Origin of the sequence: Mucilaginibacter gossypiicola (assembly GCF_900110105.1) — a bacterium.
Taxonomy (GTDB): domain Bacteria; phylum Bacteroidota; class Bacteroidia; order Sphingobacteriales; family Sphingobacteriaceae; genus Mucilaginibacter; species Mucilaginibacter gossypiicola.
This window is the reverse complement of record NZ_FOCL01000004.1, coordinates 404,495-519,837: the sequence shown is the minus strand read 5'-3', so window position 1 is coordinate 519,837 and position 115,343 is coordinate 404,495. Positions and strand designations below refer to the sequence as shown.

At 42.8% G+C, this 115,343-nt stretch carries 87 protein-coding genes (1 of these 87 cut by a window edge); 24 read left to right on the top strand and 63 right to left on the bottom strand.

Translation table 11 applies throughout. The features are described 5' to 3' along the window. The 3 genes from glpK to BMX50_RS15855 form a co-directional block, all read left to right on the top strand. Positions 1–1,119, top strand: the 3' portion of a protein-coding gene (glpK, locus tag BMX50_RS15865; RefSeq protein WP_091211509.1) for a glycerol kinase GlpK. 396 nt of this gene lie to the left of the window's left edge; 1,119 of the gene's 1,515 nt are visible here — the last part of the coding sequence; its start codon lies beyond the left edge, outside the window; it ends in the stop codon at positions 1,117–1,119. A 25-nt stretch (positions 1,120–1,144) separates the two neighbouring features. Beyond that, positions 1,145–1,876: an MIP/aquaporin family protein gene (locus tag BMX50_RS15860; protein WP_091211508.1), complete on the top strand. Its 732-nt coding sequence runs from the start codon at positions 1,145–1,147 to the stop codon at positions 1,874–1,876. 640 nt (positions 1,877–2,516) lie between these two features. After that, complete coding sequence (locus BMX50_RS15855; protein ID WP_091211507.1) at positions 2,517–4,412, top strand: T9SS type B sorting domain-containing protein; 1,896 nt, start codon at positions 2,517–2,519, stop codon at positions 4,410–4,412. A gap of 143 nt (positions 4,413–4,555) precedes the next feature. Here the strand turns inward: BMX50_RS15855 and BMX50_RS15850 are convergent, their stop codons facing one another. From BMX50_RS15850 to BMX50_RS15830, 5 genes are all read right to left on the bottom strand, one after another. Beyond that, complete coding sequence (locus tag BMX50_RS15850) at positions 4,556–6,391, bottom strand: alkaline phosphatase (RefSeq protein ID WP_091211506.1); 1,836 nt, start codon at positions 6,389–6,391, stop codon at positions 4,556–4,558. Between the two features lie 58 nt (positions 6,392–6,449). After that, complete coding sequence (locus BMX50_RS15845) at positions 6,450–7,964, bottom strand: RagB/SusD family nutrient uptake outer membrane protein (protein ID WP_091211505.1); 1,515 nt, start codon at positions 7,962–7,964, stop codon at positions 6,450–6,452. A gap of 33 nt (positions 7,965–7,997) precedes the next feature. Beyond that, positions 7,998–11,351 carry a SusC/RagA family TonB-linked outer membrane protein gene (locus BMX50_RS15840; protein WP_091211504.1) on the bottom strand — a complete coding sequence of 1,118 codons (3,354 nt, stop codon included), beginning with the start codon at positions 11,349–11,351 and terminating at the stop codon, positions 7,998–8,000. 110 nt (positions 11,352–11,461) lie between these two features. Beyond that, positions 11,462–12,400, bottom strand: coding sequence for a FecR family protein (locus BMX50_RS15835; protein WP_091211503.1), 939 nt, complete (start codon positions 12,398–12,400; stop codon positions 11,462–11,464). 49 nt (positions 12,401–12,449) lie between these two features. Next, positions 12,450–13,058, bottom strand: coding sequence for an RNA polymerase sigma factor (locus BMX50_RS15830; protein WP_167667951.1), 609 nt, complete (start codon positions 13,056–13,058; stop codon positions 12,450–12,452). Positions 13,059–13,242: 184 nt separating this feature from the next. Here BMX50_RS15830 and BMX50_RS15825 point away from each other — a divergent pair, with 184 nt between their 5' ends. Both BMX50_RS15825 and BMX50_RS15820 read left to right on the top strand, forming a co-directional pair. After that, complete coding sequence (locus BMX50_RS15825; protein WP_091211501.1) at positions 13,243–13,896, top strand: FadR/GntR family transcriptional regulator; 654 nt, start codon at positions 13,243–13,245, stop codon at positions 13,894–13,896. Between the two features lie 57 nt (positions 13,897–13,953). Next, positions 13,954–15,186 (top strand): MFS transporter, encoded by a 1,233-nt coding sequence (locus BMX50_RS15820; protein WP_091211500.1) that lies wholly within the window; start codon positions 13,954–13,956, stop codon positions 15,184–15,186. A gap of 267 nt (positions 15,187–15,453) precedes the next feature. On the opposite strand, the gene BMX50_RS15815 is transcribed toward BMX50_RS15820, so the two are convergent. From BMX50_RS15815 to BMX50_RS15780, 7 genes are all read right to left on the bottom strand, one after another. Then, entirely contained in the window at positions 15,454–16,224 is a 771-nt protein-coding gene (locus BMX50_RS15815; RefSeq protein WP_091211499.1) for a 3-keto-disaccharide hydrolase, read from the bottom strand. 85 nt (positions 16,225–16,309) lie between these two features. Next, complete coding sequence (locus BMX50_RS15810) at positions 16,310–18,274, bottom strand: c-type cytochrome (protein WP_091211498.1); 1,965 nt, start codon at positions 18,272–18,274, stop codon at positions 16,310–16,312. A gap of 12 nt (positions 18,275–18,286) precedes the next feature. Then, positions 18,287–20,122, bottom strand: a complete 1,836-nt coding sequence (locus tag BMX50_RS15805; protein ID WP_091211497.1) for a 3-keto-alpha-glucoside-1,2-lyase-like domain-containing protein — start codon at positions 20,120–20,122, stop codon at positions 18,287–18,289. Positions 20,123–20,267: 145 nt separating this feature from the next. Beyond that, the gene (locus BMX50_RS15800) at positions 20,268–23,834 is read right to left on the bottom strand and encodes a VCBS repeat-containing protein (RefSeq protein ID WP_091211496.1); all 3,567 of its coding nucleotides are present in this window, start codon (positions 23,832–23,834) and stop codon (positions 20,268–20,270) included. A gap of 71 nt (positions 23,835–23,905) precedes the next feature. Continuing rightward, positions 23,906–25,525 (bottom strand): RagB/SusD family nutrient uptake outer membrane protein, encoded by a 1,620-nt coding sequence (locus BMX50_RS15795; RefSeq protein ID WP_091211495.1) that lies wholly within the window; start codon positions 25,523–25,525, stop codon positions 23,906–23,908. Positions 25,526–25,552: 27 nt separating this feature from the next. Continuing rightward, on the bottom strand, positions 25,553–28,741 hold the full coding sequence (locus tag BMX50_RS15790; protein WP_091211494.1) for a SusC/RagA family TonB-linked outer membrane protein: 3,189 nt from the start codon (positions 28,739–28,741) through the stop codon (positions 25,553–25,555). Between the two features lie 410 nt (positions 28,742–29,151). After that, positions 29,152–30,438: an esterase-like activity of phytase family protein gene (locus BMX50_RS15780; RefSeq protein WP_091211492.1), complete on the bottom strand. Its 1,287-nt coding sequence runs from the start codon at positions 30,436–30,438 to the stop codon at positions 29,152–29,154. 208 nt (positions 30,439–30,646) lie between these two features. Between BMX50_RS15780 and BMX50_RS15775 the strand changes: the two genes are divergently transcribed. Together BMX50_RS15775 and BMX50_RS15770 are read left to right on the top strand one after the other, a co-directional pair. Continuing rightward, a complete protein-coding gene (locus tag BMX50_RS15775) occupies positions 30,647–32,209 on the top strand; it encodes a M20/M25/M40 family metallo-hydrolase (RefSeq protein ID WP_244281008.1) in 1,563 nt (520 codons plus the stop codon). A gap of 7 nt (positions 32,210–32,216) precedes the next feature. Further along, positions 32,217–33,314, top strand: coding sequence for an alginate lyase family protein (locus BMX50_RS15770; RefSeq protein WP_091211491.1), 1,098 nt, complete (start codon positions 32,217–32,219; stop codon positions 33,312–33,314). Between the two features lie 46 nt (positions 33,315–33,360). Here BMX50_RS15770 and BMX50_RS15765 read toward each other — a convergent pair whose 3' ends face one another. The 3 genes from BMX50_RS15765 to msrA all read right to left on the bottom strand — a co-directional run bounded on the left by BMX50_RS15765 (position 33,361) and on the right by msrA (position 35,853). After that, on the bottom strand, positions 33,361–34,392 hold the full coding sequence (locus BMX50_RS15765; RefSeq protein ID WP_091211490.1) for a class I fructose-bisphosphate aldolase: 1,032 nt from the start codon (positions 34,390–34,392) through the stop codon (positions 33,361–33,363). Between the two features lie 334 nt (positions 34,393–34,726). Next, the gene (gene msrB / locus BMX50_RS15760) at positions 34,727–35,245 is read right to left on the bottom strand and encodes a peptide-methionine (R)-S-oxide reductase MsrB (RefSeq protein ID WP_091211489.1); all 519 of its coding nucleotides are present in this window, start codon (positions 35,243–35,245) and stop codon (positions 34,727–34,729) included. After that, complete coding sequence (msrA, locus tag BMX50_RS15755) at positions 35,245–35,853, bottom strand: peptide-methionine (S)-S-oxide reductase MsrA (RefSeq protein ID WP_091211848.1); 609 nt, start codon at positions 35,851–35,853, stop codon at positions 35,245–35,247. Before msrA ends, msrB begins: the two co-directional genes overlap by 1 nt. A 152-nt stretch (positions 35,854–36,005) precedes the next feature. Here msrA and BMX50_RS15750 point away from each other — a divergent pair, with 152 nt between their 5' ends. The 4 genes from BMX50_RS15750 to BMX50_RS15735 all read left to right on the top strand — a co-directional run bounded on the left by BMX50_RS15750 (position 36,006) and on the right by BMX50_RS15735 (position 38,732). After that, complete coding sequence (locus BMX50_RS15750) at positions 36,006–36,560, top strand: DUF1543 domain-containing protein (RefSeq protein ID WP_091211488.1); 555 nt, start codon at positions 36,006–36,008, stop codon at positions 36,558–36,560. A 10-nt stretch (positions 36,561–36,570) separates the two neighbouring features. Then, complete coding sequence (locus BMX50_RS15745; RefSeq protein ID WP_091211487.1) at positions 36,571–37,434, top strand: AraC family transcriptional regulator; 864 nt, start codon at positions 36,571–36,573, stop codon at positions 37,432–37,434. Positions 37,435–37,504: 70 nt separating this feature from the next. After that, positions 37,505–38,155, top strand: coding sequence for an HD domain-containing protein (locus BMX50_RS15740; RefSeq protein WP_091211486.1), 651 nt, complete (start codon positions 37,505–37,507; stop codon positions 38,153–38,155). A 70-nt stretch (positions 38,156–38,225) separates the two neighbouring features. Next, a complete protein-coding gene (locus BMX50_RS15735; protein WP_143065191.1) occupies positions 38,226–38,732 on the top strand; it encodes a hypothetical protein in 507 nt (168 codons plus the stop codon). A 150-nt stretch (positions 38,733–38,882) separates the two neighbouring features. On the opposite strand, the gene ligD is transcribed toward BMX50_RS15735, so the two are convergent. The 5 genes from ligD to BMX50_RS15710 form a co-directional block, all read right to left on the bottom strand. Further along, a complete protein-coding gene (gene ligD / locus BMX50_RS15730; protein WP_091211484.1) occupies positions 38,883–41,609 on the bottom strand; it encodes a DNA ligase D in 2,727 nt (908 codons plus the stop codon). A 12-nt stretch (positions 41,610–41,621) separates the two neighbouring features. Further along, entirely contained in the window at positions 41,622–41,798 is a 177-nt protein-coding gene (locus tag BMX50_RS15725) for a DUF3606 domain-containing protein (protein ID WP_208864722.1), read from the bottom strand. A 559-nt stretch (positions 41,799–42,357) separates the two neighbouring features. Continuing rightward, on the bottom strand, positions 42,358–42,648 hold the full coding sequence (locus BMX50_RS15720; protein WP_091211483.1) for a hypothetical protein: 291 nt from the start codon (positions 42,646–42,648) through the stop codon (positions 42,358–42,360). 328 nt (positions 42,649–42,976) lie between these two features. After that, positions 42,977–44,269: a sugar MFS transporter gene (locus BMX50_RS15715; RefSeq protein WP_091211482.1), complete on the bottom strand. Its 1,293-nt coding sequence runs from the start codon at positions 44,267–44,269 to the stop codon at positions 42,977–42,979. 31 nt (positions 44,270–44,300) lie between these two features. After that, positions 44,301–44,945, bottom strand: coding sequence for a carbohydrate-binding family 9-like protein (locus BMX50_RS15710; RefSeq protein ID WP_167667949.1), 645 nt, complete (start codon positions 44,943–44,945; stop codon positions 44,301–44,303). A gap of 252 nt (positions 44,946–45,197) precedes the next feature. On the opposite strand from BMX50_RS15710, the gene BMX50_RS15705 reads away from it, so the two are divergent. Continuing rightward, a complete protein-coding gene (locus tag BMX50_RS15705) occupies positions 45,198–46,541 on the top strand; it encodes an FAD-binding protein (RefSeq protein WP_091211480.1) in 1,344 nt (447 codons plus the stop codon). An 86-nt stretch (positions 46,542–46,627) separates the two neighbouring features. On the opposite strand, the gene BMX50_RS15700 is transcribed toward BMX50_RS15705, so the two are convergent. From BMX50_RS15700 to BMX50_RS15680, 5 genes are all read right to left on the bottom strand, one after another. Continuing rightward, positions 46,628–47,047: an RNA recognition motif domain-containing protein gene (locus BMX50_RS15700; protein WP_091211479.1), complete on the bottom strand. Its 420-nt coding sequence runs from the start codon at positions 47,045–47,047 to the stop codon at positions 46,628–46,630. A gap of 475 nt (positions 47,048–47,522) precedes the next feature. Next, on the bottom strand, positions 47,523–48,344 hold the full coding sequence (locus BMX50_RS15695) for a DUF4097 family beta strand repeat-containing protein (RefSeq protein WP_091211478.1): 822 nt from the start codon (positions 48,342–48,344) through the stop codon (positions 47,523–47,525). A gap of 11 nt (positions 48,345–48,355) precedes the next feature. Then, the gene (locus BMX50_RS15690) at positions 48,356–49,222 is read right to left on the bottom strand and encodes a DUF4097 family beta strand repeat-containing protein (protein ID WP_091211477.1); all 867 of its coding nucleotides are present in this window, start codon (positions 49,220–49,222) and stop codon (positions 48,356–48,358) included. 15 nt (positions 49,223–49,237) lie between these two features. Beyond that, positions 49,238–50,053 (bottom strand): zf-HC2 domain-containing protein, encoded by an 816-nt coding sequence (locus BMX50_RS15685; RefSeq protein ID WP_091211846.1) that lies wholly within the window; start codon positions 50,051–50,053, stop codon positions 49,238–49,240. A gap of 11 nt (positions 50,054–50,064) precedes the next feature. Then, positions 50,065–50,613: an RNA polymerase sigma factor gene (locus BMX50_RS15680; protein WP_208864721.1), complete on the bottom strand. Its 549-nt coding sequence runs from the start codon at positions 50,611–50,613 to the stop codon at positions 50,065–50,067. A gap of 182 nt (positions 50,614–50,795) precedes the next feature. On the opposite strand from BMX50_RS15680, the gene BMX50_RS15675 reads away from it, so the two are divergent. Continuing rightward, positions 50,796–51,158 (top strand): nuclear transport factor 2 family protein, encoded by a 363-nt coding sequence (locus BMX50_RS15675; RefSeq protein ID WP_091211476.1) that lies wholly within the window; start codon positions 50,796–50,798, stop codon positions 51,156–51,158. Positions 51,159–51,237: 79 nt separating this feature from the next. Here the strand turns inward: BMX50_RS15675 and BMX50_RS15670 are convergent, their stop codons facing one another. The 32 genes from BMX50_RS15670 to BMX50_RS15505 form a co-directional block, all read right to left on the bottom strand. Next, the gene (locus tag BMX50_RS15670; RefSeq protein WP_091211475.1) at positions 51,238–51,921 is read right to left on the bottom strand and encodes a hypothetical protein; all 684 of its coding nucleotides are present in this window, start codon (positions 51,919–51,921) and stop codon (positions 51,238–51,240) included. Positions 51,922–52,098: 177 nt separating this feature from the next. Then, positions 52,099–53,292: a mannonate dehydratase gene (gene uxuA, locus BMX50_RS15665; RefSeq protein WP_167667946.1), complete on the bottom strand. Its 1,194-nt coding sequence runs from the start codon at positions 53,290–53,292 to the stop codon at positions 52,099–52,101. Between the two features lie 727 nt (positions 53,293–54,019). Beyond that, positions 54,020–55,690 carry an alpha-amylase family protein gene (locus tag BMX50_RS15655; RefSeq protein ID WP_091211473.1) on the bottom strand — a complete coding sequence of 557 codons (1,671 nt, stop codon included), beginning with the start codon at positions 55,688–55,690 and terminating at the stop codon, positions 54,020–54,022. 411 nt (positions 55,691–56,101) lie between these two features. Beyond that, complete coding sequence (locus BMX50_RS15650; protein ID WP_091211472.1) at positions 56,102–57,403, bottom strand: sensor histidine kinase; 1,302 nt, start codon at positions 57,401–57,403, stop codon at positions 56,102–56,104. Beyond that, positions 57,387–58,760, bottom strand: a complete 1,374-nt coding sequence (locus BMX50_RS15645) for a sigma-54-dependent transcriptional regulator (protein WP_091211471.1) — start codon at positions 58,758–58,760, stop codon at positions 57,387–57,389. The genes BMX50_RS15650 and BMX50_RS15645 overlap by 17 nt, the downstream gene beginning before the upstream one ends. 21 nt (positions 58,761–58,781) lie before the next feature. Then, a complete protein-coding gene (locus BMX50_RS15640) occupies positions 58,782–59,966 on the bottom strand; it encodes an ABC transporter permease (protein ID WP_091211470.1) in 1,185 nt (394 codons plus the stop codon). Positions 59,967–59,995: 29 nt separating this feature from the next. Continuing rightward, positions 59,996–61,219 carry an ABC transporter permease gene (locus BMX50_RS15635; RefSeq protein WP_091211469.1) on the bottom strand — a complete coding sequence of 408 codons (1,224 nt, stop codon included), beginning with the start codon at positions 61,217–61,219 and terminating at the stop codon, positions 59,996–59,998. 24 nt (positions 61,220–61,243) lie between these two features. After that, positions 61,244–61,909: an ABC transporter ATP-binding protein gene (locus BMX50_RS15630; RefSeq protein WP_091211468.1), complete on the bottom strand. Its 666-nt coding sequence runs from the start codon at positions 61,907–61,909 to the stop codon at positions 61,244–61,246. A gap of 69 nt (positions 61,910–61,978) precedes the next feature. After that, entirely contained in the window at positions 61,979–63,436 is a 1,458-nt protein-coding gene (locus BMX50_RS15625) for a TolC family protein (RefSeq protein WP_091211467.1), read from the bottom strand. Between the two features lie 124 nt (positions 63,437–63,560). Further along, positions 63,561–64,808, bottom strand: a complete 1,248-nt coding sequence (locus BMX50_RS15620) for an efflux RND transporter periplasmic adaptor subunit (protein ID WP_091211466.1) — start codon at positions 64,806–64,808, stop codon at positions 63,561–63,563. A gap of 594 nt (positions 64,809–65,402) precedes the next feature. After that, positions 65,403–65,768, bottom strand: a complete 366-nt coding sequence (locus tag BMX50_RS15615) for a response regulator (protein ID WP_091211465.1) — start codon at positions 65,766–65,768, stop codon at positions 65,403–65,405. Positions 65,769–65,845: 77 nt separating this feature from the next. Further along, positions 65,846–68,893 (bottom strand): PAS domain S-box protein, encoded by a 3,048-nt coding sequence (locus BMX50_RS15610; protein WP_208864720.1) that lies wholly within the window; start codon positions 68,891–68,893, stop codon positions 65,846–65,848. A 114-nt stretch (positions 68,894–69,007) separates the two neighbouring features. Next, positions 69,008–69,790 (bottom strand): NIPSNAP family protein, encoded by a 783-nt coding sequence (locus BMX50_RS15605; RefSeq protein ID WP_091211463.1) that lies wholly within the window; start codon positions 69,788–69,790, stop codon positions 69,008–69,010. Between the two features lie 32 nt (positions 69,791–69,822). Next, the gene (locus BMX50_RS15600) at positions 69,823–74,013 is read right to left on the bottom strand and encodes a hybrid sensor histidine kinase/response regulator (protein WP_143065190.1); all 4,191 of its coding nucleotides are present in this window, start codon (positions 74,011–74,013) and stop codon (positions 69,823–69,825) included. A 239-nt stretch (positions 74,014–74,252) separates the two neighbouring features. After that, the gene (locus BMX50_RS15590; RefSeq protein ID WP_091211460.1) at positions 74,253–75,023 is read right to left on the bottom strand and encodes a 3-keto-disaccharide hydrolase; all 771 of its coding nucleotides are present in this window, start codon (positions 75,021–75,023) and stop codon (positions 74,253–74,255) included. Positions 75,024–75,041: 18 nt separating this feature from the next. After that, positions 75,042–75,917 (bottom strand): sugar phosphate isomerase/epimerase family protein, encoded by an 876-nt coding sequence (locus BMX50_RS15585; RefSeq protein ID WP_091211459.1) that lies wholly within the window; start codon positions 75,915–75,917, stop codon positions 75,042–75,044. Between the two features lie 51 nt (positions 75,918–75,968). Next, on the bottom strand, positions 75,969–76,862 hold the full coding sequence (locus tag BMX50_RS15580) for a hydroxypyruvate isomerase family protein (protein WP_091211458.1): 894 nt from the start codon (positions 76,860–76,862) through the stop codon (positions 75,969–75,971). Positions 76,863–76,889: 27 nt separating this feature from the next. After that, positions 76,890–78,113, bottom strand: a complete 1,224-nt coding sequence (locus BMX50_RS15575; RefSeq protein ID WP_091211457.1) for a nucleoside permease — start codon at positions 78,111–78,113, stop codon at positions 76,890–76,892. Positions 78,114–78,123: 10 nt separating this feature from the next. Beyond that, positions 78,124–78,567: a c-type cytochrome gene (locus BMX50_RS15570; RefSeq protein WP_091211456.1), complete on the bottom strand. Its 444-nt coding sequence runs from the start codon at positions 78,565–78,567 to the stop codon at positions 78,124–78,126. Positions 78,568–78,708: 141 nt separating this feature from the next. Continuing rightward, the gene (locus tag BMX50_RS15565) at positions 78,709–80,016 is read right to left on the bottom strand and encodes an MFS transporter (RefSeq protein WP_091211455.1); all 1,308 of its coding nucleotides are present in this window, start codon (positions 80,014–80,016) and stop codon (positions 78,709–78,711) included. Positions 80,017–80,436: 420 nt separating this feature from the next. Beyond that, on the bottom strand, positions 80,437–81,489 hold the full coding sequence (locus BMX50_RS15560; RefSeq protein WP_091211454.1) for a sugar phosphate isomerase/epimerase family protein: 1,053 nt from the start codon (positions 81,487–81,489) through the stop codon (positions 80,437–80,439). 26 nt (positions 81,490–81,515) lie between these two features. Next, the gene (locus tag BMX50_RS15555) at positions 81,516–82,667 is read right to left on the bottom strand and encodes a Gfo/Idh/MocA family protein (RefSeq protein WP_244281007.1); all 1,152 of its coding nucleotides are present in this window, start codon (positions 82,665–82,667) and stop codon (positions 81,516–81,518) included. Between the two features lie 146 nt (positions 82,668–82,813). After that, a complete protein-coding gene (locus BMX50_RS15550) occupies positions 82,814–83,380 on the bottom strand; it encodes a gluconate 2-dehydrogenase subunit 3 family protein (RefSeq protein ID WP_091211453.1) in 567 nt (188 codons plus the stop codon). Between the two features lie 119 nt (positions 83,381–83,499). Continuing rightward, complete coding sequence (locus BMX50_RS15545) at positions 83,500–84,927, bottom strand: Gfo/Idh/MocA family protein (protein WP_091211452.1); 1,428 nt, start codon at positions 84,925–84,927, stop codon at positions 83,500–83,502. Between the two features lie 38 nt (positions 84,928–84,965). Continuing rightward, positions 84,966–86,645, bottom strand: coding sequence for a GMC oxidoreductase (locus BMX50_RS15540; RefSeq protein WP_091211451.1), 1,680 nt, complete (start codon positions 86,643–86,645; stop codon positions 84,966–84,968). A gap of 237 nt (positions 86,646–86,882) precedes the next feature. Then, the gene (locus BMX50_RS15535; RefSeq protein WP_091211450.1) at positions 86,883–88,598 is read right to left on the bottom strand and encodes a GMC oxidoreductase; all 1,716 of its coding nucleotides are present in this window, start codon (positions 88,596–88,598) and stop codon (positions 86,883–86,885) included. A 3-nt stretch (positions 88,599–88,601) separates the two neighbouring features. Further along, positions 88,602–89,213 (bottom strand): gluconate 2-dehydrogenase subunit 3 family protein, encoded by a 612-nt coding sequence (locus BMX50_RS15530; RefSeq protein WP_091211449.1) that lies wholly within the window; start codon positions 89,211–89,213, stop codon positions 88,602–88,604. A gap of 183 nt (positions 89,214–89,396) precedes the next feature. After that, the gene (locus BMX50_RS15525; protein WP_091211448.1) at positions 89,397–90,311 is read right to left on the bottom strand and encodes a TIM barrel protein; all 915 of its coding nucleotides are present in this window, start codon (positions 90,309–90,311) and stop codon (positions 89,397–89,399) included. A gap of 16 nt (positions 90,312–90,327) precedes the next feature. Next, positions 90,328–91,857, bottom strand: a complete 1,530-nt coding sequence (locus tag BMX50_RS15520) for a TolB family protein (RefSeq protein WP_091211447.1) — start codon at positions 91,855–91,857, stop codon at positions 90,328–90,330. Positions 91,858–92,546: 689 nt separating this feature from the next. Further along, on the bottom strand, positions 92,547–93,617 hold the full coding sequence (locus BMX50_RS15515) for a fatty acid desaturase (protein ID WP_091211446.1): 1,071 nt from the start codon (positions 93,615–93,617) through the stop codon (positions 92,547–92,549). Between the two features lie 258 nt (positions 93,618–93,875). Beyond that, on the bottom strand, positions 93,876–95,780 hold the full coding sequence (locus tag BMX50_RS15510) for a tetratricopeptide repeat-containing sensor histidine kinase (RefSeq protein WP_091211445.1): 1,905 nt from the start codon (positions 95,778–95,780) through the stop codon (positions 93,876–93,878). Between the two features lie 52 nt (positions 95,781–95,832). Further along, positions 95,833–96,399, bottom strand: a complete 567-nt coding sequence (locus BMX50_RS15505) for an acyl-CoA thioesterase (RefSeq protein ID WP_091211444.1) — start codon at positions 96,397–96,399, stop codon at positions 95,833–95,835. Positions 96,400–96,526: 127 nt separating this feature from the next. Between BMX50_RS15505 and BMX50_RS15500 the strand changes: the two genes are divergently transcribed. Together BMX50_RS15500 and BMX50_RS15495 are read left to right on the top strand one after the other, a co-directional pair. Then, complete coding sequence (locus tag BMX50_RS15500; protein ID WP_091211443.1) at positions 96,527–99,325, top strand: TonB-dependent receptor; 2,799 nt, start codon at positions 96,527–96,529, stop codon at positions 99,323–99,325. Positions 99,326–99,393: 68 nt separating this feature from the next. Next, complete coding sequence (locus tag BMX50_RS15495) at positions 99,394–100,113, top strand: toxin-antitoxin system YwqK family antitoxin (RefSeq protein WP_091211442.1); 720 nt, start codon at positions 99,394–99,396, stop codon at positions 100,111–100,113. A 130-nt stretch (positions 100,114–100,243) separates the two neighbouring features. Here BMX50_RS15495 and BMX50_RS15490 read toward each other — a convergent pair whose 3' ends face one another. After that, positions 100,244–100,747, bottom strand: a complete 504-nt coding sequence (locus tag BMX50_RS15490) for an FKBP-type peptidyl-prolyl cis-trans isomerase (protein WP_091211441.1) — start codon at positions 100,745–100,747, stop codon at positions 100,244–100,246. Between the two features lie 12 nt (positions 100,748–100,759). Further along, positions 100,760–102,781, bottom strand: a complete 2,022-nt coding sequence (locus BMX50_RS15485) for a thioredoxin domain-containing protein (protein ID WP_091211440.1) — start codon at positions 102,779–102,781, stop codon at positions 100,760–100,762. 833 nt (positions 102,782–103,614) lie between these two features. Between BMX50_RS15485 and BMX50_RS15475 the strand changes: the two genes are divergently transcribed. Then, the gene (locus tag BMX50_RS15475) at positions 103,615–105,579 is read left to right on the top strand and encodes a M1 family metallopeptidase (RefSeq protein WP_091211438.1); all 1,965 of its coding nucleotides are present in this window, start codon (positions 103,615–103,617) and stop codon (positions 105,577–105,579) included. Positions 105,580–105,671: 92 nt separating this feature from the next. On the opposite strand, the gene BMX50_RS15470 is transcribed toward BMX50_RS15475, so the two are convergent. Further along, positions 105,672–106,829: a hypothetical protein gene (locus BMX50_RS15470; protein WP_091211437.1), complete on the bottom strand. Its 1,158-nt coding sequence runs from the start codon at positions 106,827–106,829 to the stop codon at positions 105,672–105,674. Between the two features lie 353 nt (positions 106,830–107,182). Here BMX50_RS15470 and BMX50_RS15465 point away from each other — a divergent pair, with 353 nt between their 5' ends. After that, on the top strand, positions 107,183–107,542 hold the full coding sequence (locus BMX50_RS15465) for a response regulator (RefSeq protein WP_091211436.1): 360 nt from the start codon (positions 107,183–107,185) through the stop codon (positions 107,540–107,542). 6 nt (positions 107,543–107,548) lie between these two features. Here the strand turns inward: BMX50_RS15465 and BMX50_RS15460 are convergent, their stop codons facing one another. Both BMX50_RS15460 and BMX50_RS15455 read right to left on the bottom strand, forming a co-directional pair. Beyond that, positions 107,549–108,235, bottom strand: a complete 687-nt coding sequence (locus tag BMX50_RS15460) for a hypothetical protein (protein ID WP_091211435.1) — start codon at positions 108,233–108,235, stop codon at positions 107,549–107,551. Beyond that, positions 108,222–108,791: a hypothetical protein gene (locus tag BMX50_RS15455; RefSeq protein ID WP_143065189.1), complete on the bottom strand. Its 570-nt coding sequence runs from the start codon at positions 108,789–108,791 to the stop codon at positions 108,222–108,224. The genes BMX50_RS15460 and BMX50_RS15455 overlap by 14 nt, the downstream gene beginning before the upstream one ends. Before the next feature lie 282 nt (positions 108,792–109,073). Between BMX50_RS15455 and BMX50_RS15450 the strand changes: the two genes are divergently transcribed. From BMX50_RS15450 to BMX50_RS15440, 3 genes are all read left to right on the top strand, one after another. After that, positions 109,074–111,359 (top strand): ATP-dependent helicase, encoded by a 2,286-nt coding sequence (locus tag BMX50_RS15450; protein WP_091211433.1) that lies wholly within the window; start codon positions 109,074–109,076, stop codon positions 111,357–111,359. Positions 111,360–111,525: 166 nt separating this feature from the next. Next, on the top strand, positions 111,526–111,894 hold the full coding sequence (locus BMX50_RS15445; protein WP_091211432.1) for a helix-turn-helix domain-containing protein: 369 nt from the start codon (positions 111,526–111,528) through the stop codon (positions 111,892–111,894). A gap of 219 nt (positions 111,895–112,113) precedes the next feature. Continuing rightward, complete coding sequence (locus BMX50_RS15440) at positions 112,114–112,410, top strand: hypothetical protein (RefSeq protein WP_091211431.1); 297 nt, start codon at positions 112,114–112,116, stop codon at positions 112,408–112,410. A 15-nt stretch (positions 112,411–112,425) separates the two neighbouring features. Here BMX50_RS15440 and BMX50_RS15435 read toward each other — a convergent pair whose 3' ends face one another. Further along, positions 112,426–113,856: a tetratricopeptide repeat protein gene (locus BMX50_RS15435; RefSeq protein ID WP_091211430.1), complete on the bottom strand. Its 1,431-nt coding sequence runs from the start codon at positions 113,854–113,856 to the stop codon at positions 112,426–112,428. 568 nt (positions 113,857–114,424) lie between these two features. Here BMX50_RS15435 and BMX50_RS34550 point away from each other — a divergent pair. The 4 genes from BMX50_RS34550 to BMX50_RS34535 form a co-directional block, all read left to right on the top strand. Continuing rightward, entirely contained in the window at positions 114,425–114,586 is a 162-nt protein-coding gene (locus tag BMX50_RS34550) for a hypothetical protein (RefSeq protein ID WP_158286821.1), read from the top strand. A gap of 52 nt (positions 114,587–114,638) precedes the next feature. Then, positions 114,639–114,782, top strand: a complete 144-nt coding sequence (locus BMX50_RS34545) for a hypothetical protein (RefSeq protein WP_158286820.1) — start codon at positions 114,639–114,641, stop codon at positions 114,780–114,782. Positions 114,783–114,818: 36 nt separating this feature from the next. Beyond that, positions 114,819–114,971, top strand: a complete 153-nt coding sequence (locus BMX50_RS34540; RefSeq protein ID WP_167667944.1) for a hypothetical protein — start codon at positions 114,819–114,821, stop codon at positions 114,969–114,971. A 79-nt stretch (positions 114,972–115,050) separates the two neighbouring features. Next, a partial coding sequence (locus tag BMX50_RS34535) for a hypothetical protein (protein WP_208864719.1) occupies positions 115,051–115,343 on the top strand: 293 nt, incomplete at its 3' end.

Genomic DNA, 115,343 nt, shown 5'->3' with positions numbered 1-115,343 from the left:
GCTTATTTTTCGGGTTCAAAAATCAAATGGATTTTAGATAACGTTGAAGGTGCAAGGGCGCAGGCGGAAGCCGGTGAACTGGCTTTTGGCACGGTTGACAGCTGGCTCATATGGCAGTTAACCCGCAGCGAAGTGCATGCTACCGATGTAACCAACGCAGGCAGAACCATGCTGTTCAACATCCGCACCCAGCAATGGGATGATGAACTGCTACAACTCTTCAATATCCCCAAAAGTATACTACCCGAAGTAAAACAATCAAGCGAATTATATGGCCATACCGCCAATAACATATTTGCGCAAAGGATTCCGATTGCGGGCATAGCCGGCGATCAGCACGCAGCCTTATTCGGGCAAATGTGCATTGATAAAGCCATGGTGAAAAACACTTATGGTACCGGCTGTTTTATGCTGATGAATATCGGGCACGAGTTTATCAAATCAAAAAACAACCTGCTTACTACCATTGCCTGGAAAATAAATGGCGAGATCACCTACGCCTTTGAGGGCAGTATTTTTATTGGCGGAGCGGTTGTTCAATGGCTGCGCGATGGTCTCGGCATTATCAAAACATCGGCGGATATTGAAAAACTGGCCACATCCGTAAAAGATACCGCCGGCGTTTACTTTGTACCTGCATTCGCTGGCCTTGGTGCCCCCTACTGGGACCCGGAAGTGCGTGGCGCTATAGTCGGGCTAACCCGCGGGGCTACAGCCGCCCACATTTCAAGAGCGGCACTGGCATCCATTGCCTATCAAACCATGGATGTACTTAAAGCAATGGAAGCCGATGCCGGTATGGAAATTAAAGAATTACGTGTAGATGGCGGCGCCACGGCCAATAACCTGCTGATGCAATTTCAATCGGACGTATTGAACTGTAAAGTGATCCGGCCGGAAGTTACCGAAACCACAGCGCTTGGCGTAGCCTATATGGCTGGGTTAGCCGTTGGTTACTGGAAGGATATAGCTGAAATTCAGCATCTATGGGCAGTTGAAGCCGAGTTCAATCCGGGTAATGATCTTGATGAAGTAAAAACCGGTATTGCGGGTTGGAAACGCGCTGTGAGCACTGCCCAATGTTGGTCTAATTCCGGTTATCCTGTATCTGCTATTTAATATCCACCATTAAAATACTTTAAACATGTCTCCATTTGTAGCCGAACTGATAGGCACCATGCTCATTATATTATTAGGCGATGGCGTAGTGGCCAACGTAGTTTTAAAAGATACCAAAGGAAATAACGGCGGGTGGATAGTGATCACCACGGCCTGGGGCCTGGCCGTTTTTGTTGGGGTAGTAGTTGCAGGCCCATATAGCGGCGCCCACCTTAACCCAGCCGTAACTTTGGCGCTTGCCATTGCGGGCAAGTTTGCCTGGGCAAATGTTATCCCCTACATCATTGCCCAATTTGCAGGTGCGTGTATAGGTGCTTTTTTAGTATGGATAATGTATTACGATCACTTCAAGCGCACTAACGACCCGGCTTCTATATTGGCTGTATTTTGCACTGGCCCCGCCGTACGTAATTATGTATCAAACATTGCCAGTGAAGTGATTGGCGCTTTTGTATTACTGTTTACCATTTTCTATATAGCAGGCGCGGAAATTACGCCGGCTAAAACACCTGTCGGCCTTGGTTCTATTGGAGCAATTCCGGTGGCATTTTTAGTTTGGGTAATAGGCCTGTCATTGGGTGGCACTACCGGCTACGCTATAAACCCTGCCCGCGACCTCGGCCCGCGTTTCATGCATATGCTGTTGCCGATAAAAGGCAAAGGTACCAGTGACTGGGCGTATGCCTGGATCCCCGTTATTGCTCCGTTGGTTGGCGCTTCCATTGCTGCGGTATTGTATCTTTCAATCAAACAATAATTCTCATTTGACACAGGCCCAGACTTACGAAGTTTTAAAAGCTTCGTAAGTCTTTAAACTCATTATTACGCCTCCCCGGCTCTTAAAAACCCTCCCCTGTTCATTCCGTTCCTTTTGTGCCTTTAATATACCGCTTGTTCAAGTTGTTCATTTAATTAAAACTTAAGCAAAGAGCTAACAGGAATAGCATTTGCATGGAATAAAAAGGCCAGACACCGTAGACTTATTTCCCCACAATGAGATCCATGGTAGAAAACAAGCTACAATACCATCAAAAATCAAATCCATCAGCCTTACAAAAATCGCGCCATTGAAATTCATTTTTCGTGAACAACATTTTACAACCTGTGCTATATATTTCAAAACAATAACTTTCAAAAAAAGTATAACACAGCTACTTAGTGTACTTTTTACAAATTTATTTTTCGCCAATCGCCAAATTTCATTTTCACACGCTGCACATATCTACTCTTCATTGTTTTAAGCCTCTGGCATGGCTTTCCTTTTGCAACCTACCCTTCAAAAAACACAACATTAACCCAGGTTTAATCAATACCGGCTGTCCCCCGGCCGCATTGATTAAACTTTTAAGCAAGACAAGCGAGCGCGTTGCAAGTCTGGCCGACATGCGTAAAAACACATGAAATTTATCACTTTATTGGCGATAGTATGCCTATCGCCACAGTTCGCCCTGCGCCTGAAAGCGCAGGAGGGGGAACCGGTATTAATTGAGGACTTTGGGGCCGGATCGGCTCAAATAGGCCCGAAAATTAATGACGGGAATTTTTCTACTACCTATAATTACATACCATCACAGCCGGGTGAAGGCAGCTATACTATTGCCAACTCCACTACCGGCATGTACCCCGAATCGTGGCTGCAAACAGGCAATCATACGCCGGGTCGGCCCAATGGCTACATGATGATTGTGGATGCTACCAATACTATTGACGAGTTTTATAAAAGAACTGTTAAAACTTTGTGCCCCGGTACAACTTACAGGTTCAGCGTTTATGTGCTTAACCTGATGAGACAAGGCGGCATCAAACCGGATATTACATTCTCCGTAACCACATCTCTCGAAACCAAAACAAATCATACCGGGCCAATTGATAATGGTTTAGGATGGCTGGAATACAACATTACTTTTAACACCCCATCAACCGGCGGCGATGTAACCATTAAAATGACCAATAACGCCAGCGGTGGTTACGGCAATGATGTAGCCCTTGACGATATATCACTACGCCCCTACGGCCCTGCACTTACTACCTATTTTGGAAACGACAAAACAGCCATAACAGCACAGGGATGCGCTGAAGCTGATAAGTTTTACACCTTGAATGTTAGCGCCGCATCCGATCTACCTTATGAAAATCCTGTTTATCAGTGGCAAATAAGTACACCAAACGGATGGATAAATATTCCCGGCGCTGTATCTGGCTCCTACCCGCTCCATCAACCTACCACCACCGGCAATTATCAATACAGGGTATTAGTTGCCCAGCAAGGTAATACAAACTCGGCGCAATGCAGGTTGATCTCATCGGCTGTAACGTTAAGCATCATTAACCCGGAACCGGTTACAGCCACTGCAAGTTCGCCGGTATGCCCCGGCGAAAATATTTATCTTACGGTATCCACGGGCGATAGTTATAGCTGGACGGGGCCGAACGGCTTTACGTCTGCACAACAAAATCCGGTGATTAACAGTGCAACGGTGGCCATGAGCGGGCAATATCATGTAACGGTATTTAAAAACGGATGCTCAAGTATTGCGCCTGCGGTTACAGTAAACGTAAACGCACCTGTAGTTGCCAATGCTGGCGATAACAAGGCGATTTGCAAAGGCGATAAAACCCAGCTCCACGCAGCGGGCGGAACATCCTATAAATGGTATCCCGCAACCGGCCTGTCAAACCCAAACATTGCCAACCCAATGGCATCCCCGGAAGAAACTACCACCTATACCGTTGAAGTGACCAATAACAGCTGCAAAGCCAAGAGCGCTGTAACCTTAACAGTAAACCAGGGCCCCGGAGCCTACGCCACCGCCACACGTGAAGTCATGAAAGGTGATAGGATTCAGCTTCATGCCCAGGTAAGTGGCGAAAATGTTTCTTATTACTGGACACCCAATGAAAACATCAGCAATACCACATCTTTAGAACCCTTTGTATTTCCAACCAGCAACATCACCTATATTTTGCATGTACTGCAACCCGGATCGTGCAACCTGGAATCTAAAGCTGCTGTTGAGGTAAAGGTTATTGATAAATTCACCATCCCCAACACGTTTACTCCTAATGGCGATGGTATAAACGACACCTGGCAAATAGATGCGCTGGGAGCCTACGACAATGCCATTACACAGGTTTTTAACCGATACGGAACAATAGTATATAGTACTAAAGGCTACACGAAGGCATGGGATGGAACCTACAACGGCAAAAGGCTGCCCCCGGGAACTTACTATTACAAGATCGACCTGAAGAATGGCACTGTTTACTCGGGATGGGTACAGATTATAGGTTGATCATTCCCTATCTGTTAAATCTAAAACATGTCATTGCGAGCGCAGCGTGGCAATCGCACGGAAGCCGATCCGCCCCTGTATAGCATGCGATTGCTTCGTTCCTCGCAATGACATGGGTTTATTATCGTTTCTGTTAATTGCAGCTATTGCAATAAAGCCTTAATCTTATTAAAGATCTCCGTATTACTATAAACTCCCCTGAAATCCAACGAATGCGGCCCGTAACTAAATACAGGAACCGGGGTACCTGTATGATCATTGGTACTAAAATCGCCCCATACGTAGCCGTTATTTATGCTGCCATCAAGCAGGGTTAAACCTCCGGTTTCATGATCGGCAGTTACAATTACCAGGGTTTCACCATCTTCATCGGCAAATTTCAAGGCGTCGCCAACTACCCGGTCAAAGTCGCCGTTTTCGGTGATTATTTGCTTGAGGTTATTGGCATGACCACCGTGATCAATCTGCGAACCCTCAATCATCATAAAAAAACCTTTTGGTGCATTCTTAAATGTTTGAGTTACTTTATTGAATGCCAGCGGCAGGTAGTTACCCCTACCCTCCATTTTAGGGCGGGTTACACTATCGTCCATCAGGGCCAGTATCTTTGGCGATGAACTATTTAAAAAGTCATCAAAGTTACGGATAACGGCATATCCTCTTTTTTTCATCTTATCAACGGTAGTTTCACCATTAGCAGGCTGCGTAAAATCTTTGTAAGCCGAACCCAAAAATATATCTACTGGCGAAGATGTGATCTGACTCGCAATAGCTACTGAATGACTCCGCTCCGAATCATGAGCGTAAAAAGCAGCCGGAGTGGCGTCTGTTAATTCGCAAACAGCAATATCGGCTACTTTTTTACCAGCATCAGCGCTATAATCAGCTAGAGATTTTAAAGGTTTGCCTGATGGGTCAACACCGATAGCCCTGTCATTTGTTTTCTGACCAGATGCAAAAGCAGTTGCTCCTGCCGCCGAATCAGTAATGTAAGCATCAGCTGAGTTGGTTACCGAAAAGCCGATATTCAGCATCTGAAAAATATTCAGCTGACCGCGATTAGCCGTATAGGTTGAGTAGATCTGCGATAAACCCATACCATCTCCAATACACAAAATGATGTTTTTAACTTTCTTAACCGCGCAGTCCGATTTATAAGTTGGCTTATAAATAGCATATGGCTGCGGCGCAGTGTATTCGCTTTTGGGTTTCTTATCCAGAAAATCGCCAAGCTCCTCTATTTTATCGGTGCCAATTACATCAACACCTAAACGGATAAGGGCCAGCCAGCTGCTTTTGGTATCGGGCGTTTCCCAAAAACGAACCTTTTTACCCGAGTTATGTACACTATCAATCCCCGCTTTTATCCTTGCAATTTCTTCGTTATTCAATACACCTTTACCGTTCCAGTGCATGTATTTGCCAAACGGAAAACTTACCAGGCCAATCTTTTTCCACTGCTCAGCCGTAAAACCGTTCATATGATCTACGTCAAACGAGATCCAGGCCGGATAGTTGGTCATCTCTGCCGGAGGTGGCACTGCCCCTGTCATAACTATCGATAACCTGCCCGGGTGGCCTTCATAATCAAAATACTGTTCAAGCGGTTTTAACTCTTTAATCACCAGCGGCAATACTGCCTTATGATCTTCCTTAATTTCGATAAGCAGCCTTAAATGACGTTGCGGGTCTCGTTTAAACTTTTCAATCAGCGGATCTATGTACAAGATCTTTAATGACCGTTTGGCGTCGATCTCCTTTTTATCGTGTGCCACCATCAGTTGCCCGTTAACGGCATAACAGTCGGCCTCGATAGAACCGAAACCTTTTTCATAGGCCCGGTAAAAAGGGATGTTGTTTTTGTAATCGTTGTGGGAATGTGCGTCGGCTACAGTGTAGTTTTTAACCTGCGCGTTGGCCGTCAGGCCGGCGTTTGCCAGCAGCGCTGCCAGCGTAATAAGGGTAGTACTTTTTTTCATTTGGTATAGATATAGCAAAACCGGGCTGTGCCCGGTTTTGTAAGTTTCAATATGTCAATTACCAGCCGGCATTCTGTTTCAGCTGGCCCTGGCTTATCTGGATATCCTTTGGCGGAATAGGCCAAACGTTATCCCTCGCCGGGTCAAAGTTACGTGCTTTCCACACAACTGAGCCATCCGAACCGTGTAACGGTTTTGCGTAAATTGCCTGTGCATCCCCCCAACGTACCAGGTCGAAGTTACGATCACTCCACTCGCCAGCTAATTCGACCCGACGCTCATGTTTCAAATTAACCATAGTAGCATTAGTGATTGGCTTTAAACCGGCACGTACACGTACCTGATTAAGCGCGGCGTCACCATTTTTTCCCTGCATAATCTGGGCTTCGGCTTTGATCAGCAAGATTTCGGCATAACGTAACAATGGCACGTTTAAATCTGTTGATGGTTCATCACCGTTAGGGCTTACGTGAATACCACCAGCATAGCTAAACGGCTCCATGTATTTGTTAAACTGGTAACCGGTTAAGCTATTGCTTTTACCGCCGATTGGGTAAGTATAAGTTTGACCGAAATACTGGAAGCTGTCACCTTTTTGAAGGATGGTAGCAGCAAGCCTTTTATCGCCGGTTTCAAATTCGTCGACAAGCTCTTTGGTAGGCTGATAGTAACCGAAACCATTATATAAGCCCCATCCCTTGTTCTCCAGCATAGCACCCGGTAAAATGCTTTGCCCGTTCAGGTTACTTGCTACCGACCAGATATACTCGGAGCTATAGTTATTAGCAATCTTAAATACATCGGCATAATTGCTTAACAACGCATGTTTACCGCTCAGAATAACCGAATCGGCATATTTTTCGGCATTGGCATAATCCTTAGCATGCAGGTAAGTTTTAGCCAGATATGCATAGGCAGCAGTTTTATGCGCGCGACCATAATCGGTAGCGGCCAGCTTATCAAAGTAAGGCAATAAAGAAGCTGCTTTTTTCAAATCAGCCTCAATGTAGGCATAGTTATCTTTAACTGAAGGCAATTGAGCCGGGAACGCCAACGGATTGGTACGGTTTTGTAAAGGAGCACCTTGTTTATCTGAACCGTACAAATCGGCTATCTCCAGGTGCATTACTGCATGGATAAAGTACGCCTGGCCCAAAATAAAGTTTTTGGTAGCCGCATCCATGTTAATGTTTGGCACATTGTTGATCACGTCATTAGCACGTTTCATCACCACAAAGTGCAATTGCCATGGCGCGTAAATACTACTCTCGTTACCAGTGCATATAAAGTTTTTGATATTTTCCCTGTCGGCAGATGTACGGCCTACAACCATATCATCACTGGCGTTAATGAACCAAAAGAAACCGCGACCGTAAAGATCTTCGCTGTTGCTTTGTTTTTCGTATAAACCGTTGGCAGCTGCCTGCGCATCGTCGGCTGTTTTCCAGAAGTTAGTACTGGTTGGAGTGCCGGTTGGTTTAATATTATCTAAAGTACCTTTTTTACAGCTTTGGGCCAGTGCAATAACCATTACACCCATTAAGCCTTTGCTAATTATATTTTTGAATTTCATCTCTGTATCTTCTTAATTATGGTTCCTGATTGATTATAAGCCTACGTTAACACCTATTAAAATAATCCTCGACTGTGGGTACAAACCTAAGTCAACACCGTTTTGGTTGATACCAACCTCCGGGTCAAGACCTGTGTATTTGGTAAATGTTGCCAGGTTTTGCGCGTTAGCAAAAATGCGGGCGCTGCGTACGCCAATTTTAGTCATCAGTGCTTTTGGCAGTGTATAACCAAGGGTTACGTTTTTTATGCGCATATATGAGCCATTCTCAACATAAAAGTCAGATACGTTGCCAAAGTTGCCGTTTGCATCACTTGCAGATAACCGCGGAATATTGGTATTAGTATGAGTTGGGGTCCATGCGTTTTTAGCATCGGCCAGCAGATTATAGTTTTGGATAGAGGCGTTTAAACCAGTGTATTTAACAGCATTGAAAAGTTTGTTTCCAGCAATACCCTGTAAAAACACACTCATATCAAACGGGCCGTAGCTGAAGTTTGCTGTAAAACCGTAGCTGAACTTAGGGAATGGTGTGCCCAGGTAAGTTTTATCAGCTTCGGTTATCTTACCATCATGGTTAAGGTCCTGGAATTTGATATCGCCTGCTTTAGCGTTTGGCTGGATCAGGTTTCCTGAAGCATCTTTATAATTGTTCACCTCATCCTGAGATTGGAACAAGCCAGCTGTTTTTAAACCAAAGAAAGAGTACAGTGAGTAACCTTGTTGCAACCAAACCGGCACCAGGTTATCCCTTACTGTTGGGTTTGAAAGGATGGTTTGCTGACCTGGAAGGATATTATCAATTTTGTTTTTGATGTATGATCCGTTAGCTGCTAAATTATAGCGGAATTCGCCAACAGCACCCTGGTATTTAACAGCTAATTCGATACCTCTGTTTGTGATCTGGCCGCCGTTAACAAACGGGGGATTTGACACACCATAAACCGCTGCAACGGGAGGCTGGAACAGGAAACGGGTATTTCTTTTTTGAAACACATCGGCAGTAACATTGATCTTGCCGTTCATCAAACCTAAATCAACACCGATATCGGTTTGCGTAGCTTTTTCCCATTTAAGGTCAAGGTTAGCTAAACCATCAACAGCCGAACCTGTGATGGCAGCGGCCGGGCTACCTAAATAACCGGCAGTTTTAGTTAACGAAACCGATGTTGGGAAGCTTGGCAAACCTGCAAGGTTACCTGACTGACCATAACTTGCCCTCAACTTAGCAAATGATACAAATGCGTCTGTAGGAAAAAATGATTCTTTGCTGATTAACCAACCTGCAGATACCCCCGGATAAACCTCAGTACGGTTTTTACTTGTTAATAATGAAGTAGCATCACGACGGATGATACCGTTGATGAAGTATTTACCAGCATAGTCATAACCAATCCTGCCCAGGTATGAGATCAAAGCAGATTCGTTTTTGTTACCCTGTAATGGTACGCCAGTTGGGTTAAGACTGCCATTGATAATGTAACGGTAAGCGGGATCTTCGCTCAGGTAGTTATCGGTATTAACACTAAAAAACTCCTGTGTATCATTCTGATAAGTGTAACCTGCTAAAGCGCTTACGTGGTGGTTACCAAAAGTCCTGTCGTAGTTTAAAGTTTGCTCGGCAAGGATAGTGCGGGCATTGTATTGCTCCTGGAACAGGAAGTTATCAAAAAACTTTTTACCTGGCTCTAAAACCCTTGTGCTGAAATTTTTGATGGTCTCCAGGTTTTTGGTTATGCCCAGGTTCGAACGAAATTTCAAACCTTTAATCAGGTTTATTTCAACATAAGGATTGATATTAAAGCTGTTTACAGCGTCGCTGTTATCCAAGCGTTTTAAATAGGCAACAGGGTTAATAACGTCACCATAAGAACCTGCGTATTGTGCAGGTACACCACCGAAGCTACCATCGGCGTTGTAAATCGACGCGTTAGGCGGATAAAATATAGCTGATAATATAGCACCTGTGTAAGCACTGGTAGTGTTGGCACCCTGTCCGTTGTTATAAGAGTATGACATGCTCTCGCCAATCTTTAACCAGTTATTGATCTGGTGATCGGAGTTTACACGAAAATTGTAGCGAATAGCATTGGTATTTAACAGGATAGCATCGTTTTTACGATAGCCGCCTGATACATAAAAGTTAGATTTTTCTGTACCGCCGCTGATGTTCATGTTATAATCCTGGATATAACCAGTTCTGAACAAAGCATCTGTCCAGTTGGTGCGTGTTACGCGTGAGTCAGGATTTATAGTAGCATCAAACGCTGGTAAACGGGTTTTGCCCGCGTTATCATAAGCAGTATTTATCGCATCTGCATAATCAGCAGCATTTAAAGCCTGTAATATTTTCAAGGCGTTTTGTACACCGCCTTTAGCAGTAATGTCAAGATTGGTTTTGCCTTGTTTACCACGTTTAGTAGTGATCAAAATTACACCACCGGCAGCTTTAGCACCGTAAATAGCAGCGTATGAATCTTTCAACACATCGATAGATTCTATATCCGAAGGATCGATAGGACCACCATTGTAAATAGTACCGTCAACAACCATCAGCGGGCCTTCGTTATTAAAAGAGCTTTGGCCACGTAACCTGATGCTCGGGCCCGAAGTTGGGTCGCCACCTTCGTTCAAAACCGTAACACCGGCTATCTGTCCCTGCAGCATTTCGGTAACCGAGCCTACAGAGCGATCTTTAACATTGGTTACTTTCAATGAACCTACAGAACCGGTTACGTCGGTATTTTTCTGTGTACCGTAACCTACCACTACAACCGCGTTAAGACCGGTAACATCGGCTTCCAGCGTAATGTTAAGCGGCGATTGACCGGCAGCAACTTCGCGGCTTTTGTAGCCGATAAAGCTGAATACCAACACTTCGCCCTTTTCAACGATAATTTTAAAATTACCGTTAACGTCGGTTGAGGTAGCGGCAGTTGAAGTTTTGCTGCGTACAGCTACACCGGCAAGCGGCCCATCCTTATCGGTCACACTGCCTGTAACGGTGATTTTTTCGGGTGCACGTACCATCTTCTTGTGTGAAATGATGATTGTGCCGTACTTTTCGCGGTACTCCAATTGCGTATTGGCGGTTAAAGCGTTAAGTACATCTTTTAATGGCTTGTTAACAAATGAATTTGCCTTTACTTTTACCGCGGCCACATCATCGATCTTGTAGTTAAATGCAACGGTATTGACCGCTTTTTTGAGTTTCTCGAGCGATGCATCCATGGTCTCGTCGGCAAACTTTACGGTTACCGGCTGATCCATCAGCGACACACTACGCTCGGCGAAGGCGCGTGAGGGCAATACTGCCGTCAGGGTTGTTACCAGCAACAAAATTGCTGAGATTAATCTTCTTGAAATCCGGGTTAAAGATTTTTCCATACATTTGTTTTTAAAGTGATTAGTAACTGCCTGTTGGCTTTTAGTTTTGGCAGCTACACTTAATTGAGCCAGTGCCTGTTGGAGCAGGCATTGGTTTTCCTTTTATATTGCTATTTAATATTTACTATATCTCCGTTTAACTTATACTTGTGGCCATCAATAAACTGAAGAATATCCAGCACCTGCCTGATATTCAACTTATTTGAAAACCTAACCGAGTAATGCTGCTGCGCCAGCCGTTTTTCATTGTATTTAAAATTCACGCTATAGCGATTTTGCAGGTAAACTGTAATCTCTTTAAATGATGCATTATCTAGTATCAGTTCGTCATGCATCCAGCTTAACGAATGATCGGCCGTTAGTTCCTGGCGTGTAAAGCTTTCATGTTGTTTGTTGTAGGTTAGCTGCTGCCTCGGGGTATAAAACCCCAAAGTATGACGCTGATCATGCACCTCTACCTTGCCGCTATTCACATAAACCTGCAGGTCGGGCAATTCATTGTAGAATTTGATATTAAACGATGTACCCAATACCTGCGTGGTAACCTTTGCCGTATGCACCATGAATGGCCGCTTCACATCATGCTTCACATCAAAAAACGCCTCGCCATTAATAAGCGTCACTTCTCTTTTTGAACCGCTGAAACTAACAGGGAATTTTATGGATGTGCCTGCATTTAACTGCACAGTTGTGCTATCGGGCAACATGATCTGCTTCATGCTGCCTTTGGGGGCGGTAATTACCTGGTAGGCAACCTGCTCATTTTTATGGGTAGCTATTTTTGAATAGAACAAACCAACGCACACAGCCACTAAAACCGCCGCTGCAACTTTTAACCAGGTAGTGTTTAACCTGCGGACCTTCCCTTTAGCTATAGTTTGTTTTTCTATACGTTCCCAAAGTGGTTGCTTAAGGGCTTTAATATTGTTATCGGTGTTGGTGTCCGTATCAAGTTCATGCATCATTTGTTGTAAAAGCTGCAATTCCTCGTCGGTGCACTTACCGGCGTTAAACTTATCGAGTAATCTTTTTATTTCTTTTTGATTCACCTAACAGGGGGCTTTATACCTGTTAAGTGACCGAACAAAGGAGAGTGTACTATAACTTTTTGAAAAAAATTATCAGCAGCAAAAATCTGCTGTAATTATCGAAGGGAATAACGTTATAATATTTCTGAACAGACTTTTTCAGCCGGCTTAAGGCATTGCTGATCTGGTTGCGCACGGTTTGGTGCGATAAGCCTAAAAACTCGGCAATTTGCGGCCCGGTCATATCCTGCTCACGGCTGCACAGGTAAACCTGGCGCATCTTTTCGGGCATATCCGCTACTTCCCTGTTTATTAACAGGTGTAATTCGGCAAGGGAAAGCTTTTGATCGGTGCTATGTTCGTAAGTTTCCTGCAATTCGGAAACATCGTCTAATGAGCGCGGCTTTGTGCTTTGCTTTTTGTACCACTTATAGCTCATGTAATTAACAGAAACCATAAGGTAAGCTTCAAGCGCACCATTTACCTGGATAGTAAGGCGGTTTTTCCATATGGAAAGGAACAGCTCCTGTACCATATCCATCGCTTCATCCTCGTTTTGTGTTTTCTTTAATGCGAAGGCAATTAATTTATCGGCATAGCGCTCATAAATTTCCCTGAATGCCCCATCATTACCGCCCTGCAGTTCAAGAAGAAGTTGTGCATCCGAATATTGTTTCACAAGGGGTATTTTTATGGCATCAAAGTAACGGCACGAATGTTAAGCTAAATTTAAATATATATTAATGCTTTAGAAAACACCGGCTAATAATTGGTACTATTTTTTAAAAATAGATTTTACGCCCAAAATAACTTTTATTTTTCAAACAAACTTATACCTTTGCAATTCATCTGATGATTTACAAATGAGAAAGATTATTAAAAAGTCGCTGGCTGAGGAGATTGCTGAAAAACTGAAGGAACAGATAGCCGATGGCCGGTATCAAATAAATGATAAACTACCTACCGAACCGGAGCTTATGGCCGAGTTTGGCGTTGGTCGTTCAAGCATTCGTGAGGCAACAAAAAGCCTGGTACAATCGGGCTTGCTCAGGATCCAGCAGGGTGCGGGAACTTTTGTAGAACGTACAACTGTTAACCCCGAACCAATGGAGGCCCGTATAAAGCGCGCCCGGTCACAGGACCTTGACGAGGTAAGGCAGCTTCTGGAGATGAAAATAGCTGAAAAAGCAGCTATAAACCGCTCACAAAAGGATATCTTCACCATGAAAAGCCATTTGGAAACGCGGAAAAGAACTGCCGACGCCGGGCTATTGGAAGAATGTATTGATGCCGATGTTAAATTTCACATTGCTATTGCCGAAGCGTCAAAAAATGAGATCCTGAGCGATTTATATAAAACAGCTGCCGTCCATTTAAAAAACTGGTTTACTGAAATCCACCCTGATACACGTATTTTTATCGACACACAGCACCTTCACGAAAAGCTTCTGAAAAACATCCTCGATTGCGATTCGAAACAGGCCTGGAATACAGTTCTCGAAATTCATCAACATTAAAAATTTTCAACAAATTCATCTGATGTTATAATGTTTTATAATTTAATCTGTCACTAAATGGAATCTACATCGCCAACAATTACTACCACCGAGCCTAAAAAATTGGTTCAGCAAACCGTGTATTCAATTTTGTTTACCATAAGTCTGGCCCATTTTATTAACGACATGCTGCAATCGGTTATACCATCCATATACCCGCTCATCAAGCAACGGTTCAGTCTGAATTTCACGCAAATAGGGCTAATAACCTTCACTTATCAAATTACAGCCTCTATTCTGCAGCCTTTTGTAGGGCTTTACACCGATAAAAGACCAAAACCGTATTCCCTCGCAATTGGCATGGGTTTTACCTTATCGGGACTGATGCTGGCCTCTTTTGCAAGCAACTTTTATATTGTGCTGATAGCCGTAAGCCTTATCGGGATAGGCTCATCTATATTTCACCCGGAATCATCGCGGGTTGCACATTTGGCATCCGGGGGTAAAAAGGGGTTGGCACAATCTATTTTCCAATTGGGCGGCAATGCTGGCAGCGCTGTCGGTCCGCTGCTGGCGGCCCTTATTGTAATCCCTTACGGGCAATCAAACGTGATCTGGTTTTGCCTCATAGCCCTTGCCGGCATATTGGTATTACTGCGCATAGCTAAATGGTATGCTGAACACTTAAGCCTTAAGGCAAAGAACAAGAGCGTTAACGAAGTCTCACATTTAAATTTATCAAAAAGGCGGGTGATATTTTCGTTAGGTATCTTATTGGTGCTTATCTTCTCCAAATATTTTTACCTGGCCAGTATCACCAGCTACTACACTTTCTTCCTGATCAATAAATTTCATTTAAGCATTCAGCAATCACAAATTTACCTGTTCATGTTTTTAGGATCAGTAGCGGCCGGTACACTTTTTGGCGGACCATTGGGTGATCGTTTCGGCCGTAAATACATCATCTGGATCTCGATATTGGGTGTAGCTCCATTTACCATGCTCCTGCCCTACGTATCCTTATTCTGGACAGGCGTTTTATCAGTATTTATCGGACTGATCCTTTCGTCGGCCTTTTCAGCGATTTTAGTTTACGCCACAGAACTGGTGCCAGGAAAAGTTGGATTGATAGCGGGTTTATTCTTCGGCCTGGCCTTTGGAATGGGCGGTTTAGGCTCGGCTGTGTTAGGAAAAGTAGCGGATATGACCAGCATCAATTATGTATTTAAGATCTGTGCCTATTTGCCGCTGATAGGTATTTTTACCGGCTTGCTGCCAAATATTGAAGGGAAGAAAGTGGCGAAAGGCTAAGGTTAAAAAGTCATGTCATTACGAGGAGGAACGACGAAGCAATCGCATACTATAGAGAATGGATATGCTTCCGTGCGATTGCCACGTTGCGCTTGCAATGACATTTTTTATTTTACTCGCGCTCGTTACAAACGAGCGCAAGAGGAAAATAGTCGCAATAATAACGCGTCATTGCGAGGTACGAAGCAATCCCCGATAAGCAAAGTAGCTATGCAAGTCTCTCTGTACAGTTTGGGATTGCTTCGTTCCTCTCAATGACGACTTTATTTATAGTTCCCTTACCCAAATATTCCGATAACTGATAGGCTCACTTTTATCACCATGGGCCTGTAACTTAATTGGCGAAGCGCCATGCTTACGATACTCTGGCTTACCGATATACGGAGTATCGCCTATTAATGAAGTATTGTTTTGCACCAATATTCCATTATGAAGCACCGTGGCGCGTGCTGCCGATTTCAACGAGCCATCCTCATTAAAACGCGGAGCTGTCCAAATCACATCATAAGTTTGCCACTCGCCGGGTTTACGGCAAGCATTAGCAAGCGGAATTGCCTGTTTGTACAAACTACCCACCTGCCCGTTAACGTAGGTTTTATTGTTATAATTGTCCAAGACCTGCAGTTCGTAACCACCGGCTCCCCATGGCAGGGCTGCCAGGAAAATACCGCTGTTGCCGCGTGCTTGTCCGCTGCCGGTTATGTTTGATGGGATCCGGTATTCAATGTGCAGCTGAAAATCCATAAATCTTCGTTTGGTTTGAATATCGCCCGCGCTTTTATCAACGGTAATTATTTTATCCGCCACATTCCATTTATGGTTTGATGTGGTATCGTTGGTGACTACCCATTCATCGAGATTTTTACCATCAAACAAAACAATAGCGTCGGACGGGGCATCTCCCAAAGTTTTACCGGGCGTAACCACGGCAGGTACCGGCGACCAGATCTCGGTATCTTCAGGCTTAGCATTTTGTTGAGCAAGCGCGGCTAATGAGCTACCTGCTAATAAAGCAGTCAAAATAATTTTGTGTTTCATTGAACTTTATATAAAAACATTAACATCCTAAACAGTAACTTATAAATAGCTTTTAGCTTTCTGCCTTCAGCTTTAAGCTTCCTTACTATTTAGCCAGCGATTTAATCCATAAAGCTATCTTACGGACTTCATCCTTAGGCACCTGTGGCATAGGTGGCATTGGTGTTGAATAATCAGGCCAATGTTCAGGTTTTGGGCTATGGATCAACTGGATCAGTTCGGCTACGCTGTATTTCCGTTTTGCAACATCAACATAAGCCGGTCCTACTTGCCTTTTTGTAGCATTATGGCATGACAGGCAGGTATTTTTCAACAAGATAGGTTGTATCTCAGCATATGTTGGGACTGCATTTACGGGCGCAGCAGGTTTTACTGCCGCTCCTTTCTTCCCAACAGTGCCCTTCTTTAAATCGGTTGAAGCTGTTGCTTGGGCCGAGTTCACTGTACTAACTTCTGTCATGGAAAGCTTTTGCCCCTCAGGGATGTTATTCAATGTATAATATGCCGTTGGATGGACGAGATTAAAATAATTTTCCTTATCACGAATAGCGGCAAGGGTAATAGTATGGATATAATACTTCCGCAGGTTATTTACAATAAGACGTGCTTTTAAACCATCAGCTGATACCTTAACACCCACTATAGGGCATTTTTCGGTATTTACCGGCGGACTACCATACACGCCATGATATTTATAAATGAAGCTTTCTACTGAATAAGATGCAATATCTTCAGCCACCTTTTTATCAACCGGCTTGGTAAACTCTATCTCAAAGCCGTCGGGCATGGCACGGATGGCGCGCATCTCGAACGGAACTTTATTATTCCATACCAAACGCTGCAAGCCCATGGTAGCCTCCCCTGCCGATCCCCAGCCACGGTTGGTTTCGCCGGCTGCTAATGAACCATCAGGTAACCAGGCCAACCTTACAATTCCCGACTGAAAACCGCTCCTGAAGGCCCAGGCAGCACCCTGGTATTCGCCGTTAACTTTCTCTAAAAAAATCCTGTCAACCATACTTTGCCCCTGGTCACAGATCAACAACTGACCGGCAAAAGGGCCGAACGCGCCTTCCGGAATTTTAACAATCTCGGAGTTCGAAATCCCCAGGATGCCGTGCGGCAACCAAACAGCTGGTAACTGCAGTTCAGGAATTTCTTTTTTGGCCTCAAATTCGGTCTTGAATTTCTCGTTAACCACATCCTGCGGTTTAACCGGTTGCCCATTTTTATCAAACTCTATCCGCGGGTTATTTTTAGCGAAGAATTGTTCGGACGTAAGTTTCAACGGCGAGTTAGGCAAACCAGTCCACACCAGGCTTGAAGGATGCCCCATGAATGCACCTTTTTTGATTGGCATGATACTACCTGAGCCTACCCAGTCGCCCTGGTTATCGGCATACCAAAGTTCACCATCAATCATACTGATCCCGCAAGGCGAGCGAAAACCGGCTGCCCATGGGGTAACTGTTCCATCTTCCTTGATGTTTAAAGCCCAACCCCGGTAAGGCACAAAGCTTTTAGGGTGCCACCAATCAGGAGGGAAGCCCAGGTTCAAGGTCACAAAGAAGGAGCCATCGGGAGCAATTTTAGGTCCGAAGCTGTATTCATGATAGTTGCCTGATAATGGCCAGGCATAGATAGTTTCAAAAACATCGGCCTTACCGTCCATATTGGTATCAACCAGCTTGGTCAATTCGCCGCGTTGAACAACGTATAAAGCGCCGTCTTTCCATGCCGCTCCCAAAACCTCATGCAAGCCTGAAGCAAACTTGCGGAAGAAAGGATGCTGCCCGGTTGGGTTTTCGACCATAAAAATATCACCGCGACGGGTGGTTACTGCCAAAGTACCATTGGGCAGCGTGCACAAACCGCCAACCTCCAGTATGGTACCTTCGGGTGCGGGCACTTTCATGATCTTGAAAAAATCGTCCTCCTTTGGCGATTCGGCCTGGGCAAAGGTATTTTTGATATCGCTTAACAGCGCTACAACTACAAGCGTAAATAAAAATGCGCCCTTGTTTATCATTTGTTTTAAAGTATTGTTCATGATCAAGGCGGCTTAAAAAATGATGGAATAGGTTAATTTCTTTTGGATAGGGATAATAAGCTCCTGCTTACCTCCGGCATCGCGAACAACGGCTTTAGCTCCCGCCGCATCATCAATACGGATATAGTACGATTTATCATCAATGGCGTACAATCCGTTGCCAAGCGCTTCGATGTTGCCTGACGCGAGGTGATAAAACAAACCATCAACAGCATTGGCGAGGGTTATTTCCCTGTGAATCCCCTGCCCTTTATCCATAACGCTGCTGGCATCAGTTACTGGCGATCCGTAAACGATGTATTTAAAAGCAGGAACGTCATCAGCATTTAAAACATAACCCTTAGGCCGGTATCCTGTACCGGCGGTATCCAAAGCCCAGGCTGCACTTGCATCACTTAGTTTTTCAATGGCAGGCACAGGCTTGCCAAGATATTGAACAGAACCGGAAGGGCGCGATGAACCATCTCCCCTGTCATGCCACATCGGCGTAGCATCTAAAAAACCGCCGCGCCAAATCTCTACAATCATTCCTTTATCCAGATCATAAGTGTAATGCAACTGCTCCGAACTGCCCACATTTACACCATGTGTAACCCTGATGCCACCCGGCAAATCGGAGAAACTGCGCAAAATGGTATTTGAGGTAGCATTAATTAAAATAGGATCAACAGGATCGTTATTGCTCACGTTGGCATCACTCAACAGATACTCCCGTACACCCGGACCGGCTACGGTAAGCCCCAGCGCCGGCTTAGCCCAGTCGACAGTTTTTGAATAGAGTAATTCAAATGGATGATCGCCAGGTTGCAATTGTATCTTTCCTTCGCCCCTGTTTTCGGCTAATGCTACTGCATCGCTACCGTTAATCCTAAATACACCCTTTCCACCGGGTACACTCAGTTTAAAGGCGTACTCGCCTGCTTCTTTAATCTGTATATTACCTGTGTAACGAATTAAAAAGTCATTATTAAGCTTGCTCTGGTTTGAAGATAGTACAGGCGAAGTCCCTTCAGATTCAGGTTTCAGCTTTTTATAACTATCGCCTGCAATTTCGCCTCCTTTGTAAACCCAATATTTGAGATTTGATAACGCTGGATGCGGTTTATCATAGCTGGTTATCCTGATATTACGAAAAGCTACAGGACCATGATCTCCCTGTAAACGCAACGGGCCCGTTGCAGCTTCTTTACTATCAAAAGCCCCGCGGGTTGGCCCCGCAAGCTCCACATTATCCTGAATCAAAACACCGTTGAGCCAAACATAAAGCACTTTAGCGTTGCTAATTTTTTGCCCATTCGCATCAAAGCGTGGCGCCTGGAATGAAATTTTCATGTGTTGCCACAAACCCGGTGCACGGCTGGCATTTTGCCTTGGCGCATGGCCGTCATAACCTTGCTGCCCGTCTGGCTTACTATCGTCCCAGCGTTCATAAATTCCGCCGTTATCGCCCGATTTGGGGTTCACCGTTCCCCAGCTATCCAATAGCTGAATTTCGTAACGGCCTTGTAAATAAATGCCCGAATTGGAAGCTTTGGCCATCATATAATCAAGCTCCAGGTCAGCATCTCCGTAAACAGTCTTAGTGAACAGGTCCTTTGCTCCCTTTTTGCCAGGCAGGTTTACCAGGATTCCGCTGCCATCTTTAGTTGTTAAGACTTCGTCCTGTGTAATATCGGCCTGGGCATTGGCTGCTACTTTCCAGTTTGATGAGGGATTATCAAAAAAAGAAAGGTCATTAAGGGATACCGCATTTTGGGCCTTGAGTTGCTGGCAACCCAACAGGCATACACACGCTATCCAAAACCTTTTTTTGCCAAAGAGTTTAGGAGATTGATTAAAGCAATGCATTGGTTTTTAATTATAATATGGTTTATTGGCTAAGGGCGCATAGTAATGTCGGCCTTACATTTATACCGCAAGATAATAATTTACGCAATCGATTACGAATAATATTTTATCAATACCTGATTTAATTTTCACCAATCAAATTAGCTTAATTTACAAGCCTTTGGTTCCCCCTGTCGTCAAAAACGGTTACGCTTAGTACTTTGTCATTAAACTGTATAAAACGGGCCGATTGCGACAGAAACGACGAGCCAAAATAAAACTCCTGCCTTGAGGTTTTCCCGTTTTTATATTTGACAAGGGCATAAACATCGTTTGCTTTAACCGGGATAGTTTTTCCCTTACTTTCTGACCGGAAAATTTTCAGGACATCCTTATGCTGGCTGGCAGCCAATATCACCTGCCCGTTTTTGTCCCTGAACTTCACCATAGCCTTGCCATCTCCCGGGATATATATACCGCTTTGCATAATGCTTAGCGGCTTGAAATTGCCTTTCCCGTCGCCTTTCAGCATCAAGCCATTAAGTGCATCATACCTGCCGATGGTAGCGTCGCCACCGTAATCATTGCCGTTGATAACTACATCAAGATTTCCGTCGCCATCAAAATCGCCGGTTTCCATACCGTTTAACACCGATACCTGGGCTTCAACCGGTAGTGGGATCACAGTAAACTTTCCGTTTCCATCGTTCCTTAAAAAACATGATTGCAGGGTATTAGCTTTTAGCCTGAGCGCGCCGCTTCTTTGTTCGGGCGAAAGCACCTCATCCATAGTTGCCAATGCAAACGATTTGTAATTAGTAAATTTCTTCTTCATGCTGATCATCTGCTTCAACATATCATCGCGGCCATACATCGGAAACTCCTTTTTATCGCCATTTTGATCGGGCAGGAAGATAGACGGAATAGCACTATAGATACCGCTTTTATCAAACTCTTTAGCCGTAATGTAAACAGGGTATTGTTCGCTGGCTTTAATCAGGCTGTTTTCACCTAAATTCCCCACAATATAATCTGTACGACCGGTGTGCCTGAAATCTCCGGCCACTAATGAATTCCACCAACCCAGTTTGTTACTTAAGCCGGATTGAGAGGTAGTATTAACAAACTTGCCATGATCATTCTTAAGGAACGTAACCGGCATCCATTCACCGGCCATGATCAGGTCGGGCCAGCCATCATTGTCATAATCGGTAAACAGTGCATCGCAAACCATACCTATATTCTTTAGTGACGGGGCAACCTGCACTGTAACATCGGTAAATTTAGCATGACCATTTTGACTATCATTCCTCAAAATGAAGCTCGAAACCGGGTTAGGATACTTCCAGGGTTCAACCCTGCCAGATACAAACAGATCGAGCTTGCCATCTTTATTATAATCACAGGCCCGTACGCACAGCTTACTGGTAAGGTTTGCAGGTAAAGCATCCGTGGCAAGTGTAAAATTGCCTTTGCCATCGTTTAGGTAAAGCCTGTCCTGGTATTCAGGGCCATTAGCAGCAAATTCATAACCGCCGCTGGCTGCGTACAAATCCAGTTTGCCATCGCCGTTGGCATCAAAAAGCAGCAGACCCTCGTCTTTAAAATTATGAGTGGGATTGATATTGCCTGTTAACAGGTTACGGCGATTAAATTTACCATCGGGCATCTGGAAAAATATCTGGGCCTGGTCATAAGCACTTCCTCCAACAATCAAGTCATCAAAACCATTGCCATCAATATCGCCAACGGCTAAAGCAGGGTTATAATCAGATAATTTATGCGGAAGCAGTTTCTGGATATTAAAGTCAAGAAAACCGGAGCCCTTGTTGGTGTAATGAATCCCGATAGAATCTGTTACTTCTTTAAATAAAGCGTTTGCAGCTATTTGCGGTTGGATAAATGAATACGGACTTTTAGCGTTATTAATATTTACTTTTATTTGCTGATCGGCCTTTACGTTTGTCAGTTTCTCTTGTTTTCCATTTGGCCATTTGATCAACACCGAATCTACCAGGGGCACCTTACCCAAACCAAAGTGGGCAATATCCTGCACCGTTGAAATATATCCGCGGTAAGGGTCATTTTCATAAACCTGTTTTTTGTCTTTGTCATAAAAGATCTCGGCTGTTGCACCCAATCCATTGATATTTTGCTTGTCGCCTTTAAAGCTTATTTGCAGATAGTGCGTTTTATCGAGGTTATTTTTATCATCGCGGGATGTGTTGCGATAAACTAAAGCCTCATCGTTGATATTGTTAACTACCATATCCATAGCTCCATCATTGTTCAGATCGACGTATACAGCGCCGTTTGAGAAAGTAGGTAAGCTTAACCCCCAATCCTTACTTACATCACTAAAGGTGAGATTGCCGTTATTAACAAATGCGTAGTTATGCAGCTTAATTTCGGGGATCTGATCTAAAACTTTTTGCTTGGAAGTAACGGCATAAGCCTGCTCACGATAGGTCATAAAATCATGATCAGACACATCTTTCGGGAAACCGTTGGTTACGATCATATCGCGGTAGCCGTCGTTATTAAAATCAGTTACCAGCGGTGTCCAGCTCCAGTCTGTTTGGGCGATGCCGCTTAAAAAACCTATTTCGCTGAAGGCGGGGGTACCAATGGCCCCATTTTGCCCCAGGCGCGGCCCCTGGTTTAATTGCAGGGTATTGCGCACATACTGATATTGCGTACCATAAAAGTCAAAGTTTTGGTAGGTTTGATAACTATTAGCGCCGAGGATCATTTTTTTGCGATAGTTATCCTCCGGGTTCATATCCAGTTCAACCACATCGGGCAGTCCATCGTTATTGATATCAATAACATCCTGCCCCATTGCGTTGTATGATGTATGTTTAAAGTACTCTTTGGTACGATTAGTAAATGTGCCATCATGGTTATTGATATACAGAATGTTGGCCGAAATAAAATCATTAGAAACATATATATCTTTCCAGCCATCATTGTTAATATCTACCGTTGTAGCAGCATGTCCATATCCATCAAGAGTGATCCCGGCCTGCGCCGATACATCGCGAAATACACCGTGTTTAAGTTTCGCGTCCCAATCATTACGATAGAGCCTGCCAGTACTGCGGTTTGAAGCGTTCGATGCTCCAAAGATACTCGGGTTATAACTTGCCGATGCTGTATTCACAGTTAAATACATATCCAGGTCGCCATCGTTATCATAGTCGAAAAAGCTGGCCATGGTTGATTGCACACCTGCCTGTAAACCGTATTCGGCAGCCTCATCCTTAAAATGCGGAATGCCCTCTTTATCCTTACCCTGGTTTACATAAAGCAAGTTTTGCCGTTTTAGGGAATCTTTGTTAATGGTATTACAAACGTAAATATCGGGCAAGCCATCATTATTGATATCTACAATAGCAACTCCCCTGTTCCACCGGCCTGCTCCGGTTACACCCGCCGCGTCGGTAACGTCTTCAAATTTAAAATCGCCTTTATTGAGATATAACTTGCTTGACACCATGTTACCGGTGAAGTACAAATCCTGCAAACCGTCGCCATTAAAGTCGCCAACTCCTACACCGCCGCCATTGTAAATATTTACCAGGTCTAAGGGGTTTATCGAATCATTTTCGATGATCTCATTTTTAAAATGGATCCCCGAATGAGATGATGATACCTGCTGAAACAACGCAGGCTTTTTACAGGATAATAAAACAGACGAACACAATAAAACGACGGGTAAAAATCTCTTCATTGACAAAACTTAAAATACTAAAAGGGTTTCTCCCCGGCAGGAAGAAACCCTTTTTCTTAAATCAAACTATATTAATAACCAGGATTTTGAGTCAGATTAGGGTTAAGGCCAATTTCAAACTGAGGAATTGGATATAACTCACGACCGGCAGGTATAGTTACACCGTATACACTCTTCACAAAATCAGTTGCTACACCAGCCCTTCTCAAATCATAAAAAGTTGAATACTCACCAGATAGTTCATGTCTGTACTCGCTGTAAACCATTTGTAATGGATCAGTCACCACTTTACCATCACTGATAAAAGTAAGAGGTGCCGAACCACCAAAAGCACGATCCCGAACCTGTTTCAGCGTTGCCAATGCACCTGCAGCGTCTCCGGTACGGGCCTGACATTCAGCTTTACTCAATAATACTTCGCCAAACCTTAACAAAACCTGGTTTTGAGCGCCAAATATGGTTTGATCGCCTGAGTTACCTACCAGGGTAGGATCACGCCAGAATTTTTCGTTGTAATAACCAGTCCTCAACTGTGAATTATCCGAACCTACCCAAGGACGGGTTTTTGTACCGCAGGTATTGATGATCTTGCCGTCATCGCCTGTATATTTTGCTTTCACGGCCGGGTCGGTGCTTGCAAAACCCGAAATTACCAGGGGATATGATTTAATACCGCCACGGGCTTTGATACCTGGGCTTGGATTTTCATCGCCGGGGCCAATTACAGTTGCCACTCTGCGTAAATCGCCATCCTGGAATGAGCTTGCCAAAGCAGCATTAGCATAATCATAACCAAAGTTGGTTACTTCTTCGGGCATACCAAAAGTACTGATCCAGGCTACCTCGTTACTGGCGCCCCAGCTTTGGGTACCTGCAACATCAAACTGTACCTCAAAAAGCGACTCGTCATTATTTTGCTTATCATATTCATTTACATCAATAAAATTAGGCAACAGGGTATATTTTCCTGTTAATTGATTGTATGAAGTTAAAGCATCGGCGTATTTTTTCAACCACATTTGCGCAGCACCCAGGTAACCTAATGCAGCACCTTTGGTGGCGCGGCCTTTATCTGCATCTGCCAATGCTTCTTTCCAAGGCAATAAGCCCGAGGCAGCAGTAAGATCAGATACAACCTGGGTAAATACTTGATCCTGGGTACTTCTTGGTGTTAAGCCAAGGTTTGTGCCGTCCTTTAACTCCAACGGAACACCACCAAAGCTTGCAGCCAGGTAATAATAGGTCATGCCGCGCAAAAAGTAAACTTCGCCGGTAAGCCTGTCGGCAAGGGCCGCGGTTAAAACACCGTTAGCTTTCATTTTTGCAATGATTGGCAAGGCCGAGTTAGCGCGGGCTATACCAACATAAGCACGTGTCCAAAACACCTCAATAGCGCCGAATGTTGATGGGATGGCGTAGGTGTTATAAAACCTGTCGTTACCCCAGTTAAAAAAATCATGCGATTGAAAGTTGGCATAATACCAAAGCGATTTTTTTAACAAATCGGCATTTTGATAGGTGTCATAAATAGCATTTACCAGTGCAACGCCATCCCCCGGCTTATTAAACAATGTCGAAGCTGTTGGGTGCTGTGAATCTGTTTGATCCAGAAAGTTCTTCTTACAGCTTAGCGGGAGCAATACTGTCAGTCCAACTGAAAGTACGTATATATATTTCTTATTGAATTTCATTTCTTTACTGTTATGTTAAATGTTTAATTAGAAAGTTACATTTAAACCTAAGGTGTAAAATTTTGATGAAGGATAAGTACCTAAGTCGATACCTGAACCTGTTGGATTGGTGATAGAGGCACCTGTAATTGGATCGGTACCGGTAGCTTGCCCAATTTCCGGATCAAGACCAGTGTATTTGGTGATCGTAAACAAGTTTTGAGCTGCTATATAAAACCTGATTTTAGTAACACTCATTTTTTTGGTAAGTGCAGCAGGTAAAGTATAACCAAACGTAACGTTCCTTAAACGCAGGTAGCTACCATTTTCAACATATACGCTTGATGCAACGTTATTGGCGCTAACGTCATCATTATAGGTAGCCCTCGCAAAGCGATTTGATGGATTTGTTGGTGTCCAGCGGTTTAAATAATATTGCTCGCTAACGTTTTGAACTCCAACAAAGCCAGGTGCCTGGAAACTTTCAAGATTACGCTCCTGGTAGTTGAAGATCTTGTTACCGTAGCTGCCGTAAAAAAACGCGTTAAAATCGAATGCTTTGTAAGAAAGATCAATATTTAAGCCTCCATAAAATTTAGGCAACGGGCTGCCCAAACTAACCCTGTCATCAGCAGTAATCTGACCATCACCATTTACATCTTTAAACTTACGGTCGCCCGGTTTGGTTGGCTGTGAAGCCGTACCCTGATAATGCCCGGTTGGTGATTTTGAATCTAATGCAGTTATTTCAGCCTGGTTTTGGAAAATCCCTAATGACTGATAACCGTAGAATTCGCCTACAGGCTGACCAATATTGGTTTCACTAAATGTTGCCCATCCGTTTGCAGGCAAAGGTAAGTTAACCAGATTAGTTATAAACTTGGTATCCTTGTTAATACTTACCAGCTTATTGTTAACTGTGGTAATGTTTACACCAACACCATAATTAAAATCTCTGATAGAATGTCTGTAGTTTAAGGCAAACTCAAAACCTTTATTGCTTATACTACCCGCATTTTGTGTTGCCGATGTAAAGCCGGTTTGAGCTGGGGTAAGCAGGTTTAATAAAAAATCTTTCGAATCTTTCTTGTAGTAATCAACAGTAAATGTTAAGCTATTATTCAAGAAAGCTACATCCATACCAACGTCTGTTTGTTTGGATGTTTCCCATTTAAGATTAACATTGTCAAGGTTCGTAAGCGCTAAACCACCCTGGTAAATTTTATTGAACGGATAACCAACGTTGGTACCCGATGCGGCAGGTCCACCCGATGTGTAACGTGCCAAATATTGAAACAGGCCAATGCTTGACTGGTTACCAACAGTACCGTAGCTGCCACGGAATTTCAAATCGGATAACCAGTTTACATTCTTTAAAAATGATTCTTCTTTTGCTTTCCAGGCTACCGAACCCGAAGGGAATGTACCGTATTTATGTCCCTGATAAAACTTCGATGAACCATCGCGCCTTACAGTGGCAGTAACCAGATATTTATCGGCAAATTTGTAGTTCAATCTGGCAAATTGTGACGCCAGTGAATAAGTTTGCTGACCTCCGTAAGCAGTAAGGTTTTGCACCTGACTTAAATCCCTGATAGCGTTACTTGGCAAATTATTACCGCTACCACCTACCTGCCTGCCTGTATTTTCCTGTTCAGATACACCGCCTACAAAATCAATGGCATGCTGACCAAATGTTTTGCTGTATGAAATGGTGTTTTCCCATAGCCACTCGTATGTATTGCTGGCATTTTGCGAGTAAACGCTTAGCTGGTTTGCGCCACCTAAGTTATACTGTTCGCTTGACCTGTTATCTTCAGGCTGAAAATAATAGCCCGAAAAATCACTTGTGTTGATACCTAAATTACTTTTGATTTTCAGACCTTCAAACAAGGTAGCCTCCAACGAGGTAGAACCTAAAAAGTAATTTTGTAAATTTTTAATATCCTGTGTTTCGATAGAGTAAACAGGGTTGTTCCAGCTTTTGGTGTAAATATTTACCGGGTTAAAGAAACCATAGTTGCCGTTTGAATCTTTAACTTCATTGGTAAGCTTGTTACCCCCGTCCAACGTTGGGATCAGTTCGCTCAATTGCGCCAACGAACCTGTTCCGAAAGGATTTTTAGAGTTTTGCCTTGAAAATTTAGCGCTTGTCGATGACTTTAACCAATTACTTATATTATAATCGATGTTCATACCAAGGTTAATTCTTTTAAAGAATGAGCCCAGCACTATACCCTTTTGATCATAATAACCGGCAGAAAATGCGGACTGAACTTTATCATTACCCCCACGGATAGCCAGGTTATAATCCTGTTTTAAACCTTTACGATAAACTGCATTCTGCCAGTCGACATTATGCAATGAAGATGGCGTTGTCCATTGAGGTAACTCGTCAAACCCATCGGTAGCGTGAACGTCATTTGCCAATGTTGCCCATTGCTGTGCATTAAGCACTTTATATTTCTTTGGCTCAGACTGCAGCGAGGCATAAGCATCTAATGATACCTGCACGCCATCTTTTTTGCCTTTTTTGGTTGTAATGATAACAACACCATTTGATGCCCTTACACCATAAATAGCGGTAGCCGATGCATCTTTTAACACATCCATTGAAGCAATATCATTTGGGTTGATATTGTTAAGGCCACCTGTAATAGGATAACCATCCACTACATATAATGGATCATTATTACCCAAGCTACCAATACCCCTGATCTGTACACTAACGCCACCACCCGGTGCGCCGTCATTATTGGTAACCTGTACGCCTGATGAACGGCCTTGCAAAGCCTGATCTAAAGCAGTAACAGGCACTTTAGCAATTTGCTCGGCAGTAACCGAACTAACCGAACCTGTTAAATCTTTACGTTTGGTAGTACCGTAACCAACAACAACAACCTCTGTAAGCGTTTTATTATCGGGTGATAATGATACGTTAACAACTGATCTGCCGTTTATGGCAACTTCCTGGTTTAAAAAACCAACAAAGCTAAAAACAAGCGTTTCATTGCTTCCGGCAGTTATTGAGTAAGTACCATCGGGTTTAGAACCGGCAGCTTGTGTGCTACCTTTTACCCTAACGGTAACCCCTGGTAAAGGGAGTCCGTTATCCGAACCGGTGATTTTACCGGTTATCTGTTTACTTTGAGCATAACCTGAAAAACTTATCAGCACAAGCGATAAATTTAGACAGATGAAGGCCACAGCTTTTTTGATGCGTAGTTTTCCTCTCATACATTTTACTTTAAATTGTTAAAATTGGTTTGAAGCACATGATCACTTTTTAACAGTTATTGCCAAAGAGATTATATGCTAAGTAAATGTAGCCAGAGGTAACAATCGATTGTAATACGATATGAGTGGTTTTTTGTATTATTTTAACATAAACTAAAAACAGTATATTTAAATAATAAATGACTAATTATCAATTAATTACAAATAAAAAACAAAACTCGAAGCCTATATATTATCGCAATCATGATAAAATAATACACATCAATGTTAAAATTAAATCAGTGAATAAATGTTATTTTAACAATAAAATTAAATCTTACGTAAGAAAACAGATTAGAATCTGTCGGACAGGATATAAAGAAAAAGCCTCCGGTGATGCGGAGGCTTTGTATAATTAAAATCGAAAACTGCTATTTAAGCTTAACAAAATAAATCCGGTTTCTGTCAACCGAATTGGTAGCCGGTAAAATCTTGGCTGCGAAACCATTTTTACCATTATCAATAACACCAAAGTCATCATCGTTAGATATTGCCAGGATATTGCCGGGCAACAAAGCCAAACCTTCGGCTTTGTCATGCGGATAAACGGTTGGCCAATCTTTTAACAGATCAAGCACCTGCGTTTTGGTAACCGGGGTAATACCGGCTGCCTGCAAACCAGCGGCATCATTAAGTTCTTCAACGGTTTTGCCGCCAAATAATTTACCGTTAGCACCATTGGCAGGGTCAGAAATATCGGTCGCGTTGCTAAGATCAATCTTAAACACTTTTTTAAACGTAGCCGGATTGGTTGGCGCGCCACCAAAATTACCGTCGCGCTCAATGGTTAAAAATGTGGTTGCGCTCACTGCAGTTATATCACTCACTCCCGTTAATGAGGTGTTGTCCATAAGGTAAGCATACTGTTTTGTAGCCCCTGTAGCTATATCAAAAGTAAGGATGCGCAATACAGTTGAGTTAGCAACTTTTGCTTTTGATGGATTATACATTGGCGATTGCATCATGCCTACCAATGTTTTGCCATCAGGCGTAATGGCCAAACCTTCCATACCGCGGTTAGCCCTGCGGGTAGCAAATACAGCCGGGATTTTACGGCCGCCGGTTCCTGAGCCGTAAGGATTAATGCGCTCAATGGTTTTACCGCTGGCATCAAAGTGTACAATATGCGGACCGTATTCATCGCTTACCCAAAAAGTACCGTCGGCTGCTAAAACCAAGCCTTCCGAATCGATCCCGTCTGCACTTGGCGACAGCTGGTTGCCACTCAAATCAAAAGGAATTTCGCCTGAATCGCCCATACCCTTAGGATTTGGCAGCCCATTCAATTTGCCGCCGTTAGCGTTTTTAAGTTCGATAGTTTGTTCTAAAAAGAGCTTGCCTTCTGTTAGTCTGAATTTACCTATCAGCGGATCAAAATCCGGTTTACCGATGATGATTGAATTTGCTGTTTGACCGGCAACATTTGAACCACGATCGGTAAGCAAATAAAATATGTCTTTCTGTTTTGGATCCGCCGCAACTGCCGAACCAAAGCCGCCATTATACACCTTTACGCCATCGGCCGTAGTGAAAAGTACCGCCGGGTTTTGAGCCTCGGCCATATCAGGATAGCTGAACGGATTTACCTTATTATCGTCATGACAGGATGAAAGGATCACCGCCGATACGGCAATGACGCTGAGTAGTTGTTTTTTCATTTGATCGGTGATTGATTAACTTCTGCAAAAGAACCCGCATCATGTAAACCTATTGTTAACTCTATAACAATAATTTAATCTAAAAGAACAAACCCTGTTCGATATTAACCTATTAACAACATAACGTTTTGCAATAATTATGTTACCCGGCGATATCATTTTAGCTAAAACGTATTACCACGACTACTTTTTTCATAATTTAGGCACTATGAAACATATTTACCATCATACCTGCAACAACCTTTTGAACAGGGCGAAGCCTCTTGTTCTTGCCATGCTGCTTTGCAGTGGCATAGCTTCGGCACAATCAACAAACCCAGTTATAAACAGCATCATGACCGAGGAAACCAATAACTCGCAACTGGAAAAGCTGGCGCATGAATTATTTGACGGCATCGGCCCGCGTTTGGTGGGTACGCCGCAAATGAAACAGGCTAATGACTGGGCTGTAGCTAAATATAAAAGCTGGGATATCCAGGCAAAAAACGAAAAATGGGGCGAATGGCGTGGATGGGAACGCGGCATATCGCATATTGACATGGTATCGCCAAGGGTAAAATCATTAGAAGGCATGCAACTGGCCTGGAGCCCCGGCATGGGCAAAAAAACCACCACTGCCGAAGTGATCATTTTGCCGGATGTGGCCGATTCTGTGGCGTTTCAGCAATGGCTACCCAATGTTAAGGGTAAATTTGTAATGATCTCCATGCTCCAGCCAACCGGCAGGCCCGATTATAACTGGCAGGAATTTGCCCTGAAAGAATCATTTGATAAAATGAAGGCCGACCGCACCGCTCAAACCGATGCCTGGAAAAAACGCATCAGCAAAACAGGCTTTACCAATAAAACATTACCCGTGGCATTGGAAAATGCGGGAGCAGCTGGCATCCTGACCAATAACTGGTCGGCAGGGTTTGGGGTTGATAAGATCTTTGCTGCTTATACCAAAATTGTACCCACCGTTGATATTTCGCTGGAAGATTATGGCATACTCTATCGACTGAGCGAATCGGGAAACAAACCAGTGATCAGTATTCATTGCGAATCAAAAGAGTTAGGCGTAGTGCCAACGTTCAATACTATTGCCGAGATCAAGGGTACCGAAAAACCAAACGAATATGTAATGCTAAGCGCTCACTTTGATTCATGGGATGGCGGCACCGGCGCTACCGATAACGGTACTGGTACTCTGACCATGATGGAAGCTATGCGCTTGTTAAAAAAATTCTACCCGCACCCAAAACGTACCATACTGGTAGGTCACTGGGGCAGCGAAGAGGAAGGATTAAACGGCTCACGTGCTTTTGTTGAGGATCATCCCGAAATTGTAAGCAACCTGCAAGCCCTGTTTAACCAGGATAATGGCACAGGCCGTGTCGTGAACCTTACCGGCCAGGGCTTTGTTGAGGCTAAGGATTATTTAAGCAGATGGCTTGCTGCTGTACCAGATACCATCAAAAACCGGATCAAAACAAATTTTCCGGGCCAGCCGGGCGGTGGTGGATCCGACTTCGCATCATTTGTAGCCGTTGGCGCACCGGGCTTTTCTTTGAGCTCGCTTAACTGGTCGTACGGATCATACACATGGCATACCAACCGCGATACTTATGATAAAGTAGTATTTGATGATTTGAAAAACAATGCCATTTTAGCTGCGATCATGGCTTACATGGCCAGCGAAGACCCGCAAAAAACCGTTAACACCAAAACCGAAGGCATTAAATGGCCGGCACAGGTTAAAGCAACGCGACGTGGCGGATTGGATAAGTAGGCTGAAGATGAGAGACTGTAAAATAATTTTGCTGGCGCTCTTGCTGATGCTCTTTAGCTTCAGCCTGAAAGCACAGGAAAATAATAAAACCAAATTTGTGCACCCGGGTATTTTAAATACCCGGGCCAGTTTGGACCTCATTAGCACGCAGCTGAAGGCAGGTGACACCATGCGAACTGCAGCATATCAAAAAGTGCTTGATTTTATTAAAGATCATGAATACCCGACTTCTTTTCCGTCAACTATAGTTGTAGGTTCAAACGGGGCTACCTCTCCTTCAAAAACGCAGATCAGGAAGGATTGCGAACTGGTTTATGCCTTTGCATTGGCCTGGGCTGCTACCGGCAATACAGACTGTGCTAAGAAGGCAATCGGATTACTGAACGGATGGGCTTACGCTTTTAAGGATTATGGCCTGCTGGCAGGAAAAACCAATCCTAACCAGCCAGATCTGGAAGCATCATGGACAACCCCAAGTTTTGTGGCTGCCGCGGAGATCATCAGGCATTATAAGGTAAAGGGTAAATCTGCCGGATGGGCCGCTGCCGATATCGAGCAGTTCAGCAAGTACCTTGTTAACGTAAAGGATAATTACATCAATAAGATCCCCGACTATAAAAACAACTGGGATGCATCGGCAGGATATGCTAAAATGGCTATCGGCGTATTTTTAAATAACGATACCGCTTATCGTGCAGGGCATGACTTATTGGTAAAAGAATTGCCAAATGTCATTCAATTGGATGGTACGCTGCCTGAACTTTGTGTGCGTAAAGATTGTGTTCATTATCAATACTCGTTAACGGCCTATGCTTATGCCGCTGCCATCGCCAAAATACAGGGTGATGATAGTTTATGGGAGATCAGCAATAAAAACATCAGCCTTGGCTATGATTTTATGCGGAAAGCTTATGAGCAAAAAACAGGCTGTGATTATTGCGATTTAAACAGCCGTATTTTTCCCGGAGTCGAAGTTGCTTATGGGCAGTACAATACTGACAACTTGAAATATCTAAGGGATTTACAAGCACCGCTTGGCGTCCCTATCGATAATACATTTTTAGGCTTTACTACTTATACCCATTACAAGGTTAAGGGTTTATAAACTCTTATAAACGAGATAGCCGCCTTATTCGGGCGGCTTTCCCGTTTTATGCTACCGGGTGCTTTTCCAGCTCCGGTGTATATTTGCCATCGCGGGCTATGGTATTAATATGGGCACGTTCATATAATAGTCTTTGCGCCTCTTCAATATTTTCATCCTTTCCAGCCCATTTTTCAAGAGCAGGCTGTTGTACAGCTCTTGAATACGAGAATGTTAAAGCCCATGGCATTTTATCTTTAAAGCGTACGTGCATAGCATTTAACCGCTCAGAAGCCAGTTCGGGAGATTGCCCGCCCGAAAGGAACGCGATGCCAGGTACGGAGGCTGGTACACAGCGTAAAAAACAATTGATAGTTGCATCGGCCACCACTTCTGCGCTATCCTGCTGTGCTGCTTTAATACCGGGCACAATCATATTAGGCTTCAGTATCATTCCCTCAAAATTCACCCGTTGCTGATACAACTGATTAAATACCGCATGTAAAACCTCGTTGGTTACATCAGCGCAGGTTTGAAGCGAATGATCCCCATCCATTAAAACTTCGGGTTCTACAATGGGTACAATGCCCGCTTCCTGGCACATGATCGCGTAGCGGGCCAGCAGAAATGCGTTAGCCTTGATACTGCCGCTTGTGGGGGTGTTTTCGCCGATGGTTATAACTGCCCGCCATTTGGCAAAACGTGCGCCCATTTTATAATATTCGGCCAGGCGTTCAGGCAAACCGTCCAATCCTTCAGTTATTTTTTCGCCGGGGAAACCATCCATGTCCCTTGCGCTTTCATCTACTTTGATACCGGGGATAATCCCTTTTTCTTTCAGGATCTCGACAAATGGTTTACCATCTGCAGTGCTTTGCCTTATAGTTTCATCAAACAAAATGGCCCCGCTGATGGCTTCTTCCAACTTCGGCGTGTTTACGATCAGATCACGGTATTTACGGCGATATTCTTCCGTTTGCGGGATGTTCAATGCTTTAAAACGTTTGTTGCAGGTGGCGGTACTTTCGTCCATGGCTAAAAGGCCTTTGTTCCCGGCCATCAGCTGTTTTGCGATATCTTTCAGGCTTTGCAGTTCCATAAGTAATTTGCTTGATTGTTGGTGGATAAACACAAGTTAATTCATACTTGTTTTAAGCAGCGCAGGGAATATTGCAGCTTTACTTATGGATGACTTTAACTGGTGAATTGATGTAACAAAACTTCGAAATATCGGTAAAAAAAGCCGGTTGGGTATCCCGTAAAATAACTCATTGCCGTTGACTTTAATCAACGGAATAGAGCTAAAAAGCAACGGGCTTTAGCCTAAATGCAAGCGACATTTAGGCTAAAGCCCGTATACTCGTTTCTTTAACCGTCGACTAAAGTCAACGGCAATGGCATAGTTTTTCCTTCAGTTAGCCGATATTATCGGGTTACAACCCAAACCCCTCAGGCACAAAATCAAGCGACACGGAGTTCATACAAAACCTTTTATGTGTTGGCGGCGGACCATCATCAAATATATGCCCCAGGTGCGAATCACAACGGGCGCAAATTACTTCCGTGCGCTGCATACCGTATGAATTATCTTCTTTGTAGATCACACTGTTTTTGCGTACCGGCTCATAAAAACTTGGCCAGCCGCAATCACTTGCAAACTTAGCATCCGAGCGAAAAAGCTTATTACCGCATACCGCGCAATAATAAGTACCCTTGGTATCCTTGTTCCAGTATTTGCCGGTGAATGCACGTTCTGTTTCCTGTTCTCTTGCAGTAGCGTATAAAGCAGGTGGCAGGATTTTTTTCCATTCGGCGTTTGACACGTTTAAATGTTTGGTGTCTGTATTGGAATAATAAGGATTGTTCTCGTGTCCTTTTATTGTCTTGGGCTGCTGTGCAAATGCTCCTACAGTGAAACAGAACAGGGCTGCTATGATATATACCGCTTTCATTATTGTTTCAGTTTATCTTTAAACACCTTTTTAAATTTTTCCAGCTCGGGCTGGATCACATATTTGCAGTAAGGCTGGCTGCCGTTTTGGTTAAAGTAATTCTGGTGATAGTCTTCGGCCTTATAAAAATTTTTATATGGCACTACTTGCGTTACTATCGGATCTTTATAAGCTTTTTCGGCATTCAGTTTAGTGATGTAATATTGGGCCTTTTGCTTTTGCTGGGCATTATGATAAAATATAGCCGAGCGGTATTGTGTACCCACATCATTACCCTGCCTGTTTAATTGGGTTGGATCATGCGCTACAAAAAATGCAGCAATCAGTTCATCGTACGTGATCTTGGTAGGGTCATAGATAATATTACAAGCTTCGGCATGACCTGTTGTGCCGGTGCAAACCAACTCATAGGATGGATTGGCCACGTGCCCGCCGGAAAATCCGGAGATCACTTTTTCAACCCCCTTCAATTGCTGAAACTTGGCTTCGGTACACCAGAAACAGCCGGTGGCAAAGGTGGCGGTATCCAAACCCTTTTTAGGGCCGGACGCAAAAACAGAGAAACAAGCCGTTAACAACACGGCTATTGAACAAATTACTTTTTTCATGTATATCAAATAGGTTTTAATACGGTGCGTATTTATAGCAACTAACGTAAAAAACATAGCTAACGTTGAACAAAGTTACCATTTTAACACTTTGTGATAGTTGTTTGACAAAACGCCTATTTTCGCTTTACTGCTTATACTAACTTTAGCCTATGGAAAACCTTAAACTGTTTATGCTGATGCTGGGCTGCAAACCACCCGGAAGGCACGTGGAACAACATGACGTGTTCTTTGGGATAGCGCCATCGCTTCGTGACCTGGTACCTGACATCCAGGCATTTTGGCCAGAGCCCGAAAAAATCCATATCGATGCCTGGCGTGAAGTAAATACGGTTGATGGATATGCCGTTAAGATCGCCCCACGTGGTAATAACATTTCTCAGGGTAATAAATTGTTTTTCATCAACCTTGGCGGTTACCAGCCTAATAAATTTGAAGAGCAGCATTACGTTGTACTAACCGTTCAGAACGATTTTGCTTCGGCCTCTAAAAATGCTAAGGAAACATTTTTCTTTAAGCACAATCATTTTGCCGGGGCTAACTCCCACATCGATGATAAATACGGCGTTGATGTTGATGATATTTATAATGTAGAAGATATTTTAAATCCTGCTCAAAAAGGAAAATACCAGATCGAACTTATCCCGAATTCCGACCTTCCAGAGGATAAGATCACACTTGGTTATTTTAAGTTGAGCAATTTATAACAGTAACCTCATGAAAAAGCCTGAGCATCTGAATATCATTGCCGATCGGGACATCAGAGATTCTTTCTCTGTCGAAAATTGGAAGGAACAGCATTTTGATGATCAACGGGTGCACAGGGCTACTTATAACCGTATTTTTCTAATTACTACGGGGTCGGGTCAGGTAGTTATCGATACTGCCCCCTATCCTATTGTCGGCGATCAATTGTTGCTTATATCAAAAGGTCAGCTTTTTACCTTTTCTGCCGAAACCGTTTTAACCGGCTACGCGATAAGCTTTGGCGATTGCTTTTGGGAAAGGGCTCCGGATAGCGCCAATAATTGCAAGGCGGTATTATTCAATAATGCTTCGGATAACCAGCAGATCCCGCTAACAGCCGATGATGCACAAGAACTAAACCCGCTTTTTAAAACCCTCCATACAGAGTTTATTAAACCAGGCTACATCAACAAGCTGGATGCCATGGCTGCCTACTTGAAGATCATCATGATCAAAACAGCCAATATCAATGCCTCGCTGAGTAAAGGATTTGATAGTTATGATAACCAGCTATACCGCCAGTTCCTGGAGCTGGTTAGCCGCCAATATCAAAACACCCACGAGGTTGCTGAATTTGCAAAGCAGATGGGCATCTCTACACGTAAACTAACTGAGCTTTGCAACCGTTGTGCCGGCAAAGGCGCTAAAGACATTATTAACGGTCAACTGATATCCGAAGCGAAGCGGTCGCTGCAATTTTCGGCGAAGCCTGTGAAGGAGATTGCCTATTATCTTAACTTTTCAACGCCTGAGCAATTCAGCCATTTCTTTAAAAAAAATACGCTGGTATCGCCCCATCAGTACCGCTCACACTTTGTACATATTGGCATGTGATTAGCCGGTTTTAACATTTTTAACCGGCAGTAGCGGCATAATTTTGAGGCATATTAATTCCATTAAAATTATGTCAGTAACTAAAGCAAAAACCATAGCCGGGATCATCATTCCCGACAGCACTATCGCCAATCATGCCACCGAACTTTTATTAGAGCATGGCACCGAATTTATTTATAACCACTCGCTTAGGGTGTTCATTTTCTCTTCCCTCAACGGCGAACGCAAACAATTAAAATACGACCCTGAATTACTGTACGTGAGCTCCATATTTCATGATCTGGGTTTAACACCGCATTACAGCAGTCCCGATAAGCGTTTTGAGGTAGATGGTGCTAATGCAGCACGCGATTTCTTAACAAGCTATGGCTTACCTAAAGATCAGTTGCAACTGGTTTGGGATACCATTGCCCTGCACACCACCATTGGTATAGCCGAGCATAAAGAACCCGAGGTTGCCCTGATGTATTCGGGCGTTGGTCTTGATGTAATGGGTGAAGGGTATGAAAATTTAAGCGATGCCAACAGGGAAGAGATCATTACAGCATTCCCGCGCAATGATTTTAAAAAGAAGATTATCCCTACATTTTTTGGCGGATTTGAGCATAAAACCGAAACTACTTTCGGTAATATCAAAGCCGATGTTTGTGCGTATATGATCCCCCATTTTCATAGGAAAAACTTTTGTGATTGCATCCTGCATTCGCCATGGAAAGAATAACGGAATTTTAAAACATTTTGCGGTTTTGGTAATTGTATCATTATCAATTAACCAATTAAAAATTTCCGTTATGAAACATGCATTCATTTTTGGGACTACTATATTTTTGAGCGAACGAAACACGCTCACCTATAGTGATGGGCTTAGTAATATTGAGTTTTTGAGGATCCTGTCATTTTATGACAACCAAAAAGGCAAGGTGCTTACCATTGATGCCAATATCAACACGCCAAACGGCGAAGTCATCAGAATAAGCGCTAACAACAACGAAAACGATGCTAACGTGCAGCTTAATGTAACCAGCGGCCGCATCAAAGTATTTCAACCCGGTCATGCCGAACCAGTGCTGGATGTTTACCAGTTCGATCCGCATGAATATCATGGACTTTCAAGCCACGTGCTGAATGAAATTCATGCGCAGCACCCTGATCATGTGGTCACCATTAAAGGGAATTTCTTTGTTGGCGGGGCACATTTCCTGATTGAAAATGAAAAGATGTTTATCGATAGTAATGGTTATGCCAATGGCGTAGAAAATGCGCACAATGGGGTTATTTTGTCAGCGGCTGTGGCTTAGTAACAAGTTATTATTAAATATGTGAGATAATACACCATGTCATTGCGAGGAGGAACGACGAAGCAATCGCATACTATACAGGGCGGCTCTGCTTCCGTGCGATTGCCACGCTACGCTCGCAATGACATAATTTTACTCGTGACCATAAGCTCAATCAAAAACACTCTTCGCCTTCTTAATAGTTTTCTCCAAGTCGATACCTTTTTCTAATACACCTTTAAAAAGATCGCCGGTTTCCTTAAGGCGATAAATAGAATTGAAAATGGTAAAATCTTTCATGGTAAGTCCCGGTTTAACCTCGTCCCAATGCAGGGGCATGGAAACTGTCGCCCCTGGTTTTGGCCTTAATGAGTATGGGCCAGCAATGGTAGCCCCCGGGCGGTTCTGCAGAAAATCGAGGTACATTTTACCTTTCCGGTTGGCTACCATGCGTTCCAGACTGGTGTAACCTGGAATTTGCTTGTGCACAATATCCACAACCAGCCGTGCAAATAGCTGCGATTGATCATAATCATATTTAGCACCCAGCGGAATATAAATATGCATCCCTGTTGAGCCCGATGTTTTGCAGCAGGATGGCACATCCACAGCATCCAACACCTTCTTTACCTCCAAAGCAGCCTCAATAACCTGGTCGAAGGTATTTTTATCAGGGTCGAGATCGATCACGCAATAATCCGGGTTATCCGGCGATTTCACCCGGCTAAACCAGGGGTTCATTTCAATGCATCCTAATGAGGCCATCCAAAGTAAATATGATTCATCAGAGCCTACTAAATATTCTTTATGCTCTCCTTCCCCATTGGTGTACGGAAAAGTCTTGGTGATCCAGTCGGGTGCTTTGCCTTTCACATCCTTTTGATAAAAACTTGGCCCATGAATCCCATTGGGAAACCTGTTGAGCGACATTGGCCTATCCTTTAAATAAGGTAGAATGTAATCGGCAACCTGGTAATAGTAATTAAACATATCACGCTTGGTTACGCCATCTTCGGGCCAGTAAACTTTGCTCAAATGGGTGAATTTCAGCTCGTGTCCGCAAATTTTGCGTACCTGGGTTTCCTCCTTAGGGTTAAGCAGGGTTTTACGATCTGTATCTTTCACGGGTTTAATAGCTTTAGCGTGAGTATCGTTATCAGTCCTTTCAACTTCTTCTACCGTCTCGGTAGTATCCTTTGGGGTTTCCAGCACTACATCTTTTGCCTTTTTATCAGTACGCATTCCCTTAAAGGAGGCTTGCCTGAACACGCCATCGCCGGTTACTTCGGCAAATGCAACTTCGCAAACCAACTCGGGCTTGAGCCAGGTAGGCTTGGCACCTAAACGCTGCGGCCTGAACCGTGATGGTTTATCTACATCAGGTTCAACCTCAAACGGACTTTTATCGGTAATAAGCGGCTTAAACTGCTCCATCATTTCCTTTTGCAGTTTATCAGAAAAACCTGTACCCACTTTGCCAGCATATTGCAGCTTGCCTTTACCATCATACAAAGCCAATATCAATGCACTGAACGATTTGGAGGTGCCTGCATTTTTAGTAAAGCCTGCAATGATCACCTCTTGTCTGCGATGCACCTTTATTTTAAGCCACTCCTTTGAGCGGAGATCAGAAGTATAAACACTGCTTGCTTTTTTGGCGATGATCCCCTCTAAGCCTATGCGTTCAGCAGCATTAAAAAATTCGATGCCGCCGGTATCAAAAACCTTACTTTGCCGAATGCGGTCGTCATTTGTGGGGAGGATAGATGTCAATATAGCCTGACGTTGTTTAAGGGGCAAATCCATCAGGTTTTTGCCCTCATACCAAAGGATATCGAACACGTAATAAACCAAATTGCCATCAGCCTCGCTTCGCCAGTTTTGCAGCGCTCCAAAGTCGGAGATTCCTTTATCATTCAATACCAGGATCTCGCCATCAATTACTGCGTTGATCTGCCAATCTTTCAATAATTTATTGATCGGGTAATATTTATCGAAAGGAAGATTATTACGAGAGATGAGCTCCGCTCCTTTTTTGTCGATCACTGCAATAGCCCGATAACCATCCCACTTAACCTCGTAAAGCCAGTCGGGATCGTCAAAAGGCTCATCAACCAGGGTGGCCTTCATGGGCTTGATGTTGGTGGGTGCTTTCGATTTGGGAGCTTTTTTAAGTAGCTCCTCAACATCAAAATCTTCAGTATCGTTGGTATCAACTTTATCTTCCAGCTCTTTAACTGGTTCGTTCAGGGCTTTTTTTTTACCTGACTTTTTAGGTTTTTCTAAGCCTTCCTCATGGCCATGCTGCCAAACCTTTTCGCTCGTTTTCTCCATGTTCTCTATGGATTTGCCGGAAAGGATGGATTTATCTTTTTTAGTGATGTCTTTGGCCGACGCAAACTCGTCATTGTGCTTAATGAGCAGCCAGCCATTTTCGCCCATACCATGCGTTTTCACAAGGGCAAATTCGCCCTCCAGCTTTTCGCCATGAAGTTTGATCTTTACCGAGCCGGTTTCAAGTTGTTTAAGCAGATATTTCTCCTGCGCTTTTTTTCCTTTGATTTCATCTATAGGCTCATAAGTACCTTCGTCCCAAACAATAACGGTGCCGCCGCCATATTCGCCTTTGGGGATGATACCTTCAAAGTTCCGGTAATCAAAAGGATGATCCTCAACCATCATAGCAAGACGTTTTACCTTAGGATCAGTTGAAGGCCCCTTGGGGATAGCCCAGCTTTTCAATACGCCATCCATCTCAAGCCGGAAATCATAATGTAAACGCGAAGCATCGTGCTTTTGGATCACAAACATCAGGTGATCTTTGTCTTTGCTCCTGCCCGCTTTGGGCTCTTTAGTTTTGCTGAAATCGCGTTTCTCTGCATACTTTTCCAGGCCCATAATGGAGATTCTTTATTTGTTGTTTAAATATTTGGCTACTGCTGCCGCCGAATTTCCAACAGCACGTACCGCCGTTTTCAATCTCTCGGGGCGAACACCAAATTTGTTTGCCCAATATTCAACTTCATAATTTTCGCTGGTATTAATGAGGCTGTTGTCGGGCCATCCTGCTTTACTCCTGTTGTCCATGATTAGTTTTATAACTGAATAAAATATTAACAGATACTCCCTGACAAAGGTTTGAGTATTAATTAATAAATTGTTATAATAAAACTTACTGATTATTGCCACCTAATCCCACCCGTCGCTTTGTTCGGTGTAATTTGGCATTATCATATAAACAAGCACGGCAAGGCAGGCAAGCAACACTAAACGGGTTATCCAAAATATACACATTTCCATAGCTGTTATTTTTTTAGATGTTTTGGTTTGATTTGTTATAAGAGCTTATGCACATCGCATGCCATCAACATAAACATTTAACTATCAACACATTAAACAAAAACCAACGGACTAAAATTTACTATATTTCGAGCTTTTATGGTTATATAACGATTATTGGTAATAAACAAGCGGTTCTGTTATAGATACATACCACATTTTCCATTGCATTTGAACCAGTACTAAACAACGAAGCCTGAAAAATGAACTCGCAATTTTCAGGCTTTTAGATAAATAAGATAAAGATATGTTACTCCCTTAGCTGTTTATACTATTACAGAGGGATTCAATAATTATTATACCCCGATTAATTTACAAGTGGTGGGGTGCATAAAGCTTCAACCACAAGCAGACCTTTGTCGCCATCCATTGTTTCAATAGTATGGATATACTTATATGTTTGGGTTAACTGGTCAAAAGCTTCATCAATAACATTGATATTGAGGTCGGTAATCGAAAAATCTTCGCAGTTTTGAACACAGCGTAATCTTTGATTATTTATTTGCGAAAAATCGTTTATATAACCTTTGCCATGCAGATCTATAACCCATTTGGTTAAAGTTCGATTAAGCTTTTTGCAGGTTTTTACATTTTTCATAGCGTTGATTTTTAATTAATTACCCCTGTTTTTAGCATAGCTCATCATAATTTATGAACTAATATTCCGGCAAATGTTGTTCATTTTATCCGTTTTAAGCCAACAATCGAACCAAAATCACAACACATTAGCATACAGAAAGTTAAGAAAACATAATGTAAATTTAATAGCTATATATCGCAAAAAAAACAGGCATGTAACGATATATAGCTAAAAAGGCAATCAGCTATCTATCAAACACATAACACTATTAAACAACAAAACCGGATAGCAACAGCTTGAGAACTGATGATACCCGGTTTGGTTATAGAAGATAAAATTATTCTGATTAAGCTTTTACGTTGGTTCTGCCTGCTTTATGCCCTATAGTTGAATAATATAAAATGAATAGGTAAATAGGGATAAGCATGATATACGCCGACTGTGCCGAAAACTTCTCCGAAAAATAGCCATACAACGGAGGTAAAACTGCACCACCTGCAATACCCATAACCAACAATGATGATGCTATTTTGGTAAACCGGCCCAAACCGGCCAATGCAAGCGGCCATATTGCCGGCCACATTAACGAGTTGGCTAAACCAAGCAATGCAATACAAAACACCGATGCATAACCATGGGTAAGCAAGGTTGCCAGCGTTAAAAGGATACCCAAAATTGCCGAAGCTACCAATGCCTTCTGTTGTGTTATCAGTTTTGGAATACAAAAAACACCAACCAGGTACCCTACTATCATGGAGATCAAAGTACATGATGTGAAAAATTTGGCTGTTGATAACGGAATGTGCTGCGAAGTGCCATAAAGTGAAATTGAATCGCCTGCAATAACCTCAGCCCCTACATAAACAAACAAAGTTGCCACCCCCAGCATAAGATGCGGGAATTGCACAATGCTTGTTTTATTAGTGTTTGCCGCAGCTACGGTTTCGTCTTCATGCTCGGTGTTAATCTCTGGTAATGATGAAAAATAAATAAGGATGGCCAATAAAATTAAAACAACTACCATAATACCGTAAGGCAATATTACCCTCGATGCCAGCTGGTTAAGTTCCAGCGCCTTTTCACCGGCACTTAAAGTCTTAAGCTTTTCAGTTATTGAATCAATATTGGCAAGTACAACAGTACCCAGGATAACCGGGGCCAAAGCACCGGCAATTTTGTTGCAGATCCCCATAATGCTGATTCGCCTTGCAGCGGTTTCGGCGGGGCCTAAAATAGTGATATATGGGTTTGACGCCGTTTGCAATACAGTTAAACCTGTACCCTGAACAAACAAACCAATTAAAAATATGCCATAAGTACGGCTCATTGCGGCAGGTATAAATATCAATGCCCCTATTGCCATTACAAACAGGCCTATGGCCATACCGTTTTTAAAACCAAACTTTTTAATGGTTTTACCCGCGGGGATACCCATTACAACGTAAGCAATATAAAAAGCAGTGGTTACAAAATAAGCTTCCTTGGTAGTTAGTTCACAGGCTATTTTTAAATAGGGAATGAGCGTACCATTCATCCAGGTTACAAAACCAAAAATGAAGAATAAAGCACCGATAATTACAATCGGGTTTATCGCTGATTTTTTTACCGGCGATTCGATTACTGTTGCTGTTTGGGCCATATTAGTTTGTTTTGATTAGAGGTATTTTAATTTAATTGAACTTTATCGTACCGAAAAACTTAGAAAGGTGAAAATTGGGTACGGGACTATCGATATTATTCCAGCTTATGAAATGCGGTTCGGGCAATTCATCGCCGCATTTAAAAAAGTTTGCCTTGCTTGTAATTCCTTTTAATGTTTTAATATCGTGATAAATAAAAACCGAAAAAGGGATCAATAAGGTTAACTCCCATGTGTTAAACTCTGCTGCGTTCTCCGTCCTATTGATATTGCTTATTGACTTTATGTCACGCACTTTATCATCAGGTATAGCCTGCCTTCCATTACGATCTTTACCGAAACCAACCAACGCCGTTCCGAGGGCATTAAACTCCAGGTTATAGTAATCACCGTCATCACCCAAACCTAAAAAAAACTCTACGCAGCTATCTTTATAAACAGGGTCGTTTACTGCTGTATAAGTTGCACGGGTATGCTGTTCCTTTACAAAGTATTTTAGCGCTATATTGTTATTAACATAGGCAATTGAAAAACTAACCGACGGAAAATACCCCGTATCCGTCCATAAAAGATTATCGATACCGTGCTTTTGCTCCCGGTTGAGTAAAGCGGACAACTCGTCGAGGTTATTTTCATTGTAATTACCCGGAATAAACGGGACGTAAACTTCCTTCACAGCTATTTTATAAATATTTCAGTTTCAATTTACCAAAAACTCACCTTTAGCCAAAAGCTAACACCGAATTAACAGGTAAACGTTAATTATTTTACCAAAATAAACAAAAAGTTTATAAATTATTTAAAAATCTATTTTTACTTATTAAAAAAATATAAAAACTTTTTAATCCTTGCACCTGCTTGCGAAGCACCTGTAATTTCTCTTTCAGTTCTGCTTAATAATTAGCTACCTTGTACTAACCAATTTGTTATGAAAAGAAAAACTTTCATTCAATTAAGTACTACCTTAATGGCATCTCCCTTATTATCATCTATCGAATCATTTGCGCAACAACCTCGCCTGCAAAACTGGTCGGGCAATTTAACTTACAGCACGGACAATGTGTTTTATCCAAAATCAGTTGAAGAAGTACAGCAGCTTATCAAAAAACACGATAAAATAAAAGCTCTGGGTACAAGGCATTGTTTTAATAACATTGCCGATAGCAGGGACAACCTGCTTTCAACCCGCGATCTTAACAAAGTCGTATCTATCGACAGGCAAAACCACACCGTTACTGTTGAAGGCGGCATAAAATATGGAGAACTTGCCCCATATCTTCATAAAGAAGGCTTCGCCCTGCATAACCTTGCGTCGTTGCCGCATATATCAGTAGCAGGGTCAATTACCACAGCAACGCATGGCTCGGGTGTAAAAAACGGCAATCTTTCAAGTGCAGTGGTGGGCCTGGAAATTGTTAAGGCTGATGGCAGTATTGTTCACCTTTCAAAAATCAAAGACGCGGCTAAGCTGAATGCCGCTGTGGTGGGGCTTGGGGCATTGGGTGTAATCACCAAAGTTACGCTGCAAATACAGCCAACTTACATGATGAAACAACATGTTTTTACCGAGCTGCCCATGAGTGAGCTAAAGCAGCATTTTGAAAAAATTGTTTCGGCAGGATATAGCGTAAGCCTGTTTACCGACTGGCAAAGCGACCATATTAACGAGGTTTGGATAAAAAGCCGGATAGGTACAGATAAAGACGAAAACCTAAAAGAATTTTACGGGGCAAAAGCAGCTACAAAAAACCTGCACCCGATTATAGGGCTCTCTGCCGAGAACTGCACCGAGCAAATGGGGGTTCCGGGACCATGGTATGAACGCTTACCACATTTTAAAATGGGCTTTACCCCAAGCAGCGGAAAAGAACTGCAATCAGAATTTTTTATTCCGTTTAACCATGCAGTTGAAGCTATTGAGGCTGTGGCAAAATTGGGCAGGCAAATAGGCCCTCACCTTTTCATCACCGAGATTCGCACCATTGCTGCCGATGATCTTTGGATGAGCCCGGCCCACAATCAAAAATCAGTAGCTATCCATTTTACCTGGAAACAGGAAACAGAAGCCGTATTGAAGTTACTTCCCCAAATTGAACGGGAACTTTCTCCATTTAAAGCAAGGCCGCACTGGGGTAAAATTTTTACCATACCAGCTAAAACACTGGCGACACGCTACGAAAAAATGGACGCCTTTAAAGCAATGGTAGCCGAATATGATCCGCACGGAAAGTTCAGGAACCAGTTTTTAGCAAACGAACTTTATACTTCCTGAAATGAGCAGGCTAAGGTGCTGTAAATTAAAAAATCAATTTATTAGCTTTTAGCCTTACGCGTTTTGCTTTAAGCTTTCGAAAAAGTTTATGGCTGCTGCCTGCGCGGACGTTTTGCTCTTGCCGGGGTGGCAGCTTCCTGTTGCTCAAACCTGTTGTTATTTTCCCTCGGGAAACGGGGTTTATTATAACCCTGTGGTTTTACTTTATTGAAACCAGGTTTGGGTCTTGCAAACTGCTGCTGTTGTTTTTGTTGTGGCTGATGTTTTTGCTCTGCTATCCTAACGCTTATTTCACGCTCATCAATAGTAGCACCGTTCATAGCGTCAATTGCCCGCTGGGCTCCCGCTTCGTCGGTCATTTCTAAAAAACCATAACCTTTACTTATGCCACTGTCTTTATCGGTAATTATCCGCACGGTGCTTACCGTGCCATAAGCACTGAACAGTTCAACAAGTTCAATTTCTTCCATGTCTCGCGGAAAACCCACGATAAAAAGTTTAACCATACTATACTTTGTAATTGCAACAGGTAACCAGTCAGCAAATATAGTGCACAAAAATGGTTTAGCCTATTGCTCAACGGTCAGTTGGGTGCTTATTTGTAAAAAAAGCGCTCCGTATTTGGTATCGGAACGCCAATTTTACACTAATTGTATACTTAAACTGTACTTAATTGCACCTGTTCTGACCTAATTTCTTCATTTTATCATTTCATCTCATATTCAAACATTTGCTTTTGAACTAATGAACGAAAATTTAGATATTAACAGTAGACAATACCTCTTTTCAGCACATCTGCGCTCAACAGATCGTTATTATTAACTGGCCGGTCATCGTATTGTATGCAGAATGTCATTTACAACCTGGCTGTTTGATTTTGCCTTATCCAAGCTCTTAAAATTCGTGAGTCATTGATCATCAGCCCAAATTTGCCGACAAAATTCCCCACAGTTTCCCAATAACTAACTGATGTTGCCAATTTTATTTTGCCTTGCGGATATAGAGACTGCCAAAAGTAGTTTTCATCAATAATTCGGGACCACCGCCGGCAATTTTTCCGTAAACCCAATCCTCCATCTTCAGGCTGTACATTCCTTTTTCACCTGTATTTTTGGTAACAACCGGTTTGCGCTGTTCAGTAACCACATCAAAATCGGTAAAAATATCGCCCTGATCTGATTTTAATTTCACATTAGCCTTAAGGCTTGCCGGAAAAGTAACATCAACCTTACCGTTAAGTGTTGAAAAAGCCATAGCCGCTTTAGCATCAATACTTTTAAAAGTAACTTCTACATTGCCATTAACCGTGTTGGCTACAACAGATCCTGAAATATTGTTCAGTTTAATATAACCGTTAACATTCCTGATTTCCAGATCGCCGTTTAGATTTGAGGCATTGATATTACCATTATTTACGGTCGACAGCTTTACACTGGTACTATTCATGGGGACTTTAATAGTCAAATTAGTAGTTTTATTGGGGCTGCCATGAATATTTACCTGGTTATTATTTTCCTGTGCCTGCACGTCTAAATTATTCCCGGCAAATAAACGCTTCATTCCTCCGGGAGCTGCCTCTTTTTCACGATGCTTCCTTTCTTCACCCTGGGCATCAATAATAATATCTTTACCCTCATAGCCGGTCACTGTTATTGAACCATTAACCAAACTTATATCCAGCTTATAAGGTTTCCCCGGCTCGCTCAAAGGCACAACCAGCTGCCCTTTATCTTCCTGTGCCCAAAGCCTCGCGCTCAGCAGCACAGTTAGCATCAATATTCCTGTAAATCTTATCGTTTTCATGTTTTTATCTTTTATTGTTGTTTTTTGATATAAATATTTCCATTGAGGGTTTCAAACTTAAACAGCTTCCCTCCTGCCCCTATACGCACGCCATTGTTTTTACTGAGTTTATAAGTTGTACCTGCACCACTTTTTGATTCGGTTTTACTTACCCGGGTAGGCAAGACTTCGGCATCCGCAAAATCAGTATAAAACTGGCCGTTCATGCTTTTAAATTCCAGATCGGCAGCTAAATTGGCCGGGTAAGTTACTTCGAGCTTCCCGTTAAGCGTATAGTAACTTGAAGCATCCGGCGGTACCGACAGGTAAGTTACGCTAAGCGGTCCGTTGATGGTATGTGCACTGGTTGTGCCTTTAGCATTGGCTATAGTAATACCACCATTTACGTTATTAACTTTTAAGGCGCCGTAAACATCTTTAACTTCAACATTACCATCGTTTACTGTAGATACGCAGAGGTTCATGCCGTAAGGCACTTTCACCGTGTATTCCAGTTTTACGGTATAGTGAACATGCCTGTGCTCCTCGTCCCTGTTCCAATTGCGGCGCGGGCGACTGTCATAAGGCTCAGCTGTGTAAGCAATTATGCTATCAGCTTTCTGTTCAAATCCCAGTTTAAATTCCTTTTTACCTTGCTCCACATCAGAAGACTCGTTACCCCTGATGGTTTCGTCTATCTCGATAGATACCTGGTTGCCTGAATACCCCTGCACATTTATGGATCCAAAAACATTGTAAATAGCCAGGGTGGTACCTGAAGCCGTTCCCTGTAAGGTAAACTGCTTGCTAACATGCTCTTTATAATCCTGGGCTTGGGCCGAAATTTGGGCAAGGCACAGCCCCAGACCTGTTAAAACAGGCATTAATGATCTTTTCATGATTTGGTTTATTTTTTAAATAAGTTGGGTTATTGTTTGTTTGATTTTATCGCGTACGCCATGATCAAGGTCTTTTTGTTTCAATAGCTCCCTGAATGAACCCACCGATCTTTTTTCCTGCAGTTTAAGCATCACATCAGCAATGGCCAGTTGCATCAGCGGCGAATCTTGCTCAACTATTGATTTGATGAGGCCTTCCCTTACCTCCGCGTGACCGGCAAGATGAGTCAATGCATCAAGTGTGCTCAGGCGTACATTTACATTAGGATCGTTATTTAGCGTAGCTAATAAAGCATCTATCACCTGCTTATCGGCATGTTTGATCTCACTGGTATAGCTTACCCCCCTGATCCGTTCAGATGCCGAAGGATTTTCAAGCAGGGCCAGCATCATGGTTTGTTTAAGCTCGTGTACCTGCGAGCTTAAGGCCTTTAACTGTTTATCCTGATCATCGCTTTTATTTTTCCCAAAAAACAGGTAGCCAGACCCCACTAAAATAACAACCATTGCCAGGTTATAGGCCATTGGCCAGCGTGGCTGCCACTCCCATATGCGGCTTATGTGGTATTTGATATCGGCCCATAAACTCCTTTGCTCTTTTACAGATTCTTTATAAGTATCAAGCATCGCGTAAAACTTCACACTCATATTGGCCGATGGTTCGGGCGTTTCAATTTGGCCCATATGGCCCCATAGCTGCTGCAAAGCCTGCAACTCATTGCGGCAACTGTCGCAGCCCGATATATGTTGTTCCAGCGCCCCCTTTTCTTCGGCACTTAATTCTTTGTTTATCCAACCGGTAAACAGTTCTTCATATAGCTCACATTTCATCTTATACTGTTTTATCGTTCCATTTTCACATAAATACTTTTAAGCTCCTGCATGGCCCGGTGAATGCGCACTTTTACTGTACCTTCGGTCATGCCCAATATTTCAGCTATCTCCTGGCATTTTAACTCCTGAAACCGGCTCAGGGCCAAAATCTCCCGCTGACTTTCACTTAACTTTTCCATGGCCCGGTGCAGCTCGGCCTTGGCTTGCTTTTTTTCAAAAGCTTCGTCGGGTACCAGTCCCCCGGCTATGGTTTCCGCAGCTTCCACACCCTCGTGCTGTACCTGCTGTTTGTTTTTGCGCCAGTGATCTTTCAAAACATTGCGTGCGATGGAGTACATCCAGTGGATATATTCGCCGGTACCGGTAAAGGTATGCCGGTATTTAAGCATCTTATAAAACACCTGCTGCACCATATCTTCGCTCAGTTCGCGCTGATAGGTCATGTGAAACAGAAAGCCATACAACTGCCGATTGTAGCGTTCAAAGAGCATACCCATCCTGTCAAGGTCGCCGGCTTTCACCTTTAGCATAATGGCATTGTCTGTAAGCGTGTTCAATCAGTTTGTAATTATGTAATATACCTTAAGTACTTCGGCGGCAGAAAATGGTTACAGAAAATTTTTATTTTTTTTCGGGAGATGTTATTGCAGATCAAACTTAACAGAAATTTAAACCAAAAATACAATTGGTTTGAAGCGTTATTAACTAACTTTATGTCAACAATTAAAACCATAAGATCATGACTACCACCGAAGTAGCAGAAAAATTAGTACAGTATTGCCGCGAAGGCCAGCATACCCAGGCTATTGATGAACTTTATGCAGATAATATTGTGAGCCGTGAACCGAAAGGTTCGCCAATGGAATTAACCGAAGGTAAGGAAGCAGTTAAAGGCAAAACGGAATACTGGTATGCCTCGGTACAGGAAGTGCACAGCGGAGAGGTTTCTGACCCGATAGTTACCGGTAATTTTTTCTCGGTAACCATGGATATGGATATTACTTACAAAGAAGGCGGCCGTATGCCGATGAACGAAATAGCCGTTTATGAAGTAAAAGACGGAAAAATTATAGCCGAGCAGTTTTTTTATAACATGGGCTAAGAGCACCTAACCAATAATAAGCAACAAAGGCCTTCGCTCTCCGCAAAGGCCTTTTGTTATTTACCAGGGATAGCAAAAATTAAAAAGTGGTCATGTTGTACATTTCAATTTGCTGACCGGTATTGCTTGAACCGCCATACCAGTGATTGGTGCCAACAAAGTAATACCAGTTGTTCCAGTAGGTGCCGCTGTTGTTGGTAAGGGTGAATTTATATGTCCCATCCACATAAAAATCAACCTGGTGCACGTTGCCCGAACGGGCCTGGCATTTAAAAGTGTGGTAGCCGTTGTCGCCAACAGATATTACCTGGGTAATGTACTGCCCGCCTCCCTGTAAATACCCTTTCAGGGCATTATCATTCAGGGTTTTCACGAAGCCCATTTCGTTACCATTCCATTGCGAAACGTTATCGCACAGGAAAACTGCCTGCTCACTTGCCGAACTGGAAGCGCTTGTCCCCCCTTTAAAGCAACCATTAAACTGCAGTCCGGTAGCGTTTTGCCCTGTGCTTTGTTGTGCAGCATCAATATCGGTGCTACAATTCCCTACGGGAATAGCTATACCGTTAGTCCCCGAAATGTTATAGGGCGCTCCATTACAGGTTCCCCATAAACTAAAACCGCTTTGAGGTACAGCGGCCCGCGGCGCGGTGGTGTTGCCATTGGTAGCGGCGGGCTTGCTTGCGTCTTTGCTACATGCCGATACCAGGGTTAAAAGCAGCAACGAGCTGCCAAACATCAGTTTGCTTAATTGTTTTTTCATAATTTGATTTAATTAATTGGTTTTAATAATTAACTAAAGCTATGCACATCAATAAACTTACAATTACACTGGCATTTCATTTAAGTACACCATAATTTCAAAAAATGTATATATCCATAAAACAAAAACGGGAGGCTCTTTTGAACCTCCCGTTTCCGGATTGTATTAAAAAATATTTTATTCCATTGAGCGGATGATACCCAGTTCAAGGCCTCTCAACTCGGCAAGGCCACGCAGCCTTCCGATGGCAGAATAACCGGGGTTGGTTTTCTTTTTCAGATCATCCAGCATCTGGTGACCATGATCGGGGCGCATTGGGATGCTTAATTTACGTTGCTTCATTACCTGTACCAATTCTTTCACCACCGCATACATATCCACATCACCTTCCAGGTGGTTATCTTCATAAAAATCGCCAAATCCATTTCGGCGGGTACTGCGCAAGTGGATGAAATTGATCCTGTCGCCAAATTGTTTAACCATGGCAGGCAGGTCATTATCCGGCCTTACACCGTATGATCCGGTGCAGAAACATAAACCATTGTTTAACGAAGGTACGGCTTCAATAAGCGCGTTAATATGTTCGGCAGTACTTACTACCCTTGGCAGGCCCAAAATAGCATATGGCGGATCATCGGGGTGGATCACCATTTTAACATTGTGGGCATCTGCAACGGGGATGATCTCGCTCAGAAAATAAATGAGGTTTTCCCTTAACCGCTTGGCATCAATACCATCGTAAGCAGCCAAAGCTTCCCTGAATTTATCCAGTGTGAAACTTTCCTCACTGCCTGGTAAACCTGCTATTATATTACGCTGCAGTAATTGTTTATCATCCTCCGTCATGCTGTCAAAACGGGCTTTGGCGCGGTCAAGTTCATCGCTGGTATACTCCCATTCGGCACATGGCCTTTGCAGCATGAATACATCAAAAGCAATAAAGGCGGCTTTTTCAAAGCGGAGTGCTTTGGAGCCATCTTCAACGGTAAAGCTCAGATCGGTGCGGGTCCAATCGAGTACCGGCATAAAGTTATAGGTAACGATATGGATACCACAGGCTGCTAAATTTTGCAAACTTTGCTTGTAGTTTTCGATATATTGCTGATAATCGCCGGTTTGGGTTTTGATAGCCTCATGTACGGGTACACTTTCCACTACGTCCCAGGTAAGGCCGGCCGCTTCGATAATCGCTTTGCGTTCGTTGATAGCCTCAACTGTCCATACCTGGCCATTGGGGATTTGGTGCAGGGCACTTACTACGCCGGTACATCCGGCCTGCCTGATATCGGCTAAACTCACAGGATCATTGGGGCCATACCAACGCATGGTGTTGACCATGCTGAAAGTATTGCTTGTATTGGTATCACTCATTTTATATCGTAGGTTTAATATGCAAATACAGGAGTGTTCAATTTTAAAAGTGTGAACACTTCAAAAAAACTCAATACTGACAGTCAACAACTTAAGTGTTCAATAAATCACAACAAATAATCAACAACCTGATATACAGAAATTTAATATCTGCCAGTATATTTAATTGAACACGTGTTTTAAAAAGTTGAACACTGACAAAACAATGTCAGTAAAACAATGTCAGACCGCAATTTATTACGCGCCAATAATCGTTATATTTTTTTAATCGCCTAACAGTTAATTGCAAATTATTTTGTGATATGATAAGTGTTGTATTGAACTTACATCGTCGCGCTCTTGGCCGCGCGAGGGCCAGTTACTTTTTTCGCCAAAAAAGTAACCAAAAAGGCTTGCAGCAGAAAGGCTTCTTTGCACACAAGGCCTCTACCCTGCAAAACGGTCAGAACCACGGGCTGCAATTATTTTGCCCTGCTTCGCACCCACTCACCTCTGCTTCTGCAAAAACTTGCTATGCCCCTGCAACCGCACATTCCCGGCATTGTTCTGACCGTTTTCACCCGAAGCTGATCTGCTGCGAAAAAAAATACGTTTTAATATGTGTATGAATACGAACGCAGGATGACAAATTAAAAATGGGTGTCATGCTGAGCCTGTCGAAGCATGGTGGGCAAGGCCTCTGCGCGCGCCCCTTCGACAAGCTCAGGGCGACACCCACCCTTTTTGTTTATGCCCAATCAAAATCAACCACCCTGCCGTTCAGTTTCCATTTGGTGGGTGTTAATGTTTCCATCCAATCCAATGGCTGCCCCAGCGGTTGTACTTTTGCCGCCTGTGCAAAGGCTGTTTTAACAGCTTTCTTTTGTTCTTCGCCCATAGCTTCCGGCTGGCCTGAAATAAACAGCGGCGCACCGCTCTCAGCTAATAATTGCAGCCACTGCTTGTTCCTTTTCCATGCAATATCGGTAGTAAGGCCTACGCAATCACCATCTACTGCATAAAATGCATTATGTTGCGGCAGGCGAAAAGCCAGCGTGTTAACACCCATCTTACGGGTGCGCTCCCATTCATGACCACTGGTATCATCGCCTATGCGGCACATTTCAAATACGCCAGCCGAAAGGTGGCTCATCGTATTACACCCTATCACATAAATGCCATCGCCTGCTGCTTCACGAATAGAGCGGTACAGGTGCAGGATAATCTCGGCATTGGTCTTGCTTCTGTCGTTAAAATGCCAGTTTGGCGCGGTGAAACTATTCTTCATATCAAAACCCCACCGACCGGCTATATCATAGGTTGTAAAATCATGTTTTACCATTTCATAACCCCATTGCTTATACACATCAAAATTATGCTGGATGCGGGCTATGTTTTCAGGAATAGTAGGATCAAGCACCGGATTTTTCGGATCACTCCTGCCCGGGATCTTCGGTGCCAGCAGGCTGGCTTTTTCGTCATGCCTTGCACAAAGCGGACGCATCCACAGGCCTGGGCGCATACCTAATTTTTTGATCTCATCGCCAAGGGCATGCATATCTTTAAACTTATCGTTTGGCTTCGAGAAATCATCGTTCCAGCCGCCATCGCCGGGTAACAACGGCGAATAGGTAGCCCAACCTGCGTCAATAACAGAAAAAGGTTTATTGCTATGATCTGTAACCAGTTCGGCCATCATGGCCGTTGTCTTTTTGATTAGCTCTGCCGAATTATTGCCATAGGCAAAATACCAGTCGTTGATACCATATACCGGTTGTTTTGGAATACGCGGTTTTTCGCACATCATTTTACAAAAGCGATGGGTTGCAGCAAAAGCATCCTCCCCTGTTTTAGCATTGGCAGTTATAACATCAGCAGCGTGCAGTTGCCTGTCGCCCAGCAATACGCCTACCCCGCCCGAGGTTGTATCTAAAGTAAGTTCGATATTATCGGCATTAACAGCCCACCAGCAAATACTGTTAGCGCCAGTTTTTACGCCGAAGCAAGCGGTTTGTTTATCATCATGGATAATTACATACCAGGGATTTTTAGCACCTGTTGCTATGGTTTTCCATTGCAAATCGCCATACGAGCGTTCCCAATGATCGCCCAGGAACTTAGCCGAAGCGGCAGTGTTATGTTTCCATTTCAACCTTACTGCATTTAATTCCTGCTTTGGCGATGAAACATATACGCCAAGCCCATTGTCATTAGTTTTAAGGTTTACGCTGATATCTTTATTGCTATAATGCGATCCGTTTGAAGCAGTGAGTCTAACCCAATCTGCGCCGGATTGGGCCCAAACCTCGTCGGGAGTATTCATTATAGCAGCCCCGTTTGAAGCCGAATAAGTAAGCCTGCTGAAAAGCATTGCAGCCGCAGTGGTTGCAGAAATTTTAATAAAATGCCGTCTTTGCATAGTTAATGTAGTTGCTGTGATTATCTGTTAAGGTAACATTTAAATTGGTTTACAACGTTACTAAAAGGATTAAGCAAAAACTAATACATTTTTGGATTTTTATTGGCATTGCATAACGCTCTCCTTTGGTAGGCTTTTGCCACGACGATCGGAGGCCGCTTGATAATTGCCGCTTGGCTGGGGTCCATACGTGTGGGGAAAATGAAAGTGTTTTGAAAAAACAAATAAAGACCATGTCATTGCGAGCGTAGCATGGCAATCTCGTAGCCAATGCATATTCGACCTGTATAGCTATGAGATTGCTTCGTCGTTCCTCCTCGCAATGACATATTTTTTACACGAACATGCCCTACAATTCGTCATTTCCCCAACACTTGTGAGCTGGAGCGAGGCGCTGGTATCCTTTATCCCTCAGCCCCAATAAACCACAAACTCTGTCTGCCTTTCTGCAACGGTTTTCAGTGAAAACTCAAAGCCATGGTTTAGCATGATCTCACGTACCAGGGTTAGGCCTATCCCCTGCCCGTCTTTTTTGGTGCTGAAAAACGGGGTGAATAGATTAGCCTGCTGCTCAGGGCTAATGCCTTTGCCCGTATCTGTGATCACCAGCTTTTTTTCTTTTGAGATGATGGTAAATGTTACCGATCCCTGGTCATCAATAGCCTCGATGGCATTTTTAACAATATTGATGAATGCCTGCTCCAGTTGCTGTTCGTCGGCCATTATTTTAACCGGCTCTTCGGGTAAGTTAAGCGCAAGCAATACCCCTTTTTCTTCGGCACGGATGCTCATAAGCTTCACAACGGACCCTATCAGTTTTTGCAATACTACAGGTTGCTTGTTGGCTTGAGGCAGCTTCACCAAATCGGCAAAGTTGCGCATGAACAGGTTGAGGTTTTGGTTCCTGTCCATTGCAACCTGCAGTGCATCTTTTATCGGGTCGAAATCATGGCCGGCCCAAAGCTGATCGGTTTTCATGGCCGATTGCATAATAGAGTTTACCGGCCCAATGGTATTATTTACCTCATGTGCCATCATCCTGATCACTTTGCCATAAACTTTCTTTTCGGCAGCAAGGATCTCGGCGGTCAAATCTTCGAGCATGATGAAGTGGCGCGAAAATCCACGGTCAATAAAATGTGATTTCTGCAATTTGAACGAATTGACGCCATCCAGCTTAACCACTTCCGTTTCGCCCGATTTAAGAGCTTTGATATGCCTGAAGATAGGGTGAGCGAGCTCTCCAATTAATTCACCAATCACGGCTTTTTCATCAATGCCCAAAACTTGCAAAGCTTTGGGATTGGCCTGCTGCACACGGTCGTCAAAATCAAGGATAATAATACCCGTTGGCGAGGTATGGATCAGCTTTTCTAAAAAGAAATGCTGCTGCTCCTGTCGTGTCCGTTCGGTTCTTAACTCGTCCATCATCTGGTTATAAACATCAATCAGCGCGTCAACCTCCAGCTTGCCGGTTGAAAGAAATTTCACATTAAAATCTTTGTCTTTTATAGCTTCAATACCCTGTAACAGCATTTTTAAGGGCAGAACAAGCTGGCGGTAAAGCTGTATCGCTACAACTGCCGAGATAAGAACAAAAGCCTCGGCTATGATAAAATAGATCTTATTGTCAATGAAAATAAACCATGCAAGCACCAGGGTAAGCAGGTGCAGGATCAGCACAAATAAAATGTATTTAGTCCTCAGCTTCATCGTACGGGATCTGGTATTTTTCGAGCCGCCGGTACAGGGCGCTACGCGTGAGGCCCAGCGCCGCCGCTGCTTTGCTTATTTTGTTTTTATGGTGATCTAATGCCCGCTTTATCATCTCCACTTCTACCTCTTCTAAAGTTAATGTACCTACGCCTGGCAACTGAATATTTCCTTTTTTAACAGGTGACAATTCCAGTTGCGACCGGAAATCATCGATACTCAACTCATCCCTACGGCTCACCAAAATAGAGCGCTCTACCAGGTTTTTCAGTTGCCTGATATTACCCGGTAAAGGTAACTGCTGCAACCATTTCATGGCCGATGCAGCTACTGATAAATTGGGCCGGTTATAGATCTGCTTTAAGTTATTAATAAAAAAGTCAACCAGCAAAGGAATATCTTTCGGCCGCTCGCGCAGGGCCGGCAGATAAACAGTGATGAGGTTGATGCGGTACAGCAAATCCTCGCGAAATGTACCCCGGGCCACCATCTCATTCAGGTTTTTGTTGGTAGCGCACACCACGCGGGTGTCAACCGTTTTTGTACGGCTGCTGCCCAGTACTTCATATGTGCGGTCCTGCAATACACGAAGCAGCTTTACCTGGCTGCTGGCGTCGAGATCACCTATTTCATCCAAAAAAATGGTGCCTTTGTTGGCCATTTCAAAACGGCCCATCCTGTCAAAACGGGCATCGGTAAACGCCCCGCGGATATGACCAAACATTTCGCTCTCAAACAGCGAAGTTGAAATACCGCCCAAATTCACTTTAATAAACGGCTTATTACGGCGCAGGCTATTCTGGTGAATGGCCTCGGCTATAAGCTCTTTCCCAGTACCGCTTTCGCCCATGATCAGCACCGAAGCATCGGTTGATGCCACGCGACCAATGGTTTCCAGGATATCAAGCATCCGTGCATCTTCGCCTACGATATTTTCAAAATTGTAGGTTTTATCCAGTTGTTTGCGGGTACGGTGTTCGGTCTTTTTATCCTGCAGATCCAGCAGGGTTTTCAACGACTGGATGAGATGCTCGTTAACCCAGGGTTTATTGATAAAATCATTAGCCCCCAGCTTCATTCCTTTTACCGCAAGTTCGATACTTCCCCAACCAGTAATCAGGATTACAGGAATGGTACTGTTAAAAGCCTTGATCTTTGCAAGCAGGTCCATTCCCTCCTGCCCCGATGTATCTATCGAAAAATTAAGATCGAGAATGATCAGCTCAGGAGCTTTTTTTTTAATGATCTTTAGAGCTTCAATAGGTTCATTGGCACTTACAGCATCATAGCCCTCACTTTTTAGCAGCAGGATAAGCGAGGTGCGTACGGCAATATCATCATCAATAACCAATATCATAACAGGCGGTCAATATCGTAATTATTCTTCGTGTAAAGCAACAGCGGGATAAATAGCCGCGGCCTGTTTGCCGGGGTAAAGTGAACAAATAAGCACTAACAGGTAAACAAACAGCACAGATAATAATATACCCTCGATATAAACAATTGCCGGCAAATCAAATACATTCAACAGCGGAAATTGGGCGGCAAAAAAAGTCCCGATTATAAGTGCCAGTGTTGCCAGGATCATAGATTCGGATACTAACTGAGCGGCAACCGATTTACCTGTAGCGCCAATTGCCCTGCGTAAACCTATCTCGCCCCGGCGCTTATTGATATTATACCACAACACGCCAAACAACCCGAGCGCTACGTTGATCACCAAAAATGCACTTACAATAGCCAATATAATCATAGGCACCAGCGCAAAATAATTGGCATCTGTTCGTTTATTGACAAGGTGTTCAATTTCAACGTTGGCGTTTTTCATGTAGTTGGCCATCGTTTTATAAAGTTTCCCTTCAAAGGCAGCATCGGCACCATGGTCAACTTTTACCAGTATTTTATCGAGCCAGCGAAATGAGCCTGTATCTGTTCTGAAATACATACCCGGTCCGGCTTTCAAATAATCGCCATTTCGTTTTATAGTTTGTATCACCCCAACTACCTTAAACTTGTTTTTATCATCATCATTGCCTAAAAGCTTACCAACGGCCGACTCCTTACCAAATGTGGCCTCCTTTAAGTCGGCATCAATGATAATGTGCTGATTTTTACTAACCACATCTTCCTTGTTAAACCAGCGCCCCTCTAATAAGGTTACATTCATTACTTTTTCATAATGATCTTCAACCGTAAAATTATTCAGATGCTGAACGTGTTTACCTCTAAATGTTAACCCGCTTTCGTTGGTTCGTGATGAAAACGGGATATTACCGCTCACAAAAGTGATTTCTTTTACACGCGGTAATGATTTTATTGTTTTGCGAAGCGTTTCATAATAAAGGTCGAGCGAGTCGACATTTTTTGTTTGGTATGAATTATTATAGTTGATCACCCATACATCCTGGTAGTCAAACCCCATCGGTTTTTTATAATTGTTGTAGTAGTACATCATCAGTGTAAATACCGCAAACAGTACCAGAAAGGATACCAGCATCTCGGTGATGAGCAGGAAGTTCTGCTTCTTTTTATTCCAGATGAGTTTAAATAAATGCTTAAACATAATATTTTGATTTTAAGGATAAATGATCATTAAGCTTTGAGCGCCGTAACCACATTCAGTTTTGACATGCGCCATGCAGGGTAAACGCCCGATAGCAAACCAAAAACAAGGCAAACCAGCAAACCGATAAATAAAACCGTAAAGTTGATACTGAGCTCAAGATTGGCAATCAGGTTTGCATTGTTGATAGCAGCAAGTACCGCCACCGATAAAATTGCACCGATGAGGCCGCCAAGTAAAGTAAGTATCAGGTTTTCGACAATGAACTGGTAAACCAATGTTTTTGATGATGCCCCAAAAGCTTTTCGTACACCAATTTCTGACGACCGCTCCATGATACGGGTGATATTGATATTGACCAGGTTTAGCGTGGGCAGCAGCGTAAATATGAACACGAAAATGCTGATGGCCGTAACTACGATGAATACGCCGGAATGTTCTTCATTCCCGGTATCAACATAGCTCCTGAAAAATGTGTTGGCGTGGCTGTAAAGGTGTTTAAATTCTTTTCGTTCAACAGGTACCCGCTTTATGATATTTTCATATTCGGCCTGCATTTTAGGTACATCGCTTGACGAATTAGCAAGCAGGATCCCCATATAGCCCCCCAAATAGCCTTTGCTTTTATAATCTTCTTTTGATACGGTATAAGGTAGGTAGATATCGCTGTAAAGCATGTAATTTGTTACCGGTACATTTTTCACAACGCCAATTACTCGGTAACTCAAATTATCTGCTTCGATATATTTGCCAACTACGGGGGTGATATCGCCAAAGTAGTCCCGTTTCATATCTTCAGATATCACCGCAACACGATCTGCATTAGTTACCTGCTGCTTATTAAATGGTTTCCCTTCGGTAAAATCATAGTCGAGCACATCCCAGTAATCTGCGTTAGTGTATTTAAAATTAACCGCTATCTTCTTGTTGTTTACATAAGTATTGGTACCCTTAAACATTGATGATATGGCAACCTTTACAGGGGTTTTCATCATACCGGTGTAATGGCTCAAAAAGTAATATGATAAGGTGCTCGACATCGAATTGTTATCGCCGCTTTCCTGGATCCGGGTAATGTATAACGACCTGTCGCGCTTTTTATCGGGGTAGTTATCGCCTATTACCTTGTTGATAAAAGCAGTTAACACCATCAATATGGTTAAGGTAAAGCTGATACCAAACAGGCTGATGAACGTAAAAAACTTGCGGCGCTTCAATACCGCTATGGCTATTTTAAAATAATTTTTAAGCATAACTCTCTATTTTAAAACGGTTAATTATTGAACCTGGGCACCGTCAAACAGGCGCACCAAACGGTGGGTTTTATGGGCCATATTTTCATCATGCGTAACCATTACTATCGTAGTGCCGTCGTTACGGTTAAGGTTGAGTAGGATCTCCATGATCTCGTTGCCCATGGCGCTATCCAGGTTACCTGTAGGCTCATCAGCCAAAATAATTTCGGGCCTGCCCACAATGGCCCGGGCTATAGCCACACGCTGCCGCTGACCACCTGATAACTGCGTTGGAAAGTGCTTTAACCGGTTGGCCAATCCTACTTTTTCCAGCGCTTCGGCAGCCAGTTCGCGGCGTTGTTTGGCCGTGGTATCGCGATAAAGCAAGGGTAGCTCCACGTTATCAAGTACCTGGAGGTCATTAATGAGGTGATAGCTCTGGAAAATAAAGCCCAGCTTTTTATTGCGGAAAGCTGCCAGCTGCTTATCATTCATTCCTTCAGTTTTTTGATCGTCAATCCTGATATCGCCTTTTGACGGAGCATCAAGCAGGCCCATAATGTTGAGCAGGGTACTTTTACCACAGCCCGACGGGCCCATGATGGATAAAAACTCGCCTTTGGCAATATCAAGGCTTACACTGTTGAGAGCCAGGGTTTCGATGGTATCGGTGCGGTACACCTTTTCAATGTTTTGTAAACGTATCATGAGAGGTTAATTATTGATTTAATGAATTAGTGATTTTTATTGGCTATAGATTGAAATCGGGTTATTGCATTAGTTATAGGTTATTTTTTTGTTTGCTTCAAAGTCATAAAGTGAAAGATAACGCAATTGGTAGTAAGCTCCCCAAAAATCGCGAAGGGCGCTTACATAATCACGCTGGGCCTGGTCGTTTTCGCGGAACGCTATGCCAAGATCCGTAATACTCAAATCGCCAAGCACATACCGCTCGCGGGCTATTTTGTATTTTTCGCCGGCAATGCTATCGGCACTGGCCGTGTAAACCAGTTGCTCCTTCATCATATTAAAAAGTGATACCTGGGTTATTATCTCCTGCTTAAAAGTCTGTTTATCCTGCTCAACCGCGTATTCCGTTAGCTTTTGATTGGCCAAAGCTGTTTTAGCCCTTGATTTAGACCTGCCCCAATCCAATATAGGTATGGATAACTGCAACTCCAGTACCTGTTGGTTTTGAGGGTTCTTGTACACATCCGGAATATTGGTAGCCGTATTTGAGAAACCCAAACTGGCCGTAAGTGTGGCGGTTAAACCGTTTTGCCCTTTGGCCTTGGCTACGTCGCGCTTAGCTTCGGCAAGGCGGCGTGAAAAAGCTATAGCCGCCGATCGGTTAGCATTAGCCTCGGCAAGTACTATATCCGATGAAACAATCATATTATTGATATCTTTCGGAACGGCCAAAACTATCCTGTCATCTCCCGCCTGCCCTATAAAACTGCGCAGCGTAAGTGTAGTGATTTCCACATCGCGCCTTGCTGTGCCTACTGCTTTTTGCGCGTTGATCTTTTCAAGTTGTAGCTGAAGGATATCATTTTTTGATACCTTTCCTAACTCATACTTTAAGTTGGCTATTTTGATGATCCCTTCGGTGTTGGCCAAATTTGTTTCGGCCATTTTTAGGTTTACCTGGGCCAGCAGCAGGTCGAAAAAATAGCCTTCCACGTCAACCGCTATCTTTTCCTGGGCTTCTATATATGCCTGCTTACTTTCGTTAAACTTTAAAGGCTCAATTCTTTTATCCCATTTAAGGCTATTGAACTGAAACAGCGGCTGTGCGTAATTTATACCATAAGGGATACCGTTATACAACACATTGTGCCTGTCAAAATCATCAAAACGCTGCAACTGAGTAGTGCCGAAAATGGTACCACCAGTGGCCGCAATACTTTGACTAAAGTCAAGCCGCAGCTGCGAATTATCGTTATGAATAGGTTGCACCAGGAAGGTACCATTGGGTTGCTGTACTTGCGAAAATGTTTTGGTATACCCCGGTAAAATACCGCTCAATGCCAGCTGAGGCTGATAATTTGATTTGTAGGTACGATACTCCCAATACTTGGTTTCGCGCGTGGTAGCAGCCTGTTTGGCGGCAATAGAGTTGGCCTTCGCCAGCTCAACCACCTGCTGCAGGGTTAGCCGCAGGGTATCGCTGCCGTCACTCGCTATCGCCGCCGAGCGAATGGTTAATAATAATATGATGTATAGATATTTCATTGTTTCATCTCTTCAAATCGTCATTGCGGGAACTGCCTCTCCCTAAACTGGGAAACAAGCCCAAACCTTGTATATCAATGCTATAAACCGGGATTACTTTGCCCCCTGCAATGACGCTTCTTGTTTAATTCTTCACCGTTACTTCTTTCGAGTTTTTGTATTCGCTCATATCCGATGTAATAACTTCGTCACCCTCCTTTACACCATTCTGTATCTCCACATAATCAAAATTGGTAAGCCCGATGTGGACCGTGCGGCGTTCGGCTTTGCCATTGTTCAGCACAAAAATGTCCTGAACGGATGGGCCTTTAAACGCCGGGCCATTGGCAACCCTCATAATTTTGCTGTGTGTGGCCGTCACCAAAAAAACATCTACTTTCATATTAGGCCTGAGCAGTTTGCTCGCCCTGTCGTCAAGCTGTACATCGAAAGAAACTATGCTGTTTTGCACAGATGGGGATACATTACTTACATGTCCGCGCAATTGATCGTCGTTAATCCGCACAATAACAGGCAGACCGCTGCGTATCTGATCGGCCACGTTATCAGATACACTACCCTGAATCCGGAAGCTGCCCAGGTCTGCAATGCGGGCCAGGGTTTCGCCTTCGTGAATATTGGCGCCGATATTTCTGTTAACATAGGTGATTACGCCAGGACGGGTAGCCACCACGTTGGCCAGATCAAGTTTGCGCTGTAACTCCTTTAAATCGTTTTGTTGGATGTCAGCCGCAATTTCGGCTTCCCTGATCTCCAGCTGCATGGTTTGCTGCTTGCTTTTGATCTCGTTCTCCAATTGCTTTTTTTCAAGCTGGGCAACTTTAAGGTTCAGCTCAGCCTGCTCGATATTTTCGCGGGTGCCACCTCCGGCTTTATAAAGGCGCTTGGCGTTTTCAACGGCGTCGGCAAGGTTGCTGATATGGAGTTGCTTAATGTCGTTGTTTGATTGAATGTCGTAAAAGCTTTTGTTCAGATCAAGCTTGAGCTTGCTGATCTCGGTGCGTTTGGTTTCGAGCTGAAACTTTTGTTTTTCATAATCGGTTTGGGTAGCCGATTTATCCAGCGTTAGTATCGATTGGCCAGCTTTGATCTTATTACCGGCATCCATCAGCGCGCTTTTGATAGATGCATTTATCGGGCTGGTAATGATCTCTTCAAACTCCGGCAAAACCTCGCCGGTAGCATTTATGGTATTTTCTATATTACCGATTTCAACTTTGGCAGTTGTTATTTCGGCCCGGGTGATGGTTGATTTAATATATCCCCGCAAAAGCATCACAGCAAGCACCAAAACAGCTATGCTGATAATGATGACAAGCGCTGTTTTTTTGCGTTTGGCAGTAGTAACTTCAAGTGCAATTTCCTTATCCATTGTGATAAATTTGGACAAGGTTTTGCAAGAGCTATACCAATATTAAATCATTAATTATCAATATATTATATTATTTAGATTTTCAAAAAGTGATCGATATCGGACAAAATAGCTGTTATCGACCGTTGATTGTTTTTTTGATTACGCTGATTTCGCTGATTAATTTTAAAGGGAGGGAATGATTGTCTGATGTAGAAGTTGTATGCCTCGGTACGCTGAAAATTCGTTGGATCAACATTGCGTAAACATCAGGGTCCTCTACGAGTTTAAGTTAACCCACAAAATTCACCAACCTGAAAGTTCAATAGGAGGCACCTACGGAGCCAAAAAAAGCCTTCTTTTAATGCTATAAACACGTGGCCCCGCTGGGGCCGGCAAGGTTTTGTAAGATAATCAGTTATCAATTGGGATGTTTAAGGACAGATGCACCAGAGGTGCAAAAGGTTTGTAGCAGAAAAATTATAGAAATACCCTTTGCCCCAGAGGGGTAAAACAGAACGCCTTGCTGATTAAACGGCAAAACAATTTTGTGGGTTAACTTAAATCTACGAGAGACCCTGATGGGGCGAAAATTGCAATTACTTTACGGATATTTTAAACTTCCAAATGCTTCCTGATCTTACCTAACAGGTCATCAATTTCAAAAGGTTTTGCTAAAAAATCGTCGGCACCAGCATCGTAGGCCGATTTTTCAATATCCCGGCTTGCGGAAATCATAATGATCGGGATATCTTTGGTTGAATCCCGTTTTTTAAGTTCACGACAAATGTCCCTCCCATCAGAGCCCGACATCCAGATATCAAGTAAAAGCAGATCGGGAAATTCAGTTTGCATATCCAAGAGCGTCGTTCCATTTACTGTCGACGAAACTTCGTATCCTTCAAAATCAAGTATGATCTCCACCGCATCCACAATCCCCGGATCATCGTCCGCTATCATGATCTTCTTTGTATTTTCCACCGAAACCTCAAGCTACAAAAATCAAGCCCTTATAACTATTAAAGGCATTTATTTAGCAAAAATGATTTAATGATTATTTATTTTTTGCTTTCAACCGGAAGTGCAAAGTAAAATGTAGAGCCTTTACCTTCTTCACTATCCACCCAAATCCGGCCACCTTCACGCTTAATTATCTCCGATGATATGTACAAACCAAGGCCCAATCCTGGAAATGTATGCTGTTTAGCACCACTAACCCTATAAAATTGTTCAAAAACACGGCTCTGCTTTTCTTTTGAGATCCCTATACCGAAATCCTGTACGCTTACCAATACTTCATTGTTGTTGAGCCGGGCCCGCAAAATTATATTTTCGGTATGTGGCGAATATTTAATGGCGTTTGTGATTAAATTAACCAATACCTGGCTTACGCGCTCCCTATCTGCATACACATGTCCTGTTTCGTGTAACTCCTCAATAATTGTATGTTTTTTTGTAGTGCGTTGCAAATCCTCAACTACTTCTTTAATAAGGGCGTTGAAATCAAACATCGTATAATTAAACTGCAGCCTGCCCGAGTTGATCTTGGTTACATCAAGCAAATCGGCAATTAAACTGGTAAGGCGGTTCAACTGAGCATCCATCTTGCCAATCATAGCTGCTTCCATGGTATCACCTTTTTTGGTGAGCATACGCTCAAGCACTTGCGTATAGGCTTTGATACTGGTAACCGGCGTTTTTAATTCGTGGCTTGCAATGCCTATAAATTCGTCCTTTTGCTGTTGCAAAACCTTTTGATCGGTAATATCAAAAGTAACACCAACCATTTGAACGGCTTTACCATTATCATCATACCGGGCTTTTCCGGAAGCATTGATCCAATGTATTGAGCCATCGGGCCAGGTAACCCTGTATTCTGAACTATAAACCGTTTTGTTTTTGATAGCCTCGTTCACCCTGTTTTGTACCTGCTCAGGATATTCTGGCAGCATTGCTGCTAATAGATCAGAAAAATTGAACGTTGCGTCTTTGTTCAGCCCGTAATTGGCTTTACATTGTGCATTGCAGAACATGATGCCGGTTTCCAGGTTAAGTTCATAAGAGCCCAAACGCCCGGCTTCAAGTGCAATTTCAAGGCGCTGATTTATTTGGATCAGGTCCTCCCTCGCTTTCCGGCGTTCAGTAATATCGCGGGCTACCGCAAAAAGATAAGGTTGGTCTGATAACATCAAACTAACCATATTGATCTCTACCGGATAAACTGAACCATTTTTCCGGCGATAAAGTGTTTCGTACTGCGGGATGTTTTGCTGCTGGGCTTTTTTAAAAGCGCGATTAAAGGTGGCATCATCATGATAAATATCAACGTCACTAACATTCATGTTCAGGGATTCTTCTTCGTTGTAACCCCAATCATCCAATGCCACACTATTTACATACGCAATGGAACCATCGCTCCGTAAAAGTATAAATATGTCCGATGCATTATCGGCCATAAATTTAAAGCGCTTCAATTCATCATCGGCATCTTTTTGTTTGGTTATATCTATTATTGTGCCCAGCATCCGTATCGGAATCCGTTCGTCATCGTAATAAACCTTTCCTTCGGCCTCAATAACATGCATACTCCCATCACGCCATAAAACCCTGCCTGTGTATGCTAATTTCCCGGTCTTTAATGCTATGTCAAATGCTTTATCCCTTATGTGCCTGTCGTCTGGAAAAATCCGATCAATATAGCTATCATGTTGCGGCGGTTCGTCAATATCCATAATGGCGTCAAAACGCGGCGAAGTAATCACCTCATCTGTAATCAGGTTTAAATCAAAAGTGCCCAATTCGGCAACATCTATGGCAAGCCTGGCACGTTCTTCAGCATCCTCAATTTTACGTTTAGCAATAACCTGGTTGGTAACTTCCGATGCAACGGCTATGATACCGGTAACCCCGTTGTTGTCCTTTAGTGCCTCATAAACAAAATCTACATAGATTTTTTGAATTTTACCGTTTCGTGGGAGATATACGGGTCTTTCAACAGCAACAAACCTTTCGCCGGTGTTATACACGTTATCAAGCAAAGCTTCAAGCCCCTGCCCTTTGGCTTCGGGTAAACCCTCAAAAATTGGCTTACCAACAGTTTCTTCTGCCGTTTTGCCCCAAAGCTCAAATACCAGATCATTGGCTATTTCAACTATATACTCTTTTCCTTTAAAAACAGCTATTGCTACAGGGGCCTGCAAAATTAACGACCGAAAGTTCTGTTCACTCTCTATAAGTTCGAGTCTTGCTATAGTTTCTTCTGTTATGTCCTGCAATGTACCGTTAAGCCTTATCGCTGTACCCTCATCGTTAAAAAGTGCTTTTCCTTTTGCCCTTACAATACGCTCCGTTAATGTTTTTGGATTGATGATAGTGTATTCGATATCATACTTACCACCCGACGATGGCTTTAAAGCTGTACTAATGGCATCCGCAACTCTTTGCCTGTCTTTACCGGCTATAACAGCTATTGCAAGATCAAGCTCTATTTCATCTTCCGGCAACAAACCAAACCAGTTTTTAAGCCTCTCGTTCCCTATAAATTTATTGGTTTGCGGATTAAGGTCCCACGTACCCAGCTCAGCTGCGTCAATGGCAAACTCAAGTTCGGCTTTACTATCTTTTATTTTATTAAATGCCAGCACCTTATCAGTTGTTTCGGTACAGGCAACAATAATGCCTCCGGGCTTACCGGTTTCATCAATTACAGGGCTGTAACTAAACGTCCAGTAGATATCTTCGATTGCACCATTCCGATAAAAGGGGATTAGCTGATCCTCGTGCCAGGTTGCCCCTCCGCCAGATAATACCTGGTTAATTAATGGTTCGAGGATATGCCAGATCTCGGCCCAGAATATTGGCGCCGGCTGACCTAAAAGCGTGGGATGCTTACCGTTTATCCCAAGACTGGGGCGATAAGCATCATTATAAAAGCAAACAAGATCGGGCCCCCAATACATAAACATTGGGAAGCGCGAATTTAATACGATACCAATGGTGGTGCGCAGGCTTACAGGCCATTGATCTGGTGTGCCAATAGATGTTCCGGACCAGTCGTGCGCCCGGATCAGCGCCCCCATCTCGCCGCCGCCTTCTAAAAATCTCAAACTTCCCTGTTGCATTTACGATTGTACGCTGATGTAAACAGCAGCATCTAAGTTAAGTTTTACAATCGCAATATTTACTTATAAATTAATTTTATTCACAAAACAGCAATTAACTTAAAAATCAGAGTAATCTACAGGGCGAAGAAAGATAATATCGGCATGAGAAACGTTATGTTGGTATTCAGCTTTAGCCGAAAGTGTTTTCCAGTATTCATCTTTGCCAAAAGTATCCCAATGCTTGTCCCTGTCCTCTTTGCTGTTAAAGGCGGTCATGTACATTAAATTAGGCATGTGACTGCCCGCAATAACTTCCGAATAAAAAACAGCATTAAAACCAAGGCGTTTGAAAAGACCAATTTCATCGCCAACGTTAAACATGGTTACCTTGTTAACGTTCAATTTTTCGGTAGGACTTTCATAGCTGCGCAATTCGTAAACCCTATCGGCTTTCTTAGCAGTAAGGTTGGGAACTTCTGTTGAAGGCATACCGGGAAAAGCCTGTAATATGATAGTTTCCAAACGGGTATAAGGCTGCTCGTTATACGCAGCATCAATGTACTCCTTTCCATCGGCAAGGTATGTGGCATCGGCTTGTAGCTTCTGATCAATTCCCATCAGCTTATCCCATGATTGAAATGGGGTAAATACATATAATAGTTTTGCACTATCAACCGGGGCAACGGGTTTAAACACACCAACATTTTTAACACCGGCCCTGTGCAGCGCGGGTATATAAGCTTGCTGCAAATACTTTTCAATTGTATTTTCCTGGGCGGCAGTTTTGTAATGATATATTTTAAGCTGATAATAGTTACGCGCAGGGGCAATAGCAAATGAAGCAGCCACAATAAAAAAGCAAGCAAAAAAAGCTGTAACAGATTTGGAAAGAAAGTTCATAACGGAAGAAGGTTTTCGACGTAAATATAACCTCATTTCAGCAAAGTAGTATTAAGCCCGTTGATATATTTACCCCACTTTTCCAACATTTCCATTAAATCCGAAAGCTTCATGGGTTTGCTCAGATAGTCGTTCATGCCGGCATCCATACATGCCTGCCTGTCTTCGGGCATAGCGTTTGCAGTCATAGCAACAATTACCGGCTGCTCATGGATATTACTACGTATAAAACGTGTTGTTTCCAAGCCATCCATATCAGGCATCTGCACATCCATCAAAATAAGGTTGTAATGCTTTGTTACCATAGCGTTTAGTGCAGCGTGCCCATTTTCGGCAACATCGGCGCTATAGCCCATTTTGCTTAGCATGTGTATAGCCAATTTCTGGTTTATTAAATTATCCTCGGCTATCAGGATACTCATAGGATAGTTTTTGGCGAAATCCTTTGAAAAAGTTGTTTTTGCCGACTGATACTCCGTTTTGATGCCGCTGCCGCCCTTTAATTGTTCAACAATATGTTTATGTAAAAGATTATGCTTTGTAGGCTTAGTCAGTATAGCGCTAAATACATTATCTTCCCGTTTACTTTGTTCGCTGCCTATTGAACTTAGCAATACAATGGGTATTTCAGGAAACTTCTGCTTTACTTCTTTAGCCAGCTGCAAGCCATCCATTTCGGGCATGCTCATGTCTGTTATTAAAAGATCAACAGGTTCGTCCGGTTGGTTAAGCACCTTCAATGCCTCGGTTGCCGATGCCACAACTACAGGGTCATACTTCCACTGCCGCAATTGCGTATCAATAATTTCGCGGTTGGTAGCATTATCGTCAACAAATAAAATCCGCTTATTTTCAAGTTCGGAAAGGTTAAGGTAAACGTAATTACGTTTTACATTTTGCCCCACCTTTGATTTTAAGGTAAACGAAAAAGTAGTCCCCCTCCCAATTTCGCTTTGCACACTAATTTCACCGCCCATCAGCTTCACCAGTTTTTCGCTGATAGCCAAGCCTAAGCCGGTACCGCCATATTTACGGGTTGTACTTGAATCAACCTGCGAAAACGGTTTAAACAAACGTTCCAGTTTATCGTCGGCAATACCTATGCCTGTATCCCTTATTTTAAATATCAGTTCCAGGTCATCACCTTTTAGCTCCTTTACCCCTACCTTTATAAAAACTTCGCCCTGGGTTGTAAACTTTACAGCATTACCTACCAGATTAATGAGGATTTGACGAAGACGTATCGAATCGGAAATAATTTGCACCGGTACATTGTGCTCCACCTGGTAAACCAAATCAAGATTTAAACGTGAGGCCTTTTCTGCAAAAACGTCCAACACACTTTCTATACAATCGCGCAGGTCAAAATCTTCCTCATCAAGTTCCATATTGCCCGATTCAATTTTAGAAAAATCGAGGATATCATTGATAACGGTTAACAGGGCATCCCCGCAGTTTTTTATGGTTTCGGTATATTCTTCCTGTTCGCTTGTTAGCCTGGTACTGGCCAGCAATGTTGCCATGCCTATAACCCCGTTCATAGGGGTACGGATTTCGTGGCTCATAGTAGCCAGGAAAATACTCTTGGCCTTATTGGCACTCTCGGCTTCCTCACGTGCATTCTCTGCAGCTTCCCGGGCCAAGCGTTCATTGGCTGTCATCTTTACAAGGCTTTCTGTACGTTCTTTTACCTGCCTTTCCAATACAATTTTCTGTGCCCTTAAAAACTTAACCCGATAGGTATAAACAAAATATATCAAACCAATTATAGCTGCCGCCGCTATTAATTTAAACCACCAGGTTAACCAAAACGGAGGCACAATGGTAATTTTTAAGCCTGTTGTAGGTGCCGACCATAACCCCGACGTATTTTGATATTTCAGTTTAAAAACGTAGTCGCCCGGCGGCAAATTGGTGTATGAAGCCGTGTTACGGCTACCAACGTTATTCCAGTCTGTATCAAAATTTTCGAGTATATAACTATATTTCTTTTTATCAGATGAAGAATAGTCAAGTGCCGCATACTGCAGCGTTATCACGGATTGTTTATATGATAATTTGATTGACTTAGTATCGCTTATATCTTGTTTTAAGGGAGAGGGATCATCTTTGCCGCGGGCAATTTTTACCGTTTTATTGAACAACTGAAAATTAGTGATCACCAGCGGCATAAAGGCAGATGGCTTTAAGATCTGTTGGGGAGTAAAAGAATTGAATCCGTTAATCCCTCCAAAAAAGATCCTCCCTTCCTTTGTTTGCAGGGCCGAATGCGATTTAAACTCTTCATCCTGCAAACCATCTTCAATGGTATAATTTTTAAAGGTATGCCTAACCGGGTCATAATTAGATAAGCCATTGTTTGTGCTTACCCAAATAGTGCCCAGCTTATCTTCGCGTACAGCATAAATTACATCACTTGGTAAACCATCTTTTGTAGTGAATACAGTAAAATGCTTAGTAATAGGGTTAAAAAGGTTAAGCCCCGAAAGTGTGCTGATCCAAATACGGCCCTTGCTATCCTCAAATAAATCGGGGATGCTGTTATTACTGATACTATTGCGTTTCTCATCGTGCTGAAAACGGGTAAAGGTGCCGGTTTTCCTGTCCATCAAATTGAGCCCGGCGTCAAAAGTGCCCACCCAAAAGTTATTGTCATGATCTTCAAGCAGTGCATATACCCTATCACTGCTTATACTTTTAGGATCGTCAGGATCATATCTGAACGCAGAGAACGTGCCCGACTTTTCATCAAATAAATCAAGCCCCCCGTTGTAGGTACCTACCCAGGTACGGTGATCGCGGGTATGGGTGAGGGCATAAATATTGTTATTGCTTAAACTGCCTGGTTTAGAATCATCGTGTTTAAAATAGGTGAACTTGCCGGTACCAGGATTATACCTGCATAGGCCGTAAGCCCACGTCCCCATCCAAAAGTCGCCTCTAAAATCCTGAGTAATGTTCAATACATAATTACCTATCAGGGTGTTAGGATTGGCAGGATCATTTATATAATGCTTAACGGTACCATCTCTGTTAAACACGTTAACACCTCCACCATCAGTACCTACCCAAATATTACCATCCTGATCTTCGTGTAAACATAGTACAAAATTATTAGCCAGGCTTTGAGGCGATGAGTTATGCCGGAAATGCGAAAAACTTTCGGTACTGCGTTTATACAGGTTAATGCCCCCACTGAAAGCTCCAAGCCACATATTACCCATCCTATCGCGACAAATACTATAGATTGAATTACCGTTCAAACTGCCTCTGTCAATATCATCGTGTTTATAGCTTGTTATTTTGCCTGTTACCGGATCAAGAATATTAACACCATTGTTTTCGGAACCAATCCAAAGCTTCCCGTTTAAATCCATACTTAACGACAAAATCGTATTGCCAGAAATGCTGTTTGCATCTTTATTGTTATGGAGATAGCGCTTAAATGTGCTTGTTTCCGGAGCAAATAAATTAAGGCCGCCATCTTCTGTACCAACCCATAACCGGCTGGAGTTATCTTCATAAATGCAGCTTACATAGGTTCCGGAAATACTGGTATTTATTCCCGGTCGGCTTTGATACCGGGTAAAGGTTCCGGTTTTTCTATCAAATAAGTTAAGGCCTCCACCAAGGGTACCAATCCATAAACGATGTTTTGAATCTTCTTTCAGCGCGGTTACGTCATCGTTGCTTAATGAAGACGGGCTTGTTTCGCTGTGTTTATAATGAGTGATCTTATTTTTAGGGATATCAAACCTGTCAAGCCCGCCTTTTTGACTTGCTACCCATAAAATACCCTCGTGATCAAATATCAGCCGGTTTACAAGATTGCTTGAGATACTATTAGGATTGGCGCTGTCATGAAAATAATGTACAAACTTGCCCGTTTTACGATCAAGTTTATTCAGGCCAAAAAGTGTAGCCAACCATATATTACCATCTTTATCTTCGGCGATATCCGATACCAGGTTACTGCTTAACGAATTATCGTCCTGAATACTATGTTTGTATACCACAAAGCCATATCCATCATAACGATTAAGACCGTCGCGGGTACCTATCCACATAAAGCCACGGCTATCCTGAATTACCGAGCTAACGTTAATTTGAGATAGCCCCTCCCGGGTACCAATATGCTCAAACTTAAGGTTCCTATCCTGCGAAAACCCAATTTGGGCAACCAATGAGGCGACCACAACAAACAAATATTTATAGATATTCACAATAACAGTCTGCGTTGAGTTTAATGATCCTGGAAAAATCCGTCTCCTAATTAAGAGGGACAAAATGGCTTATATGTATAGAGTTTATACGGCTATCATATTTCATAAGTTTAATGTAAACAAAAAAAACAGCAAAACGGATATACTATTAAGCAATAATAACCTTACCAACGGTCATAAAAAAAAGCCTCCCGGTAAATACCGGAAGGCTTATCATATTTTCAGAAAAGCTATATTAATTACAACTCTCTTACCCAAATATTACGGAAGCTAAGCGGCTCGCTTTTATCACCGTGAGCTTGCAATTTAATTGGCGAAGGGCCGTGTTTTTTACCTTCGTACGATGGTTTGCCGATGTACTGTGTAGGGCCAAGCAACTCAAAGTTGTTTTCAACCAGCACACCATTGAAAAATACAGTAGCCCTTGCTGCCGATTTTAATGAACCATCTTCGTTAAATACAGGGGCAGTCCAGATAACATCATAAACATTCCACTCGCCTGGTTTACGGCCCGGGTTTGCCAATGGGATTACCTGTTTGTATAAGCTGCCTGCCATACCGTTAACATAGGTTTTATTTTCGTATGAATCTAAAACCTGTAATTCATAACCTGCATCGCCTTTACCTATCGAAGCTAAGAACACACCGCTGTTACCGCGGGCCTGACCAGTGCCTGTAATGCTTGCAGGTACTTTCCATTCAATGTGCAGCTGATAGTTGTTAAAGCTTTTTTTAGTTTCGATGTTGCCGGTAGCTTTGTTCACGGTAAGCACGTCACCTTTAACCAGCCATTTAGCCGGGGTTTTATCTTCAACAGAAACCCATTCGTCAAGGCCTTTACCGTTAAACAGGATGATAGCATCAGATGGGGCATCACCTAAATTTTTTCCGGGTGTAACTACTTTAGGTACCGGCTCCCAAATCTCGGTGTCTTCAGGTTTGGCATTTTGTGCGTTTGCCATGAAGCAGCTTCCTGCTAAAAGGGCGGTTAGTATTAATGGATATTTCATTTCTCTAAAATAATTGGTTTAAACGTGAAGCGTATTTTTAAGGTATGAAGCACTTTTTGCAATGCTCACATACGGATCAATATTGGTATAATTTTCCTGCTCAACAATAAAATGCTTAATGCCGGCAAGTTTAGCTTTACCCAATATGGTTTTAAAGTCGATATTACCGTTACCTATCTCAGTATTCAGTTCGGCATTGGTTTTATCCCTGTCTTTAACATGCACAAAAGAGAAACGGCCCGGGTGTTTTTCAAAAATCTCGACCGGATTTTGACCGGCACGTACTACCCAGTAAAGATCCATTTCCATGGCCACCAATTTAGGATCGGTGTTGTTAAGCACTACATCGTAAAAAGTAGTATCGCCAACAGGAGCCCATTCAAAGTTGTGGTTATGGTAACCTAACTTCAAGCCCGATTTTTTCAGGATCTCGGCAATCTTATTCATTTTTTCGGCAACGCCTTTGCAGTCGTCAACCGTTTTAATAAAGTTGTGGTTTAATGCAGGGATAATGATATGTGATTGACCAATAGTATTGGCAACCTCAATATATGCGTTCAGGTCATCAGTTTTGCCTGAGCCCAAATATTCGTCCAGGCCGTAATGACCGCTTGGAGTTGTTAAACCGTTATCCTTTAAAAGCTGGCTAAATTCCTTACCTTTTAATCCCCAATAACCGGTTTCTTTGTTAAAACCAAAGGTTTCTACCTCGTTATAACCGGCTTTTGCTACTTGTGCAATAACACCTTTTACATCTTTGGGTAATTGATCGCGCAGGCTATACAATTGCAGGCCCACTTTATTTGAAGCTTTTGCCGATACCAACTTAGGTGCAATAACCGCACCGGCAGCTATTAGTCCGGCTTGTGCTAAAAATGTTCTTCTGGTTGTCATGTATTTGTTTTAGTTAGTTTAGCTTTTTAGAGTGATAAGGTGATGTAAGGTTTAAACATCACAAATATGTACCGCTTTTTTAAGCGAAGCTATTTTGTCTTTTTGTTTTGGAATGAACTCCTGGGCTACAAAGCCCTTATGCCCTACCTCAACTATGGCGCGCATAATGGCCGGGTAATAAAGCTCCTGTGTTTCGTCAATTTCGTTACGCCCCGGAACACCACCGGTATGGTAATGCGCAATGTACTGGTGGTTGGCTCGGATGTTACGGATCACATCCCCTTCGTCAATCTGCATATGGTAAATATCATAAAGCAGTTTAAAGTTTTCTGAACCAAGCCTGCGGCAAAGTTCTGCCCCCCACTCTACCCTATCACACTGGTAATCTTTATGGTCAATTTTGCTATTCAGCAGTTCCATTACCAGTACCACGTTGTGCTTTTCGGCAAGGGCAACCATTGGTTTTAAGCCTTCAACGCAGTTGTTCCAGCCTTCTTCGTCGGTTTTACCGCGACGGCTGCCACTAAAACAGATCAGGTTTTTATACCCGGCTTCTGCCACCAACGGAATCATTTTAGTGTAGTTTTCATGCAGTTTAGCGTGAAACTGTTTATCGCCAAAGCCATCGGTAAGGTTAATTTCGGCACCGTTACACATGGATGAGAACAGGCCATATTTTTTTAGCGTTGGCCAATCTGAAGGGCCAACAAGGTCAATCCCTTTTATGCCGATATCTTTTGCAGCAGCGCAAAGCTGATCTACAGTAAAATCGCCGTAGCACCAGCGGCATACCGCATGGTTAATATTGCCTTTGAGCTTATCATCAGCCTGCATATGTTTTTCAGTTTCGGTGGTAAATGAAGATAGTACGCCCGACGCGCCGATAGCCGCCGTGCCTGCGATCATGCTTTTTATAGCCGAACGCCTGTTTTGGTTTGATCCCATGGTTTATTTTAGGTTTATGCTGGTAATTTATTCGGTCGTGCTCTTTTTTTCTTTGAACGACAGGAAGAATAACAGGAACACAGCTGCAGCAATAGAAGCCGGTATCAGCCAAATCATTCTCCAATCGTGACCTGCAGGGCCGTTATAGCTGTCAGATATCTTGCCTGCCACGAAAAAGCCTATTAACATACCAACACCATAAGTAGCGAGAGTAATCATACCCTGTGCGGCACTTTTGTATTGCACACCAGCTTTCGAGTCGGTATAGATCTGACCAGATACAAAGAAAAAGTCGTAACAAACACCATGAAGCGCTAAACCAATTAGCAGCATAAAGCTCAAATCGCCGGCATTGCCGTAGGCGAACAGAACGTAGCGTACCGCCCAGGCAAGCATACCAACAAGTATTGTCCATTTAAAGCCTGCTTTTTTGAAGAAAATAGGCAAGCAAAGCAGGAATAATAATTCTGATATCTGCCCAATGGTCATTTTACCGGTTGGATTATCCATCTTAATATCGGTAAGGAAGCTATTGGCATTTTGGTAATAAAATGCCAGCGGAATACAAATCAATATCGAGGCAACAAAAAAGATGGCGTAGTTTGGATCCTTCAGCAACTTTAAAGCATCCAGGCCAAGAACCTGGCTGATGCTTACTTTTTCGCCTTTGGCAACCTTAGGTGGGGTTGCAGGCAAAGTGAAGCTGAACACACCCAACACAGCCGAAGCTATGCCAGCCATGAGGAATGTATTTTTCAGCATACCCTGGCCAATGCCTTCCTGTGAATCCCAGTGAAAAATGTAGCTGATAGCTATACCCGCTATGATCCAGCCTGCGGTACCGAAAATCCTTATTGATGAAAATTCCTTTTCCGGATCAGTCATCTGGTTAAACGATACCGAGTTTACAAGCGCCAGCGTTGGCATGTAAAGCACCATATAACCTAACACATAGGGATAAAATACAGAAACATCGACAGCCGTATACATTTGATACATTAAAGCTGCACCTACTAAATGAAGTACACCTAATATCTTTTCAGCATTAAAATACCTGTCAGCAATTAAGCCGATAATGAACGGGGCAATAATAGCGCCCCACGATTGTGTAGAAAAAACTTCGCCGGATTGTGCGCCAGTAGCATGAAGCGTTTTATCCAAAAAAGTACCTAAAGTTACAAACCATGCGCCCCAGATGAAAAACTCCAGGAACATCATGAACGATAGTTTTGATCTTATCCCTATGGTCATGAAAATTTAATTATTTTTTTAATGATAGAATGTATTTAACGATTTCTTTGGCATCGCTTTCAGGCAATGAAGGGTGTGGAGTCATGGCAATGTTACCCCAGTTACCGCTACCGCCGGCGATGATCTTTTTAGCCAGCATGTCGATGTTGGCATCTGAAGCTTCGTATTTAGCTGCTATTTCCTGAAATGCAGGGCCGATAACTTTAGTGTCAACTTTATGACAGGTGCTGCAATCTAATGTTGCAATTAATTTTTCGCCGGCTGATGAAGCTGCAGAACCACCTGCTGATTCGGTACCGGTTTTTGCTACTACAGTATCAGCATTAGCATCGGCAGCTTTAGCTGATTGGTTTGCACCGTTAGTGCTGTCGCTGCCACCGGTGTTTTTTGATGAATTTCCGCCACAGGCAGCAAACGCCGCACTGATACAAAGAATAACGAATACTTTTTTCATAAAGATTAATTGTGGTTTATGATGATAACCTAACAGAAAATCTGTTCCTTAACAAAGCCTCTGCTGTTTTTCATCACGTAATTTTAATTGGGTTGGTTAATCAGGCGAAAATTACAACTTTTTATCATAATTAAAACCCTATTAAACCGATATAGCACCTAATGAAGCGGTTTTTTTACGTGAACGCATATAAATTACCAGCCCCACAAATGCTACGATTAATGCAACCGGGATAATCAGCGTTGTATTCAACACTTCCGGACCTGCTGCCGACCGTGCAGCATCAAACGCCTTGGCCATGTCCGAACCCGCCGGCGCCGAGCGGTAAGCATCCAAACTTGCCCCTGCCGGTAATTTCGAAACCATGATTTTATCATAAAAACCGCCCATGAACATCATATAAATGGATACCCCGAACATACCGGCGCCACCCATCAGGTTTAAACCTACGGCACCTGTGCGTGGCAAGTTTTCGGCCACAAAGCCTATCATACATGGCCAAAAGAAAGCTACACCTAAACCAAAAACAACCGCTGCAAAATAGATAGCATCGCCGTGCAAATGCACCATCAGGTAAATACCCAATGCAGATAAAATGGCTGAGATCAGCAATACTCCCTGTGGTGCCAATTTGTGCACAATAGGGCTTGCGAATGCACGGCCCAACACCTGTACAGAGGCAACAAAGGTTAAAATGAGTATTGCATTATCTGTAACGGTTTTGAATAAAACATCAGTCCATTGGTTGGTAAATAACTCGGTAATAGCTGTACCGAACATGCAAATGATCATGAACAGAAACAGCGGATTGACCAACGCCATATACATATCCTCGGTACTTACGCCTGCCGATACACGCTCCGTAACCGGGAAATCCAGTTTCGAAAACAGGAAACCGTACGCAATAGTAGGGATCAGCATCAATGCGATTTCTACCTGCGAGATCCAGTATGGTTTCGGTGATACACCATGCGCCAGAGCTGTATCTAACCCAAATACTATTAACGTACCAATAACGATACCAGCCGGAAACCAAAGGTGAAAGTGGTTAAGCTTGGTTGTTTTATTGTCCGTATACAACGACGCCACAAGCGGATTGCACGAAGCCTCCACCGTGCCGTTGGCAATGCCTATCATTAAAGTCGAGAGGAACAGTGTCCAGTAGCCATTGGCAAAAATGGTAAGCAGGATTCCCACCAGGTGAAATACAAAGGCAGATACCAATAGTTTTTTCATACCGATGATATCAACAATAAAGCCCCCGATAATAATAGCCAGCGGAAATCCCCAGAAGGCGGTGGCCGCAATGGTGCCTAATTGTGAAGCGTTCAGGTGGAATCTTACGCCCTGGTCGCTCAGGATCCCGGCACGGATACCGAATGATAATGAAGTTACCAGCAACGACAGGCAGCTTGCCCTGAATAGCTGTGCACGGTTAATAGTTTGCATTTTAAATTACTTTAGGTTATTTGATAATTGGTTAATTGGCTGTATCAAAATGCACTTTGCTGACGGTTTATTTCAGCATTTTTCTTACTTTGTGAATCCCATCTTCACGAGGCAGGCGTATTAAATTAAAACATGAAACCTTGCGCTCATTTATAATGAGTGCTTAATTTGGTTTGGCGATTGTATCGCCAGGCGCGTTACAAACGCGAAGCCACATTACGCACTCGTTAAAAACGAGCGCGAGACTGGTCTTTCGCTATCGCTACCCATGACAAAATTGAAAATCCTTCATCATTCCTCACAATGACGGAAACACTACATGTCATTGCGAGCGTAGCGCGGCAATCGCATGCTTTACAGAGTGGCCCTGTATAGCATGCGATTGCTTCGTCGTTCCTCCTCGCAATGACATGGGTGGTTTTATATCCCCAACGTCTTCCTGTTAAATGCGTCATCAGAACCTGATGCTGCGAAATCGTCAAAAGCACGTTCTGTTACACGGATAATATGATCTTTGATGAATTGGGCACCTTCTCTTGCGCCGTCTTCCGGATGTTTAAGCGCGCATTCCCATTCAAGCACAGCCCATCCTTTGTAATCATATTGTGTTAATTTGCTAAAGATCGATTTAAAATCAACCTGTCCATCGCCCAATGAACGGAAACGACCGGCACGGTTAACCCAGTTTTGGTAGCCTCCATAAACACCCTGGCGCCCGGTTGGGTTAAACTCGGCATCCTTAACATGGAACATTTTGATACGTTCATGATACAGATCAATATACTCCAGGTAATCCAGGCATTGCAATACAAAATGCGACGGATCATACAGTAAGTTAGCACGTTTGTGGCCTTTTACATGATCAAGGAACATCTCGTAAGTGATACCGTCATGCAGGTCTTCGCCCGGGTGAATCTCATAGCAAAGGTCGATGCCGTTCTCTTCGTAAACATCCAAAATCGGTGTCCAGCGTTTAGCTAATTCGCCAAAAGCCGTTTCAACAATACCGGCAGGGCGTTGAGGCCATGGGTATACCATAGGCCAAAGCAGCGCACCGCTAAATGTAACCGATGCATTTAAACCTAAATTTTTTGATGCCTGTGCAGCATATTTCAATTGCTGTACAGCCCATTTTTGTCTTTCGGCCGGGTTACCGCGCAGATGTTCAGGTGCAAAACCATCAAACAGTGCATCATAAACCGGGTTTACAGCTACCAGCTGACCTTGCAGGTGAGTTGATAGTTCGGTAATTTCCAAACCGGCGGCATTTACTATACCCTTAATCTCATCAGCATAAGTTTTGCTTTCGGCAGCTTTTTGCAAATCAATGAAACGGGTATCGTTTGTTGGCAGCTGAACGCCTTTATAACCCAGGCCAGCTGCCCATTGACAAATAGATTCAAGGCTGTTAAATGGTGCCGCGTCTCCTATAAATTGTGCTATAAATATGGCAGGTCCTTTTATAGTAGTCATGTTTTTTGTTTTAAGTAGATGGTAAATTAAATAGTGAAATCAGTCCATTTAAGGTCCGACTTACCTGATGCTATCACATTTTCGATAAAGGCCATTCCGCGAACACCTTCTTCGATACCAGGGAAATCCAATTCTTCAGGAGTAGCTTCTTTACCTTCCAAACCGGCTTTTACTGTTAAAGCGAAGTTACGGTACAGGTTGGCAAAAGCTTCCAAATAACCTTCCGGGTGGCCGGCAGGTGTACGTGTATTATGCTGCGCGAATGAACTGGTATAACCACCGCCCGTACGCCAGGTTTCGGCAGGTTTATCGGTGTACATCACAGTTAATGAATTAGCATCACTTTGGTGCCATTCTAAACCACCTTTTTCACCATAAACCCTGATCTTCACATTATTTTCTTCGCCGGCAGCAATCTGGGTAGCAGTAAGTACGCCGCTTGCACCATTGTTGAATTTCAATAAGGCAGCGCCATCGTCGTCCAGCTTGCGGCCAGGAACTACAATGTTGATATCAGCGCAAATTTTTGTCACCTCTAAACCTGTAACGTACTCGGCCAGGTTAAAGGCGTGTGTACCTATATCGCCCATAGCACCTGCAATCCCGCTTTTACCCGGATCGGTACGCCATGAAGCCTGTTTGTTATCTTCTCCTTCTAAAAATGTACTTAACCATCCCTGCGGATACTCAACGTAAACTTTTTTAACAGCACCTATGGCACCTGCTTTTATCAGCTGCTTAGCTTCCTTAATCATCGGGTAGCCGGTGTAAGTGTGTGTAAGGCAAAACAGTTTACCTGACGCCTTTACTACTTTTTCCAGTTCTTTAGCCTCTTCAAGCGAAAAGGTCATGGGTTTATCAAGCACCACGTGAAAACCATTCTCCAGCGCCATTTTGGTTGGGGCAAAATGCACGTGGTTTGGCGTTACGATGCTGATCACCTGCACGCGCTCGTTCTCGGGCAGTTGCTTTTCTTTTTCAATTAGTTCCTGGTATGAGCTGTATGAGCGGCTTGCAGGTAAGCCCAGCAAAAGGCCGCTGGCTTGCGATTTTTCGGCATTGCTGCTAAAAGCGCCGCAAACCAGTTCATATTCGCCATCAATACGGGCGGCTATGCGGTGCACAGCACCAATAAAGGCACCTTGTCCGCCGCCAATCATTCCTAATCTTAATTTCATTTGTTTTTGTTGGGGTTGATGTTTTGAATTAAAGGCTTCTCAATCGATTGTATACGTCAAAAACAGCATTACATCATAATGCTGTTTTTGACAATAATTTCATTGGGATAATCACCAAAGGTATGATCAATTGATATTGCAATTTTTTAGGTTGCCCAGGCTTTATCGCCTTTTTTGTATGGCAGGTTACCATCATATTTACCCGGAACGGCAATATAACGTAATGCCTGTGTAGCACCCGGTTTTGAAGTGAAGAAACCCAGCAGGGTTAATTCTTTCAGCATTCTGAAGTAATGGTTAGGATCTTCAGGCTTTTTAGTTTTGGTATAATCTTTTTGTTCTTTGTCAAGCGCAGTTAACAGCTCGGTACGCTGCTCCGGAGTAGCCTCCAGAAACTTTTTACCATATTTTTTGTCGCTTGCATCATTCAGGTCTTTCAAACCTTTAGTGAAAATTTTCTGATCATCGGCAGTGTAGCAATCCTGTACCATTACGGTCATAAACTTGCCAATTTCGGCTGCTTTAGCACCTGGGGTTGAGGTTGCAGGCAAAATGGTTTCGCCAATTTCGTCCATCAGGGCCACATCATCCTGTGTAAAAAGATCGTTTACTTTTGGCGAAGATGATTTACATCCGGAGATGAAAAACTCGGCGCCGATGATGGTACCGCCAAGGATCAAACCTACCCTGCCTATCGCTTCTCTTCTATTCATGTTTAATTATTGATTTAATGAATTAGTGAATTAGTTGGGTTAGTGAATTAGTGTTTACCAAGCTTACGAAGTTTTAGAAACTTCGTAAGCCTCTTCCCAACTAATCACGTATTCCTAAATTACGCTTTTAACACGAAACCTTCGCGGTAATCGCGTTTTATGTATTGGTTAACTGCATCAAAGTTGGTAACTTTCATAGCCTGGTTGTCCCAAACTAATTTTACCCTGCCGCCTTGCAACTCATGACCGCGAACCGCAAGGTTTGCCATCAATAATGCCTCCGTAAGCGGACCAGCCTTATCAAACGATGAGCTTAGCTCTGTTTTACCGTAACCGGCGATACAACCTTCAACCCATTGTGCGTAGTGACCTTCGGCACCGCCTGGTACGCGAGCCCATTTTTGCGGAGCTTTTGCATCTTTGGTCAATGATTTTGGTAACAACGTTGGCGCATCAGAATAAGTACTTGCATACATTTTTCCTTTTGTTCCGATGAATAATGTACCGTTGCCTTCTTCGCCGCCAAATTTTTCGCTTGCTAACAACTCAACAGGTCTTTCAGGCTGAATACCACCGTCCATCCAGTGAAGGGTAACATCACCTTTAGTTTTTTCGGTTTTAGGGAATGTTAATGTGATGTGGCTTGACGGAGGGCAGCTTTCAGGGAAGTGACCTTCTTTAAACTCATCTACATAAACGCTGCCAACGCTGGCCTGAACATCTTTTGCATACTGGATACCCAACACGCGGAAAGGAGCCTCAACCAGGTGACAGCCCATATCGCCAAGGGCACCGGTTCCATAATCCCACCAGCCGCGCCAGTTAAATGGTACAAGTTTATCAACGTAGTCTTTTTTAGGCGCTGTACCTAACCACAGGTCCCAATCCAACTCTTTAGGGATGTTTGGCTGTGGCGGCGGCCATGCAATACCTTGTGGCCAAACAGGGCGGTTTGTCCAGCAATAAACGGTGTGTACATCACCAATCAGGTCGGCATCATACCACTCTGAAAGTAAACGTGTGCCATCGTTTGATGAACCCTGGTTACCCATTTGTGTTACCACTTTATATTTTTTGGCAGCCTCGGTTAACATACGAGCTTCCCAAATGTCATGGGTTAATGGTTTCTGAACATAAACGTGCTTGTTTAACTGCATCGCATTGTATGTGATGATAGCATGGTTATGGTCTGGTGTTGAAACCGATACGGCATCAAAATGCTTGTGTTCTTTGTCAAACATTTCGCGCCAGTCTTTATAATACTTTGCTTTAGGGAAATCGCTGCGTGATTTGGCCGATCTTCTGTCGTCCACGTCGCACAGGAAAGCGATTTCAGCTTTACCGCTTTTGTAAAAGTTAGCAATATCGCTTTGGCCTTTACCACCGGCACCTACGCCGGCAATCAATAACTTGTCGCTTGGAGCTATAAAACCTTTACCGCCCAAAACATGGCGCGGAACTATCATAAAACCAGCGGCTGCAATAGCGCTGCTTTTGATAAATTGCCGTCTTGACGGGTTTGGGGTTTTGTCCTTTTCTTCAGTCATAGGGTGTTTTTTATTAGGTTGTTTTTATGTGATGCAGATTAAATTTCTCCCTTTTTAAGTGCGTCAACTGCATAGTTAGCAGCACGTGCAGTTAATGCCATATAGGTAAGCGATGGGTTTTGGCATGCTGCAGATGTCATACATGATCCGTCAGTAACAAATACGTTTTTAGCATCCCAAACCTGGTTCCATTGGTTTAATACTGAGGTTTTTGGATCGCGGCCCATACGTGCAGTACCCATTTCGTGAATACCACGGCCAAGGAACGGATTAGTGCTGGATGTTTGCACATCTTTAGCGCCAATTGCTTCAAGCATTTCTTTACCGTCTTTTTCCATATCGATACGCATTTTCAGCTCGTTTGCTTTTAATTCGGCATCAATGGCAACAACAGGCAAGCCCCATTTATCTTTTTTGGTTTTGTCGATAGTAACTTTGTTGTCGTGGTAAGGCAATGTTTCGCCGAAAGCGCCCATACCTATATGCCATGAACCTGGTTCAGTCAACGCATCCTTAAATGCACCGCCTATGTTCAGTTCGGCAATATCACGGCTCCAGCCTTCGCGGCTTGCCGACCCCTGGTAACCGAACCCACGGATATAATCACGCTTTTCGCCGTTGAGGTTACGGTAGCGCGGGATATAGAAACCATTTGCACGGCGACCGAAATAATATTTATCCTCATAGCCTTCAATCCTGCCATAAGCGCTAACATTAAGGTGGTGGTCCATCAGGTTGTGGCCCAACTCACCGCTACTGCTGCCTAAACCGCCTTCCCAAACATCAGTTGCTGAGTTCATCAGGATCCAGGCCGAGTTAATGGTCGAAGCGTTTACGAATACGATCTTAGCGAAGTATTCATATGTTTTATTGGTTTCAGCATCCAGTACTTCTACGCCTTTAGCTTTTTTGGTGTCTTTATCGTACAATATTTTGGTAACGATAGACCAAGGACGAACGGTTAAATTACCAGTAGCCATAGCTGCAGGCAAAGTAGCCGATTGTGTGCTGAAATAAGCTCCGAACGGACAACCTAACCAGCATTTATTACGGTACTGGCAGTTTGTACGGTTATTATGCGGCACCGTGATATTGGCTGTGCGACCAATGATCATGTGACGTGCTTCTTTATAGAATTCTTTAAGGCGTTTTGAAACGTCTTTTTCAACTACGTTCATTTCCATAGGTGGCATAAAATCGCCATCAGGAAGAATTGGTAAACCATCTTTATTACCAGAGATACCGGCAAATTGCTCGGCATAGCTATACCATGGAGCAATATCTTTATAACGGATAGGCCAATCAACAGCGATGCCATCTTTTAAGTTGGCTTCAAAGTCAACATCAGCCCAACGATACGACTGGCGTCCCCACATTAGTGAACGACCACCTACGTGATAACCACGGAACCAGTCGAACCTTTTGATTTCGGTGTAAGGGCTGTCTTTGTCACTTGCCCAATAGTCAAGGTTTGTTTCATTTAACGGATAGTCGCGCTTAAGAACCGGGTAATCATCGATCATTTTTTGGGTACGGCCTCCTCTGTGCGGAAATTCCCATGGATCTTTGGTTGCGTTTACGTAATCTTTAATATGCTCGATATTACGACCACGCTCAAGCATGATGGTTTTCAAACCCTTTTGTGTAAGTTCCTTGGCAGCCCACCCGCCTGAAATTCCTGAGCCAATGACTATTGCGTCATAAGTGTTTGCAGACATACGAATAATATGATTAGTTTAATTTGTTTAGTACTTGGTTATCTCGCTAAATGTATGAATAAAATTCATTTTCCAAAATTACATTGTGTTTTTTTTACACATAGCCTCTTTATCAGTTAGCAGTTTTCGGTTGGCAGTTGGCAGTTATCTGTCGGCCGTTCGCTCCCATTTCTTTATTAGCAGCTTAATCAAACATCAACACTTTTCAACTGCCTACTGTCTACTCAAAACTGCAAACTAAATATTCCCCTTCTTCATCTCGCTCATAGCATAATCAGCAGCACGCGCGGTAAAGGCCATATAGGTTAATGATGGGTTTTGGCATGAGGTTGAGGTCATGCTGGCGCCATCGGTAACAAATACGTTTTTAACACTGTGCACCTGGTTCCACTTGTTTAATATCGATGTTTTAGGATCATTACCCATGCGTGCGCCACCCATTTCGTGGATATCCAAACCCGGTGCCCGTCTATCAGTACTGGCTTTGATATTGGTAAAGCCTGCACTGGTAAACATCTCGGTTAACTGCTCCACATAGTCCTTTTTCATTTTTTCATCGTTATCGTCATAATCGATGTTCATTTTCAGCAATGGTACTCCCCAGGCGTCTTTCTGCTTGTCATCGAGGCTTACAAAATTGCTTTCCTTCGGAATAGTTTCGCCCATCATGTGCGAGCCTACATGCCACGGACCAAGCTCTTTATTAGCCAGGTTATCTTTCAGGCTACTGCCTACACCATCCCAGCTACGTTGCGGATATCTATACGCGCCAAAGCCGGAAGCGTAGCCACGCAAAAAGTCTGTCTCCTGTTTATATACGTTCCTGAACCTTGGAATATAACCGCCGCCGGCAGGATTACGACCATCTGTAGTCCATTCCTTAGCGCCATCATACTCGGCACCAATATGGGCCGAATAGTTATGGAACGCCACATATTTACCCAGCACACCGCTATCGTTACCCAAGCCATTAGGGAATCGGTGCGATTTGGAGTTAAGCAATATCAGGTTGGTATTTAACGCTGCTGCATTCACAAAGATTACTTTGGCGTAATACTCAATAGCTTCTTTGGTGTTGGTATCAATAACCCTTACTCCGGTTGCTTTGCCAAGCTTCTCATCATAAATAATGGATTCCACTACCGAGAATGGCCTTAGTGTTGCGTGTCCTGATTTTAAAGCCCATGGAATGGTAGTAGCATTTGCGCTGAAATACCCGCCAAACGGACAACCACGCTCGCATATAGTGCGCCTTTGACATTGTACACGCCCCTGATCTAAATGGATCTGGTTAGGGGTTGACAAGTGTGCACAACGTGCGCTGATCACGTAGCGGTTTTTGTAATTGCTTTTTACGTGATCTCGGAAATATTCTTCAACAGTATTTAATGGAAATGCGGGTAGAAACTCCCCGTCCGGCAATTCGGCAATACCGTCGCGGTTGCCGGAGATCCCGGCAAATTTCTCTACATAACTATACCATGGCGCAATATCCTTATAACGGATAGGCCAGTCGACAGCGAAACCGTCGCGGGCGGGACCTTCAAAATCAAAATCGCTCCAGCGCTGGGTTTGACGTGCCCAAAGCAGTGATTTACCGCCAACCTGGTACCCGCGGATCCAATCGAATGGTTTATCCTGTATATAGGGATGCTCGGCATCTTTAACAAAAAAATGTGCAGCACTTTCGCCAAATGCATAGCAGCGGTTTACTATTGGATTAGCCTCCTGAACAGCCATCGGCAATTCGCCGCGGTGCTCAAACTCCCAGGGGTACATATTGGTAGTGGGATAGTCTTTTATGTGTTTTACATCGCGGCCCCGCTCCAATATCAGCGTTTTCAACCCTTTATCTGTAAACTCTTTAGCAGCCCATCCCCCGCTCATACCCGAGCCAATTACTATCGCGTCGAAGGTGCGTTCCTTAACGCTGTCGATATTTAAATTAGCCATTACTTATACTGCTTGCTTTTGTTTATAAGGGAAATGTGCATTGTACCTGCCCGGCACAAGCTCATATACCACTATATTGGTCATGAAATATTTTGAATTGGTGTAACCGTTTATGGTTTGCCTTTTTACGATGCTGTAAAACTTTTTAAGTTCGGGCGAATATTTGCCTGCCGGTGGGGTGGCCGGTGCAGCATCCTTCTTGTCGCCGCTTTTCTGTGCGGCAGCTTCTTCCGCTTTACCTTCCTTTTCTATATCCAGTAAAAATGCCTCCCGGGTTTTGGTATCCAACTGGTCAAACGTTTTACTATATAATTTTTGAGATTGATCTGCAAAATGTTCCATACCGGTTACAAATGCCTGCTGATCTTCTTTTTTATAGCAATCATCCAGCATTTTCAATACAAATAAATGCAATAGCAGGTCTTTAGCGCCCGGCGTTGTTGTTTTGGGAATAATAGTTTCCGAAACATCACCTATCAACTGCTCCAGATTGGCAGTGATGTCGATATTTTTGAGTGCAACCTTCGACTTTGTTTTATCCTGTGAGCAGGCCGGGAGCAATGCTGCCCCTCCTATTATCAAAGCCAGGTTTTTAATGACGGTACGCCGGTCCATTGTTTAAACTAAATTGTTTTAGCGAAGCCCATTTTATCTACCATGTTATATTTTAACTATTGGACAGAAAAGGGTAAGGCTTATTATGATTTATAACGTATCTCCAAACTTAATAATTACAATTTAAAATCAAAGCCTGTAAAAATTAAATCTTCACGAGGGTGTAAGTTATGCTTTATACTATCAATACCCCCATTTTTTCATGATTTGTAAATCAATTTTTACACAATCGATGGGATCCATGCCCTGGTATGATTCCTGCTCAATGATAAACAACGAAGTACCACCTTTTTTTGCGCCGGCCTTAACAATATCCCTAACCGGCAGTATTCCTTTGCCTAAAATGGTGCTTTCTGTATCATCACCGTTATGCGGTGGTACCTTAATTTCGTCTTTTACGTGCATTGACTGGAACCTGCCAGGATATTTATTGATAAACTCTAACGCCATACCACCTGTGCTGAACATGTTGCCAATATCAATTTGCTGGGCAACCAAAGCCGGATCGGTATTTTGAATGATATAATCATAAAGCGTGATATCACCTACTTTGGTACTGATCTCAAAGTTGTGGTTATGATAACCAAACATCATGGACGATTGCTTGCACAGCTCACCGCATTTATTAAACTGCTCCATTGCACGTTTCAGGGCATCGGTGTCTGTACGTACCTTTTCGTCCAGCCACGGACTTATCACAAATTTTTGCCCCATTGTGGCCGCATCTTCTACGGTATATTTCCAGGCATCGGTAAAGTCATTTTTAGATGCATCCCAGTGTTGAGCCGTCATTACGGTATGCCCACTTGGCATTTTCAGGTCAAGGTCGGCCAGGATCTTTTTAAACTCTTTGGCCGTATAGCCATAAAATTTCCTGTCGATATAATTAGCATGTTCCACATGGGCATAACCCGCATCAGCAATCTTTTTAAGCGTCCCCTGCGGATCGGCTTTCATGGCGTCGCGTACACTATAAAGCTGCACCCCTACCCTTTTAAGCTTACTTTCCGTAGCGGCAAATAAACTATCAGGAAGTAATGCCGCCCCGGCTACTGCCATTGCGCCGGTTTTTAAAAATGATCTGCGTGATGTATACATGGTTATATGTTTAAGGTTATTTTGCTATAGGAAATACAGGAAACAATAGATCAGAGTTACTCACAAAAGCAAGGTGCTTGCTATCCGAAGCCCATGACGGGGTGTTAATAGTACCCTGTCCGCCGTATAAATAAGCAACAACTTTTGACGGACCGCCATCAACTGGCATTACCCGTAAATATACATGTTTATAAAATGGATGATCGCCGGGGGCAACTTCGCTTTTCAGGAAGGTGATATAAACTATCCATTTACCATCCGGCGAAACATGCGGAAACCAATTGTTATAATCATCGTTAGTTAGCTGGGTTTGTTCGCTGCCGTCGGCTTTCATCCGCCAAACCTGCATCAGGCCGCTGCGTACCGAGTTGAAGTAGATATACTTTCCATCCGGTGAATATTCAGGGCCATCATCAAGTCCGGGAGTATTGGTGAGACGCTCTTCGGGACCACCGTTCGCCGGGATGCGGTATACATCAAACTCCTTATTGCGTTCGCCGCAAAAAACGATGTACTTTTTATCGGGCGACCAGCCGTGCATATAGCTTGCACCATGCCCGGTTTGTGTTACCCGGGTTGCCTCCCCTCCTGCCGATGACACAGTGTAACCAATGGAAGGCCCCCCATCACCGCTGCTAATGGCCAGCATTTTGCCATCGAAGGAAAGCACGTGGTCGTTGTTGTTATTTTTAGCGATGCCTGTATTGAGTACTGCTGGCGTATGCGATTTAAGATCAAATTTATAAAGTGAGCCTTCGCTGTTATAAATAAGCGATTTGCCATCAAGCATCCAGTTTGGTGCCTGGATCGATTTTAGCGACTGATAGATTACGGTTGCATTCTGACTCTCCAGGTCGAGCAGTTCAATGGCGCTGCCTAAGTATTGTTTATAAGGTACCAGGTTTGGCGGTGCGGGTGTAACAATACGTGTATTATTGAATATCGCTTTTTCTGTAACATCTGCATTGTGTGAGCAGATGAAAATCCCTACGTAAACATCATCGCCCAAATCAAGATCAGTTACCTCTTCACTCACAAACAAATCACCTTTGCGCGCTACCGACATGGTGTAGGTATTGCCTTTACGTTCAAGCTGAATTACATCGGCGGCAGTGATAGATGCTTTCTTTTCTTCGGTAACACCGCTTACCGTTTTACGGTATTGCAGCGAGGTTAGGCCATCGCCATGAACAACCGCATTGATATGTTTTGACTTTGAATCGAGCGTTGTACGTACCATTAAACCTACCTTGCGGTGTGCCTCAACGCCTTTGCCTATAAATGCTGCACTGGTGCGGAGGATGAAATCGCCTTTCATTTTCTTCCACACAAAATGAAAGTCATCATGTGTAGCCCAGATATTTTGACCCGAACCGCTGAGTGTATACTGCTGTAGCTTGGCATCATATACCCCACTACCCGCATGTTTAACCGTGCCTACATCGGTTTGTCCGTCAAAAATTCCGGGACCTTGTGCGTTTGCTTTTGTAACTAAAAGAGCAAAGTAAGCCAGGCATAAAACAAAACTGAATATTTTACTGCGCATTGGTTTTTAGGCGTTTAGTGTGCACTATAATCGGTTCACTAAAGGTATATAATCAATTTGCAATTAAGATAGTACTATTTTAACATTTCTCCTGATTTTTTAAATATAGCCAGATTTTTACAAAGTGTACTTTTAACACCTTAAAGAGCTTTCCATTGTAACAAAATGGGTGTCCCAATTTTTTGATTCTCCATAAAAAAGCAGAAAAGCCCCCTATGCTCTTTTTTGTTAAAACGGGCATGTTCCAAATTCTGAGTGTAGAAACGCGGAACACCTTCTCCATGAAACATATTGATAATCAAACAATTGGCATCCCGACCAAAACAACATCAAATCACTGATAATCAATAATTAAAACTATTAAGAGTAAAACAAAGCAATTACAGGGCGGCGATGAACCATCTCTCAATTTTTCGTTTTTTCTGATATTTTTTGAGCTTTTTTTAAGCATCGTTATTGTGTTGCCTGTGGTGGTGACAAAATGGTGCCACCAATATTTTTTCGGAGTTGTGGTATTATTGCTGCGCTGCCCGAAGTCTTCGACTTCGGGGCGAGACGAAATTTTTCTGGTGTTCGAAAAATGCAGATCGGTTTGAAATGCTGGTTAAAAAAGCCAACATTCTAAATACCAAAAAGGCCATAGCAATCATCTCGCTATGGCCTTCCATATATAATACTATAAAAGCTGCTTACTCCGCCGATACCAATATCTCTTTAACGGGTATAGCCACAGGTACAATAACAGGAACAGGCGTACAATACTCCTTCAAAAAATCAGCTTTCGAATCCCGGTATGAGCTTACCGCCCCCAGCATACTCATCATTTTAATATAGCACCAGGCCAGGTCAAACTGGTATGGTTTAAAGCCCGAACGGGCACTTTTAGGATACAGGTGGTGGTTATTATGCCACTCGCCTGCTACATAGCCCGGCCATAATTGGTTGATTGACATATCCTCGCGGTTATGATCGATTCCATCTCGGCGCATATCCTTTCCTTTGCCATGACCTTCATAATTAAACGTACGAACACCAACTGCCCAGATCCCTGCCGAACCAAATACTGCGCAGGCAAGGGCAGGTCCGCCTAAAAGGTAGAAAGCAGTAAACCAAAAGCCCCAGTTAAGTATGATGCCAATGATGGTGCGTGTTGGGTTGGCAAGGGTTCCCCATTTTTGATATTGCTTGTAAGTATTAGTGGTTACCCCGGTATGCTTCATCAGGTTAACGCATTTCTTATAGCAGGCCTCATCCATGTTGCGGGCTATTGGCTGGTGATTAACATCAGCCAGAAAGCAATACATAAAACCACCTTGTGCATTGTACGGATCACCCGGCTGATCAGATAACGCGTGGTGCACGTGGTGCGATACGGCGTAAATCTCTTCGGGAATAATTTTAAGCGTAAGATTTTGGGTAAAAAAGCGCCAGAATTTATTTTTAAAAGTATAAGCGCCATGTGTACAATACCGGTGATGCCAGATAGTGCCATGGGTGCCCATAATGATCATGCTGTATACAAAGGCAACGATAAGACCTGTAATACTGAAATATTTAAAAATGAACAGGCCCAAAAACGGTACCAAAGCCACAACCAGCGTCCAGCTTAAAAATGAAAGCCAGTTTTTTTTATCACTGAATACGTTGATCCGCTTAAAAAATTCTTTTACAATTTGTTTGTTAGTGGGTTTCGAGAGGTTGCCAAGTTCATCTGTCCAACCATATGCAGGTGGTTCGAGCACAGTGTTTAAAAATGCCATTAAGTTTTTGGGAGGTTAGTTTAAGAGTGGGGAATATCTGTCTATTTTGTCACAATATAGTAAAAAGTACTTATTGCTTATACGTAACAACGGGATAAATAGATTTAAATTACCCAACAAATGATTAAAACTTTTTCAAAATAATTAAATTACTTTATAGGAAATTATAAAAGTTAATATCAGCTACATATTGCTTAATAAGCATTAACCATGTAGCAAAACTGTAGATTTTTAATAGGAATAATTTTTGAGGAAAGATTAATCTGTTACCAGGGGAAGACTAAAACTAAAGATACTGCCCTTATTCACTTCAGAATTTACCCAAAGCGTGCCGCCGTTAAAGTCAATAAGCTCCCTGCATAAAAATAAGCCAACGCCCGTCCCTTTCTCACCGGAAGTACCTGTTGCTGTATATTTGGTATTCAGGCTAAATAATTGTTCAAGCTTTTCGGCCGGGATGCCGTTGCCCGTATCCGCAATACTAATTACAAGAGTGTTTTGAACAACAACGCTTGATAAAGTAATGACGCCCTTATCGCTTGTAAACTTAATAGCGTTGCTAACTAGGTTGCTTAAAACCACTTTAATATGCCTTTCATCGGCCTGCACGCACATACCGGGTAAAGCCACATTTTCAAACCTGATATTTTTTTGCTGAAAAAGGTAGCTGAAGATCCGCTCCATTTCAACACCGATCAGATAAATATCAACGGCCGATGGCTCATGGTTAATGCCTTTAATTTGACTACCCGCCCATTCAAGTAAATTTGAAAGCGTTAACTCGGCTCCCTGCACTACCGGTTCAATCTCCTTCATCAGGCTTTGTACCTCCGCATCGGTTAAAACGTTAGTGTTGTACAGGCGTAATATAGCATGCAGGTTGGCAAGTGGCGTACGCAGGTCATGCCCTATAACAGCCAGCAACTTATCTTTAAGACTGTTGATACCGGCCAAGTTTGAAGATTGTTCTTCTATCAGCTCATTCTGAATTAGCAAGGCTTTGTGCTGCTTACGCATCCGGTTAGTTAAAACCCGTTTTTGCTTATAATGGTAATAGGTAATTGACAAAGCTAATATCACAACAAACAACGCAACAAGCAATATAATGATGATTGTTTTCTGCAGGTGGATTTTTCCGCTGTACTCCTTAGTTTTTTGCTCTACAGCTGCAATGGCGTTAAGGCGACTGTTCAACTCAAAATAACTTTGGATCAGCTCGGTATTTTTGCGTTTATTGGTAGCGTTAAGGCTGTCGAGCGCCTGGATATATTTTTTTTGGTAGGCCAGTGACTGTACCATATCATGCTTTTGCTCAAAGCTATAGGTAATGGTTTTGTAGGCCGAAGAAATACCGTCCATGACACCAATGCTGTCTGATAATGCTGCACCTTGCCGGGCAAGACCAATAGCTTTATCAAACTGGTTCAATGAATTGTAAATAGTAGCCTGTTCAGTAAACGAGATAGCCCTTAAGCGCTTATTATTAACCAGGTAACTCATATGCAGAGCTGTATCAGAATAAGCTATTGCCTGCGAATATTGCCCCTTTAACCTGTAAGCATTAGCAAGCCGGCTATAGAGTATACAAATAGCGGGCTTATCATTTATAGTACGACTAAGCTGCATGGCAAGTTTAGCAAGAGCAATGCCTTTATCATACTGCTTAAGCTTGGCGTAAACAAATGAACGTTCGTTGTAAACTTCGGCCAGCATTTTTGAATCGTGCCCCGCAAGCCGGACGGCTATATTCAGGTTTTTTAAAGCCTTACCATAGTTCTGCAAATCGGTATAAGCACGGCCTATCGAACTGTAACAGTGAGCAAGTACCAGTGGCTTATTTTGTGGCAGATAAGTTAAAGCCGAATTAAAATAAAACAAACTGATAGGATAATACGACTGCGACCAGTATACATGGCCCAAATTCATGAAAGCGCGACCGGTACCTTCGTTATATTTTATTTTTTCCGAAAGCAGTAAAGCATGCTCGGCCATCGCCCTCGCCTCGTGGGGAGTGCTAACGTAGGTATCTTCAATAAGCTTGTTAAGGCTATCGATAGTTTTGATTAATGGCCCCGAATTTTGGGAATAAGTTTCGCCTGCTTTTTGGGCATACGTACTACCATGCATCAATAACAGCAATAATAAACCTACGGGCCTCCTCATTCGCAAACAGTTTCAGACTGCAATCTAATAATAAACTTGATGTGGGCAATAGCTATCCTGCAACCAGGCACCGCTCGCCCTGCAGCATTGCAATACAATGCTCGTAGTTATCAGGCATTTGAATCTGCTCAACTTCCTTCATATAACTTTGCTTAATTTCTTTACGGCGGCGCGCTTCAATAAAACGCCTTACCTGTTCGCGGTTTTCCAGCACCAGACCGGGTACTTTGGCGGGTTTATTAAACTCATCTTTAGCTACCATAGTAAAGTAGCTGGTATTGGTATGTTTTACTGAGTGATTTTTGATATTTTCAGATATCACCCTGATGCCTACAACCAGCGATGTATTGCCAACATAGTTTACCGATGCCATGAGCGATACCAGTTCGCCAACCTCTACGGGTTGCAAAAAATCCACTGTATCAATAGAGGCTGTTACGCAATAATTGCCGGCATGCTTGGCAGCACATACATAGGCTACTTTATCCATCAGCGAAAGCAAAATACCCCCGTGAATTTTGCCGCCAAAATTGGAGTATGAAGGGATCATCAGCTCGGTAATGGTGGCTTGTGAAAAGGCTACGCTTTTATAGCCGTCGATATCGGATAAAGTGCTCATAATGATGTTAAGATAGTATAAGGTTATGCACTAAAATACAATTTATGCAACATTAGTATTACATAGGGTTAAATGATTAAACCTTCATTAAACTTTAACGGTCAATAACCTAAATTGACCCTAAACTATGAAAAAACACTTACTGCTTGCGTTTATTGGCATTCTTTTTTTATCAACGGCCTATGCCCAACAGCCCCGTGAGGTACACGGAACTGTGGTTGACAGCGTGGGCGCCGTACCGGGCATTACCGTAAAACTGATATCCGATAAAGATAGCGTAGTGGTTGCAACCAGTACAGCGGGGGCATTTTTTTTTCCCGCCGTTGTGTCCAAAAACTTTAAACTTACCATCAGCGGTATAGGCTATCAGCCTTTTACACGCCGCTATGTAATGGATAATGATACCAAGCCAATTAAGCTTGATCCCATCAAAGTAAAGGTTCAAACCAATATGCTGAACACGGTAGTAGTTTCGGCCGTTATACCCATCACCATAAAAGAAGATACTGTTGAATACAAAGCCAGCGCCTATAAAGTGAGAGAAGGATCGCCGGTGGAGGATCTGCTTAAAAAACTGCCCGGCGTAAGTGTTGATAAGGATGGCAATGTAACCGCACATGGCAAACAGGTTACCAAGGTACGGGTAAACGGCAAGGATTATTTTACAGGCGATGTACAAACCGCCACCCAGAACCTGCCTGCCGATATCGTAGAAAATATACAGGTGATTGACGACTACGGCGACCAGGCCAATTTAACAGGCATCAAAACCGGCGATCCGGACAAAATCCTGAACATCACCATCCAAAAAGGAAAAAGCAAGGGCAACTTTGGCCAGGGAAGTGTGGGTGTAGGTAACGATGACAGGTACCAGGCAAAGCTTTCGGCCAATTCATTTTATGATGCAAGGCAACTGGCACTCATCGGCACCTGGAATAACAACAACACCAATACGTTCAACATTGGCAGCAGCGGAGGCGGTGGCGGTCGCGCAGGACGAGGAGGTGGTGGCGGCGGAAGCAGTGCAGGAGGCGTAAGTACTGCTAATGGCATCACTACTAACCGCTCAATAGGCACCAATTACCGCGATGACTGGAGCAAAAAAGTAACGGTGTATGGCAGCTACAGTTTTGCAGATAAAGACAGGGACATCAACAGCACAACCCTGCAACAAAACCTTTATCAATCAGGCAATATCATCAATATGGATAACAGCACCAATCATAACCATGGTATTAACCACCGCTTTGATTTCAATATCGAATACAAGATAGATACATCCAACTATATCAAAATAAACCCGGGGTTTTCGTACGCTACTGCCGAAAACATGAGTACCGATACCTTCAGCAATACCCGTAACGAAAATTTGGTTACAGGTAATGAACTGGCTTTAACCAATAACTCATCACAAACCGGCAGCCTCAATGTGCTTTATAATCACAAGTTCCATAAAAAGGGGCGTAACTTTAGTGTAAACGCCAATGTAAGCTACTCGAAAAACGACCAGGAGCTGAATGATAAATATACTACCAGGGCAGACACTGTAATAACACCATTATTTCAGCAGGTTAACTCTGATAATCAATCGCAAAAAGTAAGCGTGCATTTTTCGTATATCGAACCTATTGGCAAAACAACTTACCTGGAAAGTAATTACAGCTACAATTATTCAAATACCGATAATAACCGCTACAACTATCGGGTAGATCCTGTAACAGGCAATCAAACCTATGTCGACTCCTTAAGTACTTTGTATAATTACCAGTTTATCACTAACCGCATCGGCTTAAACCTTCGCGGGGTGCAACCTAAGTATAATTATACATTAGGCCTGGCCGTACAGCCTTCAAAACTTGATGGAGAATCGCACAACTTTCATACTACAACATCTACTTTTAATATTATTCCTACAGCAAGGTTTATCTATAATTTTTCAAAAAACCATTCATTCTCATTCAATTACAGCGGATCAAATGCACAGCCGTCATTTAGCCAATTACAGTTGCAGCCCGATTACTCTGATCCTCAAAACAGGGTTTATGGCAACCCGGATTTAAAACCGTCCTTTACCAATAGTTTCAATGTACGGTACAATCAATTCGATATTGCAAGCGGCAATTCACTGTTTACCAATTTATCATTTGCCGAAACACAGGATGCAATAGTCACCAACTCATCGCCGGTTAGTGCTAATACCCAAACCACCAAAGGCAATAACACCATACAGGAAACCCGCTACATTAACACCAATGGCGTTTATAATGTAAACGGCAATTATTCCTTTTCCAAACCTTTTGCCGAGCGTAAGTACACTGTATCATTAAATGGCGGCGCCAGCTATAATAACAACATATCATTTATAGAGAATCAGCGCAATGAGGGTAAAAACTGGGTACTTAACCAGGGGGCTAAACTAAGGATTGACCTTGACAGTATTATGGATAGCGAAATCAGCGCCAATTACAGTATTAACACCACCCGTTACAGCCTGCCATCCTCATTAAATACCGATGCCCAAACCTGGACACTGGGACTGGATGGCCGCAATTACTTTTTTTACAGCTGGGTGCTTGGTTATAGTTTAACCCAAACCATCAATCACGGCTTCAGCAGTACTGTTAAGGCCAATCCTACCCTGCTGAGCAGTTATCTTGAATACCAGTTTTTAAACAAGCATATTGCTTCGCTCCGGTTCCAGGCCTTTGACATTTTTGACGAAAACAAAGGCATCACCCGTACAGCGGTTGGAAACCAGATAATTGATACGCGCACTAACCGCCTGGGCAGGTATTTTATGCTGAGCTTTACACTCCGGCTCCAAAAATTTACGGGCAGTCGTCCGCAAGGTGGGCGTAACGGTGGCGGACGTGGTTTCGGCGGAGGTGGCGGAGGTGGCGGAGGTCGTCGTGGAGGCAGGGGATAATTTGTATCCCGTTTTTTTGGAGATACGTTAACCGCTGTTATATATTTACAACAATCTATATCCCTGCATTGAGAAAGCTTATTTTAACCTTTATATCGATACTATTTATCGGCCTTGCCTTTGCGCAAACCAAGGATGCTGTTGCTGCAAAAAACAGCCCCGAAACTGTGGTTGTAAAACATCGCCTCACCGATTCGGTAATTGAACGGATTAACGTGCTAAAAATTAACAGAGGCATCAGACAGGGGCTATACCAGGCGTTGTATCAAAAAAACTATGCCCTGGCCAGTGGCTATTACGATAATGATAAGCGAACCGGCGTTTGGCACTTTTTTGATAACCGCGGGCACCTGGTACAAAATTTCGACTACAGGACCAACCAGATCACCTATGAAGCACCGGAAGACAGTACTTCAAACCTGCAGTATTTTGTTGATGTAAAACTTAATGATACGGCAAAAACAACCAAGCCGCTTAAAGTAGGCGGCAGATTTTTTGGATATCTTCCCTATCTCAACCTCTTTAAGCTTCCGCCGGAATTAATGAACCTTAATCCCAATGTATCATTTGGCGCTGTAGAATTGCTTATTAGTCCGTTAGGAAGGCTTGCATCATTCAAGGTACATGTATATAGCGGCTCGTACGAAAAAACCTTTAATATGAGCATCGACGTACCCGACCCTGCCGACAAGATATTTATACCAGCTACGGTAAACGGCGAAGCAGTTAGCTGCCGGGTAGTGATCAAATGCGGTTTCAGGAATGACGGTGGGTTGGAATTTTATTGAGCGCCTCAACCCCTCTAAATCTCCCCTAAAGGGGAGACTTTCCTTGCATACTTTAAATAAAAAAGGTTCACTTAAAGCGAACCTTTTTTATTTAAAGCCCTCTCCCTTTAGGGGAGGGTTTGGGTGGGGTTTAATGGTGGTGATGACCATCCGGACCATGTGCGTGGCCGTGTGATAATTCTTCAGGGGTTGCAGGGCGCACGTTAAGGATATTACCTTTAAAATGCAGTTCCTGGCCAGCCATTGGGTGGTTAAGGTCAACAATAACGGCATCTTCGGCAATTGAAACTACCATAGCCTGGAAACGGTGGCCCTGGTTATCCTGCAAAGGCAAAATGCTGCCGATTTCAGGAATTTCAGTACCCTGGAACATTTCTTTAGGCAGGTTGGCTACAGCTTCTTCATCATATACACCGTAAGCATCTTCAGGAGATAAGCGAAACTCGTAAGTATCACCGGTTGAAAGTGTGCTCAGGTTTTCTTCAAATTTAGGCAACATCTGACCGGCACCAAATAAAAAGGTAAGCGGCTGTTCCTGGGTGGTACTTTCTACCAAAGTTTCGGTACCGGTGTTTTCGCGGTCTACGTACAAATCGTAGGTTAATGATACTACGTGCTGAGGTGCAATCTTCATTGTAAATTGTTTTTAGTTGTAAAATCTGGCTTCAACTTCATTAAGGGCGTCGGCCGGGTTATTAGCAGGTAATCCGCAGGTTTTATCTTTACAAATGAAAATTTGTGTTGATGCACCAAACTTATCCTGCAGCAAAGGTAAACTTCCTGTATTACCGCCCAACATAATTTTATTGGGGATGTAATTATTTTCCATTTCCTTTCTGAAAGCTTCGGCTTCGGTACCTGTTATCGCAATTTCGTTTATACCAAATACTTCATCAAGCAAAAGCATCATCCAGTTTGAATAGGCCGAACCGTACTTTGCCAGCTGTGGCATTACATTGCGTAACAATTGAGCCGAAACCTCAACGTAGCTTTCGTTATCAAAAAGCAAGCCTAACTTTTTAAGCACCCGTGCCATAACCGAATTGGAGGCAGGGATCACCCCATCCATAATTTCAGATTTACGGGCAATCAGCTGCTCATCATCATCGGTCGTGAAAAAGAAAATCCCCTTTGTTTCGTCATAATAATGGGCTATGGCTGTATCAGCAAGATTTTTGGCCTGCTGCAGCCAGTGCTCATTAAAGGTAACTTCATATAAGGCGATAAGCCCATCGATGATATTGGCATAATCATCCAAAAATGCTACAGATTTATCCTGCGACGATGTGGCACTATAAACCCGTGATAGCCTGCCATTTTGACCAAGCAGGTTATTTAAAATAAACCCGGCGTTATTCAGCGCCAGTTCAAGATACTCCTGTTTATTAAACGTTCGATAAGCATCACTCAAGCCTTTTAACATCAGACCGTTCCATGAAGCAAGGATCTTGTTATCCAATCCAGGTCGTACACGTACACTGCGTGCTTCAAATACTTTTTGTTTTGAAGAATTTATTTTGGCAAGTAATTCATCAACCGGCAAACCTAACTTTTGGGCCAGTTCTTCGTCACTATCCTTTCGGAACAATACGTTCGATTCTTCCTCTTCCCAGTTGCCATCCTCCGTAATATTGTAGTAGATGCTGAACAGTCCGGCTTCATCTCCCAGGATCTCTTCGATCTCATCTTTGGTAAAAATATAAAACTTGCCTTCCTTCCCTTCGCTATCCGCGTCAAGCGCCGAGTAAAACCCATAATCTGGCGACATCAGTTCACACGTACTGAAAGTGATGATCTCATCTACAACCTGCCTGTACAATTCATCCGGCTTCCAGGTGTAAGCTTCGGCATACAGACTGATAAGCTGAGCATTATCATACAACATTTTTTCAAAGTGTGGTACATGCCAGCGCCCATCAACCGAGTAACGGGCAAAGCCGCCGCCAACATGGTCATAAATGCCGCCGAAAGCCATTTTATGCAGGGAGAGTTTTACCTGTTGGGCAATCTCTTCGTCCTTCATTAAATGAGCATAACGCATTAAAGCCAGCCAGTTATTAGGCATCGGGAATTTGGGCGCATTGCCGGTGCCTCCCTCCTGCTTATCAAAATATCGTTTCCAATTATTTACAATGGCTTGCAGATCATCTTTGGTATGTTCTGCCTGTGCAACCACAAACTCTATCGATTCATACTTTTGGATCCCCTCGGTAAGTCGCACGGCATAATCTTCAGCTTCTTCGGGCTTTTGTTTGTAGAAATCGGCCAGGTTAAAGAGTAACGATGTCCAGTCGTTTTTACGGAAGTAGGTACCGCCGTAAATAGGCCTTTGATCGGGCAGGCAGATGCAGTTAAGCGGCCAGCCGCCCCTGCCGCTCATGAGTTGTACGGCACTCATATAGATCTGGTCGACATCGGGGCGCTCTTCCCTGTCTACCTTAATACAAACAAAGTATTCGTTCATCACTGCAGCCACAGCTTCATCTTCAAAGCTTTCGTGTTCCATCACATGGCACCAGTGGCAGGCTGAATAACCAATACTAACCAGGATCAGTTTATTTTCGGCCCTGGCTTTATCAAGGGCTTCCTTGCCCCAGGGGTACCAGTTAACCGGGTTATTGGCATGTTGCAATAAATATGGCGATGTAGAGTTGGCCAAACGATTCATATAGCTGTGTATTTGCTGCAAAAATGCAGATATAATTGTATCTGTAAGTTAAATGGTAATTATTTAGAAAAGTTTTACCGGGGAGTGGTATTTATAAGCCTTGTTATGCTGAGTGTTTAAATCCGGTGGCCTCTGAATGAAATGACATTAAGCAAAGAGGGCCTGTCACCCTGAGCCGGTCGATGACTCGCATGCAGAGGTCCTGCCCACCAGGCTTCAACGGGCTAACCATTACATGATAAATAAAGAATGTTCCCGTCAGCAGGTAAGCTTCGGGTGAAAGCGGGCAGAACAATGGTGGCCTTGAGCGCAGGAAGGGGCATAGCAAGTTTTTGCAGAAGCATAGGGAAAGCGCGAGCGCAGCGGGGCAAAATAATTGCAGCCCGTGGTTCTGCCCGATTTGCAGGGCAAAGGCCTGTGGGCAAAGAAGCCTATCTGCTGACTTGACTTTTTGGATACTTTTGTGTCAAGACAAAAGTATCTGGCCACGCGCGGCCAAGAGCGCGACGATGGAAGTCCATGGAATAAAGATCGTTACCTGCCTGTAGGGGATTGCTTCGTGCCTCGCAATGACGTGGTGAAGATGTCATTTTACCTTCAAAGTTTTTCACCGCCTTCTAAACATTTAACGGAATACCCGGAGCAACGAATCTGCATGGTGTATACATCAGGGTCCTTAGCAAGAGACCTGATGGGACGTAAAAAGTAACATCCCCATTACAACCCTAACCTAATATGTCAAAATCACTTATATCCAACTCTTTCGGCATCTAAAATTGCCAAACTCACAAATTATTTCACTTTATTTGCCCCCTTGTTACCAAAAATTTAAGATGAACTGTTTAAAACTGAATTATTTATTATGCGCTGTAGCGCTGATGCCCTTAACGCGAACGGCATCTGCTCAAAGTACCGACACAACAAAATACAATCACCAGGATCTTTTTGGCCCTATTACCTGGCCGGTTACCAGCGGTGGCACACGCTCTGCTGCAGGCAAACCTTCACCGGCTTATTGGCAAAACAAGGCTGATTACCAGATTAAAGCTTCACTTAACGAAGGTAAGGACACAACCATCACCGGCGAAGTCAAAATCACCTACACTAACAACAGCCCCGATAAGCTTGACTACTTGTGGCTACAATTGGATCAAAACCTTTTTAAACCCGACTCGCGCGGAGCGGCTGTAACTCCTTATACCGGCGACAGGTTTGATGTTCGTGGTTTTAGTCGCGGAGGTTACCATATTGCTTCTGTTGAGGTTACCTACAAAGGCGAAACTTATAAAGTTGATCCTATCATTACCGATGCCCGCATGCAGCTGCGCCTCAATACCCCGATGGATGGTAAGGGCGAAAAATTAGAGGTTAAGGTTAATTATGATTTCGCAATACCATTTTACGGTGCCGACCGTATGGGCCGCAAAAAATTCAAACAGGGGTATGTATATGAAATTGCACAGTGGTACCCGCGTATGTGCGTGTATGATGATGTAGAAGGCTGGAACACCTTACCTTACATGGGCTTGGGCGAGTTTTATTGCGAATACGGCGATTTTGATTACTACATTACCGTTCCGGCCAATAAAATAGTAGTTGGTTCGGGCGATTTGCAAAACCCTGAAGAAGTACTTACTCCTGTTCAGTTAAAAAGATTGGAACAGGCACGTAACAGCGATAAAACTGTTACCATCATCAGCGCTTCAGAAGTTGGCAAAGGTGCAACCCGTCCGTTTAAGGGTACGCTTACCTGGCACTATAAAATGCAGAATAGCCGCGATATTGCCTGGGGCGCTTCGGATGCTTTCATTTGGGATGCTGCAAGGGTTAACTTCCCTTCTGGCCGCAAAGGCATTGCCCAGTCGGCTTACCCACTTGAAAGCTCAGGTAACGATGGCTGGGGCCGCTCAACCGAATACCTAAAAAACAGCATGGAAATTTATTCAAACCTATACTTTGAATATCCATGGAACTCGGCTGTCAATGTATCGGGCGTAGCTTTGGGTATGGAGTACCCGGGCGCTATTTTTTGTTTGAGCAACCTAAAAAAGGGCGACCTTTGGGGCGATGTTACTCATGAAATAGGTCATAACTGGTTCCCGATGATTGTGGGCTCAAACGAGCGTAAATACATGTGGCAGGATGAGGGTTTCAATACTTTTATTAACGAATATGCTACCAAGGAATTTAATAAAGGCGAGTATGCTGAAAAAAGCGGTTCGGCACAAAATATACTGGCTGGTTACCGCAACAGCAAAGATCCACTCATGACCCCTCCCGAGGCTATCGGACTTAGAGATTACGGTCAATATTATACCAAAACCGCTTTAGGTTTGGATATTTTAAGAAACGTAGTAATTGGCCCCGAACGTTTTGACTATGCATTCCGTGAGTATGTAAAAAACTGGGCATTTAAGCACCCTTTGCCTTACGATCTTTTCAGGGCTATGAATGACGCTACAGGCGAAGACCTGAACTGGTTTTGGAAGTCGTGGTTCTTTACTACCTGGAAACTTGACCAGGCTATTACTTCTGTAAGCTATATCAAAGGCAACCCTGCTGAAGGTGTGCTGATCACCCTAACCAACAACGAAAAAATGGCTATGCCTGTTGATCTTAAAATTGTTCAGGCTAATGGCAAAACAGAGATTCTTCACTTGCCGGTAAATATCTGGCAGCGTGATGGTGTTTGGAAGTTTAAATATCCTTCAACATCAGCCATTAAAAGTATGGAGATTGACCCTGACCATCAACTACCCGACGTTGACCTGAAAAACAACGTTTACAGGGGAGAATAATTTGGATTTCGGAATTTCGATTTCGGATTTGCAGGGGAGATTAGAGATAGTTTTGAATGGCGGCGAGCGTTTGAGTTCGCCGCCATTTTTTTTCAATCAAAATTAACCTGGCCAAAATTTGTTTTTATCACGATATTCCTGCTTTTATTCCCCTTGCCCAACTGGCCTTTGTAACTTTTCGCTGCATTATCTGGCGTTGCATTGCTGAACAATTTAATATTCAGATCATTACTGCTCAAGTGGCCGTAGTAAGTGCTAACATCACAATTGGCATTTACGCCTGTAATACTACCTACCTGCACACTGCTGTAGGCAACATTTACGTTTAATGTTTTGATACTTTTGTCGATGTTTTCAATCCTCAACTGCCTGCCAAATTTCATATCAACATTAGCCGAAGAATAAATTCGCCCTATCCTTGCCGGGCCGTAGGTTACACTTACATTAAAGTTACTACCTTCATTAAGGTCCAGACTGCCATGCAAAACCTCGAGCCGTGTGCCGCTGAATGCTTCAATATTGGCATTACCAAAGTTCAGTTTTACACTGTTAAGCGGGTTGATCAGTTTTTTTGCTGTAAGATTACCATACAGGCTGTTTAATATGAGTTTGCCGTTAAAATCGGGCAAAACAGTTGTTCCATAATTGTTGCTTATGTTCAGCGTATTTTTTGATGGCATAAAAACCAGGTAGTTCACTTCTATTTTTTTAAGATGAGGTTTATCCTCTCCCTTCCACAATACATTCCCGTTATCACCGCCGTTCGCCCCGATGATGGTTTTAAAAGATACCACAGCCTCTCCCCTTTTATCGCTTATACCAACCACATCTAAAAAATGCTGCGCATCTGCTTGTTTATCGGCATAAATTTTCACCTGTACTTCCACACTAAACTCATTGCGGTTCCAGGTGTTTACTTTAACCTCACCGAAACGGTTATCGATCATCAATTCGTCCAATTTGCCGACTGCGTAAAGCCTGGTGTATTTTTTTGTCGCAGTTTTTAATGCCCCGCTTTTAACCTCATCCTGCAGATCGCCACTATCATCATAAACAATACCGGTATTTTTCAAAACATCGGGAGCAGGCACGATAATGGCTGCATTGTTACCAGTTGTATCCGTTTCGCCCTGGTTTGCCGGAACAGTATTATCGGTTTCCACTTTATTGGCTAACTGCGCAACACTGTTATTTGCAACAGCACTAAAACAGATTAAAAGCATTAAGCCAAGGTTAAATTTAATTTTCATTTTGCAAATCATATCTGTTAGGTTATGTCCTAAGTGACACCCAACTTATCAATGTGTTGCATCCTACTGATGAAACAAACATGATAACCATTTGCACTGTTATCACAAAATGATGATATAGTTAACTATATGTTGTTTCTATTGTAAAAAAGAAATCAAAACAATTATCTTTACAAAAGATAATATACCATTAAAATAGCACCATATCTAACTGTTAATAAGGAATATATTTGTAATATAACCTTATATTAACTTCACCTAAATACCAGGAAATATTTTTAATTATAAAACATTTTGTTTATTTGCGACATTAAGAGCTAATAACCTAATACACCATAATTAGCATTTTACCTATGGCAAAAAATATACTCATAATTGAAGATGATGCCGAAATTTTACGGGTGCTTGAAACCGTGCTTACCTTTCATGACTTTGAGGTTACAGGCCTTGACCGTACTGATGATATTATAGCAGCTGTAAAAAATTATAACCCCGATCTTGTCCTAACCGATTATATGCTGCCGGGCCTGAACGGCGGCCGCATTTGCCAGCTTATTAAAAGTAATGAAGATACCCGGCATATCCCAGTGATCCTGATCTCGGCTTATCATGAGCAGGCCATCGCCTTGGTTAACTTTGGTTACGATGCTTTTGTGCCTAAACCTTTTGATATAAATAAACTGGTGAAAACTATTAACAGGTTTTTGAATTGAGGAATATTACTGTATCACAGCAACCCCTTGTAAGGCTGAGTCAAATTTTGGCTTACCAACTAAAATCTGTAACGTCCTGTTATCCAAAACAAGGTTACCCTTTTCATCAACTTTTGAAATCGAGCCGTTCTGCTGCTGAATGTTTATTAACGCCCCTTTTAACTTGTCGGACATTTTAAACTGTGGCGAATTAATTTCATACTGTATTGATTGATCAATCTTAAAATGTTGCGCCAGCGCCTGGTAAGATAAACGTTGATATATATTGGCGGTTGCACCAGAATCAATTGATTTATAGCTTGTATATAAAACATTATAATACAACGCAGCACTTAAATAATCCTTTTTTAATACAACCGAATCTATCTTTTTATTTAGAACTGCGTACTGATACCTGTTTGATATCATAATTTTATCTGATAAATTACCGCAAATGTAGTATTGACTATTATAAAAGCGTATTATGTCATTAGGTATCGCTTTTATTGAATCTGCATTTCCGCAAGGAATAGTTATATACCCATTAACATCATTTTGTCCCAACTCCGTTTCTTTGTTATTTTTCCTGATTACCAATTTACAACGTATTGGTTTCAGTAAAACATTATCTACAATCAATATCCTTTTTGAGCCTTGACCAAATGCAGTATACCCTGCAAATAGTAACAAAAGAAATAATTTAGCGTGTTTCATTGGGTTTAAATTTAATTGCGTAAAAGGTTAGAGAAACAATAAAAATTATTATCAGTACAAATATTACAATGAACTCATTTTTTACAAGAAAAACATCCAATGAATATTCCTTTAAAATAATAGTCTCCTCTGTAGCGTATCTGATTTCGGGGAGTGTATCGTTACGGATATTCAGAATAATTTTAAATGAAGCAAGCGGTTGTACAGTTTTAATATTAAAGACACCTTCGTTATGAGTAGTATCTATATAAAAAGGAACGTCGTTCTGATCTTCCACCGCCAATCTATCCGGAACATAGCTCCCTGTATAAATCCTTTGATTCTGATCTAACAGATATAGTATTTTAAGATTACTATATTTTTTTTCTCGCGACAGATTAGAAAACTCGTAGATAAGTTGTACTGTATCTTTTTTAATTTTTTTTGACACAGAGTACTCTATAACTGGCGTTTTTAACGACTCTTCGACAATATGCTCAAGCCCCCAAATGATAAACCCAAGCATTAATGCAAAAACCAGGGGAAGATTGTCTTCTTTTAAATTTAAAACAGACATGATATGCGATTTAGGTAATTTCCAGTTCAGAAATAATTACAATAAATATAATACTTATTCCTATTGGTTGTAATAGTAAAATCTTAATTATTTCAAAATCATAGCTGTCTATTGTTTTACAATCTATAAAAGCCGATTAATTGATATGGCAACATAAATTACTCAAGATTTATCGGTTGAGATAAATAAAAACCCCAGCGACCAACCGCAAATCCACAAAACCGCTTTCCCCTTTCGCCCCAAAAGCTTAATTTCGCTGCCTCATAGAAAGAGGAAAAGATTTTGGATTATTTACAGGGATTAAACCCCGAACAAAGGGCAGCAGTTGAACAAACTGAAGGGCCGGTGATGATCATTGCCGGTGCCGGATCGGGCAAAACACGTGTTATTACCTATCGCGTGGCGCATTTGATACGCAAGGGTGTTGATTCATTTAACATACTGGTACTTACCTTTACCAATAAGGCCGCCCGCGAAATGCGCGAGCGTATTACCCACGTTGTTGGTACCGAAGCCAAAAATATATGGATGGGCACCTTCCACTCGGTGTTTGCCAAAATTTTGCGGGTTGAAGCCGAAAAAATTGGCTATCCAAGCAACTTCACCATTTATGATACCGACGATAGCAAGAGTGTTTTAAGGGCCATTTTAAAAGAAATGAACCTTGATGATAAGCTATACAATGTAAACTTTGTACTCAACCGCATCTCGGCATCAAAAAATAACCTGATCTCGTGGCAGGAATATAACAAGAACGAACAGATCCAGGCCGACGATTTTTCGAGCGGCCGCGGGCAAATGGGCAAAATCTACGAGATGTATGCCACCCGTTGCTATCGCGCCGGCGCAATGGATTTTGACGATTTGCTATACAAAACCAACGAGTTGCTGAAACTGCATCCCGATGTGCTCAATAAATACCAGCATAAGTTTAAATACCTCATGGTTGATGAGTATCAGGATACCAACTTTTCGCAATACCTCATTGTTAAAAAGCTTGCTGCCGTTAACGAAAATCTGTGCGTTGTAGGCGACGACGCACAAAGTATTTATGCTTTCCGTGGCGCCAATATTCAGAACATCTTAAATTTTGAAAAGGATTATCCCGATCTGAAAGTATTTAAGCTGGAGCAAAACTATCGTTCTACACAAAATATTGTAAATGTAGCCAACAGCATCATCCGCAATAATAAAGATCAGCTTAAGAAGAACGTATTCTCCGAAAAAGAATCGGGCGAAAAAATTAAGGTTATGCGGGCCTTCAGCGATAATGAGGAGGGCAAACTGGTAGCCGAAGCCATTATGCAGGACCGCAGCTCGAACGGGCTTAAATGGGCTGCATTTGCTATACTTTACCGCACCAATGCGCAATCGCGCTCCATGGAGGAAGCCTTACGCAAGCTTGGCATCCCGTATAAAATATATGGAGGGCTGTCATTTTATCAACGCAAGGAGATTAAAGACCTGATAGCGTATTTCAGGCTTACCTTTAACCCTAACGACGAGGAAGCTTTGAAACGCGTTATCAACTACCCTAAACGCGGCATAGGTGATACATCAGTTGATAAGATCATCGTAGCTGCCGATCAGCATGGCATAACACCTTGGGAGGTTATTGTTGAGCCCGGCAAATACCTTGAGGGTAAAATATCCGGTGCGGTAGCCAATTTTGCTACCATGATCCAGAGTTTCCAGGTGCTTGCCAAAACAAAATCAGCCTACGAATCTGCTTTATATGTAGCCCAGCATTCGGGCTTATTGAAAGATCTTTATGAAGATAAATCGGTAGAAGGACTTAACCGTTACGAAAATATCCAGGAGCTTTTAAATGGTATCAAAGAGTTTTCGGAACGGGAGGATATTGAAGAAAAAGGCCTCGATATTTTCATGCAGGATGTAGCCCTGTTAACCAATGATGATAAGGATAAAAACAAAGATGCAGACACGGTATCGCTCATGACCATCCACTCGTCAAAAGGTTTGGAATTTCCGCAGGTATATGTTGTGGGGCTTGAAGAAAATCTTTTCCCGTCGCAAATGTCGCTTAACTCGCGCAGCGACCTGGAGGAAGAACGCCGGTTGTTTTACGTAGCCGTTACCCGTGCCGAAAGCAAGCTGCATATCAGCTATGCTACTTCACGTTTTAAGTTTGGAACCCTGATCAATTGCGAGCCAAGCCGCTTTTTGGACGAAATTGATGCAAAATATCTCGAGCTTGATTATACCGCCAAACCAGCTTCCGGCAGTAATCCGTTTTTTGACGATGAACGCAAAGCATGGAGCAGGGATAAGCAACCAGATACATTTTCAAAACCAAAACCAGCGGCTGCCGCACCTGTAAAAACTACGTCCATACTGGCCAAGGCACACGTACCATCGGCCAATTTCAAACCGTCTGACACTTCGAATCTACAGGTGGGTATGGAGGTTGAGCACGAACGTTTTGGCTTTGGTAAAGTGATATCCCTTGAGGGTAATAAGCCCGATATAAAAGCCACCATCTTTTTTAAAGAGATTGGTCAAAAGCAGTTATTGCTAAAATTTGCAAAGCTTTACATTATTCAGTAAACATAAACTAAGAGTTAAAATCCCTACTTTGAGGAATTGATTCCCCAAGCCTCACCACAGTCCATCATTAAATTGCCCTTATAACACTAATTTAAAGGTAATTTAATGATGGCATACCATTTGGATTATATCAGTATCCCTTTCCCTAATTAATATTTTGATTAATATGAGCGATACTGTAAAAAAGAAAACAAACAAATCCGTTGGTAAAAACATCCGGACATTACGCCATCAGCATGGATGGAGCCAGGAGGATGTGGCTAACCGTTTAGGCATCTCAATTCCCGCATTTTCAAAAATTGAAACCGGAGTAACCGATATTAACTTATCGCGCCTTGAACAGATAGCAAATATTTTTGACATTAACGTTGTGAACATACTGGCACTTGATACCGAAGAGGTTGACATGAGGCCCTCAAGTTTAAGCGTTGCGCAAAAAAAGCTAATAGATCGCGAATCAGAAATTGCCAATTTACAACGTAAAGTAATATTACTTTATGAAGAATTACGCAACAAGGCCAGCGTAGCTATGTAAATGTGTGCTGTAAATATTACAGTTTACAGATAGTGTACATTGTTTGCTTCGCTTGATGTCCTGTTTTATTGGCCCCATTAAATACCAGTTAACAATATTTAATAAAAGGAAACATCAATAAACGATCTTCTTCTTATATTAGCTAATTTATCGATAATGAGCGTTTTATAAAGGTTTTGGAGTAATAATTGTGGCATACGGATTACAAATGCAAACTGTATGTCAAATTATCTTATCTCCATATCAAAAAATGAAACCCTGAGCGACGGTATTATTCATGATCCTAAAAGTAAGTTAAAAATAAAAGCATTTGACTTACTAAGGGCTCGCTTTAAACCCAGCAAAGGCGAAGTAAGATTTTTTGTGACTGCCGGCAACGAAGCACTGGCCTTTGAAACACAAGGCTATGATAAACACAGGCAACTGCTGGTTTTACAAATGATATCGTGGTATTGTATTTACTTGGGGCTTATTGAAGCTCAAATACATTCAAGCCTGCCGGTACATTTTAGCTAATGCGGAAGAGAAATATTAAACCCGTGGCGGGTTATGCAGCATATCGCTCATTTCGATGATTTTTTCATCAATTTCAGACACACACTTATCCATCATATCCAAACATTCGGTCTGGTCAACCAGGCCTTCTTTTTCAAGGTTAATCAAGCCGCGCAAAGTAGCTATAGGCCCCCTGATCTGGTGCGACAGGTATGAGGAATGCTCGGAAAGCTTTTTATTCTTTAATTGTAAATCCTTGGTACGCTCATCAATTATCTCTTCAAGATGATGATTTATCCTATCAAGGTTATCCTTTTGCCGGGATACCTCTCCATTTAGCAGTGTAAGCTGTGAATTGGTTTTGGCTTTGCGTTTTACATTACTAATCAACAAGCCAATTACCACAAGTAACAAACCTGCAACTACAGTCACTGCCCAAAACTTCGATCGGTCATAAGCCTGCCGTTCGGCAATCCTTTCATTCTCTTTCAATTGTTCTTCCTGCCTGCGTTTGGCCTCTACCAGGTTCATTTGAGCCGATACATTGGTTTTGTACGTAACGCTATCCTGCTTGTATATCTCTCTTAATAACCCTAATGCGCGGGCATAGTTCTTTTTGTTAAATTCCAACTCATACGTAGTGTATTTGTAATCATAATCAAGCTTGGGATCTTTCACCAACTGGGTATAGGCAGTACCTTCCTGCACCATTTTTTCGGCATTTGTGAAGTCGCCTTTGGTCATGTAAAGTGCGGCCAGCGTGAGGTCAACGCTTGCAACCGATTCATTCAAATCACGCGCTTTAGCACCGGCATTAGCCTCAAGCAGTAAACTCAGGGCCTTATCGTAATCATTGAGCTTAAAATAAATAACACCGCGGTTTTGCAGGCACTGGATCAGGTTTACCGAGTCGCGCAGTTTTTGAAATATAGGGAAGCTTTTATCATAAAACTTAAGCGCCATGTACAGGTTGTTTTTGCGCGTGTAAACGTTACCTATATTTAGGTACAGAGACCCAACCAGTTTGGTATCATTTATTTTTTGCGCTATCTCCAACGACCTGTTAAGGTATGTAAGTGAGCGTTCGTAGTCATGGTCCCGAAACAAGATGCCAATATTATTATAAACTTTTGCTTCGCCTCTCAGGTTATTGTTACGGGTAAAATATGAAAGGGAATTTAAATAGTTTTCGATAGCTTTTTCGGGCTGATCCAGGTAGTATTTACCAATGCCAATAACACGGTAAGCTTCTGCAATACCATCAATATAATTTAGCTTGGTAGATAGTTTAAGCGCCTTGGTAGCGTCTTCTACCGTTTGTTCGGGGTTTGTGAGCCTGTTTGTATAAGCATTGGCATTCAGGCTTATTACTTCAGTAGTGTCTTTAGCAGCAACATCAGCTATATCATTCGCGTATACCGTTAGCGATAATAAAAGGAATAATATAAATGTGCCGATTTTTTTCATTAAAACACTTCTACGTTCTATTGGGGTGAAAGTTATAAAATAATGCTGAATTATATTTAATGTTAAGAATAAAAAACAATGTGGAAAATTATTTTTTATATTTTTCAAACTAATTAAAAAACATATTTATATTTGCAGTGTTAAATATCTGATATACAATATATTAAATACATAAAAACCAGCACCCAATATCATTCAAAACGACTTATAACCAATTGCAATAATATTTAAACATATATGCAAAATGTACAATATGTTTATAGTTTGTATATCAAATAAGCGAAATAACGTGAAAAACGTGCAACAAATTGTATACCATATTAACAACCAGCCGGAATGATATTACATTTAAAATTAGTAATTTAACCGAATAATTAACAGTATAAAAATACGAAACAGAAAGCTTTTATTTAAATTTTAAAATAACAGGATTTTTAAAAAAACAGAGCGTAAAATCTGACTTTTAAAATATTTGTGATAAGCTTTAAATAAGCTTAATGAATTTTAATAAATATTTACTATCGTATTAATTTAAAAAATAGAATACTAAATACAATAATTAATCAATATGAAAAAAGCAGTGTTTTTTGTACTCCTTACCGCAGGCGCCGGGGTACTCTCATCGTCATCAGTTTTGTCATCATCGACAAAAAAAGATGCACAGCCAACAGCTGTCAATTTCACTAAAACGCCAGCTGGTTTTAAACGCGACCTGGGCAGCGCCGACTAAAACCCGGTTAAAATCAAACAGAAAATTCAACATCGATAATATTCACACGATCATGAAAAAAATAATCACCATCACTTTAGCAGTTCTGTTCACAGGAGTTATATCATCCTGCAAAAAGGAAAGCCCCAAAGCTGAGTTTGCTAACCTTCACTTATTCACAACCGGTTACAAAAGAGACCTGGGAAGTGCTGACTGATTTATCTGTTCACGATCAATAAAACATAAAAACAACATGAAAAAATTCATCCTCATAGCAACAATAACCCTTAGTGCAGGTGCACTATCATCAGCTACAAACAAAAACGAAAACAAAGAGAAAATGGTGATTGCACCGGTTAACTCATTAACAACCGGCTTTAAAAGAGATTTAGGCAGCGCCGACTAATTAAAAAAGACAACAATAACATACAAGAGATTTAATTAAACAAAAAATATTCACGTACCCCCACACATTCAAAAACATCATGAAAAATTTAACACTGATAGCAACTTTAGCATTAAGCACCATATTATCAACAGCAACTTTAGCAAACGCAGCCAATGGCCCCCAGCCAAAACGTGATTTAGGCTCTGCCGATGCTCGTGGTCCTCAACCAAAACGTGATCTTGGTTCTGCCGATTTTGCTCGCGGCCCTCAACCAAAACGTGATCTTGGTTCTGCCGATTTTGCTCGCGGCCCTCAGCCAAAACGTGACCTTGGTTCTGCTGATTTCGCTTTCGGTCCTCAGCCAAAACGCGATTTAGGTTCTGCTGATTT

Bases quoted from the DNA above. Each gene is read 5' to 3' on its own strand.
- BMX50_RS15860 (WP_091211508.1), top strand. From the start codon at position 1,145: ATGTCTCCATTTGTAGCCGAACTGATAGGCACCATGCTCATTATATTA.
- BMX50_RS15855 (WP_091211507.1), top strand. From the start codon at position 2,517: ATGAAATTTATCACTTTATTGGCGATAGTATGCCTATCGCCACAGTTC.
- BMX50_RS15850 (WP_091211506.1), bottom strand. From the start codon at position 6,391: ATGAAAAAAAGTACTACCCTTATTACGCTGGCAGCGCTGCTGGCAAAC.
- BMX50_RS15845 (WP_091211505.1), bottom strand. From the start codon at position 7,964: ATGAAATTCAAAAATATAATTAGCAAAGGCTTAATGGGTGTAATGGTT.
- BMX50_RS15840 (WP_091211504.1), bottom strand. From the start codon at position 11,351: ATGGAAAAATCTTTAACCCGGATTTCAAGAAGATTAATCTCAGCAATT.
- BMX50_RS15825 (WP_091211501.1), top strand. From the start codon at position 13,243: ATGAGAAAGATTATTAAAAAGTCGCTGGCTGAGGAGATTGCTGAAAAA.
- BMX50_RS15820 (WP_091211500.1), top strand. From the start codon at position 13,954: ATGGAATCTACATCGCCAACAATTACTACCACCGAGCCTAAAAAATTG.
- BMX50_RS15815 (WP_091211499.1), bottom strand. From the start codon at position 16,224: ATGAAACACAAAATTATTTTGACTGCTTTATTAGCAGGTAGCTCATTA.
- BMX50_RS15810 (WP_091211498.1), bottom strand. From the start codon at position 18,274: ATGAACAATACTTTAAAACAAATGATAAACAAGGGCGCATTTTTATTT.
- BMX50_RS15805 (WP_091211497.1), bottom strand. From the start codon at position 20,122: ATGCATTGCTTTAATCAATCTCCTAAACTCTTTGGCAAAAAAAGGTTT.
- BMX50_RS15800 (WP_091211496.1), bottom strand. From the start codon at position 23,834: ATGAAGAGATTTTTACCCGTCGTTTTATTGTGTTCGTCTGTTTTATTA.
- BMX50_RS15795 (WP_091211495.1), bottom strand. From the start codon at position 25,525: ATGAAATTCAATAAGAAATATATATACGTACTTTCAGTTGGACTGACA.
- BMX50_RS15790 (WP_091211494.1), bottom strand. From the start codon at position 28,741: ATGAGAGGAAAACTACGCATCAAAAAAGCTGTGGCCTTCATCTGTCTA.
- BMX50_RS15780 (WP_091211492.1), bottom strand. From the start codon at position 30,438: ATGAAAAAACAACTACTCAGCGTCATTGCCGTATCGGCGGTGATCCTT.
- BMX50_RS15775 (WP_244281008.1), top strand. From the start codon at position 30,647: ATGAAACATATTTACCATCATACCTGCAACAACCTTTTGAACAGGGCG.
- BMX50_RS15770 (WP_091211491.1), top strand. From the start codon at position 32,217: ATGAGAGACTGTAAAATAATTTTGCTGGCGCTCTTGCTGATGCTCTTT.
- BMX50_RS15765 (WP_091211490.1), bottom strand. From the start codon at position 34,392: ATGGAACTGCAAAGCCTGAAAGATATCGCAAAACAGCTGATGGCCGGG.
- msrB (WP_091211489.1), bottom strand. From the start codon at position 35,245: ATGAAAGCGGTATATATCATAGCAGCCCTGTTCTGTTTCACTGTAGGA.
- msrA (WP_091211848.1), bottom strand. From the start codon at position 35,853: ATGAAAAAAGTAATTTGTTCAATAGCCGTGTTGTTAACGGCTTGTTTC.
- BMX50_RS15750 (WP_091211488.1), top strand. From the start codon at position 36,006: ATGGAAAACCTTAAACTGTTTATGCTGATGCTGGGCTGCAAACCACCC.
- BMX50_RS15745 (WP_091211487.1), top strand. From the start codon at position 36,571: ATGAAAAAGCCTGAGCATCTGAATATCATTGCCGATCGGGACATCAGA.
- BMX50_RS15740 (WP_091211486.1), top strand. From the start codon at position 37,505: ATGTCAGTAACTAAAGCAAAAACCATAGCCGGGATCATCATTCCCGAC.
- BMX50_RS15735 (WP_143065191.1), top strand. From the start codon at position 38,226: ATGAAACATGCATTCATTTTTGGGACTACTATATTTTTGAGCGAACGA.
- ligD (WP_091211484.1), bottom strand. From the start codon at position 41,609: ATGGGCCTGGAAAAGTATGCAGAGAAACGCGATTTCAGCAAAACTAAA.
- BMX50_RS15725 (WP_208864722.1), bottom strand. From the start codon at position 41,798: ATGGACAACAGGAGTAAAGCAGGATGGCCCGACAACAGCCTCATTAAT.
- BMX50_RS15720 (WP_091211483.1), bottom strand. From the start codon at position 42,648: ATGAAAAATGTAAAAACCTGCAAAAAGCTTAATCGAACTTTAACCAAA.
- BMX50_RS15715 (WP_091211482.1), bottom strand. From the start codon at position 44,269: ATGGCCCAAACAGCAACAGTAATCGAATCGCCGGTAAAAAAATCAGCG.
- BMX50_RS15705 (WP_091211480.1), top strand. From the start codon at position 45,198: ATGAAAAGAAAAACTTTCATTCAATTAAGTACTACCTTAATGGCATCT.
- BMX50_RS15700 (WP_091211479.1), bottom strand. From the start codon at position 47,047: ATGGTTAAACTTTTTATCGTGGGTTTTCCGCGAGACATGGAAGAAATT.
- BMX50_RS15695 (WP_091211478.1), bottom strand. From the start codon at position 48,344: ATGAAAACGATAAGATTTACAGGAATATTGATGCTAACTGTGCTGCTG.
- BMX50_RS15690 (WP_091211477.1), bottom strand. From the start codon at position 49,222: ATGAAAAGATCATTAATGCCTGTTTTAACAGGTCTGGGGCTGTGCCTT.
- BMX50_RS15685 (WP_091211846.1), bottom strand. From the start codon at position 50,053: ATGAAATGTGAGCTATATGAAGAACTGTTTACCGGTTGGATAAACAAA.
- BMX50_RS15675 (WP_091211476.1), top strand. From the start codon at position 50,796: ATGACTACCACCGAAGTAGCAGAAAAATTAGTACAGTATTGCCGCGAA.
- BMX50_RS15670 (WP_091211475.1), bottom strand. From the start codon at position 51,921: ATGAAAAAACAATTAAGCAAACTGATGTTTGGCAGCTCGTTGCTGCTT.
- uxuA (WP_167667946.1), bottom strand. From the start codon at position 53,292: ATGAGTGATACCAATACAAGCAATACTTTCAGCATGGTCAACACCATG.
- BMX50_RS15655 (WP_091211473.1), bottom strand. From the start codon at position 55,690: ATGCAAAGACGGCATTTTATTAAAATTTCTGCAACCACTGCGGCTGCA.
- BMX50_RS15650 (WP_091211472.1), bottom strand. From the start codon at position 57,403: ATGAAGCTGAGGACTAAATACATTTTATTTGTGCTGATCCTGCACCTG.
- BMX50_RS15645 (WP_091211471.1), bottom strand. From the start codon at position 58,760: ATGATATTGGTTATTGATGATGATATTGCCGTACGCACCTCGCTTATC.
- BMX50_RS15640 (WP_091211470.1), bottom strand. From the start codon at position 59,966: ATGTTTAAGCATTTATTTAAACTCATCTGGAATAAAAAGAAGCAGAAC.
- BMX50_RS15635 (WP_091211469.1), bottom strand. From the start codon at position 61,219: ATGCTTAAAAATTATTTTAAAATAGCCATAGCGGTATTGAAGCGCCGC.
- BMX50_RS15630 (WP_091211468.1), bottom strand. From the start codon at position 61,909: ATGATACGTTTACAAAACATTGAAAAGGTGTACCGCACCGATACCATC.
- BMX50_RS15625 (WP_091211467.1), bottom strand. From the start codon at position 63,436: ATGAAATATCTATACATCATATTATTATTAACCATTCGCTCGGCGGCG.
- BMX50_RS15620 (WP_091211466.1), bottom strand. From the start codon at position 64,808: ATGGATAAGGAAATTGCACTTGAAGTTACTACTGCCAAACGCAAAAAA.
- BMX50_RS15605 (WP_091211463.1), bottom strand. From the start codon at position 69,790: ATGAACTTTCTTTCCAAATCTGTTACAGCTTTTTTTGCTTGCTTTTTT.
- BMX50_RS15590 (WP_091211460.1), bottom strand. From the start codon at position 75,023: ATGAAATATCCATTAATACTAACCGCCCTTTTAGCAGGAAGCTGCTTC.
- BMX50_RS15585 (WP_091211459.1), bottom strand. From the start codon at position 75,917: ATGACAACCAGAAGAACATTTTTAGCACAAGCCGGACTAATAGCTGCC.
- BMX50_RS15580 (WP_091211458.1), bottom strand. From the start codon at position 76,862: ATGGGATCAAACCAAAACAGGCGTTCGGCTATAAAAAGCATGATCGCA.
- BMX50_RS15575 (WP_091211457.1), bottom strand. From the start codon at position 78,113: ATGACCATAGGGATAAGATCAAAACTATCGTTCATGATGTTCCTGGAG.
- BMX50_RS15570 (WP_091211456.1), bottom strand. From the start codon at position 78,567: ATGAAAAAAGTATTCGTTATTCTTTGTATCAGTGCGGCGTTTGCTGCC.
- BMX50_RS15565 (WP_091211455.1), bottom strand. From the start codon at position 80,016: ATGCAAACTATTAACCGTGCACAGCTATTCAGGGCAAGCTGCCTGTCG.
- BMX50_RS15560 (WP_091211454.1), bottom strand. From the start codon at position 81,489: ATGACTACTATAAAAGGACCTGCCATATTTATAGCACAATTTATAGGA.
- BMX50_RS15555 (WP_244281007.1), bottom strand. From the start codon at position 82,667: ATGAAATTAAGATTAGGAATGATTGGCGGCGGACAAGGTGCCTTTATT.
- BMX50_RS15550 (WP_091211453.1), bottom strand. From the start codon at position 83,380: ATGAATAGAAGAGAAGCGATAGGCAGGGTAGGTTTGATCCTTGGCGGT.
- BMX50_RS15545 (WP_091211452.1), bottom strand. From the start codon at position 84,927: ATGACTGAAGAAAAGGACAAAACCCCAAACCCGTCAAGACGGCAATTT.
- BMX50_RS15540 (WP_091211451.1), bottom strand. From the start codon at position 86,645: ATGTCTGCAAACACTTATGACGCAATAGTCATTGGCTCAGGAATTTCA.
- BMX50_RS15535 (WP_091211450.1), bottom strand. From the start codon at position 88,598: ATGGCTAATTTAAATATCGACAGCGTTAAGGAACGCACCTTCGACGCG.
- BMX50_RS15530 (WP_091211449.1), bottom strand. From the start codon at position 89,213: ATGGACCGGCGTACCGTCATTAAAAACCTGGCTTTGATAATAGGAGGG.
- BMX50_RS15525 (WP_091211448.1), bottom strand. From the start codon at position 90,311: ATGTATACATCACGCAGATCATTTTTAAAAACCGGCGCAATGGCAGTA.
- BMX50_RS15520 (WP_091211447.1), bottom strand. From the start codon at position 91,857: ATGCGCAGTAAAATATTCAGTTTTGTTTTATGCCTGGCTTACTTTGCT.
- BMX50_RS15515 (WP_091211446.1), bottom strand. From the start codon at position 93,617: ATGGCATTTTTAAACACTGTGCTCGAACCACCTGCATATGGTTGGACA.
- BMX50_RS15510 (WP_091211445.1), bottom strand. From the start codon at position 95,780: ATGAGGAGGCCCGTAGGTTTATTATTGCTGTTATTGATGCATGGTAGT.
- BMX50_RS15505 (WP_091211444.1), bottom strand. From the start codon at position 96,399: ATGAGCACTTTATCCGATATCGACGGCTATAAAAGCGTAGCCTTTTCA.
- BMX50_RS15500 (WP_091211443.1), top strand. From the start codon at position 96,527: ATGAAAAAACACTTACTGCTTGCGTTTATTGGCATTCTTTTTTTATCA.
- BMX50_RS15490 (WP_091211441.1), bottom strand. From the start codon at position 100,747: ATGAAGATTGCACCTCAGCACGTAGTATCATTAACCTACGATTTGTAC.
- BMX50_RS15485 (WP_091211440.1), bottom strand. From the start codon at position 102,781: ATGAATCGTTTGGCCAACTCTACATCGCCATATTTATTGCAACATGCC.
- BMX50_RS15475 (WP_091211438.1), top strand. From the start codon at position 103,615: ATGAACTGTTTAAAACTGAATTATTTATTATGCGCTGTAGCGCTGATG.
- BMX50_RS15470 (WP_091211437.1), bottom strand. From the start codon at position 106,829: ATGAAAATTAAATTTAACCTTGGCTTAATGCTTTTAATCTGTTTTAGT.
- BMX50_RS15465 (WP_091211436.1), top strand. From the start codon at position 107,183: ATGGCAAAAAATATACTCATAATTGAAGATGATGCCGAAATTTTACGG.
- BMX50_RS15460 (WP_091211435.1), bottom strand. From the start codon at position 108,235: ATGAAACACGCTAAATTATTTCTTTTGTTACTATTTGCAGGGTATACT.
- BMX50_RS15455 (WP_143065189.1), bottom strand. From the start codon at position 108,791: ATGTCTGTTTTAAATTTAAAAGAAGACAATCTTCCCCTGGTTTTTGCA.
- BMX50_RS15445 (WP_091211432.1), top strand. From the start codon at position 111,526: ATGAGCGATACTGTAAAAAAGAAAACAAACAAATCCGTTGGTAAAAAC.
- BMX50_RS15440 (WP_091211431.1), top strand. From the start codon at position 112,114: ATGTCAAATTATCTTATCTCCATATCAAAAAATGAAACCCTGAGCGAC.
- BMX50_RS15435 (WP_091211430.1), bottom strand. From the start codon at position 113,856: ATGAAAAAAATCGGCACATTTATATTATTCCTTTTATTATCGCTAACG.
- BMX50_RS34550 (WP_158286821.1), top strand. From the start codon at position 114,425: ATGAAAAAAGCAGTGTTTTTTGTACTCCTTACCGCAGGCGCCGGGGTA.
- BMX50_RS34545 (WP_158286820.1), top strand. From the start codon at position 114,639: ATGAAAAAAATAATCACCATCACTTTAGCAGTTCTGTTCACAGGAGTT.
- BMX50_RS34540 (WP_167667944.1), top strand. From the start codon at position 114,819: ATGAAAAAATTCATCCTCATAGCAACAATAACCCTTAGTGCAGGTGCA.